At 53.6% G+C, this 115343-nt stretch carries 102 protein-coding genes, 2 tRNA genes, 1 other RNA gene, 2 pseudogenes and 1 riboswitch (1 of these 108 cut by a window edge); of the genes and pseudogenes, 74 read left to right on the plus strand and 33 right to left on the minus strand.

Annotated features, from left to right (window positions below; translation table 11 throughout):
• Positions 1 to 292, minus strand: partial view of a dCTP deaminase gene (gene dcd / locus BMW46_RS02220; protein WP_074704094.1) — the 5' portion only. It extends 278 nt beyond the left edge of the window; the window shows 292 of its 570 coding nt (coding positions 1-292); the start codon lies at positions 290 to 292; its stop codon lies beyond the left edge, outside the window.
• A gap of 105 nt (positions 293 to 397) precedes the next feature.
• A complete protein-coding gene (apbC, locus tag BMW46_RS02225) occupies positions 398 to 1486 on the minus strand; it encodes an iron-sulfur cluster carrier protein ApbC (RefSeq protein WP_074704095.1) in 1089 nt (362 codons plus the stop codon).
• A 290-nt stretch (positions 1487 to 1776) separates the two neighbouring features.
• On the opposite strand from apbC, the gene BMW46_RS02230 reads away from it, so the two are divergent.
• The 6 genes from BMW46_RS02230 to BMW46_RS02265 all read left to right on the plus strand — a co-directional run bounded on the left by BMW46_RS02230 (position 1777) and on the right by BMW46_RS02265 (position 8743).
• Positions 1777 to 1853 (plus strand) — tRNA-Arg (locus tag BMW46_RS02230).
• 641 nt (positions 1854 to 2494) lie between these two features.
• The gene (locus BMW46_RS15030; RefSeq protein WP_143049070.1) at positions 2495 to 2674 is read left to right on the plus strand and encodes a hypothetical protein; all 180 of its coding nucleotides are present in this window, start codon (positions 2495 to 2497) and stop codon (positions 2672 to 2674) included.
• A 310-nt stretch (positions 2675 to 2984) separates the two neighbouring features.
• Complete coding sequence (locus tag BMW46_RS02245) at positions 2985 to 4142, plus strand: PEP-CTERM sorting domain-containing protein (RefSeq protein ID WP_081355626.1); 1158 nt, start codon at positions 2985 to 2987, stop codon at positions 4140 to 4142.
• 97 nt (positions 4143 to 4239) lie between these two features.
• Positions 4240 to 5424, plus strand: coding sequence for an HAF repeat-containing PEP-CTERM protein (locus BMW46_RS02250; protein ID WP_074704097.1), 1185 nt, complete (start codon positions 4240 to 4242; stop codon positions 5422 to 5424).
• Between the two features lie 98 nt (positions 5425 to 5522).
• Positions 5523 to 6710, plus strand: a complete 1188-nt coding sequence (locus tag BMW46_RS02260; RefSeq protein ID WP_081355627.1) for an HAF repeat-containing PEP-CTERM protein — start codon at positions 5523 to 5525, stop codon at positions 6708 to 6710.
• 884 nt (positions 6711 to 7594) lie between these two features.
• Complete coding sequence (locus tag BMW46_RS02265) at positions 7595 to 8743, plus strand: PEP-CTERM sorting domain-containing protein (RefSeq protein WP_256376921.1); 1149 nt, start codon at positions 7595 to 7597, stop codon at positions 8741 to 8743.
• A gap of 800 nt (positions 8744 to 9543) precedes the next feature.
• Here BMW46_RS02265 and BMW46_RS02270 read toward each other — a convergent pair.
• Positions 9544 to 9882, minus strand: a complete 339-nt coding sequence (locus BMW46_RS02270; protein ID WP_074704098.1) for a hypothetical protein — start codon at positions 9880 to 9882, stop codon at positions 9544 to 9546.
• Positions 9883 to 10271: 389 nt separating this feature from the next.
• On the opposite strand from BMW46_RS02270, the gene BMW46_RS15915 reads away from it, so the two are divergent.
• The 3 genes from BMW46_RS15915 (at position 10272) to BMW46_RS15290 (ending at position 12459) form a co-directional block, all read left to right on the plus strand.
• The gene (locus BMW46_RS15915; RefSeq protein ID WP_081355628.1) at positions 10272 to 10421 is read left to right on the plus strand and encodes a type II toxin-antitoxin system HicB family antitoxin; all 150 of its coding nucleotides are present in this window, start codon (positions 10272 to 10274) and stop codon (positions 10419 to 10421) included.
• 910 nt (positions 10422 to 11331) lie between these two features.
• A complete protein-coding gene (locus BMW46_RS02285) occupies positions 11332 to 12015 on the plus strand; it encodes a PEP-CTERM sorting domain-containing protein (protein ID WP_074704102.1) in 684 nt (227 codons plus the stop codon).
• 291 nt (positions 12016 to 12306) lie between these two features.
• Entirely contained in the window at positions 12307 to 12459 is a 153-nt protein-coding gene (locus BMW46_RS15290; RefSeq protein WP_177171017.1) for a hypothetical protein, read from the plus strand.
• Between the two features lie 131 nt (positions 12460 to 12590).
• Here the strand turns inward: BMW46_RS15290 and BMW46_RS02290 are convergent, their stop codons facing one another.
• From BMW46_RS02290 to egtB, 5 genes are all read right to left on the minus strand, one after another.
• Entirely contained in the window at positions 12591 to 12974 is a 384-nt protein-coding gene (locus BMW46_RS02290; protein ID WP_074704104.1) for a hypothetical protein, read from the minus strand.
• A gap of 206 nt (positions 12975 to 13180) precedes the next feature.
• Positions 13181 to 15034, minus strand: coding sequence for a bifunctional tRNA (5-methylaminomethyl-2-thiouridine)(34)-methyltransferase MnmC2/FAD-dependent 5-carboxymethylaminomethyl-2-thiouridine(34) oxidoreductase MnmC1 (gene mnmC / locus BMW46_RS02295; RefSeq protein ID WP_074704105.1), 1854 nt, complete (start codon positions 15032 to 15034; stop codon positions 13181 to 13183).
• Between the two features lie 60 nt (positions 15035 to 15094).
• Positions 15095 to 15844 (minus strand): TerC family protein, encoded by a 750-nt coding sequence (locus BMW46_RS02300; protein WP_074704107.1) that lies wholly within the window; start codon positions 15842 to 15844, stop codon positions 15095 to 15097.
• Positions 15845 to 16015: 171 nt separating this feature from the next.
• A complete protein-coding gene (gene egtD / locus BMW46_RS02305; RefSeq protein WP_081355629.1) occupies positions 16016 to 16993 on the minus strand; it encodes an L-histidine N(alpha)-methyltransferase in 978 nt (325 codons plus the stop codon).
• Positions 16990 to 18300 carry an ergothioneine biosynthesis protein EgtB gene (gene egtB, locus BMW46_RS02310; protein WP_074704108.1) on the minus strand — a complete coding sequence of 437 codons (1311 nt, stop codon included), beginning with the start codon at positions 18298 to 18300 and terminating at the stop codon, positions 16990 to 16992. The genes egtD and egtB overlap by 4 nt, the downstream gene beginning before the upstream one ends.
• A gap of 445 nt (positions 18301 to 18745) precedes the next feature.
• Here egtB and BMW46_RS02315 point away from each other — a divergent pair, with 445 nt between their 5' ends.
• The 19 genes from BMW46_RS02315 to trhA all read left to right on the plus strand — a co-directional run bounded on the left by BMW46_RS02315 (position 18746) and on the right by trhA (position 37638).
• Positions 18746 to 19297, plus strand: coding sequence for a PRC-barrel domain-containing protein (locus BMW46_RS02315; protein WP_074704109.1), 552 nt, complete (start codon positions 18746 to 18748; stop codon positions 19295 to 19297).
• A gap of 184 nt (positions 19298 to 19481) precedes the next feature.
• Positions 19482 to 20630: an MFS transporter gene (locus tag BMW46_RS02320; RefSeq protein WP_074704111.1), complete on the plus strand. Its 1149-nt coding sequence runs from the start codon at positions 19482 to 19484 to the stop codon at positions 20628 to 20630.
• A gap of 89 nt (positions 20631 to 20719) precedes the next feature.
• Positions 20720 to 22129 (plus strand): 3-isopropylmalate dehydratase large subunit, encoded by a 1410-nt coding sequence (gene leuC, locus BMW46_RS02325; RefSeq protein WP_074704575.1) that lies wholly within the window; start codon positions 20720 to 20722, stop codon positions 22127 to 22129.
• A 47-nt stretch (positions 22130 to 22176) separates the two neighbouring features.
• The gene (locus tag BMW46_RS02330; protein ID WP_074704113.1) at positions 22177 to 22302 is read left to right on the plus strand and encodes an entericidin A/B family lipoprotein; all 126 of its coding nucleotides are present in this window, start codon (positions 22177 to 22179) and stop codon (positions 22300 to 22302) included.
• Positions 22303 to 22322: 20 nt separating this feature from the next.
• Positions 22323 to 22961 (plus strand): 3-isopropylmalate dehydratase small subunit, encoded by a 639-nt coding sequence (leuD, locus tag BMW46_RS02335; RefSeq protein WP_074704114.1) that lies wholly within the window; start codon positions 22323 to 22325, stop codon positions 22959 to 22961.
• Positions 22962 to 22986: 25 nt separating this feature from the next.
• The gene (gene leuB, locus BMW46_RS02340; protein ID WP_074704116.1) at positions 22987 to 24048 is read left to right on the plus strand and encodes a 3-isopropylmalate dehydrogenase; all 1062 of its coding nucleotides are present in this window, start codon (positions 22987 to 22989) and stop codon (positions 24046 to 24048) included.
• A 62-nt stretch (positions 24049 to 24110) separates the two neighbouring features.
• Positions 24111 to 25223, plus strand: coding sequence for an aspartate-semialdehyde dehydrogenase (gene asd / locus BMW46_RS02345; protein ID WP_074704117.1), 1113 nt, complete (start codon positions 24111 to 24113; stop codon positions 25221 to 25223).
• A gap of 317 nt (positions 25224 to 25540) precedes the next feature.
• Entirely contained in the window at positions 25541 to 26380 is an 840-nt protein-coding gene (locus tag BMW46_RS02350) for a type IV pilus assembly protein FimV (protein ID WP_143049072.1), read from the plus strand.
• 194 nt (positions 26381 to 26574) lie between these two features.
• A complete protein-coding gene (gene truA / locus BMW46_RS02355) occupies positions 26575 to 27462 on the plus strand; it encodes a tRNA pseudouridine(38-40) synthase TruA (RefSeq protein WP_081355631.1) in 888 nt (295 codons plus the stop codon).
• Positions 27447 to 28073, plus strand: a complete 627-nt coding sequence (locus BMW46_RS02360) for a phosphoribosylanthranilate isomerase (protein WP_074704121.1) — start codon at positions 27447 to 27449, stop codon at positions 28071 to 28073. The genes truA and BMW46_RS02360 overlap by 16 nt, the downstream gene beginning before the upstream one ends.
• Positions 28060 to 29256 (plus strand): tryptophan synthase subunit beta, encoded by a 1197-nt coding sequence (gene trpB / locus BMW46_RS02365; RefSeq protein ID WP_011381227.1) that lies wholly within the window; start codon positions 28060 to 28062, stop codon positions 29254 to 29256. Before BMW46_RS02360 ends, trpB begins: the two co-directional genes overlap by 14 nt.
• A gap of 16 nt (positions 29257 to 29272) precedes the next feature.
• The gene (gene trpA / locus BMW46_RS02370) at positions 29273 to 30112 is read left to right on the plus strand and encodes a tryptophan synthase subunit alpha (protein ID WP_074704122.1); all 840 of its coding nucleotides are present in this window, start codon (positions 29273 to 29275) and stop codon (positions 30110 to 30112) included.
• A complete protein-coding gene (accD, locus tag BMW46_RS02375; RefSeq protein ID WP_074704124.1) occupies positions 30109 to 30978 on the plus strand; it encodes an acetyl-CoA carboxylase, carboxyltransferase subunit beta in 870 nt (289 codons plus the stop codon). The genes trpA and accD overlap by 4 nt, the downstream gene beginning before the upstream one ends.
• Before the next feature lie 44 nt (positions 30979 to 31022).
• A complete protein-coding gene (folC, locus tag BMW46_RS02380) occupies positions 31023 to 32351 on the plus strand; it encodes a bifunctional tetrahydrofolate synthase/dihydrofolate synthase (protein ID WP_074704125.1) in 1329 nt (442 codons plus the stop codon).
• A gap of 15 nt (positions 32352 to 32366) precedes the next feature.
• Positions 32367 to 33047: an SPOR domain-containing protein gene (locus BMW46_RS02385; protein ID WP_074704127.1), complete on the plus strand. Its 681-nt coding sequence runs from the start codon at positions 32367 to 32369 to the stop codon at positions 33045 to 33047.
• A gap of 46 nt (positions 33048 to 33093) precedes the next feature.
• Positions 33094 to 33618, plus strand: coding sequence for a CvpA family protein (locus tag BMW46_RS02390; protein ID WP_081355632.1), 525 nt, complete (start codon positions 33094 to 33096; stop codon positions 33616 to 33618).
• A gap of 91 nt (positions 33619 to 33709) precedes the next feature.
• Positions 33710 to 35227 (plus strand): amidophosphoribosyltransferase, encoded by a 1518-nt coding sequence (purF, locus tag BMW46_RS02395; RefSeq protein WP_074704128.1) that lies wholly within the window; start codon positions 33710 to 33712, stop codon positions 35225 to 35227.
• A gap of 164 nt (positions 35228 to 35391) precedes the next feature.
• Positions 35392 to 36570 (plus strand): O-succinylhomoserine sulfhydrylase, encoded by a 1179-nt coding sequence (locus BMW46_RS02400; RefSeq protein ID WP_074704130.1) that lies wholly within the window; start codon positions 35392 to 35394, stop codon positions 36568 to 36570.
• 417 nt (positions 36571 to 36987) lie between these two features.
• Positions 36988 to 37638, plus strand: coding sequence for a PAQR family membrane homeostasis protein TrhA (trhA, locus tag BMW46_RS02405; protein WP_074704132.1), 651 nt, complete (start codon positions 36988 to 36990; stop codon positions 37636 to 37638).
• Between the two features lie 294 nt (positions 37639 to 37932).
• On the opposite strand, the gene gspF is transcribed toward trhA, so the two are convergent.
• The 4 genes from gspF to BMW46_RS02425 are packed head-to-tail and all read right to left on the minus strand — an operon-like array spanning position 37933 to position 43545.
• On the minus strand, positions 37933 to 39138 hold the full coding sequence (gene gspF / locus BMW46_RS02410; protein WP_074704133.1) for a type II secretion system inner membrane protein GspF: 1206 nt from the start codon (positions 39136 to 39138) through the stop codon (positions 37933 to 37935).
• Between the two features lie 9 nt (positions 39139 to 39147).
• The gene (gspE, locus tag BMW46_RS02415; protein ID WP_074704135.1) at positions 39148 to 40617 is read right to left on the minus strand and encodes a type II secretion system ATPase GspE; all 1470 of its coding nucleotides are present in this window, start codon (positions 40615 to 40617) and stop codon (positions 39148 to 39150) included.
• Between the two features lie 15 nt (positions 40618 to 40632).
• Positions 40633 to 43002, minus strand: coding sequence for a type II secretion system secretin GspD (gspD, locus tag BMW46_RS02420; RefSeq protein ID WP_074704137.1), 2370 nt, complete (start codon positions 43000 to 43002; stop codon positions 40633 to 40635).
• A 12-nt stretch (positions 43003 to 43014) separates the two neighbouring features.
• Positions 43015 to 43545: a type II secretion system protein N gene (locus tag BMW46_RS02425; RefSeq protein ID WP_074704139.1), complete on the minus strand. Its 531-nt coding sequence runs from the start codon at positions 43543 to 43545 to the stop codon at positions 43015 to 43017.
• Between the two features lie 435 nt (positions 43546 to 43980).
• On the opposite strand from BMW46_RS02425, the gene BMW46_RS02430 reads away from it, so the two are divergent.
• Entirely contained in the window at positions 43981 to 45027 is a 1047-nt protein-coding gene (locus tag BMW46_RS02430) for a cyanophycinase (RefSeq protein ID WP_074704141.1), read from the plus strand.
• A 251-nt stretch (positions 45028 to 45278) separates the two neighbouring features.
• Here BMW46_RS02430 and BMW46_RS02435 read toward each other — a convergent pair whose 3' ends face one another.
• Complete coding sequence (locus BMW46_RS02435; RefSeq protein ID WP_074704579.1) at positions 45279 to 47117, minus strand: copper oxidase; 1839 nt, start codon at positions 47115 to 47117, stop codon at positions 45279 to 45281.
• A gap of 381 nt (positions 47118 to 47498) precedes the next feature.
• Here BMW46_RS02435 and gspG point away from each other — a divergent pair, with 381 nt between their 5' ends.
• The 12 genes and pseudogenes from gspG (at position 47499) to BMW46_RS02495 (ending at position 59569) form a co-directional block, all read left to right on the plus strand.
• Positions 47499 to 48002 (plus strand): type II secretion system major pseudopilin GspG, encoded by a 504-nt coding sequence (gspG, locus tag BMW46_RS02440; RefSeq protein ID WP_143049073.1) that lies wholly within the window; start codon positions 47499 to 47501, stop codon positions 48000 to 48002.
• A 14-nt stretch (positions 48003 to 48016) separates the two neighbouring features.
• Positions 48017 to 48535, plus strand: a complete 519-nt coding sequence (locus BMW46_RS02445) for a GspH/FimT family pseudopilin (protein ID WP_074704142.1) — start codon at positions 48017 to 48019, stop codon at positions 48533 to 48535.
• Positions 48504 to 48911 carry a type II secretion system minor pseudopilin GspI gene (gene gspI / locus BMW46_RS02450; protein WP_074704144.1) on the plus strand — a complete coding sequence of 136 codons (408 nt, stop codon included), beginning with the start codon at positions 48504 to 48506 and terminating at the stop codon, positions 48909 to 48911. The genes BMW46_RS02445 and gspI overlap by 32 nt, the downstream gene beginning before the upstream one ends.
• A gap of 125 nt (positions 48912 to 49036) precedes the next feature.
• Positions 49037 to 49648, plus strand: a complete 612-nt coding sequence (gene gspJ, locus BMW46_RS02455) for a type II secretion system minor pseudopilin GspJ (protein WP_256376922.1) — start codon at positions 49037 to 49039, stop codon at positions 49646 to 49648.
• 4 nt (positions 49649 to 49652) lie between these two features.
• A complete protein-coding gene (gene gspK / locus BMW46_RS02460; protein ID WP_074704148.1) occupies positions 49653 to 50567 on the plus strand; it encodes a type II secretion system minor pseudopilin GspK in 915 nt (304 codons plus the stop codon).
• On the plus strand, positions 50564 to 51820 hold the full coding sequence (gene gspL, locus BMW46_RS02465) for a type II secretion system protein GspL (RefSeq protein ID WP_256376923.1): 1257 nt from the start codon (positions 50564 to 50566) through the stop codon (positions 51818 to 51820). Before gspK ends, gspL begins: the two co-directional genes overlap by 4 nt.
• Positions 51817 to 52308 carry a type II secretion system protein M gene (locus BMW46_RS02470; RefSeq protein ID WP_074704152.1) on the plus strand — a complete coding sequence of 164 codons (492 nt, stop codon included), beginning with the start codon at positions 51817 to 51819 and terminating at the stop codon, positions 52306 to 52308. The genes gspL and BMW46_RS02470 overlap by 4 nt, the downstream gene beginning before the upstream one ends.
• 697 nt (positions 52309 to 53005) lie before the next feature.
• Positions 53006 to 54886, plus strand: coding sequence for a S8 family serine peptidase (locus tag BMW46_RS02475; RefSeq protein ID WP_081355633.1), 1881 nt, complete (start codon positions 53006 to 53008; stop codon positions 54884 to 54886).
• A 172-nt stretch (positions 54887 to 55058) separates the two neighbouring features.
• Positions 55059 to 55730 (plus strand): PEP-CTERM sorting domain-containing protein, encoded by a 672-nt coding sequence (locus tag BMW46_RS02480; RefSeq protein WP_074704153.1) that lies wholly within the window; start codon positions 55059 to 55061, stop codon positions 55728 to 55730.
• 172 nt (positions 55731 to 55902) lie between these two features.
• Positions 55903 to 55992, plus strand: a pseudogene (locus tag BMW46_RS16025) (PEP-CTERM sorting domain-containing protein); the annotation flags it as partial.
• 295 nt (positions 55993 to 56287) lie between these two features.
• Complete coding sequence (locus BMW46_RS15700) at positions 56288 to 57103, plus strand: choice-of-anchor N protein (RefSeq protein WP_074704156.1); 816 nt, start codon at positions 56288 to 56290, stop codon at positions 57101 to 57103.
• A gap of 342 nt (positions 57104 to 57445) precedes the next feature.
• A riboswitch (cyclic di-GMP riboswitch) is annotated at positions 57446 to 57533 on the plus strand.
• Between the two features lie 140 nt (positions 57534 to 57673).
• The gene (locus BMW46_RS02495) at positions 57674 to 59569 is read left to right on the plus strand and encodes a S8 family serine peptidase (RefSeq protein ID WP_074704158.1); all 1896 of its coding nucleotides are present in this window, start codon (positions 57674 to 57676) and stop codon (positions 59567 to 59569) included.
• A gap of 143 nt (positions 59570 to 59712) precedes the next feature.
• On the opposite strand, the gene BMW46_RS02500 is transcribed toward BMW46_RS02495, so the two are convergent.
• The 6 genes from BMW46_RS02500 to BMW46_RS02525 form a co-directional block, all read right to left on the minus strand.
• A complete protein-coding gene (locus tag BMW46_RS02500) occupies positions 59713 to 60537 on the minus strand; it encodes a M48 family metallopeptidase (protein WP_074704588.1) in 825 nt (274 codons plus the stop codon).
• Between the two features lie 73 nt (positions 60538 to 60610).
• Positions 60611 to 61285, minus strand: coding sequence for a PEP-CTERM sorting domain-containing protein (locus BMW46_RS02505; RefSeq protein WP_074704159.1), 675 nt, complete (start codon positions 61283 to 61285; stop codon positions 60611 to 60613).
• A 20-nt stretch (positions 61286 to 61305) separates the two neighbouring features.
• Positions 61306 to 61800: a peptidylprolyl isomerase gene (locus tag BMW46_RS02510; RefSeq protein WP_074704161.1), complete on the minus strand. Its 495-nt coding sequence runs from the start codon at positions 61798 to 61800 to the stop codon at positions 61306 to 61308.
• A 1-nt stretch (position 61801) separates the two neighbouring features.
• On the minus strand, positions 61802 to 62425 hold the full coding sequence (locus tag BMW46_RS02515; RefSeq protein ID WP_074704163.1) for a peptidylprolyl isomerase: 624 nt from the start codon (positions 62423 to 62425) through the stop codon (positions 61802 to 61804).
• 127 nt (positions 62426 to 62552) lie between these two features.
• Complete coding sequence (locus BMW46_RS02520; RefSeq protein WP_074704165.1) at positions 62553 to 63794, minus strand: L,D-transpeptidase family protein; 1242 nt, start codon at positions 63792 to 63794, stop codon at positions 62553 to 62555.
• Complete coding sequence (locus BMW46_RS02525; RefSeq protein ID WP_074704167.1) at positions 63791 to 64948, minus strand: nuclear transport factor 2 family protein; 1158 nt, start codon at positions 64946 to 64948, stop codon at positions 63791 to 63793. The genes BMW46_RS02520 and BMW46_RS02525 overlap by 4 nt, the downstream gene beginning before the upstream one ends.
• Positions 64949 to 65036: 88 nt before the next feature.
• On the opposite strand from BMW46_RS02525, the gene cysS reads away from it, so the two are divergent.
• The 12 genes from cysS (at position 65037) to BMW46_RS02585 (ending at position 76443) form a co-directional block, all read left to right on the plus strand.
• Positions 65037 to 66434 (plus strand): cysteine--tRNA ligase, encoded by a 1398-nt coding sequence (gene cysS, locus BMW46_RS02530; RefSeq protein ID WP_074704169.1) that lies wholly within the window; start codon positions 65037 to 65039, stop codon positions 66432 to 66434.
• 107 nt (positions 66435 to 66541) lie between these two features.
• Complete coding sequence (locus BMW46_RS02535) at positions 66542 to 66934, plus strand: DUF5675 family protein (RefSeq protein ID WP_074704171.1); 393 nt, start codon at positions 66542 to 66544, stop codon at positions 66932 to 66934.
• A gap of 63 nt (positions 66935 to 66997) precedes the next feature.
• Entirely contained in the window at positions 66998 to 67537 is a 540-nt protein-coding gene (locus tag BMW46_RS02540) for a hypothetical protein (protein ID WP_143049074.1), read from the plus strand.
• Between the two features lie 248 nt (positions 67538 to 67785).
• On the plus strand, positions 67786 to 68571 hold the full coding sequence (locus BMW46_RS02545) for an EI24 domain-containing protein (protein WP_081355635.1): 786 nt from the start codon (positions 67786 to 67788) through the stop codon (positions 68569 to 68571).
• A 215-nt stretch (positions 68572 to 68786) separates the two neighbouring features.
• Positions 68787 to 70550 (plus strand): tetratricopeptide repeat protein, encoded by a 1764-nt coding sequence (locus tag BMW46_RS02550; protein WP_074704177.1) that lies wholly within the window; start codon positions 68787 to 68789, stop codon positions 70548 to 70550.
• 107 nt (positions 70551 to 70657) lie between these two features.
• Complete coding sequence (locus tag BMW46_RS02555) at positions 70658 to 71233, plus strand: DUF488 domain-containing protein (RefSeq protein ID WP_074704179.1); 576 nt, start codon at positions 70658 to 70660, stop codon at positions 71231 to 71233.
• 42 nt (positions 71234 to 71275) lie between these two features.
• A complete protein-coding gene (locus BMW46_RS02560) occupies positions 71276 to 71734 on the plus strand; it encodes a hypothetical protein (protein ID WP_074704181.1) in 459 nt (152 codons plus the stop codon).
• 136 nt (positions 71735 to 71870) lie between these two features.
• Entirely contained in the window at positions 71871 to 73013 is a 1143-nt protein-coding gene (locus BMW46_RS02565; RefSeq protein WP_074704183.1) for a DNA recombination protein RmuC, read from the plus strand.
• A 17-nt stretch (positions 73014 to 73030) separates the two neighbouring features.
• A complete protein-coding gene (locus BMW46_RS02570) occupies positions 73031 to 73846 on the plus strand; it encodes a M90 family metallopeptidase (protein WP_081355636.1) in 816 nt (271 codons plus the stop codon).
• Complete coding sequence (locus tag BMW46_RS02575) at positions 73843 to 74847, plus strand: glucokinase (RefSeq protein ID WP_074704185.1); 1005 nt, start codon at positions 73843 to 73845, stop codon at positions 74845 to 74847. Before BMW46_RS02570 ends, BMW46_RS02575 begins: the two co-directional genes overlap by 4 nt.
• Positions 74848 to 74977: 130 nt before the next feature.
• On the plus strand, positions 74978 to 75619 hold the full coding sequence (greB, locus tag BMW46_RS02580) for a transcription elongation factor GreB (RefSeq protein ID WP_074704187.1): 642 nt from the start codon (positions 74978 to 74980) through the stop codon (positions 75617 to 75619).
• Complete coding sequence (locus BMW46_RS02585; protein ID WP_074704188.1) at positions 75616 to 76443, plus strand: TrmH family RNA methyltransferase; 828 nt, start codon at positions 75616 to 75618, stop codon at positions 76441 to 76443. The genes greB and BMW46_RS02585 overlap by 4 nt, the downstream gene beginning before the upstream one ends.
• 81 nt (positions 76444 to 76524) lie before the next feature.
• Here the strand turns inward: BMW46_RS02585 and BMW46_RS02590 are convergent, their stop codons facing one another.
• On the minus strand, positions 76525 to 77517 hold the full coding sequence (locus BMW46_RS02590) for an MBL fold metallo-hydrolase (protein WP_074704594.1): 993 nt from the start codon (positions 77515 to 77517) through the stop codon (positions 76525 to 76527).
• Positions 77518 to 77583: 66 nt separating this feature from the next.
• Entirely contained in the window at positions 77584 to 79551 is a 1968-nt protein-coding gene (acs, locus tag BMW46_RS02595; protein ID WP_074704190.1) for an acetate--CoA ligase, read from the minus strand.
• Between the two features lie 307 nt (positions 79552 to 79858).
• Between acs and rimP the strand changes: the two genes are divergently transcribed.
• The 5 genes from rimP (at position 79859) to truB (ending at position 85997) form a co-directional block, all read left to right on the plus strand.
• Complete coding sequence (gene rimP / locus BMW46_RS02600) at positions 79859 to 80287, plus strand: ribosome maturation factor RimP (RefSeq protein WP_074704192.1); 429 nt, start codon at positions 79859 to 79861, stop codon at positions 80285 to 80287.
• A gap of 32 nt (positions 80288 to 80319) precedes the next feature.
• The gene (nusA, locus tag BMW46_RS02605) at positions 80320 to 81807 is read left to right on the plus strand and encodes a transcription termination factor NusA (RefSeq protein ID WP_074704194.1); all 1488 of its coding nucleotides are present in this window, start codon (positions 80320 to 80322) and stop codon (positions 81805 to 81807) included.
• A 17-nt stretch (positions 81808 to 81824) separates the two neighbouring features.
• A complete protein-coding gene (gene infB / locus BMW46_RS02610; protein ID WP_074704196.1) occupies positions 81825 to 84455 on the plus strand; it encodes a translation initiation factor IF-2 in 2631 nt (876 codons plus the stop codon).
• Between the two features lie 29 nt (positions 84456 to 84484).
• Complete coding sequence (gene rbfA / locus BMW46_RS02615) at positions 84485 to 84865, plus strand: 30S ribosome-binding factor RbfA (RefSeq protein ID WP_074704197.1); 381 nt, start codon at positions 84485 to 84487, stop codon at positions 84863 to 84865.
• Positions 84866 to 85055: 190 nt separating this feature from the next.
• The gene (gene truB, locus BMW46_RS02620) at positions 85056 to 85997 is read left to right on the plus strand and encodes a tRNA pseudouridine(55) synthase TruB (RefSeq protein WP_074704199.1); all 942 of its coding nucleotides are present in this window, start codon (positions 85056 to 85058) and stop codon (positions 85995 to 85997) included.
• Here the strand turns inward: truB and BMW46_RS02625 are convergent.
• On the minus strand, positions 85989 to 86831 hold the full coding sequence (locus BMW46_RS02625; RefSeq protein ID WP_074704200.1) for a response regulator: 843 nt from the start codon (positions 86829 to 86831) through the stop codon (positions 85989 to 85991). The two genes, truB and BMW46_RS02625, sit on opposite strands and share 9 nt — an antisense overlap.
• Positions 86832 to 87067: 236 nt before the next feature.
• The gene (locus tag BMW46_RS02630) at positions 87068 to 88006 is read right to left on the minus strand and encodes a GGDEF domain-containing response regulator (protein ID WP_074704202.1); all 939 of its coding nucleotides are present in this window, start codon (positions 88004 to 88006) and stop codon (positions 87068 to 87070) included.
• A 351-nt stretch (positions 88007 to 88357) separates the two neighbouring features.
• Here BMW46_RS02630 and BMW46_RS02635 point away from each other — a divergent pair.
• The 8 genes and pseudogenes from BMW46_RS02635 (at position 88358) to rluB (ending at position 95089) form a co-directional block, all read left to right on the plus strand.
• Positions 88358 to 88434 (plus strand) — tRNA-Met (locus BMW46_RS02635).
• Between the two features lie 764 nt (positions 88435 to 89198).
• Positions 89199 to 89538: pseudogene (locus tag BMW46_RS15920) on the plus strand (IS3-like element ISPsy37 family transposase); the annotation flags it as partial.
• Between the two features lie 385 nt (positions 89539 to 89923).
• The gene (locus BMW46_RS02650) at positions 89924 to 90322 is read left to right on the plus strand and encodes a hypothetical protein (RefSeq protein WP_074704203.1); all 399 of its coding nucleotides are present in this window, start codon (positions 89924 to 89926) and stop codon (positions 90320 to 90322) included.
• A gap of 570 nt (positions 90323 to 90892) precedes the next feature.
• Positions 90893 to 90991: signal recognition particle sRNA small type (ffs, locus tag BMW46_RS02655), an RNA gene on the plus strand.
• A 134-nt stretch (positions 90992 to 91125) separates the two neighbouring features.
• Positions 91126 to 92883, plus strand: coding sequence for a DNA polymerase III subunit gamma/tau (gene dnaX, locus BMW46_RS02660; protein ID WP_074704205.1), 1758 nt, complete (start codon positions 91126 to 91128; stop codon positions 92881 to 92883).
• Positions 92884 to 92897: 14 nt separating this feature from the next.
• Complete coding sequence (locus tag BMW46_RS02665) at positions 92898 to 93221, plus strand: YbaB/EbfC family nucleoid-associated protein (RefSeq protein ID WP_175463226.1); 324 nt, start codon at positions 92898 to 92900, stop codon at positions 93219 to 93221.
• Positions 93222 to 93283: 62 nt separating this feature from the next.
• Positions 93284 to 93883 carry a recombination mediator RecR gene (recR, locus tag BMW46_RS02670; RefSeq protein WP_074704206.1) on the plus strand — a complete coding sequence of 200 codons (600 nt, stop codon included), beginning with the start codon at positions 93284 to 93286 and terminating at the stop codon, positions 93881 to 93883.
• A 273-nt stretch (positions 93884 to 94156) separates the two neighbouring features.
• Complete coding sequence (rluB, locus tag BMW46_RS02675) at positions 94157 to 95089, plus strand: 23S rRNA pseudouridine(2605) synthase RluB (RefSeq protein WP_074704208.1); 933 nt, start codon at positions 94157 to 94159, stop codon at positions 95087 to 95089.
• Here the strand turns inward: rluB and prmB are convergent.
• The 4 genes from prmB to dapC form a co-directional block, all read right to left on the minus strand.
• A complete protein-coding gene (gene prmB, locus BMW46_RS02680) occupies positions 95086 to 95985 on the minus strand; it encodes a 50S ribosomal protein L3 N(5)-glutamine methyltransferase (protein ID WP_074704209.1) in 900 nt (299 codons plus the stop codon). The two genes, rluB and prmB, sit on opposite strands and share 4 nt — an antisense overlap.
• A gap of 455 nt (positions 95986 to 96440) precedes the next feature.
• Positions 96441 to 97577, minus strand: a complete 1137-nt coding sequence (gene dapE / locus BMW46_RS02685) for a succinyl-diaminopimelate desuccinylase (RefSeq protein ID WP_074704211.1) — start codon at positions 97575 to 97577, stop codon at positions 96441 to 96443.
• A gap of 45 nt (positions 97578 to 97622) precedes the next feature.
• Positions 97623 to 98444, minus strand: coding sequence for a 2,3,4,5-tetrahydropyridine-2,6-dicarboxylate N-succinyltransferase (dapD, locus tag BMW46_RS02690; protein WP_074704212.1), 822 nt, complete (start codon positions 98442 to 98444; stop codon positions 97623 to 97625).
• A gap of 50 nt (positions 98445 to 98494) precedes the next feature.
• Positions 98495 to 99688 (minus strand): succinyldiaminopimelate transaminase, encoded by a 1194-nt coding sequence (gene dapC, locus BMW46_RS02695; RefSeq protein ID WP_074704214.1) that lies wholly within the window; start codon positions 99686 to 99688, stop codon positions 98495 to 98497.
• A gap of 74 nt (positions 99689 to 99762) precedes the next feature.
• Between dapC and BMW46_RS02700 the strand changes: the two genes are divergently transcribed.
• From BMW46_RS02700 to BMW46_RS02725, 6 genes are all read left to right on the plus strand, one after another.
• Positions 99763 to 100680 (plus strand): DMT family transporter, encoded by a 918-nt coding sequence (locus BMW46_RS02700; RefSeq protein WP_074704216.1) that lies wholly within the window; start codon positions 99763 to 99765, stop codon positions 100678 to 100680.
• Between the two features lie 71 nt (positions 100681 to 100751).
• Positions 100752 to 101702, plus strand: a complete 951-nt coding sequence (locus tag BMW46_RS02705; RefSeq protein ID WP_074704219.1) for a D-2-hydroxyacid dehydrogenase — start codon at positions 100752 to 100754, stop codon at positions 101700 to 101702.
• Between the two features lie 197 nt (positions 101703 to 101899).
• Positions 101900 to 102319 carry a rubrerythrin family protein gene (locus tag BMW46_RS02710; RefSeq protein ID WP_217638635.1) on the plus strand — a complete coding sequence of 140 codons (420 nt, stop codon included), beginning with the start codon at positions 101900 to 101902 and terminating at the stop codon, positions 102317 to 102319.
• 156 nt (positions 102320 to 102475) lie between these two features.
• On the plus strand, positions 102476 to 103807 hold the full coding sequence (locus BMW46_RS02715) for a (Fe-S)-binding protein (protein WP_074704223.1): 1332 nt from the start codon (positions 102476 to 102478) through the stop codon (positions 103805 to 103807).
• Positions 103808 to 103866: 59 nt separating this feature from the next.
• Entirely contained in the window at positions 103867 to 104466 is a 600-nt protein-coding gene (locus tag BMW46_RS02720) for a DUF3501 family protein (protein WP_074704225.1), read from the plus strand.
• Positions 104466 to 104996 (plus strand): CNP1-like family protein, encoded by a 531-nt coding sequence (locus tag BMW46_RS02725; protein WP_074704226.1) that lies wholly within the window; start codon positions 104466 to 104468, stop codon positions 104994 to 104996. The genes BMW46_RS02720 and BMW46_RS02725 overlap by 1 nt, the downstream gene beginning before the upstream one ends.
• A gap of 319 nt (positions 104997 to 105315) precedes the next feature.
• On the opposite strand, the gene BMW46_RS02730 is transcribed toward BMW46_RS02725, so the two are convergent.
• From BMW46_RS02730 to BMW46_RS02750, 5 genes are all read right to left on the minus strand, one after another.
• The gene (locus tag BMW46_RS02730) at positions 105316 to 105648 is read right to left on the minus strand and encodes a protein tyrosine phosphatase family protein (RefSeq protein WP_081355637.1); all 333 of its coding nucleotides are present in this window, start codon (positions 105646 to 105648) and stop codon (positions 105316 to 105318) included.
• Between the two features lie 39 nt (positions 105649 to 105687).
• Entirely contained in the window at positions 105688 to 106806 is a 1119-nt protein-coding gene (proB, locus tag BMW46_RS02735) for a glutamate 5-kinase (protein ID WP_074704600.1), read from the minus strand.
• 208 nt (positions 106807 to 107014) lie between these two features.
• Positions 107015 to 110209, minus strand: coding sequence for an efflux RND transporter permease subunit (locus BMW46_RS02740; protein WP_074704228.1), 3195 nt, complete (start codon positions 110207 to 110209; stop codon positions 107015 to 107017).
• Between the two features lie 87 nt (positions 110210 to 110296).
• Entirely contained in the window at positions 110297 to 111529 is a 1233-nt protein-coding gene (locus tag BMW46_RS02745; protein ID WP_081355651.1) for an efflux RND transporter periplasmic adaptor subunit, read from the minus strand.
• Positions 111523 to 112911 (minus strand): efflux transporter outer membrane subunit, encoded by a 1389-nt coding sequence (locus BMW46_RS02750; protein ID WP_074704605.1) that lies wholly within the window; start codon positions 112909 to 112911, stop codon positions 111523 to 111525. The genes BMW46_RS02745 and BMW46_RS02750 overlap by 7 nt, the downstream gene beginning before the upstream one ends.
• Positions 112912 to 113057: 146 nt before the next feature.
• Between BMW46_RS02750 and BMW46_RS02755 the strand changes: the two genes are divergently transcribed.
• Together BMW46_RS02755 and BMW46_RS02760 are read left to right on the plus strand one after the other, a co-directional pair.
• Positions 113058 to 113567, plus strand: coding sequence for an RNA polymerase factor sigma-70 (locus tag BMW46_RS02755; protein ID WP_074704230.1), 510 nt, complete (start codon positions 113058 to 113060; stop codon positions 113565 to 113567).
• Positions 113568 to 113716: 149 nt separating this feature from the next.
• A complete protein-coding gene (locus BMW46_RS02760) occupies positions 113717 to 113932 on the plus strand; it encodes a FecR/PupR family sigma factor regulator (protein ID WP_074704231.1) in 216 nt (71 codons plus the stop codon).
• A gap of 176 nt (positions 113933 to 114108) precedes the next feature.
• Here the strand turns inward: BMW46_RS02760 and BMW46_RS02765 are convergent, their stop codons facing one another.
• Entirely contained in the window at positions 114109 to 114687 is a 579-nt protein-coding gene (locus BMW46_RS02765) for a serine acetyltransferase (protein ID WP_074704234.1), read from the minus strand.
• Positions 114688 to 115343: the final 656 nt, after the last annotated feature.

Consider the following 115343-nt stretch of genomic DNA (forward strand, 5'->3'; position numbering starts at 1 on the left):
ATTCAACTGTGCGGGCAAGCGCAAAGGAATTGGGCGGAATAAGACAGACGTTGCTTTTCACGTCGATAAAGGAGTTGGAATCGAAGTTTTTAGGATCCACGATGGCGGAGTTGATATTGGTGAACAGCTTGAATTCATCCGAGCACCGAATGTCGTATCCATAACTCGAAGTTCCGTATGAAACGATCTTGTGTCCGTCAGGGGCATGCTTGACCTGGTTCGGCTCGAACGGCTCGATCATGCCGTGTTCCATCGCCATCCGGCGAATCCACTTATCCGACTTAATTGTCATGTTGAAAGAAAGAATGCGAGGTGAACAGAATGTACAGGCGGGGGAAGACGGAAAGAGCGCAAACCGTCGCGCTCCCTTCCAGAGACCATCTTTCCATTTCCGGAATCAGGTATCCTCAACCACAATCCTGGCGAACAGCGCGGAATGGTCCAATGACAACTCGTCGATTTTCACGGCGAGGCGGCGGGCGATACTGCGATAAATTTCCGCTATTCGCCCGTCAGGCTCTGCAACAACTGTCGGATTGCCAGAATCGGTATGTTCGCGAATTTTTATATCGAGGGGCAGCGCTCCCAACAATTCCACATCGTAATCCCTGCACATTTTTTCCGCACCACCTGCGCCAAAAATATGCTCTTCATGCCCGCAGTTCGAGCAAATGTGCGTACTCATATTTTCGATGATGCCAATTATGGGAATGCCTACTTTCTGGAACATCTTCAATCCCTTGCGCGCATCGAGCAACGCAATATCCTGAGGTGTCGTAACAATGATGGCTCCTGTCACCGGCACTTTTTGCGCAAGTGTCAACTGGATATCGCCCGTTCCCGGCGGCATGTCCACAATAAGATAATCTATTTCCTCCCACCGGGTATCGATCAGCAACTGCTGCAGGGCCTGGGTAACCATGGGCCCGCGCCACACCATCGGTGTTTCCGCATCGATCAGAAGCCCGATGGACATGGCCTGAATGCCATGCGCTCTCATCGGTTCGATGGTCTTGCCATCGGGAGAATCCGGCCTGCCGGTAATGCCCAGCATTTGCGGTTGCGAGGGACCATAGATATCGGCGTCCAGTATCCCGACAGAAGCGCCTTCGGCAGCCAGGGCCAGCGCAAGGTTGACTGCCGTGGCAGATTTGCCTACTCCGCCCTTGCCGGAGGCCACGGCAATGATATTCTTGACTCCCGGGATGAGTTTTACCCCACGCTGAACTGCGTGGGAAACGATCTTGCTTGAAACATTGGCATTTACGCTGCCGACTCCCGGAATGGCTTTGAGCTTTCCAATCACCTGATCGCGAATATCCGCCATTACGCTTTTTGCGGGATAACCGAGCACAATATCCAGCGATACATTATTGCCCTCGATGACGACATTGCGCGCCTCGTTGGTGCTTATGTAATCCTTGCCCGTGGTGAGATCGGTAATTTCCCTGAGTGCGGCCAGTATTTGCTGTTCTGTGATAGCCATTTTTTGAACTCCTTTGATCTGGGGCTACTGATGACTCGAATATTAACAAATATCAAGGGTTCGCGAATCCTTCGAGGATGAGAACGGCCAGCGGTGCTTGCTCCTTTCTTCCATGCATGAAAGAAGGGCAGAGGAAAAACTCATGGAACGATGAATTGTGATAAATGAATCAGAATATGACCAGCCAGCTTTTCAAGGATAAGATCAGACGGAATGCTTTGACTCGGAAGTGCATCAGTCTGATATAATCACGCACGGCACTGGATATGCCAGAGTAGTTACCAGTCATAGCGCCCGTAGCTCAGTTGGATAGAGTACTTGGCTACGAACCAAGGGGTCGTGGGTTCGAATCCTGCCGGGCGCGCCAGCTTTTCCTAGTAAATTCAATCGCCTATGTGTTACAGCACTAGGCGATTTTTCTTTTTAGAATTACCAGTGCGGGAGTTTTGCGTGAATCAGTTCCGCACACTCTATTAGCTGCATCTATCAGTTCCCCGATCTCGGGCGCAGAGTAGTGACTCGTAATGTCACCGTTCTTGTGCCCCAATAACACCTTCCTTGTTTCGAGCGGCACGCCAGCAGATCGCAGTCTGCGGCCAAACGTGTGTTTGAGGTCGCGCACCCTGACATTTGCGAATCCTAGCGGCGCTCGGCGTACGTCTCTCTGCAAGAGCTGCTGGTAAAGGGTGTGCAGGAACCGCTCCGCGCTATTGCTGCAAAAATGGCAGAAGAAAAAGCAGCCGCCTAATAAGTTCGACGGGGCGCTGTGAGGCGTCCCCCTATCATGATTTTCCCTCTCCCTCTCGACCTGGACATTTTCGTGATCATTGGCGGGAGCGGTTGCGTCATCGCCATTTTCCGCATTTAAGCAAAATCTGCACAAAAACCAGGCGATTATAACGCCCTGTAATCGATTATTTTGGAGGAATTAAGGCATGGTTATAGGCTGGAACCAGATCGCAAAGGCGGGGCGGTTCTCGGCCTGATTGTCGTTGCAATTGTCGTGGTATGGATGGGCATCCACGCAATTCACGAGATGGCCGGAAAGTAGAGCGTGCAGAATGCGTGGCCAAGGAAAACAAGGCGCTTATCTGGAAACACCAGCAGCTCGAGGAAGCGAATGCCAGGAGTCTCGCGCTGATCGAGGCGAACTCAAAACTGAATGATAGGGTGAGCTACGACTTCTAGGCCGAACTGAAAACGATCTTTACGACCATGCCCTTAAAGCCCATCGCACCCGCATGAAACGGGACGAGTGTAGGGAGTGGGGATTAGGTATTCAGAAAATGCGGGAGGAGTGGGAAAGAGAGCAGAATTCCAATAGCAACGATGAAAGGACGTAGCTTAAGTCAGCAAAAGCCCCTCTGAAAAAGCGGTTGAAAAGAGAAAGGAACAGGGATTAGGATCAGACTCGGCACTATAGATAATGCCCTCAAGCAATTGATTGAACCTGATCTGGGGAGAATCAATCCTTCAATCCACCTTTCTGGAGCCTACAATGATAATCAAACATTGCTTCGAGGTCCGTGGCCTCATTCTTGCCACAACCCTACTTACCGGTCTCAGTTTCGTCACGCATGCCACTGCCGAACAGCATTCACTCCTTATTGATCTTGACAGTAAGCTAGTAGTCAATCTCGGAAGCCTGGGAGGAGGGGGCACTGTCGCTAGAGACATCAATGATGCCGGACAGGTGGTCGGCAGTTCGAGAACAATCCAAGGGGAGACTCATGCCTTTCTAACCGGGCCGAACGGAATGGGGATGAGTAGAGTGGATACGGATCCCTCGGAAAACTGGTCTGAGGCCGTCGGAATCAACAATGCTGGACAGGTTATCGGGAACTACCCATCTTACTATGTGGACCCAGAGCAGTGGTTTATGCGGGCGAGTTCTTTCATTACTGGTCCCAATAGTGAGGGTAGACAGTGGCTCGACTTCCAAGCCACCGGAGTTAACGATGCGGGGGTAGTAGTGGGATGGGATTTCCCCAAACAACCTTTTACGTCAAGTTGGTTAATTTATCCGGCTGCATATAGTGGTGTTTATGATGGGGGAACAGAAAGGATTAGTGGCTTGCTTTCGTTTGATTCTCAAGCCGAGTTGCTTGCAGTTAACAATTCCGGACAAGCCGTGGGAGTAGCCTCTGGCCATGCTGTTCTCGGTTCCCTCTACTACCCCAGTACACCCCCGGGACTTTGGACTGATATAGGGGCTTTGGCTGGAAATTACTCTAGCAAGGCTGTCGGGATTAATGAGGCAGGACAGATAATAGGTTCTTACGAAGCTAATGGCGTCTCCCATGCTTTCATAACCAATGCGAGCGCCACGGAGCTGATCGATCTGGGTACGCTAGGAGGCCTTGGCAGCGAGGCCCTTGGAATTAACGATATAGGACAGGTAGTTGGGTGGGCCAATACGGCGGACGGGAATCGGCATGCGTTTATTACCGGTCCCAACGGAGAAGGTATGATAGACCTCAATTCGTTGGTTCACCTGTCCGAAGGGGGCGTCCTCACCACCGCCATGGGTATAAATAATGAAGGGCAGGTGATTGTTCTTGCTATTCCGGAACCTGAAACCTACGCTCTAATGCTCGCAGGCCTGGGTTTGATCGGGTTTGTGGGATGGCGCCAGAAATCAGGAAGCAGGGTTTAGTGCCAACAGCTCGATGAGTGTAGAGAATGGGTGATAGGTATTCAGCAAATCGGCGAGCCTCACATCTCTGAAAACCGTTTTTACTGGAGAGAAAATCATGAAAATTACCCCTAGCTCTAAAATCCAGAGCCTGATGCTGGCGGCAGCCCTGACTATCGGACTTTGTTTTGTTTCCCCTGCGTCCGCACAGTACGTACCGTTATACTCGTACATCCTGGACATCAATAGCAAAACACTGACTGATCTTGGGACGCTGGGAGGAGATTCCAATTCTGCCTCTGACATCAATGACGCCGGACAGGTGGTGGGGGATTCACGCACGGCCGCAGGGGATTGGCAAGCTTTTATCACCGGTGCCAATGGCGTGGGCAAGACCCTTCTGGGGGGGCCTCTGCTGGCTGGGAATTACCTTTATACCGCTGCCATCAATGACGCGGGGCAGGTGGTAGGGGCATCCATCCCGACTGCTGGTGATCGGCACGCTTTTATCACCGGCCCCAATGGAGTGGGCGTGATCGATCTCGGGACGCTGGGTGGAGTTTACATTGCCAGTTCCGCCTCTGGCATCAATAACGCTGGGCAGGTGGTAGGAGACTCCTCCCCAGCCCCAGGCTCAGGTGCTTCGCACGCTTTTATCACCGGCCCCAATGGCGTAGGCATGACCGATCTCGGGACGCTGGGCGGAGATTATAGTGTCGCCACTGACATCAATGACGCCGGACAGGTGGTAGGGTATTCCACCACGGCTGCCGGTAATCGCCATGCTTTCATTACCGGTCCCAATGGCGTAGGCATGACCGATCTCGGGACGCTGGGTGGAGATGGAGTTGAATATGGCAGTGCTGCCAAGGGCGTCAATGACGCCGGACAGGTGGTCGGGTATTCCTGGACAGCCGCAGGTGCTCTGCACGCTTTCGTCACCGGCCCCAATGGCATAGGCATGACCGATCTCGGGATGACGCTAGGTGAAGGTACCAGTCAAGCCTTTGATATCAATGATGCTGGGCAGGTGGTGGGGAGATTCACCACGGCCGCAGGTTATGAGCATGCTTTTATCACCGGCTCCAATGGCGTGGGCATGACAGATCTCAATTCGCTGGTTGACTTGCCGGCGGGGATTGTTCTAGTGGCAGCTGTCGATATCAATAACGTGGGGCAGATCATTGCCCTCGCTACCACTATCCCCCCTATCCCCGAGCCTCAATCCTATGCCTTGATGCTCGCAGGCCTGGGCTTGATCGGATTCGTGGCATGGCGGCAGAAATCAGGAAGCAGAGTTTAATACCAATACGTTCGATGAGTGTAGAGAATGGGCGATAGGTATTCAGCAAATCGGGAAGTCCCAATCTCTGAAAACCGTTTCTTACTGGAGAGAGAATAATGAAAATGACCCGTAATTCCAGAATGCAGAGCTTGATTCTAGCGACAACCATAAGTATCGGATTGTGCTTTACTTCCCCTGTCTTCGCACAGCAGGATGTACGAGATGTAGGCACATTCATCCTAGACCTCAACGGTAAAGGTTTGATTTCTCTCGGGACACTGGGTGGAAGCGTCACTAAGGTTTATGATATCAATGATGTCGGGCAGGTGGTGGGAATATCCACCACGGCCACAGGTGAGCGGCACGCTTTCATTACCGGTCCCAATGGCGCGGGCATGACCGATCTCGGGACGCTGGGTGGCCCTTACAGTATTGCCACTAGCATCAATAATGCCGGACAAGTGGTGGGGGAGGCCTATCTGGACGTGCCGGGCCGTACCCACGCCTTCATTACCGGCCCCAACGGCGTGGGCATGACCGATCTTGGGCCACAGGGAGAATTTTGGAGTAGCGCCACTGGCATTAACAATGCCGGGCAAGTGGCAGGAAATAGGAATCCCTACGACCCATACGATTTCCGAGACCATCCCTTCATTACCGGTCCTAATGGTGTAGGTATGACCGATCTCGGGCCGCTGGGTAGAGTTTCTGCTGACGCGACTGGCATCAACGATGCTGGGCAGGTGGTGGGAACCTCCGACACGGCTGCTGGTGATCAGCATGCTTTCATTACCGGTCCCAATGGCGTGGGCATGACCGACCTCGGGACGCTTGGTGGAGTTAACAGTTTTGCTGCTGGTATCAATGATGCCGGACAGGTGGTAGGGGCGTCCACCACGGCTACAGGTGGGATGCATGCTTTCATTACCGGTCCCAATGGGGTGGGCATGACTGATCTCGGGCCGCTGGAAGCAAATAAGAGTTACGCCAATAGCATCAATGATGCCGGAGAGGTGGTAGGGGCGTTCGCTACGGCTACAAGTGGGATGCATGCTTTCATTACCGGTCCCAATGGGGTGGGCATGACCGACCTCAATTCGCTGGTTGAGTTGCCAGCTGGAACTTTTATATCGCAAGCCATCGGCATCAACAACGCGGGACAGGTCCTCATTGTTACCAGTACTCTCGTTCCCGAACCCGAGACCTATGCTCTGATGCTTGCAGGCCTGGGCTTGATCGGGTTTGTGGCATGGCGGCAGAAATCGGAAAACAGGATTTTTACTATACTATTCCCGGAAAACTAAATCTTTGTAAATCATAAGCATAAGACGTACCAAGAAGGAATTTTATAGTACAAATTGGGTTTTGTAAGCTATTGAAAATAATAATTTAATAACAGTTAAGCTAATCGGCTACGAACCAAGGGGTTGTGGGTTCGAATCCTGCCGGGCCCACCAATAATCAAGGGTTAGCGAAGCTTGCTAACCCCTTTTTTGCTATTCGCCACCTCGTTTACTATTCAGTGGCTTAACTCGCCCTGATTTGCGTCGATAAATTGCCTCGGTAATGTGGGCGTCAGAGTGCGAAAGCAGGGCGCGCGTATGCTCCAGGGACTCCGCACCAGACACGCATTTGGCACGCAAGTCGTGTTTCGTGAATCTTTGGTGTAACTGATTTCTTTCAATATTCGATCGACGAAACGACCCACATGCTGTCCCAGCCGTGGTATAGGCTCGTTTCCTCATCGATATAACCCTCCTCTTTTCGGCTGCAGAACAAGAACGGCGATAGTACAGGTCGTGCCTATTTTGCCATTTCCACCGCCTCCGACAGTGCGAACGTCGATCCTGAAGGAGGATGATCTGATTGGTTACGACTTCCAGGCCGAACTGAAAGCGATCTTTACGGCTACATGCTTAAATCCCGATTGCACCGGGTCAAACGGGACGAGTGCAGAGAGTGGGCGCTGGGTATTCGGAAGATGCGGCAGGAGCGGGAGAGGGAACAGAATTTCATTAGCGGCGATGAGGAGAGGTAGCATAACCTACGAAGAAGCCATGCTCAAAAAGCGGTTGAAAAGAAAAGAACAGGGATTAGGATTAGACTTGTAGCATGTTTAGTAACTTAACATACTTGATCGAGAGGTAAATCCTTCAATCTTTAACCCATTTTTCTGGAGCAAACAATAATGATCAACTATTGCTTCAATTTCCGCAGCCTCTTTCTCGCCATTGCCCTGATGGGTGGTCTGGGACTGGTTACTCACGCCACAGCCTCGCGCTCGTATAACTTGGACCTCAACACGATGACACCAATTCCACTAGATGGATTAGGCGGGGAATACACGAGTGTTATTGACATCAATGATGCAGGGCAGGCAGTGGGGGCGGCTTTAAGGCCCGGCGTCATCGAGTTGAGGGGCTTCATCACCGATCCCAATGCGATGTGGGCGAGCGAGATTGGCACGTTAGGCGGGTATTCGAGCCAGGCTAGTGGTATCAACAATGAGGGGCAGGTTGTGGGGGGGTCTGGGACTCGTGGAGATGGTACTCATGCCTTCATCACTGGCCCTGATGGGATAGGAATCAGAGATCTTGGCACGTTAGGCGGATATTTCAGCGGCGCTAATGACATCAACAATATTGGGCAGGTTGCTGGATATTCTTACACTGATGAAAATGAAACGCATGCTTTCATCACTGGTCCTGACGGGATGCGAATGAGAGATCTTGGCACGTTAGGCGGATATTTCAGCACCGCTAATGGTATCAACGATATCGGGCAGGTTGCTGGATATTCTTACACTGATGAAAATGAAATGCATGCTTTCATCACGGGTCCTGATGGGATAGGAATGAGAGATCTTGGCACGTTAGGCGGAAAATCCAGCGCCGCTAATGACATCAACAATGTCGGGCAGGTCGCCGGATATTCTTACACTGATGAAGGTGAAAAGCATGCCTTCATCACTGGTCCTGATGGGATGGGAATGAGAGATCTAGGCACGTTAGGCGGGCGATGGAGCGAAGCTCGTGGTATCAACAATGCGGGACAGGTGGTGGGAGAGTTTGAAGTAGGCAACGGCTACGAGCATGCGTTTATTACTGGTCCTAATGGCGAAGACATGAGAGATCTCAATTCGCTGCTTCACGTGTCCGGAGGGTGGATTCTTGCTAGTGCCGTTGGCATTAGTAACGACGGACATATTGTTGCTTGGGCGGTTCCCGAACATACTCTGACGGTTCCCGAGCCGGAGACCTATATTTTGATGCTCGCGGGTCTAGGCTTGATCGGGTTTGTGGCATGGCGCAAGAAACCAGAAGACAGGGGTTTCTGATGTACTATAGCCCAAATAGGAACTATTAAATCAAACGCATAAAGGGTATTGCCCAAAGATTTTATAGTACATTTCGTATCTTATAAGACATTGAAAGAAAATAAAAATAATGGTTAAGCTAATCGGCTACGAAGGGAGTTGTAGGTTCGAAGCCTGCCGGGCGCGCCAATTTTTATTAGTAAATTTAATCGCCTGTCGGCTGCGGTTTGTGCTAAGGCAATAAGGAAGAAAAGGCCCGGCGGTGAGCCGGGCAAAGGAGAGTCCACTACATCATAAACCCAAGTCTCAAAAGAAGGAGAAAGAGTCTGGGAGCGGCAGTGATGGTAGCTACTAACCGGATGGCTATCTTAGCTCAGCAGTAAAGCCTCGATCGGCCGATTAGAACCGGATTTTTGGTGCTTATTTTTGGCGCTTATTGACGGAGGAGTGGAGGGCAACAAAAAACCACCGAAACGAGTTGCCAGATAATAAGATACTTGATTCCCGCGCCCGTCAAATTGATGTAAATCAGTTATGAGGCATTCGAGGCATTCGTGAGTTCGAATGCGGAAACCACAGATGGTTATTAGTCGTTTTGGGCGACAACCAAGGCAGTGACAGAGTAGAGAAGTAACAGTAAGATAAAAGAACTACCCCCAGACAAGGGGATGCTCAGCGTCTTGGCTTTTCTTCGACTGCTGTGGAAGTTCTGCCAAGCTTTAATGCGATTCGTCTATGCGGAATCCCTTGTTTGCCATGATCTCCGGTATCTGGATGTCCTCTGACGTCCATGGACTTCCAGCGTTGCATAACCGCTTTCCCTAATCACTTTGACGTCGATCGTTACGCCGCCTATCGGAAATTCTGCGTTCCGGTTGGTATGGAAGAGGTCTCGATGAATGATCGTCTCTACATACCGTGGCCACTATTTTTTCAGCTATCGGCCTAACCGAGGATTGCTGTTTTTGGGAAGTGCCGTCTTCGGCGAGAATTTGTAGCAACCCAAAAAGCTCCCTTTGTCTCTTGGGGGGCAGTGTAGCAAGAACCTTGGTGAGTATCTGGCAGGACTGCTGAAACTCTTCATCTGACAGATTTGAAATGTTCGAATCTTGTTCCTTCTCGAAGCTGATTTTCTTCTTTAAATTTGCATCATTTTCCATAGCTCGTCCTTGTTTATGCTACCCCCTAAAATTCGGGACGATGCGAACTTACTGTGTCCAGCTCCGATATGACACAAACCGGATACAGCAAGCCTCGGTAGAGGGCAGTCTCAGTGAGGAGAATTAATTTGCAGCGTAAGCCAGAATGTGGGCCCGACAGTAAGTCGGGGTGAGCCCCACATTGGGTCCATCATATTTCACATATGTGAAATAGAAAGGGAGAATATAGGGGTAATCCCATCGCTGTTTACGAGGACGGGGAAATCGCATTCTTCTTTCTTGGCTAAAGCTGGATTGGACGCAGCAAGGGGAGCGATGAGGGGATAGGTGCAGGCGGTGCAGCAGCGGGAAACAAAAAACAATTTACTGTAGGGGCTACGTGAAAGTGGATGTGGATTGGAAAAATATCTTTCCAGACGGTCCGGTTGAATATCTCGTTGCCAGAAGGCCCAGTTAGCAGTATTGACGAGTACGCTCGTGCCCATCATATGACCCGGTTTGGGTTTCTGGCAAAGGCAGCTCAGGACGCGATGCGATGAAGAGTTAGAGTAAGTTACCATGATTTAATGCACATCTCTCTAACCTGGCAGAGGAAGCAGCAGTCGCCGTCATCCGAATTACGGCGATTTAAACTGTTGCTCCTCTGCAATTCAAGGATAGGAAAAGAAGACCAGTAGTTCAAGGCTGGACAGAGTCAATAAAAAGGCCCGGACGAACGCCGGGCCAGGGGTGAGTTTACCGCAATCGCTTCCCCGTTTGGAGGAGAGAAACGAGTAGGTAGAATAACAATACAAGAAATTTTTTACCGTTAAATACTTAACGTATGGAAACAAAAAAATACCGGTTCAGCCAATCGGCTACGACCTAAGGAGTCGTGAGTTCCAATCCTGCCGGACGCACCAATTCAAGTAGTACAATCAATCGCCTATGTGCTATTGCGTTAGGCGATTTTCTTTTCAGGTTGCCAAGTGCGGGAGTTTTGCATGAATCGGTTCCGCACATCTGTAGCCGCATCTATCAGTTAGTCGGTTTCGGGGGTGGAGCAGCGCGTCGTAATATCCCTTTTCTCGTGCTCCAGCGACTCCGCAGCTGAGAGCCCTCCTGTCGGCAGAATCATAAGGATCGCTTGCATAGGATGCGGTATCCCATTTCCTGAAACCGGCGGACAGTCGACGAATGGGACTGTTTTGCAAGCAAAAACAAAGCACTCGAATGGAAACAGCAACAGTTCGAGGTACGGGTTGCTCTTTATCCCACCATCCTTTCCTGAGAATTGATCGCATACCTCCGTCAGCGCCTTGATCACTTTCGGCTCTGCAAGCCAAGACCCACGTCTTGTTTCCCCTGTACCAAAGTCCAGGATGTACTTAAGTCCAATAGCGATATGGCGTGCTTTAAGTAAGATGGCGTCCGATTCTACTGTTGTCTTTTCAATATCCAGGGGGGAGTATGAATAAATTTCTTCACAACACAATTGTATCGGGAATTTTTGCGGCGACTGTATCGGCTACTCAGGCAGCACCTATTTATATGACTGCCGATTTCTCCGGTGGGATTCTCGCCACGGGTGGGCTGGCTAACAGCCTGGGCTTGCAGGGAACCAATACATGCAGCGGCTGTGCCGCCGGCAGCGTCAGCGGCAATGTGTTATTCGATCAAAGTCTCATACCCGGAAGCGGTACTGGCACCGTGAACATCCCACTCGCAGCAGTTACCGGCGCATCAAGCAGTACTATCTTCAGTATAGAATTTGGGAGTTCCCCCCTGGAGTTTGAATTTGGAAACGCGAATATTTTAGGGGGTCCGTCCATACGATTCGAGAACGGCGTATTCAACGGGTTTTCCTTCGTAAAAGATTTTGTGGTCAGCGGAAAAACTTATGAACTCAACATGCAGGGTGCGAACTGGACCATGAGCTGGTTAAAAAGCAATTCCTCTTCAGATCTTGTTGCATCCGGGTATCTGAACGTAGGTAACCAGGGGTTGGCGAACCAGACGTATTTTGATCCTGTACCGGCTCAACTGCCCGGTGGTACAGTCCCGGAGCCTACTGTCCTCGCGCTTGTCATGATCGGCATTTTGAGTATTTTTATGGTTCAGCGCGTGAACAGACGTACAGAGGGCTCGGTTTAGTACCCATTATTATCACGCGGTTTTGTTGCAGCACATATGTAGAGTAGAAGCCTATACCGTACAAAGTTATGGGCGGATGGATATGCAACGGGTTCTCCCATCAACGATGGCCTGGACGTTGACAATCAAAAGTATAAGCGTAGTGTGCCGCTTTTTATTTTATGGGGAGTAACTCGAATAAATTACTCTCCGAATTGACCTGGATCAAAACAGTAAAGGGTAGAAGGGCACATTATTCTTTCCGTAACAATTACAAGAGCAAGTATTCCATTTCTTACGGAGAACGGATAAATGAAACTCACATTTCTGGCTACCGCATTGGTGTTGTTCAATGCCGCCGGCTGCAAACCTTCCACTCCGGAATCCCCGTCGACCTACGGGAAAGTCATTACTCCCGACCATCACGTCCCGAAAGAGCATCAGGACCCTCAAGAAAAAACGTGAGAAAATTTTGGTGAGGGACTTTGAAGGGACTGGAGCATGCGTACTTTCCATGCATAAAAAAGGGTTGGGCAGTTTTGCCCAACCCTTTTTTGTATCGGGGAGATTCTTCGAATGAATGAGGTGCCTCGATATCAGGCTGACTCTCTTTTAACCAGGGAAAGGTTTGTATCGGCGGTCAAGCCGCCGAGAAAACGCTGAAATTGACCGTCTGCTTTCAATACGGCACGGACGTCGATTATGAGACGTAACTGGCCACTTTTCAGCCTCAGGAGCTTCAAATAGTTAGGGAAGTCGGGATGAGCAGGCACGGCCACACCATGACCCGGGTCCGCGGGATAACCGAGCCAATCGGGTACCAGGCCGGACTGACGCAGAGCTTCCTCCGATTCTTCGAATATGTAGGTAGTAATACCGATTGCAGCGCTCGTCCAGCAGCTGATCGGTACGGGTGACTGCGTTGTCTGAGGATTGGACTTCGCGCCTTTTAGCGGTTCGCGCCTGGGTTTTGCGTTCATAAGACTCCTCTGTGAGAGCGTTCCTGTCAGCGTTCAAAACTTGCTCTCTCTGCCAACGGGTAGAACAGCCCGGGATCGGTCCCTTACAGAGCAGCCTGACATCCAAGATGTAAAGGGTGAATTATCCGAGAGAGATGCGTGCGTATTCTACTGGTTTTCAACCCCGTTGCCCATTGGACTCTAGTACACCCTATCCTTTGTACATCCTATCCTTTGATTGAAACCGGAATAGCGGGAGAAGCTCTTCGGACAGGCGAGAGCGCATTGACAACGGACAATGGCAACGGCAGCAGTTGCCCGCACGCGGTTGCGGCGACCAATTCGGCCGAAAGTCCCGCGGTAATCAGTCCACGCGTTCCATGGCCGAGGCTGGTATACAGTCCGGGCAAAAGTTCGCCGACGAGCGGCATGGCGCCTGGAACAGACCCCCTGATAGATGTGCGCCCATCCAATTGCTCAAGCTGCCTGGTATCTTGACTTACATCGTCACTCAGCCTGCGGAGCACGGGAGAAATTTCTCGCAGTCTGGATAAGTTTTCCGCATGCTCCGATATATTCAAGTTAATCGATGTATCGTTAAAACGATGGGTTGCTCCCACCACATGTCGTCCTGCAACAGCAGGAGCGAGATAGCCGCTTCCGCATACGATGGTGCGGAGATTCTGGCTTGCGGTTGTTGCAGGGATCAAGGTAAGCTGCCCGCGTACCGGGGTTAGCGGCAGGTTTGCCAACGCTGGAAGCGATTTCACCTGATACCCGGTGCAAACTACAACTATATCAGCCTCCAGGGACCACGCTTGCTTCCTCTGATCTTCCGCTTGCACCCGCCAGCCATGGCTCATTGGGGTAAGTGATTTTACCGTGCGACCGGTATACAGGGTGATAGCCTGACTGCCAAGCAATGCTGCACAAAGTTGAGGCGGAGCAAGCCAACCGCTACCGGGGAACCAAAGGCCACCATATGAAAGCTCAATTCCCGCAAGGGCCGATGCTTCAACCGCATCTACCGGTCGGAACACATGCGAGGGCCAGTCGAGGGTCGCAAGCTTCTCGATTCGTCTTGCTTCTTCGGCGGAGAATGACAACTGCAGTTCTCCGCATTCACTTCGCATGACGCCATCAACGGGTAGTTTTTCGTCAAGCAAGGCGAGCGCATGTCCGTAGGATGCCAGCACAAAGCGGTGCAGGGCATTCATTCCTGCACTCAGGCGGGCATGCAGTATACCAATCGGGTTGCCTGACGCGCCCGCCCCAAGGGTCTGTGATTCCAGAAGTTCAACTACAAGTCCACGGCTGGCCAGCGCCGAAGCAGCGGCACATCCCCCTATTCCCCCTCCGATAACGATCGCGGTGGAGGGAGCAGGTCGAATGGGAGGTGGGCCAGGAAGGCCACCTTGCAGCATTTCACGCTTACGGCCAAAGCCGGATATTTTTTTGACCTGAAACCCTGCTTGTTCCAAACCGCGACGAACAACGCCGGCACTGGTATAGGTCGCAAAGGTTGCGCCTGCTCGCGACGCGCGCGCAATCCAGTGGAAAATCTGCTGTGTCCACATTTCTGGATTTCGCGCGGGTGAAAAGCCGTCAAGAAACCATGCATCGATACCTTGCGTTTCAGGCAGCGCCTCGGCCACGTCCTCTATTGCCAGCGTGAGACGTACTCTTCCCCCGGCAAAACTCCACCGATTCCATCCGGGTACACGCCGCGGCCAGCGCAGCATAAGTTCATCGGCGTATGGACACAGTTCGGGCCAAAGCGCCAGCGCTGCGCTCAGTTCTTTTTCATCGAGCGGATATTTTTCAACACTGAAGAAATCAAGACTGGTCCGAAGGGATGCAATCTGGTCGAATAGCCGCCAAGTGCATAAAAAGCTCAATCCTGTGCCGAATCCCGTTTCTCCAATGGAAAACGCGCTATCAGGCTGCAACGAGCCAAAACGGTCGGCCAGCCGGTTGCCCTGCAGGAAGACGTACTGTTTTTCTTCCAGTCCCGAGTCTCTTGAGAAATAGACGTCACCGAAGCGAGCGGAATACAGGTGTCCGTTTTGCCAGTCAAGCATGCGAGCGAAAATTCAGCCGGTATGCTGGCGAAAAGCCAGATCCCTCGTCAAGATCCCTCGTCAATCGACGTTGTCTATGTGCCGGTGCAATCTGACTGGTTCCACTGTTTTCTTGCGTAATCGAAGGTTGAGAAATTCCACAGTGACCGAGAATGCCATGGCGAAGTAGATGTAGCCTTTCGGAACATGGACGTCGAAGCCTTCGACGATGAGGGTAACGCCCACCAGTATCAGGAAGGAAAGGGCGAGGATTTTGATTGTCGGATGTTTCTCTACAAAATCTCCTATTGGTTTAGCCGCCAGTAGCATGACCAGAACTGCGAGAATGATGGCAATAGCCATCAGTGTAATGTGATCGACCAAGCCGACAGCCGTTATGACGGAATCCAGCGAGAACACGATATCGAGGATGGTAATCTGTAGCAGGACCATGCCTATGCTCGTGGCGGAGATGTTCCTGCTGCTGTTGTCCGTACCTTCCAGACTGTTGTGTATTTCATGGGTTGCCTTGAACAGGAGAAAGAGTCCTCCCCCGATCAATACGATGTCGCGCCCTGAAATGGAACTGCCAAAAATTGCAAACCAGGGTTTGGTCAAGCTCATTACCCAGGAGATCGAGAATAATAGAGCAAGCCGGCTCAGCATCGCGAGGCCAAGGCCCATCCTTCTGGCAAAATTTCGCTGGGCTTCGGGAAGGCGTCCTACCAGGATTGAGATGAAGATAATATTGTCGATACCTAAAACAATTTCCAACGTAGTCAGCGTCAGCAGTGCAACCCATGCTTCCGGGCTTGTCAGCCACTCAAACATCCCTACTCCTCATTCTCAATTCCCCGGTGCAGACTTTTTATTTGAACGTACTATCCGTGATTTTGCTATTTATATTTAGCAAGTATTGATACTGATACAGCGAATGGCCGGATGCCCGGGTGCCGTAGGTGCCGGAAATCGTACAATCGGATCAGAAACCTGAGCAGTTCTTCATGTTATCACGCCAAGGCTGACCGCAAACCAGGAATCAGGATCTGTCCAAGTATGTTCGACCTGGAAGCCTCCGGATCGGAGCAGGTTTTCGAGATGCTCAACGGTGTATTTGTAACTGTTTTCCGTATGAATCCGTTCACCCCGGTCAAAGTGGAACGTCATATCAAGCGTATCTATCCTGACCTCTTGTCGGTAAGCGCTTTCGAGATGCAGTTCAATGCGCGATTCTGCCTCATTCCAGAATGAGATATGGCAAAACGATTCTGGATCGAAGTGCCCGCTCAGTTCCCGGTTGATCCTGACAAGAAGATTTTTATTGAACAAAGCAGTCACGCCCGCGTCGTCGTTATACGCAGCATGCATGACGTTGATATCTTTCACGAGATCTGCCCCGAGCAGCAGTTTATCTCCGGTTGACAGGTTCCGTGCAATGTTCTGCAGCAAGGTGATCGCGGCGTCGTTTTCCAGATTGCCGATACTGGAACCGATATAAAGAACGAGGCGCGGCGGAGTCTGATGTTCAAGAAATGTCAGGTTGTCGAAATCGCCCACCTGAGGGTGAACTTTCACCCTGCTCAATTCACTTTCCACTTCATCCTTGGCCAACTGCAAGGCAGCATCGGAGACATCGAGCGGAAAATAGTTCACGCCGAATTGCCGCTGCACAAGAGAACGCAGCAGAATGCGGGTCTTGGTTGCGGTTCCGGCACCGAGTTCGCTGACCGAGACATTGCGGCGCAGATGGTTGCATATCTCCTCCGCATGGACCGTCAGTATGCCCGCTTCCGTCCGAGTGGGATAATATTCCGGCAGACAGGTGATCTGTTCAAACAAGGCGGAGCCGGCAGCATCATAAAGCAATTTCGGCGGTAGGCTTTTTGGAGTACGAGACAAGCCTTCCAGCACATCTTCGGCGATCGAAGGAAGCGGAACAGAGGCGGGTTTCCGGTTGATGTGTTTCGATCCAATCATCATGCAACCCCGTCATGAGCCAAACGTATCCCGGAGAATTGCCAACGCTTCTGTGGCAGAAAGAAATTGCGGTATGACTCTCGTATATGAGACCGCGGTGTAACGCAGGAGCCGCCGCGCAGGACCATCTGGTTACACATGAATTTCCCGTTATATTCCCCTTCCGCCCCTGTCGGCGGACGGTAACCAGGATAGGCGGAATAAGGGCTTGAGGTCCATTCCCACACATCGCCCAGCATCTGTTGCATTCTCGGTTGTTGCGATTTGGAATGAACAGCTGGCGCGGGATGATAAATTTCGTTTTCAAGCAGGTTTGCAGAAATGGTCGAGCATCTGCTGGATCTCGCAGCAACTTCCCATTCAGATTCCGTTGGCAGTCGGGCCCCCGCCCAACGCGCAAACGCATCCGCTTCGTAAAAGCTTACGTGGCATACCGGTTCGCTCGGATCGAGCGGCATGGTGCCGCGGCAGGTATATTGGCGCCAGCCATCGTCCATCTGTTCCCAGTAGAGCGGCGCTGTCCATTGATTCTCGCATACATGGTCCCAGGCATCCGACAGCCATAATTCCGGCCGCGTATAACCGTCATCGGCCATGAATTCCAGGTACTCCTCGTTCGTTACAAGGCGGGAGGCAATGCGGAAGGGACTGAGATAAGTGGGATGCCGCGGTAATTCGTTGTCAAATGCAAAATGGGACGTATCGTCCCCTATCTGGTAGATGCCTTCGTCAAAACAATACCATTTCAACGGTGGAGCAGCCGTTGCGGATGCTGCAACAACGCGTATTCGTTCCGGCTGGTAACTGGGCCGCAGGGGATTGGTCCAGAACGCATGTTTGATATCCGTAACGATCAATTCCTGATGTTGCTGCTCATGATTCAACCCCAGTTCGACCAATCGTAAAATTTCGGCTGAAGCTTCACGCACGAGCAACTCCTCCATGGCATCGTCTACGTAGACACGATAAAGACGAACCTGATCGAGAGTGGGACGGGAAAACGTACCCCGAATAGAGCGATGCGGATGCTTTCCCAGCCGTTTGTAGTACGAGTTGAAGAGGAAGCTGAATCGCTCATCGAAACGGGCATAACCGTGAAAATGCTGCGCGAGGATGAATTCCTCGAAGAACCATGTGGTATGGGCGAGATGCCATTTGGACGGGCTCGCGTCGGCCATGGACTGGACCATCTGATCATCCGGCCCAAGCGTCTCAACGAGTTTCAACGTCTGCCTGCGAATTTCACGATATCGTTGAAGCCATGTCGGCAATGGCGATAATTCGACAGGCCGGTTGAGTGTTTTTGGCATGATTATTTATCCGTGTGACATTTATCTATCGTGACGAGACTCATTTCGGTTGGAAGGGATATCTTTCCTTTCGTGTAAGCAGGCAAATCCCTGCCTTCCTTCATTTCTTATCCCTTGTCGACGACGAGTTCTTGTTGCAATTTTCCTCAAAGAGAAAGGATGTACTCTGTACGCTTTCAGACATATAAGTTCTGATGATCGTGAATTGGGTGCGATATACCGGAAAAGTCAATTTTTGTTCGATACCGCACTGACCCTCTTTCCCGGTTGAAGCATTCTGTATGTGTCTAAGGCGCTTCGAGGAAGAGAAGGACCGGCACATTGGCAGGAAGCAGCAGAAGCCGGATCGAAGCGGTGAGGGTGAAATGCAGAGAAGTTCTTAACAGGAAGTCCAAGCAGTAACCTTTAAGAATTTACTAATTTCATACTTTCATAGGAGATAATCATGGCTTACACAGATCGCGATACCTACGGCATGTACAAGAAGTATGGCAAGGAGGAAGGGAAGGGACCCGGGCCCCGTCTGATGGGGGCGGACACTCTTATTGGCGAGGATGTATACAACACCCAGGACGAAGATCTTGGCGACATCAAGGAAATCATGCTCGACATGAACAACGGCAAAATCGCTTATGCCGTGCTGTCTTTCGGTGGATTTCTGGGAATGGGGGATAAGCTCTTCGCCGTGCCCTGGAGCGCGCTGACGCTCGATACTGAGAATAAGCGCTTCATCCTCAACGTGGATAAAGAACGCCTCAACTCCGCGCCGGGATTCGATAAGGATGACTGGCCGGATATGGCGGATCCATCCTGGCAGAACACCATCAATTCCTACTATGGAACGAAGTCTTACATGGATACAAGCTACGAAACCACATCCAAGAAAGACTATACGACCTCTGCCCATCGAAACAATGAAAGGATCATTCCGGTTGCACCGGTCGGCGCTGACCACGTGAAAGACAAAACCGACGATACCTTTCACACGCACAAGTAAAAACTGTTAAGTAGTGTCAGGTGAACAAGGGGTGCAGGATTATCCTGCACCCCTTGTTTTATGGGTTGCAAAACTGCTCGACCTTCCACCACGCGGGCAACAGGCGCAGAACATCGTGCTTTAAACCGCATACGCGTTACAGGCTGGTTAAATGATCTGTCAAATAGCCTGTAAACTCGCATAAATGCAATCCATCCCCTATTGGCGTCTTTCCGGCTTCTATTTCTTCCATTTTGCCTTTATTGGCGCCTTTGCTCCTTACTGGACTCTTTACCTCAAATCCCTTTCCTTTGCTTCCTTTCAGATCGGCGTGCTCATGTCCCTGCTGCATGTCACTCGCATCTTTGCCCCGGCTGCCTGGGGCTGGCTTGCAGATCACGTCGGCAAGCGGATGCTCATTGTACGATCGGCTGCAATTGCAGGCTTGGTCAGCTACTGCGGTGTTTTTCTCGGCGAGTCCTATGGCTGGCTGTTTGCGATCATGGCGCTGATGAGTTTTTTCTGGAGCGCTTCCCTGCCGTTGATCGAGGCAACGACGCTTTCATACCTTGGAGAAAGCATCACAAAATACGGACTCATCCGGGTCTGGGGTTCAGTAGGATTCATTTTGGCGGTAACCGGCGTTGGTTATCTGCTGGATGAAACCAGTATCAACTCACTGCTATGGGCCATCCTTGGCTTCAAGCTCGGTATCGTCTTTTTTTCACGCCTCATTCCTGAAATCGGGACAGTAACGCATCCCGCCACCGAGCATTCCATTCCACAAATATTCCGACGGCCGGAAGTACTGGCCTTTTTTGCAGCGTGCCTGTTGATGGTGTTTGCGCATGGCCCCTACTACACCTTTTACTCGATTTATCTTGTCGAGTACGGATACAGCAAAAGTCTCGTAGGCTGGCTGTGGGCCACAGGGGTTATCTGTGAGATCGGCATATTTTTCCTGATGCCGCAGTTGATGCGCCGATTCCGCATGAAACAGATCATGGTGTTCAGTTTCGGCTGTGCCGTAGCACGCTTCCTGATGATAGGCTGGGGTGTAGAATGGCCCTTTGTCATATTGGCCGCACAGGTGTTGCATGCCGCAACCTACGGGGCGCATCACGCCACAGCCATGATGGTTGTGCACCGGCTCTTCGGGGGGCGCCATCAGGCGAAAGGGCAAGCGCTTTACACCAGCCTCACATTCGGGCTCGGTGGCACTATTGGCGGCATATTCAGCGGTTATTCCTGGGATTGGCTGGGGGCAGGGCTCACTTTTACGATCAGTGCGATGGCCGTGCTGCTCGGCCTGGGGCTGGTAGTCTGGAAGATGGACATCGACCGGTCCGCGTGACAATTACCTCACTCTTGCTGTTCCTTGATATTTCATTATGGGATAATGAAATATCAAGATTTGAAGCCGTTATTCCCATTTCCACAAAAATGCAAACGTTATACGACAAACTCTGGCAAAGCCATGTGGTGCACGAAGAATCCGATGATCCGGAAGGCATGGCGCTGCTATATATCGATCGCCACCTCGTACACGAGGTGACCAGCCCCCAGGCGTTCGAAGGGTTGAAGCTGGCCGGACGCAAGCCGTGGCGCCTCAATTCCATTCTGGCGGTAGCAGACCACAATGTGCCGACCACCGGGCGAGATCATGGCATCAGCGATCCGGTATCTCGCCTGCAAGTGGAAACGCTCGATCAGAATTGTGAGGAATTGGGTATCACCGAATTCAGGATGAACGATCGACGCCAGGGCATCGTGCATGTCATCGGACCGGAGCAGGGCGCCACCTTGCCAGGGATGACAGTGGTTTGCGGCGACTCGCATACCAGCACGCATGGCGCTTTTGCCTGCCTTGCTTTTGGCATAGGTACTTCGGAGGTGGAGCATGTGCTGGCGACACAGTGCTTGGTGGCAAAGAAATCAAAAACGATGCAGATCGTGGTAGAGGGCAATCTCGGTCATGGCATTACCGCCAAGGACGTAGCGCTTGCCGTTGTCGGCAGGATCGGTACTGCCGGAGGTACAGGCTATGCGATCGAGTTTGCCGGCAGCGCGATTCGTGGGCTATCGATGGAAGGGCGCATGACACTCTGCAATATGGCGATCGAGGCGGGTGCGCGTGCAGGAATGGTGGCAGTGGATGATGTCACCATTGAATATCTCCGGGGCCGTCCCTTTGCACCTAAAGGCGATCCCTGGGAAAAAGCGGTTGCCTACTGGCGTACCCTGAAGAGTGACAAGGGTGCGAGCTTTGACAAGGGGGTTCAACTGGACGCAGCCTCGATCAAGCCGCAGGTAACCTGGGGAACTTCTCCGGAAATGGTTACGACAGTAGATGGAAAGGTGCCTGATCCGACAGAAATCGCAGACGCGGTGAAGCGCCATGACATGGAGCGGGCGCTCAAATATATGGCGCTGGCTCCCAATACCCCGATCAGTGAAATTCGCCCCGACAAGATATTCATCGGCTCCTGCACGAATGCGCGCATAGAGGATTTGCGGGCCGCCGCCGAGGTGGTAAGGGGCCGTCGTATTGCGAAGAGCATCAAGCTTGCGATGGTCGTGCCGGGATCCGGCCTGGTCAAGCATCAGGCAGAGCAGGAGGGGCTCGACAGGATATTTCGCGATGCGGGGTTTGAATGGCGCGAACCGGGTTGCTCGATGTGCCTTGCAATGAATGACGACAGGCTGGAGCCCGGCGAACGATGCGCTTCCACTTCCAATCGTAACTTTGAGGGCAGGCAGGGTCCTGCGGGACGAACTCACCTGGTGAGTCCTGCAATGGCCGCCGCCGCCGCAGTCGCGGGACATTTTGTGGATGTAAGGGAAATATATTAGAATTCCAGTACAACCATAGCGGTTTTTTTACACTACAGGGAGTTGTGATGAGAATGCTGACAGTAATGGCTGCCTTGATCACTGCCTTTGGCCTGTCTGCCTGCCACACCATTCAGGGCGTGGGCAAAGACGTCCAGAGCGGCGGAGAAGCGCTGGAAAAATCTGCAAAATAATTGCAAAACGGTAATCAGCAGTGAAAAAGTTTCATTCATGCGAGGGATTGGTGGCGCCGCTGGATCGGGCCAATGTCGACACCGACGCCATCATCCCCAAACAGTTTCTGAAATCCATCAAGAGGTCCGGTTTCGGGCAAAATCTCTTCGATGAATGGCGATACCTGGATCATGGCGAGCCAGGCATCGACCCTGCCACTCGTAAACTCAACCCTGAGTTTGTGCTTAACCTGTCGCGTTACCGCGATCCCCAGGTACTCCTTGCGCGCGCCAACTTCGGTTGCGGATCCAGCCGGGAACATGCTCCCTGGGCATTACAGGATTACGGCTTTGAGGTAATCATCGCCCCCAGTTTTGCCGATATTTTTTTCAACAACTGCTTCAAAATAGGTTTGCTTCCCATCGTGCTCGACACCTCACGGGTGGATCAACTGTTCCGAGAGGTCGAGGCCACCGAAGGGTACCGATTGCTCGTCAATCTGGAGCAGCAATCGGTGATCACTCCTGCCGGAGAATCTTTCTCTTTCGATATCGATCCTTTCCGCAAGCATAGTCTGCTGAATGGTCTGGACGAAATCGGTCTCACGTTGCAGCACGCGGACAAAATCCGCGCGTTCGAAGAAAAGCGCCGCGTAGAACAGCCGTGGCTGTTCGCCTGACAGACTTTCCCCTTTAAAGGACTTTATGAAAATAGCAATTCTGGCCGGAGATGGTATCGGTCCGGAAATTGTCGCGCAGGCAGTGCGCGTGCTGGAAACGCTGAGAAGCGATGGGTTGAAGCTGGAACTGGAACAGGGGTTGCTGGGGGGGTGCGCGGTAGATGCAGCGGGCGAGCCTTTTCCCGAGGCAACGCGCAGATTGGTGAATGAGGCAGATGCCGTAATCCTGGGGGCAGTGGGCGGGCCCCGGTATGACGCGCTGCCCCGGCAGCTCAGGCCGGAGCAAGGCCTTCTTGGTATACGGAAGGCCTTGAACCTGTTTGCCAATCTCCGGCCTGCGGTACTTTATCCTGAACTTGCCGATGCTTCCACGCTGAAGCCCGAGGTGGTGTCCGGACTCGATATCCTGATCGTGCGCGAGTTGACCGGGGATATTTACTTTGGCGAGCCGCGTGGTATTGAATTACGGAATGGTCAGCGCATCGGCTACAATACCATGATTTACAGCGAAGCCGAGATCCGGAGAATAGCGCGGGTGGCTTTCCAGGCAGCGCGCAAGCGTAGTCGCAGGCTGTGCTCTGTCGACAAGATGAACGTACTGGAATCAACCCAGCTGTGGCGCGACGTGGTGACCGAAACGGCGGGTGAATATCCGGACGTGGAGCTTTCGCACATGCTGGTGGACAATGCGGCCATGCAGCTTGTACGCAATCCCCGGCAGTTCGATGTGGTTGTGACAGGCAACATGTTCGGTGACATTCTGTCGGATGAGGCATCCATGCTGACCGGTTCGATCGGCATGCTGCCTTCGGCATCGCTCGATGAGCGGAACAAGGGACTTTACGAGCCCATACACGGTTCTGCTCCCGATATCGCCGGCAAGGACATGGCGAATCCTCTAGCCACCGTGCTTTCGGTTGCGATGATGCTGCGCTATACCTTCGATCGGGAGGAGGAGGCATCCCGAATCGAGCGGGCAGTGAAAAAGGTGCTGGCTGATGGATACCGGACTGCGGATATTTACGAGCCAGGAAAGATGAGAATCGGAACCGCAGCGATGGGTGATGCGGTTCTGGCAGGTTTGTAGCTACGGCACTTCATATCCTGTGGTTGAATCAAACCACGATTTCTTCCAAAAGAGAGATATCAATGAAACGAGTCGGTTTTATCGGTTGGCGTGGCATGGTAGGGTCAGTTCTCATGCAACGCATGCGGGAAGAAAATGATTTTGCATTGGTTGAGCCAACTTTCTTTTCCACTTCGCAGAAGGGCGGCAAAGCACCGGATATCGGCCAGGAGGCCCCGCCGCTGAAGGACGCGAATGATATAGACGAGCTCAAGTCCATGGACATCCTGATTTCCTGCCAGGGAGGGGATTATACCGGCGCGATTTTTCCCCGGCTGCGGGAAGCAGGCTGGCAGGGTTACTGGATCGATGCAGCCTCCACGCTGCGGATGAAAGATGATGCTGTCATCATACTTGACCCGGTCAACATGCCGGTTATCGAGCAGGCTCTGCACGATGGGATAAAAAATTATATCGGAGGCAATTGCACCGTCAGCCTGATGCTGATGGCCATGAACGGGCTCTTCAAAGAAGAACTGGTGGAATGGATGAGCGCCATGACTTATCAGGCAGCTTCTGGCGCCGGCGCACAGAACATGCGGGAATTGCTTCTGCAAATGGGCGAAGCGCATCGCGTGGCGAAAAATCTGCTGGATGACCCTGCGGCCGGCATACTCGATATCGACCGTGAAGTGGCGGGAACACTTCGTGATGAAAATTTTCCAACGGAGAATTTCGGTGTGCCGCTTGCAGGCAGTCTCATCCCCTGGATAGATAGGGATTTGGGCAACGGGCAGACACGGGAAGAATGGAAGGGACAATCCGAGACAAACAAGATACTGGGGCGTGGTGAACGAACGGTTCCCGTGGATGGTATCTGTGTTCGTGTAGGGGCCATGCGTTGCCACAGCCAGGCGCTGACCGTGAAGCTGAAGAAGGATGTTCCGCTGGATGAGGTTGAAGACGTGCTTTCCGCTTCGAACAGTTGGGTAAGGGTCGTTCCCAATGAGCGGGAGCATACCTTGAAAGAGTTGACTCCTGCTGCGGTTACCGGCAAGCTGACAATACCGGTTGGCCGGTTGCGCAAGCTTGCCATGGGCGGCGAGTATCTTTCTGCATTCACTGTGGGAGACCAGTTGCTCTGGGGCGCCGCAGAGCCGCTGCGCAGAATGCTCAGAATTCTGGTGGCGGCCTGAGAACCGATAGAAGCGGCAAAGGCGCACGGTGGATCAAGACATCGTGCCGCCTGATTTCCATCTTCTGGAGCTTCCCCTGCGCCTTTTCGAGAGTCATTTTTCCACAGTCGTCCGATTGAAGATTGCCTATCCTTCGATGGTAACCCGCTTTCTTCGCGAACGAGACCCGGGTGCACGTCTGGCATGCATGCACCCCATGTCTGATCGGGCTCCCGATCTTCGTCAAGGGATAGGGCGTTATTCCCCCCTGAGAGTATACTGCTGTGCAGAAGTCGAGGTTTAAGTGCGGTCTGTTTTTTTCATTTCTGGCCGCCATAATGCCGGTGGAAGCCAGTCACGCAGCAGGCCTGGGAAGGCTCACTGTCAATTCTGTGCAAGGGCAGCCGTTCAAGGCAGAAATCGATCTGGTGGCGGTAACAACAGAAGAGAAATCTTCCCTGAATGCCCACCTTGCATCATATGATGTTTTCCGCAAGGTAAATGTCGATTATTCTCCGCTTTTATCCACGTTTAAAACCACTATTGAAATCCGTCCGGAGGGTCAGCCTTATATCCGGATTGTATCTCCGCAATCCGTTGATGAACCGTTCCTGAATATCCTGATTGAGTTGAACTGGGCGTCGGGACATTTGTTGCGTGAATATACTGCCTTGCTACCCCTTGCCGAAACGGGTGCATCGTTCCGGGAAAATGAGTCAGCTCAGCTGGCATCGCATTGCTATCCCCGGATTGACTCTGCAGATGGTAAAACAGATCCGGCTATAGCGCATGATGGCTTCTCATCAGGACAAACCGGGCTCCTTTCAGGAGCACCCGCGTCAAACTCATCCTATCGGATCTATGGTCCCGTAAAATCAGGCGATACCCTATCAGGAATCGCAAAAAATATCGCGCTTCCTCCTGAAGCAAGCTTCAATCAGGTACTGGTGGCACTGTTTCGCGCAAACCCCGAGGCATTTTCTGGCAACAACATGCATCAGCTCAAGACGGGATTCGTCCTGAGAATACCGGATAGCAGTGAAATCAATATGATAACAATAGGGGAAGCCGATCAGGAAGTGATGGTGCATACGGCCGAGTGGCACAAAAAACGGTCTTTTGGAACAGATGAACGGGAAAAAGAAGAGGAACCGCTCCCGTGGGCACTCGTTCTGTAGCGGGAAAGCGTAAGATCCGTACGGGATGGCCCGTGCGAAAGCGGTGGGCGATGACGGACTAGTCAATCAGCACCCACTATTGCGCTGGAGAGCATCTGTTTATACGCCATTACTTCCGTTTCCCGAAACGTGTTTAAAAATTCCTTGGGCAGATCCGGTACAAGTATCACCAGAATCACGATGGTAGCTTTACCGTGAGAATCGCAATGGCGCTGGAGTATGACGGCAGCAACTTCTGCGGCTGGCAAAGCCAGCCAGGGGGAAATACCGTGCAGGATGCCGTGGAAGCGGCCTTGTCTGAAATTGCAGGCGAGGCTATTCGAGTAGTGACGGCAGGGAGAACCGACGCAGGAGTCCATGCTATCTACCAGGTGCTGCATTTTGATACTCGGGCGGAGCGACCAATGAATGCGTGGGTGCGGGGTGCAAACGCGCTGCTGCCCGGCGGCATCGCCATGCTATGGGCATCCCCCACTGCAGACGATTTTCATGCCCGCTACTGTGCGATCGAGCGCTGTTATCTCTACCTGTTACTGAACCATCCAGTGCGGCCGGGCCTTCATCAGCACAGAGTCGGCTGGTTTCACCATCCGCTCCGTCTCGAATCCATGCAGATGGCGGCACAGATGCTGGTGGGCGAACACGATTTCAGCGCCTTTCGGGCTGCTGAATGCCAAGCCAAATCCCCCGTGCGTACCGTGACAAAACTGGAAGTTACGCGAGTGGGAAATATTGTTGCGTTTGAGCTGCGCGCCAATGCATTTTTGCACCACATGGTACGTAATATCGTCGGTTGTCTGATTTATGTAGGTAAAGGTAAATTTCCTCCTGACTGGATAGGGAAACTGCTTGAAAACGGGAAGCGCAGCGAAGCTGCGCCGACTTTTTCCGCTTCCGGGTTATACTTGGCAGGAGTTGTCTATGATGCGAGGTGGAAGCTGCCACCTTTTGTCGAGCCCCCTCTTGCCGCAATAGTGCCGGGCATGAACAGGCCGGCTATCCTCACATCATGGGCGACAAGTGGCGGAAACCCGGTTTCGGGCGCAAAACCGGAAGTCAGGGATATATGTCGATTCGAGTAAAAGTTTGCGGTATAACCCGAGTGGAAGATGCGCTTGCGGCAGTGCATCTCGGAGCCAATGCGGTGGGCTTTGTCTTCTGGGAGCAGAGTGCGCGTTATATTTCACCGGCTGGAGCTCGCGGAATCGTGTCCGCGTTGCCGCCATTCGTTACTTCAGTGGGTGTCTATGTCGACCCTGAGGCAGGATGGGTGGACGAAAGTATTTCGGTTGCCGGCCTGAACCTGTTGCAATTTCACGGCAGCGAAAGCCCCGAGTTCTGCCGGCAATTTTCACTTCCCTATATAAAGGCGGTAAGAGTCAGGGCGGGGCTGGATTTGCTACAATACGCATCCCTTTATACGGGAGCTATCGGTTTGCTGCTGGATACGTATGTGGAAGGCGAACCCGGGGGGACCGGAGAGGCGTTCGACTGGAACCTGATTCCGCGCAATCTGTCGCTGCCGCTGATTCTTTCGGGGGGACTACATGCAGGCAACATTACGAGCGCGATCCAGCAGGCGCATCCTTGGGCAGTAGATGTGTCCAGCGGCGTGGAAGCCGCGAAGGGCATCAAAGATTCGGGAAAAATTGCAGCATTCATGCGAGGAGTTGGAATCAGTGAAAGTCTATGATCTTCCGGACAGTCATGGGCACTTTGGTCCGTATGGTGGCATCTTTGTCGCCGAAACGCTGATCTCGGCCCTGGAGGATTTGCGCATACAGTACGAGCGCTATCGCAGCGATGCTGACTTTCAGGCGGAATTCGCCCATGAACTCAAGCATTATGTGGGACGCCCGACTCCCATCTATCATGCAAAACGATGGTCGGCGCAACTGGGGGGTGCCCAGATCCTGCTCAAGCGCGAGGACCTGAACCATACGGGCGCACACAAAATTAATAATGCGATGGGACAGGCGCTACTGGCCAGGCGAATGGGCAAATCGCGGGTAATAGCCGAGACCGGCGCAGGTCAACATGGTGTTGCCACGGCCACGGTCGCAGCGCGGTATGGGATGGAGTGTGTCATCTACATGGGATCGGTCGATGTGGAGCGCCAAGCCGCAAATGTTTACCGGATGAAGCTTCTGGGTGCGGAGGTCATACCGGTCGAATCCGGTTCACGCACGCTGAAGGATGCCTTGAACGAGGCCATGCGCGACTGGGTAACCAATGTTGCAGATACTTTTTACATCATCGGTACTGTGGCCGGACCTCACCCCTATCCCATGATGGTACGGGATTTCCAGGCGATCATCGGGCGCGAGGCAATAACCCAGATGCAGGAGGATTATGGACGGCAGCCCGATGCCCTGATCGCCTGCGTGGGGGGCGGTTCAAATGCCATCGGGCTTTTTTATCCCTATCTCGACAGCAGCATCCGGATGATCGGAGTGGAAGCGGCCGGACACGGCGTGGAGACAGATCAGCATGCCGCTACCCTGACGAAGGGACGCCCCGGCGTGTTGCACGGCAATCGCACTTACCTCATCCAGGATGAGAATGGACAGATCGTTGAAACGCATTCCATTTCGGCAGGCTTGGATTACCCAGGCGTAGGTCCGGAGCATGCCTGGCTCAAGGACAGCGGACGGGCCGAATATTTCGGAATAACCGACGAGCAGGCTCTGGAAGCCTTTCACGCACTGTGCCATTACGAAGGGATCATTCCGGCGCTCGAATCAAGTCATGCGCTGGCTTATGCAGCCCGGCTCGCACCTGCGCTTACTTCCGACAAGTTGCTGCTGGTGAACCTGTCAGGGCGTGGCGACAAGGATATGCCCACCGTTGCGCGTGCTTCGCATATCACCTTCTAACCTGCAAAGTCCATTCATGTCCCGTATTTCCACCCTGTTTGGCAAACTGCTCCAGAATCGGAGAAAGGCGCTCATTCCTTTTATTACCGCTGGCGATCCCGAACCCGGAATGATGGTCCCACTGATGCACGAACTGGTGCAGGCTGGCGCCGACGTCATCGAGCTGGGCGTTCCATTTTCCGATCCGATGGCGGATGGGCCAACGATTCAGCGTTCTTCCGAGCGTGCGCTGAAACATCGCGTTTCGTTGCAGGACGTGCTGGCAATGGTGGGAGAATTCAGGGAAAGTGATTCCAGCACGCCGGTTGTGCTGATGGGTTACGCCAATCCGGTCGAAGCGATGGGCTACGATGCATTCACGGCAAGAGCAAAAGCGTGCGGCGTGGATGGCGTGCTGATTGTGGATTATCCTCCGGAGGAATCGGTGGAGTGGGTGGAATACCTGAAACGTCAGAATATCGCTCCCATTTTCCTGCTTTCTCCGACTACGCCACAGCAGCGCGTCGAGCGGGTGGCGGCGCTGGCGGAAGGATATGTGTACTACGTTTCGCTGAAAGGCGTTACCGGTTCGCTTCACCTCGATTTGCATGACGTGGCCGAGAAACTCGACGGACTGCGTTCCCGCATTTCCATTCCCATCGGAGTGGGCTTTGGCATACGTGACGGCGCAACCGCCCGGGCAGTGGCGGAGCTTGCCGATGCAGTGGTGGTGGGAAGCCGCATCATCGAAGAAATTGAAAGGTCGCCCAAGGCGGAGGTGTTAACAAATGTCCATCGTCTGGTAAAAAGTCTGCGAGTTGCAATAGATGCAGTAAGTCCTGCACCATCAGCTGCCGTTAAACTTACACACTTATGAGCTGGTTTCAGAAACTTCTTCCGCCCAAAATCAAGCGCAAAGAAAGCGGTGAAAAGAAAGCGGTGCCTGAGGGACTGTGGAGCAAATGCGCCTCCTGCGAGGCAGTGCTTTACTATTCCGATCTGGGGAACAATCTCAATGTCTGCCCCAAGTGCGGTCATCACAACCGGATCTCCGCGCGCGTGCGGCTCGACCTGTTTCTGGATCCGGAGAATCGGCGCGAAATCGGAGCGGAAGTTCACCCGCTCGATCCCCTTAAATTCAAGGATAGCAAGCGTTACTCCGACAGGCTGGCGGAGGCGAAAAAGGAGACTGACGAAGATGACTCCCTAGTGGTGATGCAGGGCAGCGTCAAGACAGTTCCCGTCGTTGTTGCAGCATTCGAATTCGGTTTCATGGGAGGGTCGATGGGGTCCGTCGTCGGCGAACGCTTCATACGGGGTGTGCAAACGTGTGTCGACCGGCATCTGGCCTTTGTATGCTTCGCGGCGAGTGGCGGTGCGCGCATGCAGGAAGGCCTGCTGTCGCTTATGCAGATGGCCAAAACCACTGCTGTATTGACCCGGCTGAGCCGCGAAGGACTTCCGTTTATTTCGGTCCTGACGGACCCTACCATGGGCGGTGTGTCTGCAAGTTTTGCTTTCATTGGCGATGTAGTGATTGCTGAACCGGGGGCCCTGATTGGTTTTGCGGGACCGAGGGTGATCGAGCAGACAGTGCGGCAGACTCTGCCGGAAGGATTTCAGCGCTCCGAGTTCCTGCTGGAGCATGGGGCGATAGATATGATCGTCGATCGCCGGCGCATGCGCGACAAGGTCGCCAATTTGTGTACGTTGCTGATGCACGCTTCCCCTCCCGCACCCTGAGTATTCACTCGACGCGTAACTACATTTATCGTGCCATCGCGGGCATGAGCACTTTCTCCTTTGCTTCTGCAACGCTGCCAGAGTGGCTGGACTACCTGGAACGAATGCATCCCACAGCTATCGAGATGGGCCTGGAGCGGATACGGCACGTCCAGGCGGAACTGGGGCTTAAGCCTTCATTTCCCATCATTTCCGTTGCAGGCACCAACGGGAAGGGATCGACATGCATGATGCTGGAAGCCATTCTGAGCCATGCCGGATATCGTGTCGGATGCTATACCTCGCCCCATTTGCTGCGATATAACGAACGCGTGCGAATCGGCCGGAAGGAAGCAAGCGATGATGAGCTGTGCGAGGCTTTCCGTGCTGTCGAATCGGCGCGGATGAATAGCGCCGTATCCCTGACCTATTTCGAGTTTGGCACACTGGCCGCCATGTACTTATTCAGTCAGGCCGAAGTGGAAGTTGCAATCCTGGAGGTGGGATTGGGCGGCCGGCTGGATGCGGTCAATGTATTCGAGGCCGATTGTGCGATCCTTACCAGCGTGGATTTCGATCATATGGATTATTTGGGCAACACGCGTGACCAGATCGGATTCGAAAAGGCCGGAATTTTCAGGTCGGGGAAGGCGGCAGTCTGTTCCGAACCGGACTTGCCCATAAGCGTGCGGCATCATGCGCAATCGATCGGCGCCAACCTCATGCATATCGGGGAGCATTTCGGTTATTCAACCGCTCCACAGTCCTGGAGCTATTGGCGGAACGGCGAGAGCAGGCACGCACTCCCTTATCCGGCCTTGCGCGGCGCATATCAGTTGAAGAACGCCAGTGCATGCCTCGCCGCGCTTGATTCCCTGAAAGATACACTGCCGGTCACCTTAAGTGACATTCGCCATGGTTTGCTGGAGGTGGTTTGGCCAGCCCGGTTTCAGGTGTTGCCTGGACAGCCGGTCACGGTGCTCGATGTTGCCCATAATCCCGGCGCAGCGCGAGCATTGGCCGCCAGCCTCGATAGCATGGAGCGTTATCCTGAAACATACGCGGTATTTGCAATGCTCAAGGATAAGGATATCGCCGGCGTGGTGCGGGAGTTGAGGTCCAGAGTGGATGTCTGGCTGGTATCGGGTATTGACGCTCCAAGAGGGGCTACGGCGGACGAAGTCGCCGCGCAGGTTGCCCAAGCGCTGCAAATTGCCGAGCCGCTTGCGGGAAATGCAGGTGAAGTCGCCGTGCATACCATCCGCAAGTTCCGCAATCCATCCGAGGCATATGCCTACGCCTGTGAGCAGGCAGCCAGAAATGATAGAATTTGTGTTTTCGGCTCATTCCATACCGTGGCTGAAGTGTTAAAGAACAGGATTGAGCGCAGGTAGATTTCCTAATATCTAATGGCAAAAACCATCACCGAAGAAGAGATTCAGCTAAGAAAGCGCGCCAGACGACGTCTGGTCGGCGCAATCGTCCTGGCAACTGCGGCAGTGGTGGTATTGCCGATGATCCTTGACAGCAAGCCCGACCGGCGCGGTCATGAAATCGACATACACATTCCGTCTGAGGATTCAGTGGAAGAGCTTGCCGCCGAATCTGCTTCCCCCGTAAATACGCCTCCCGCAGCCGCTCCATCCATGTCTGAGAGTGGGCTGGAGCAGGCAGATGGGACATCCGGCAAGAATATAACGGCTGTACCCCCTCGTGAGACGCCTGCCTCCATTAACGAAAAGGCCAGTGCAAACCCTGCGCCTGCTGCTCCGCGCAGCGGAGCGACGGCTACAAATGCTGCTCCCGCCGTTTCCCGAGCGGAAGTGACCAGTAAAAACGCCACCCCGGCTGCTTCGCGGGAAGCATCATTTGTGGTGCAGTTAGGCGCTTTTTCTACACCAGCAAAAGCGGCACGGCAATCGGAAAAGATCGCTTCACAGAATTTCTCCGCCTATACTGAAATCTTGAAATCCGGCAAGGAGGAAGTCACCCGCGTGCGCGTCGGTCCTTTCGCGACGCGCGAAGAGGCTGAGAAAACACGGGAAAAACTGAAGAACCTGGGATTCGAAGGTGTGGTTACAGAAAAGTAGGTGAGGATCATGAGACCCTTTACATACGACACATCGTATTTCTGCCATGTTTACTGCTGATCTGACCGGCTTCGATTACGCTGTACTGGCCATACTGGTTGTGTCAATCCTGCTCAGCGTGTCGCGCGGCGTCGTGCGCGAAATATTGTCCTTGGTCAGCTGGATAGTCGCATTCATGGTGGCGAATTCTTTTGCCGCAGGATTTGCGCCCATGGTGCCTTCAACTATCGGCGGAGAATCGCTGCGCATCCTGCTGGCTTTCATTGCATTATTCCTGATGACCCTGATAGTGATGGGTCTCGTGACCATGCTGACTTCAGCTTTGGTCCAGACGGTAGGATTGGGTTTCACCGATAGATTTTTCGGCTCCCTGTTCGGTTTTATCCGCGGGTTGGTAGTGGTGCTGGTAATCGTGCTGGCAGCAGGTCTTACCGCGGTGCCGCAGGAGCCCTTCTGGCGAAAAGCAGTACTGAGCAAGCACCTGGAGGCTGCAGCAATGGTAGTGCTGCCATGGTTGCCGCAGGATTTGTCCAGGCGTATCCACTATGCGGAACTGAAGCGCAAGCAATAGGACAGTAAACCGAATGCGCCGGATTCCACTCAATGAACTCGTGCAACTTTTCGTATAGCGTTGATCTAAGTCATTTTTGCGGAGTGCATTCATGTGTGGAATTCTGGGTTTAGTTTCGCATGCTCCCGTCAACCAGTTACTCTACGATGGGTTGCTGGTGCTTCAGCATCGTGGGCAAGATGCGGCTGGGATTGTTACCGCCCAGGGGAATACCTTCCACATGCACAAGAACAGCGGCCTGGTGCGCGACGTGTTCCGCACGCGGAATATGCGCGCCTTGCTCGGGAACATGGGGATCGGTCAGGTGCGTTATCCCACCGCCGGTTCCGCCGAGTCTCCTGCAGAGGCACAGCCGTTTTATGTTAATTCACCCTTCGGAATCGTACTCGGGCATAACGGCAATCTGACCAATTCCGCACAGCTCAACGACGAGTTGTTCCGTGAGGATTTACGGCACGTCAATACCAATTCGGATTCGGAAGTGCTCCTTAATGTGCTGGCGCACGAGTTGCAGAGGAGCACGAAAAACCACCAGCTCGATCCTGCCGCTATTTTTGCCGCCGTATCCGGCGTGCACGAGCGTTGCAAAGGCGCCTACGCCGTCATAGCAATGATTGCAGGTTACGGATTGCTCGCGTTCCGCGATCCTTATGGTATTCGCCCCCTTGTGTTCGGGTGTGCGGAAACGGAGCATGGGACGGAGTATCTGGTAGCGTCCGAGAGTGTGGCGCTCGATACCCTGGGATTCAAGCTGGTGAGGGATGTTGCACCGGGCGAGGCAATTTTTATTGATGATAGCGGCAATTTTTACAGTAAGCAGTGCGCGTCCAACCCCTCGCACAATCCCTGCATCTTCGAGTATGTCTATCTCGCACGACCGGATTCAGTCATAGACGGAATCTCAGTCTATGAAACCCGGCTCAACATGGGAGAGAGTCTGGCCGATAAAGTCAAAGCCACGATGGGTCATCTCGATATCGACGTGGTCATTCCGATTCCCGATTCCAGCCGTCCCAGCGCCTTGCAGCTTGCCAACCGCCTGGGCATAAGTTTTCGTGAAGGTTTCGTAAAAAACCGCTACATCGGGCGAACCTTTATCATGCCAGGCCAGCAGTTGCGCCGTAAATCGGTCCGTCAGAAGCTCAATGCCATGGGTGTGGAGTTTCGCGGAAAAAATGTGTTGCTGGTCGATGATTCGATCGTACGCGGCACTACCAGCCGCGAAATTGTCCAGATGGCGAAGGAAGCCGGGGCGAACAAGGTGTTTTTTGCTTCTGCTGCACCCCCTGTGCGGTTTCCCAACGTTTATGGCATCGATATGCCTACGCGCCACGAACTCATTGCCACGGGACGGGATGACGAGGAAATATGCCGGGAAATTGGCGCCGATTATCTGGTGTATCAGGAACTCGATTCTCTCATTAGAGATGTACGCCGCGTCAATCCGTCAATCTCTCAGTATGAGACCTCATGTTTCGACGGACGCTACATTACCGGGGATGTAACGCCGGAATACCTAGCCATTCTGGAGGCGCAACGCAGTGGCGCTCCTCTCACGGAGAGACGTTCCAGCACGCAACTCGACCTGAACCTAGTGACAGCGAATTAATGAAGATTTGACAAAAGCAGGTACCGAGCGTACCTTCAAAGTGGGCGCCGATTTGATCTTCAGCTTGCGGGCGCAGTATAAATTCAGCTAAAGCGGGAAAACCCGTTTTTTAGCGAAAGCTGAACGGGTTTTTTATTGGGGGGAATTTGAGGGAGATGTCGGGCATGTCTGACGATTTTGAGCTGGAAACACTGGCGCTGCATACGGGCATACATCGCAGCCAATTCAATGAACACTCGGAGGCCTTATTCCTGACTTCGAGTTTCGTCTTCGACAGTGCCGCCCAGGCGGCAGCACGTTTTTCCGATGCGGAACCGGGTAACATCTATTCGCGCTTTACCAACCCCACGGTTACCGCTTTTCAGGAAAGACTGGCCGCCCTGGAGGGTGCGGAAGCCTGTGTCGCCACCTCCTCAGGCATGTCAGCCATTCTTGCCTGCACCATGGGGCTCCTGCGCGCGGGGGATCATATCGTAGCTTCGCGCAGCCTGTTCGGTGCGACCGTCAGCCTGTTCAACAATATCCTCAAGCGCTTCAACATCGAAACGACGTTTGTTTCCGCTACGGATGTTCCCGCCTGGGAAGCAGCGGTAAGACCTGCCACCCGATTGTTGTTCATGGAAACGCCCTCCAATCCGTTGACCGAGATTTCCGACATTGCCGCGCTTGCGGCCGTAGCCAGGAAGGCTGGTGCGTGGCTCGCCGTCGACAATTGCTTCTGCTCCCCAGCGCTGCAACGTCCATTGGAATTGGGTGCAGACCTCGTGATTCACTCTGCGACCAAATATCTTGAGGGCCAGGGCCGGGTATTGGGTGGCGCGGTGCTGGGCAAGCGCGATCTGGTGATGGACGGGGGAATATTCGGCTTTCTGCGTACGGCCGGGCCGAGCCTGAGTCCGTTCAATGCCTGGGTGATCCTGAAGGGAATGGAAACCCTGAATCTTCGGATGGAAAGACATTCCGAAAATGCACTGGAAATTGCGCGCTGGCTGGAAGCGCAGCCCGGCGTAGCCAAAGTCCATTATCCCGGCTTGCCATCGCATCCGCAGTACGAGCTCGCCAGCCGCCAGCAGAAAACCGGGGGTGGAATCGTTTCATTCGAATTGAAGAATGGAAGAGAAGCGGCATGGAGGGTGGTGGATTCCGTTCGCATGATTTCCATTACCGCCAACCTGGGGGATGCCAAGAGCACCCTTACCCATCCTGCCACCACCACGCATGGGCGGATCAGTCAGGAAAGCCGGGATGCAGCTGGCATTACCGAGGGTTTGCTGCGCATTGCAGTGGGACTTGAAGCGGTAAAAGACATAAAGGCCGATCTGGCAAGGGGTTTGACTCGGTAGATGATAGAGCTTCGCGGAGGGAGTGCTGCTGAGGTTGGGAGAAAATCTGGCTCAGATTCCGGTTCCTGCTTGTCACGATCACACCAGCCCCTAGGATAGGGGTCCATCGATGGGCGCACTTTCTCTCCAGTTCTGTCAGTTCCTGGAAGCAGAAGTTGTCTTTCATTCTTTTAGCATGAGCTTGCAGTTGTAATTATTCCGGCCTATAAAGAGCTTCTGGATATCTTCTGAGGATCTTTATCACCGGAAACGGCGCGAATCTATTGCCAAAAGTACCGGAATAGCCAGTGAGCCAATATACCCACGACAAGACTTTACAATCATTGCAAGACCCGGGTCGAAAGATAGCCCGGCATTTAAGGTGAGTTATTAGAGAGACAACAAGATCAATCTGCGCAACATTCGAGTGTTCGAATCATGACACTTGTCCGGCTAAGGCGTGAGCAATCACAAGGGGAAGAAATTGCGAACAGCATTAGTCATGGCATTGGTCTGGTCGCGGCACTCGTCGGAACTCCCTTTCTCATCACCCAAGCAGCACGGCATGGAAACGTCGGGTTTGTCATTGGTGCGAGCCTTTTCTCCGCAACGACCATATTTCTTTACCTTGCTTCTACCCTCTACCATGCGTTGCCCATAGGCAAGAGCAAGCGCGTATTTCGCGTCCTTGAGCATTCCGCGATCTTTCTTCTTATCGCTGGTACATATACGCCGTTCACGCTAGGAGTACTTCATGGCGTATGGGGCTGGATTCTTCTCTCAATTATATGGAGTCTTGCTGCAGCAGGAGTGGTGCTGAAGGTTTTCTATGGAACCTCCTTCCCCATTCTATCCACCAGTCTTTATCTGCTCATGGGGTGGATGGTTGTGATTACCGCAGATATATTGGTTGCCAAAATGCCAACACCTGGCTTGCTCTGGTTGATTGCGGGAGGGTTGTCTTACACCGTCGGAGTGGTTTTTTTTGCTATCGATTCCCGCTTGCAGTACGCTCACCTGATTTGGCACCTCTTTGTTCTGACAGGCACCACATGCCATTACTTCGCCGTGCTTTGGTATGCTGCCTGATCTTCCCTCTGCCCAGCCTGTAGCTCGACCTATTAATCAATGTCTTGCTACTAAAAAATGCAGCGGTTGTTGTGAAATATAGTTTTAACTCATTGCATGAACCCGCGGTCACTTTCGATTTGACAACCGGCCCTAAGGGTCAACATGCGTCGAATATCAAGGCCTACTAAAAGCAGTAAAACCAAAATTCCTCATCGAAAGCTTGGTTTGAGAACTGATACAGTTCCAATCGGGGACTGCGTGAAGATTCTTTATCTTTATCATAAAGTGGTGGATATCAAAAATTAACCAATGCTAATGCACCAGTTGATTGATTTCCATGATGGGAAGCAGTATGGCAAGAACGATCATCAGCACCACGCCTCCCATTACCAGGATCATTATCGGTTCCAGCAGCGTTAAAAAGACGCCCAGTCGCCGCTCCAGCGCCTGGGCTTCGAGCTGGGCAGCGCGTTCCAGCATTTCTTTCAGCTTGCCGCTCATTTCCCCGCTTGCCACCAGATGCACGAGCAGTGGCGGAAACACGCGGGTTTCCCGCAGCGCTCTGGAGAGGCTCGCGCCTTCGCGAACCTGTTCGATGGTATTTTCGATCGCTTTACGCATGACCATGTTGCTCATCACGCGTGCACCGGAACTGAGCGCTTTAAGAAGCGGCACGCCCCCTCCGACCAGAATGGAAAGCGTGCTGGCGAAACGGGATGTGTTGCTGCTGCGAATCAACGATCCCAGCCATGCGGTGCGCAGCAGCAGAGCGTGCCATCGGTATCTGATGTCATCGCGCCGTAGCGCGATACGTGCGGAAAGTGCCCCGCCGGTAATGGCGATAATCAGATAAGGCCATGACATGAGAAGGAAATCGCTCAACCCGATCAGCGCGCGAGTCAGGAGAGGCAGGCTCTGGCGAGAATGCTGAAATACCTGCACTACCTGGGGAACTACATACATGAGCAGGCCGGCAACAATGATAATGGCAATAATGGTCACCAGTGCCGGGTAAAGGAGCGCAAGACTGGTTTTCTGTTTTAGTGTCTGGCGTGCGTCGAGATACTCGGCAAGATGACGCAGTACCAGCGGTAATGTGCCCGATTCTTCCCCGCCATGTACCAGCGCCCGATAGAAATCAGGAAAACTCCTGCTGTAGCTGCCCAGCGCGGCGGAGAGGGAAAGCCCGGCGATCACCTCTGTTTTGACACCGCCGAGCACTTCGCGTGTCATCGGCTCCTCGGCGGACTCGATCAGCGCAGCAAGCGACTGCTCGACTGTCAGGCCGGCGGTCAGCAAGGTAGCCATCTGCCGTGTTAGCAGACTCAGCTCCTCCGGGCGTAGGCCTCGGACCCAGGGCACCTGGCCGCGCTCGCGAGCGTGGATCTGATCGACGGTCGAAGGCAGCAAGCCCTGTGCGCGCAACTGCGCCCGCGCCTGGCGCGCGGTATCAGCCTGCAGCACACCCGTTACCCTGCGGCCTTCGGGATCAAGCGCTTCGTAGCGGTACGCTTCCATATGGAACTGCTATTCGCGTGTCACACGCACGACTTCCTCCAGGCTGGTGATGCCCTGGGTAGCAAGGCGCATGCCGTCGTCACGTAACGAGCGCATTCCGGCGGAAATCACATACTCTCGCAGGTCTTGTTCGGATGCGCGATCATGAACTCGCCGCCGTAGGTCGTTGTCAACCGCGAGCAATTCATAAATCCCGGTGCGTCCCTGATAGCCGGAGTGATTGCACGCAGTACAGCCCTGCGCCTTGTATAAAATTCCAGAAGCCAAAAAAGAGCCCGAGGAAGGGGATTTTCCCATGGCCTCGTCCCAGGGCTGGCGGCATTCCAGGCAGAGCCGCCGCACCAGACGCTGAGCGCCTACGCCGATGAGGCTCGATGCCAGTAGAAACGGCTCGACTCCCATGTCGACAAGCCGGGTCACGGCGCTTATCGCATCATTGGTATGCAGAGTCGCAAATACCAGATGGCCCGTAAGACTGGCCTGTACCGCGATCTGTGCGGTTTCGAGGTCGCGAATCTCTCCAATCATGATGACATCCGGGTCTTGCCGCAGGATTGTCCGCAAGGCTCGCGCAAACGTCATTTCGATTCGCGGGTTGACTTGGGTCTGACTGATGCCGTCAAGATCGTACTCGATGGGGTCCTCAACCGTCATGATGTTGAGCGACGCGGAATCCAGCCTCGACAGGGCGGCGTAAAGCGTGGTTGTTTTACCCGATCCGGTGGGACCAGTTACAAGAATAATGCCATGGGGCTCGCGAATAAGCCTGTCCATGCGAGTCAAGGTGATTTCATCCATGCCAAGCCGAGGGAGATCCAGGCGGCCCGCCTGCTTGTCCAGCAAACGCAGTACGGCGCGTTCGCCGTGTGCGGTGGGGATGGTGGATACGCGCACGTCGACTGGCCTGCCTGCCATCCTCAGTGTAATCCGGCCGTCCTGCGGAAGGCGTTTTTCCGCAATGTCGAGCTGCGCCATGATCTTGATGCGTGAGATGAGGGCGGCATGTAATGCGCGCGCCGGTTCGATCAGGTCGCGCAATGTGCCGTCCACTCGCAACCGGACAACCGAGCGTGTTTCATATGGCTCAATGTGGATATCGGAAGCCGCGGTGCGTAACGCCTGTGTAAAGAGCGCATTGATCAGTCGGATGACTGGAGCATCATCCTGGCTTTCGAGCAGGTCTTCGACCTTCGGCAGCTCCTGCAATAACCTCGAGAGGTCTATATCCTGGGCGAGATCATCTGCGAGCGCGGCGGCGCCTTCGTTTGCGCCGTTATACAGCGCGGCAACGACCTCATTGAACTCGTCGGTATCGATGCGGCGTGCCCGCAGCGGCACGCCCAGAACGCGACGCACCTCCGACAGTGCTCCGGCCTGGACTTCGCCGCGCACCACCACCTCTGCGTGATCGCTCGTGACGCTTGTCACGGCCACTCCATTTGTCTTGACAAAGACATAAGGAATCCTGTCAGACGCCATTATCGCGGCCCGGTTTCAGGGTGTATTATCCATCACTCCCCCGGTATCCCAGTTGCCTTGAACATTGGAGATCTCGGGATCATCGGGAGTGACGTTGTCATCAAGGATGACAGGCGGCGGTTGACGCGGCGGCAAAGTAGGCGATTCCATATCCGGAAGCACAAGATTAAACCCGGGCCTGGCTTTTTTCTGTTCGCCCAGCACCCGATCGTACTGTGCGTCAGAAAGCGGATCGGCAGCATCGCTCGCTCGTATCAGCGTTGGCCGCAGGAATACCATCAGATTGGTTTTGTTGCGTGACCGCTTGTTGTAACTGAACAATTGTCCGACCAGCGGAATCGCTCCGACCACTGGAATTCTTTCAACCGAATCATTTACCGAATCCTGCATCAGACCGCCGAGCACGAGAATCTGCCCGTCGTCCACCAGCACTGTCGATTCTATCGAGCGTTTGTTGGTAATCAACCCGTTGGTGGCGTTGACCGTGCCAGGAACGACGCTCGAGACTTCCTGAAAAATCTGCACACGGACAGTATTGCCTTCCGAGATAAGGGGCTTGATCTTCAATGATAATCCCACATCCTGGCGTGAAACGGTCTGAAACGGGGAGGTAACGGCGCCGCCCACTGGCGGAATGAATTGGCCGGTGGGAATCGGAACGTTCTGCCCGATGATGATTCTGGCTTCTTCGTTATTCAGTGTCAGCAAGGTGGGGGTGGAAAGAATGTTGGCATTGGTATCCGTTTCCAGCGCGCGGATGAGCGTATGAATGTTGAGAACAGGGCCAATGCCGGGAATAGCCGTGACAAGGCCATTCATGATGCCGATAGTCAGACCGGAGGCTGCATTCGCTATCGGATTCTGGGCGGTGGAGATAATACTGCCACCCCCGGCAGTGCCCGCATTGAAATTGGTGCCACCGAAAACCTGGGTTCCGCCTTGCGCGGCATTGCTCAGGTTCTGCCACTGAATGCCGAATTCCGCGGCTCTGTCGGCAGTGATTTCGGCAATCAGCGCTTCAATATAAACCTGCACGCGGCGCACGTCGAGCTTCTCTACCACCGCGCGCAAATTATTATAAATAGCATCCGGGGCAGTAATAATGATCGAGTTGGTGGCCGCATCCGCCTGAATGATGCCGGGTGTGGCGGAAGTCGCGCCAGTTTGCATCGGAGCCGGGGTGACGGTGGAAGCAGCGGGAGCAGTCCCCGCACCAAGGCTGGAACCGGGCATGGAATTGCCCATCGAGCCGCCTATTGAGGTACCTGATGAGGCACCCATCCCCCCGCTGGTGGATGTACCAAGGGAAGACGTTCCAAAAGCTGTGCCGGTTGCCTGACTCAGTCCTGAAGATGAGGAAACCGGGGACGCCATGTTGTGATAGATCGCCCTGAGGGTTTCCGCAAGCCTGACTGCATCGGCATTCTTGAGAAAAACGACGTGCATGTTGCCGGCAGCGCTGGTTGGGGAATCGAGGACTGTTACCAGTTGGCGTAGACGCGCAAGCGCTGCCCTGTTTCCGGAGCGTGCAAGGAGGGTATTCGAGCGAGCATCGGCGACGACTGTGAAACGCTGCTGGGTGGGGTCCGCGGCGCCCTCGCCCTGGGATTGCGTCGATTCCGAAAACAGCCGGTTCACGGTTTGCGCGACATCGATCGCCGAGGCGTGCTGAAGGGGTATCGAGACAGGATCGGTTCCACTTGGCTGATCCATCGAATCAATTATTTTCGCCAGGCGTTGGAGATTGCTCGCGTAGTCTGTAATAACCAGCGTGTTACTGGTGGGATTTGCAGTGATACTGTTGTTTGGAGCGATCAGCGGACGCAGGATAGGCACCATCTGCACCGCGGATTCGTACTGCAGCGTAAATACCTGGGTCTGGATACGGTCTCCTGCGAGCTGCCGCTTGTTCGTGGGGCCAAGTGTCGGGCTCTGGTATAGCTTGGCATCACTTTCCGGAACGATCCTGATGATGCCGTAATCCTCAATAACTGCATATCCATGCAATCGCAATGCTGACAGGAATACTTCGTAGACCGACGACCTCGGCACTGGCTTGGCTGAAACGATATTGATCGTACCCTTGACGCGCGGGTCGAGCATGAAATTTTTCCGGGTAATTTCGCTGACTGCTTTCACCACGCCTTCAATATCGGCATTGACGAAGTTGAGTGTAACGAGATCCTGACCGGAGGAAGATCTAGGTTTACTGGCACGCAGGGAATCCGCCTCCGGCAGGGCTCTCGGCGGGGCGTCAATTTCCTCGACGGGCAGGGTGACAGAGGGATTTACGGGCCAAGCCTCCGTGACCCAGCCTGCCACTGCCATCCATAAAAAAACTGCACATAGCGAGCGATGCCGCACGATTTTACCTCTGTAGCCCATGAGATGACGGCATCATTCAGTTATGACCGGCGCGTGAAGTTCGACAGGCAGGTCTGTCTCCACCGGACGAGTAGGGTCTGCAGGCGGGTTCTGACGCGGCAATGCAAGTGTTTCCCGCATTCCGTCACGTTCTAGGACAATATATTCGGCATGAATCTCAGCCAGCTGGAGGCCGGGAGCGATGTTTTCACCTTCGAGCACCGCAAGCGTCTCTTTTCCATCCACTTGCAGGATCGCGTATCCCCGCCCGCGCCCGGAAGCGGCGACAACCCCGAACAGCCTGATCTCAGGTCCGGCAGGAACAGCAATAGATGGTTGTTCTCGTTGTGCAATACCGAACAGGTCACTCACAGTCGATACATCTTCGGCCGCTTCCATGTCCGCACGCGTGCCTGACTCGAGGTTGGGCTGAGGGTGGGGGATGAACCAAAGAAGTGTCCAGTACAACAGTACCCCTCCAAGCAGCGCGAGTGCAGCGAGGATGATTAGATATACAAGGGCTTTTTGCGCACGATTCGACCGGTCGATCGAGATTTCCGGCATTCTTTAATGCTTAACTTTTCAATACGGCTGAAGTAAAAATCGGAGAATTTCGATCAGGAATGGATTCTTATAACCGGTTCCTGAAAAAAACGATAGTTCATGGTGGAGATTGATGCATATTCCGTGAGATTTGGTGATGTCACTTTTTATCGGTCAGATTTTGCTGAATTGCTCATGAGTGCAATTGTACCTTGTTCAGGCGTATTGAGGCCTGGCGAAGTGTGCGAGTGTATTCCACTTTGCCTGTGGCCGCGTATGAGCTGAATAGCTGCTAACATAAACATGTTTATACTCCTTTATGAACTCTGTCCGGGGCGGAATTAAACCCTGTTTTCATCTTCTTTTCGCTTGAAAGCATTTGGCGCCAATGGCATTACTCGAACAAAACAAGTGATCGGCCCTGTTTAGCCCGATCCTTCTCTTTAAAGGGAGATAATGGATATCAGAGATTGTGCCAATAAATCCTTCCTGCGGCTTTTTGCCCACCTTGCCCTGGTTGCTGCTGCGGTCTTCACGGCCTTTGGGGTTTTGGCAGAGCCCAAGCCCAAAGGCTACGAATATTACCTTACGGGCAACGCGGTTGATGCTGTCCTGCCGCAAAGGCCACCATCGCCATCAACTCTCTTGATGGGTGGAGGTCCCGACGTGGACGCTGCATTCAAGTGGATGATCCAGAAGGCGGGGGGCGGCGACTTTGTGGTGATCCGTGTACGGGGGGCCGACGGCTACAACCAGTATGTCTACGACATGGGCGGTATAGATTCCATCGAGACACTGGTCATAAAGACGCGTGAGGCGGCCAGCGATCCGTTCGTGCTCGATCGGATCAAAAAAGCGGAAATTTTGTTTATCGCGGGCGGCGACCAGAGTGATTACATTAATCTCTGGAAAGGAACTGCGCTCGAAACGGCGATTAATGAACTGATTGGCCGCAATGCGCCTATCGGCGGCACCAGCGCGGGACTTGCAGTTCTCGGTCAGTTTGACTTTGTAGCGTTGAATGGCACGGTGTACTCTGACGATGCGTTGGCCGATCCTTATAACCGTCGCATGACTCTCGATCGAGAATTTCTGACTGCGCCGGGCTTGAATGGGGTAATTGCCGATGCGCATCTCGACACGCGTGATCGGATGGGACGCCTTCTCACCTTTCTCGCGCGCACCATCCAGGATCAATGGGTAAGTGTTGAATCCGCCCGCGGCATTGGTCTGGATGTCGAAACCGCGCTGGGGATTGATAATGGCATTGCAATTCGCCTGGGGGTCGGCTCGGCATATTTTCTAAGGCCCACAATTGCCCCAACCGTCTGTCAAAGCGGTCAGCCTCTGACTTTTCGCAATGTCATGGTAGACAGACTCTCGGGATCGGGATCATTCCATCTCGGCCGGTGGACGAGTCCGGGAAATGGCACGACCAAGTATGATCTTTCAGCTGAAACCGGTGTGTTGGTCTCGTCTCAGCCCGGGGGTGGAATTTATTGAGCGATGTGCCTGCGGCTGTTCAGGAGATAATAGGATCCCGCCTGTGCGCCGCGAATGGGTGATGTGACGATGGCTGCGCCGGTGGCATCCAGACAGGGCTGTCGAGGTGCTGCGGCCAATCTTAACAGGGGGCAACCCAGTTTTTAGTATGTGAACAGGAGGAGATACAGAGAACCGGTGAGACAGTCGAGCCATCTCACCGCTTTCCATTGGCTGGAGTTTTCTACCCCAGGTAATAATCTTACAAATTGCTACTGGGCCGGGTTCTGTTGGGCAGCCGTCAACTGGCTTTTCCATGTGGCAGGTAAATTCTGAACCCAGCCATTGTAGATGACGGGGACTGGGAGGACGCCTTGACCCCCCATCCCCGGATTCCCGGTAATGGTGGCATCACCCTGAGTTCCCGCAGACGCGAAGAGCCCTACTTTTCCCGCAATTACAGCATCCGATGGATTGCCATCTCCATTTGGATCGGGATCGACGACGAGTAATCTATTCGAAAATTTGCTCGCAACATAGGCATAGTATCCCCCTCCCTGCTTGGCGCCATATTGCACACCATGGCAGCCGGGATCACATGGAAGCATGGCAACAACCGTGTCTGAAGTTGGTACGCCGGGACGAGTATCGATCACGGTAATGGTCCCGGTGAGCATATTGGCGGTCACCATGTTTTTCCCATCCGGAGAGACAGGAGTTTGAATCGGCAGAGCGCCTACAGGACCGGTAATCGCGCCGGTGACCGGGTTATAGTTGGCAATCAGATTGATGGTCTTGATAACGGCATGAGTGTTCATGTTGATCACCGTCATCGTGTTGTCCAGCATGTTGGCCACATAATACTTGCTGGCATCCGGCATCATTCCCGTGGCCAGCGGGTGACCAAAGGGAGTGCTCGCGGGCAGAATGGACTCGACACTGTTTGAGCCGAAGCTATACTGTGTGGTATCCCCCGTGAGGACATTCGGGGTAACCATTCTTTTTCCATCATGGCTCATCCAGTGCGCATGAGCATTTCCCCGTCCGATATCTATACGCCGCTCCACTCCGGTCGCAAGTGGCGCAAGTTCCATGACCGAGTCTGTCCGTGTGTCTCCATTGTTGGTGACATGAAGCTCGTCGGTATCCGTCCGCGTCATCACATGAGCCGGTGCTTCACCTACCGACACATTGCGAATCAATGCTCCTGTCTGACGATCGTAGACGGCTAATTTACTGTCGAACCATTGCGTCGCGTAAATGAGATTCTGATTTCGATCGGTCCACATGTTGTGCGCGTTATTCATGTTGATCGACGGTAATGCGACCTTTCGGGTTACCTCCCACGTTGCGCCGCTTACAGCGGTAACCGTGCCTGGTTTTGATTTGCCGGAAGCGGTTTCGAACTGCGTTGCCACCCATACTTCGCCCACTGCGGGCATGACCGGATTCTGGAGAGACTCCAGGACGCGATCATTCCCATAGCGGGCATTGAGCACGGCAGGTAGATTGACTACGCCTATGTCCACCCGCACATCCACATTCGGATAGGTGATGTGCCAGGGCGTATTGGAGGCGTAATTCTGCCAGTTTGCCGGATTGGTCGCGACAAAGAAGGTGTGCAGCAAACGGGTGGCGAGATCACTGCTGCTTGGAACCGTGATGCCGTTGATCAAGCTGATAGAATTCCCCAAATCCAGCCCGCTCGTATTCGGGTCATCGACAATGACGGCCCCTAGCATGTAGGGATGGATACTGCAGGTAAAGACATACAAACCGGGGGTTTTCAAGGTAACGCTGTCTCCGCCTTTTCTTGGTGGGGTGTTAAACGGCATACCCGCTGCGCCTGTTGGATAAATTACGCTGGTTCGGGTGTGAACCGTGTTTGAATTCCCTGAAAAATTTACCCGCACCCCCGGTTTTGCCACGGCCAGCGAGCGCGTGCCGGCAATTGTTGTGCCGGTATCAAACCAGCGGGCAGGGTTATCGGTGAGCGAGAAGTTGACTTCGTTTCCACCAGCAAGACTGACTCCCGGGTGGAACAGGGCCATCATGGCGGCGATAGAAACATATCTGTAGATGCAGGTGCCCTTTAATGATGATATTGGCATGATAAGTGTATTCCCCTTTAGAAGTTTGATAATGAAAATTGCTACGTATGAAAAATTCCATGCTTGATGCAACTGCAGACGTTGTTCCCGTCTGTCATTTGTTTTCCGGCTTCCCTGATTCTAAACATGCAAAATAAGCGTTAATTTATTCCTGTTTGGCGAATAAGGGATATGTTTTTTTTGAGATTATTGTTGACGTCACTTCCTGAGGCAGCTGAAAATTTTTATCGGCGAGGCCAATGTTGCGCTGCATCGAGACATGGATTATGAGGACAGATCGGGAGGCGCGTGCCATGGTGCAAAACCGGAATCGACAATGAACAGTTTCTTGAGTAATCTTCGTTCCATTTTGTCCGTTTTTTGATAGGTATTTACATAAAAATGATGGAGAAATCTGTTTCCAATCTGCTCTCTGAAAGACTACGCGCTTCAGGCCATTTGACCGCCCTGGAGCATGAACCGCGCGGAAGGCAGCATGGCTTTACTTTGCTCGAGGTCATGGTGGTGGTCGTGATTCTAGGAATTCTCGCTGTAATGGTGGTGCCGAAAATCATCAGTCGTCCTGACGAAGCGCGTATCATCGCGGCAAAACAGGATGTCGCAAGCCTGATGCAGATGCTTAAGCTGTACCGTCTTGACAACCATCGCTACCCCAAGACCGAACAGGGATTGCAGGCGCTGGTAACGAAGCCGACCGATCCACCGATTCCACCCAACTGGAAAGCCGGAGGATATATCGAGCGTCTTCCAAAGGATCCCTGGGGCAACCCTTATCAATACCTGAACCCTGGGGTTCACGGCGAAATCGACGTTTTCAGTTTCGGGGCAGATGGTGCCCGCGGGGGAGACGGTAACGATGCGGATATCGGCTCCTGGAATCTGTAAGGCCAACAGGATTCGTGACTGAGATAAAAGCCGGAGGCGGATTCACGCTCATCGAAGTACTTGTCGCACTGGTGATCATCGGGCTTTTTGCTGGACTGATCAGCAGCACGGTGCAACCGGACGAACGGGCTCTTCTTCGTGTCGAAGCGGAACGGCTGGCGCAACTCCTTGACCTGGCGGGAACCGAGGCGCGCATGTCAGGAAGATCTGTCGCCTGGACAACAGACGGCGCAAGCTATCGGTTCTGGGGGAATCAACGGGGTGCCGGTTGGTCGGAAATTCGTAACAATGATCTCTTCCGTGAGCGGAAGTTTCCGCAGGGGATGAAGATCGCGGGGATGTTGATCGAGATGTCGCCAGCAGATTTTATGCGGCTGGAGTTCCATCCTCACGGTTTCATGCCGGCTTACGCCATAAAGATATCTTTTGGGACGGAGCGCTATACAGTCGCAGGATCTCCGGTCGGCGATGTGCAGGCATTGCCGGGAGAGGGAAGACCGAATGATGAAATCATATCCGGGCAGCTGCGGTAGAGGCCGGGGATTCACGCTGGTTGAGGTTCTGGTCGCATTGGCAATCATTGCGGTTGCTCTCATGGCCGCATTACGTGTCGCAGGGCAGGGTACGCTCAATGTCGGTGAATTGCGCTCGCGCCTGCTGGCGGGATGGGTTGCGGAAAATCTCCTGACAGAGCAGCGTACCCGTGGCGCCTGGCCATCGCCGGGCACATATCGTGGAACAGCAAAACAAGGAAATATGGATTTCACGTGGCGGGCGGATATTACGGAAACCGCAAATCCCTCATTTCGGCGAGCCAATATTTCGGTATTTGCGCCTGTTGGAGAATCGCACCTGCTTGCGCATCTGACAGGATACCTGGCGCAACCGGCAGTCCCGGGGAATCCGTGAGCAAGCTGTCGGAACAGGGCGATGGCAGCTTATATGGAATGGAAGATGCTGCTCAACACTCCTATGACTTCTTGCCTTCATATCGCCGACGAGGAAGGTATTCATAATCCATTTCCATGAAATCCATGCGTGAAACCGGATTCCAGGGATTTACCCTGATTGAGCTGCTGGTTGCGCTGACTGTTCTGTCTTTGCTGGCAGTGATGTCTTATCGTGGACTTGGAGCGATACTCGATGCGCAAGAGTATGTCAAGCGGGAAACTGAAAAATGGCGCCGCATAAATTTATTCCTCACAAGGTTTGAGCATGATGTGCAACTTGCGATACCGCGTCCGGTTCGAACCGGCTCAGGCGTCTTGCCGGCCTGGCGTGGAGTGATTAAAGCCGCACCCGATGGGGGCTTATTGCCTTACATGGAATTCAGTCGTCTGGGTTCCATCGAAGAAACGGATGCCGCACGGCGGATCGCCTATCAGTTGAATGATAAACGGGAAATCGAGCTTTGGTTGTGGCCTGGTCTCGACATCGGCCCCCGGACAGTGGCCATGCGTTATCCGGTATTGGCTGGGGTGGCGAAAATGGAGTTGCACTATCTTACCGCAAATCGTGCATGGGTGAATGCATGGCCAAGTGGAGCGCCTGACGCGCCGGTGTCTACGATTTCTTCCATTCCACAAGCCGTGCGCCTGCGCATTGCCCTTGCCTCGGGAGAGGAAATAGAACGTATTTTCCAATGAAACCATGAGAACAGGACAACGTGGGGTAGCAGTCGTGCTTGCCATGGGTGTCGTGGCGCTCGCGTCGATAACCGCAACAGCGATCATTACCGCCCAGGGTATCTGGTCACGGCAAAGCCAGCTTGCGCAGGATTACGTTCAGGCGCAAGCGATGGTCAAGGCGGGGGTGGACTGGGTCCGCGCTGTGCTGAGCGATGACAGCCGTATGGGCAGTATCGATCACCTGGGCGAACCCTGGGCATTGCAAATTCCGGCAATGCCCGTTGAAAACGGTGAACTCACGGGCCACATCCACGATCAGCAGGGCTTGTTCAATCTGAACAACCTGGCTCCCGATGGAAAAATCAGTGCGACACAGCTTGCTTACTTCAAGCGCTTGCTGGCCTTGCTCGATTTGCCGGATGCGCTTGCCGATGCATTGGCTGACTGGATAGACGTTGACAGCGAACCTCGTCCCCAGCACGGCGCCGAGGATGAATATTACGGTGTGCTGAACCCTTCTTACCTTACTGCCAACAGGCCCTTGACCGATGTAGCGGAACTGGCCCGCATTCGTGGTTTCAACAGGGATATCCGCGTGCGTTTGCGCCCGTTCGTGACGGCTCTGCCGAGCTTTACCACTGTCAATGTCAATACGGCGCCCCCCGAAGTGCTTGCTGCCGTTGTTGAGGGTCTGGGAATTGGAAATGCCCGCATATTGACTCTCCAGCGCGCGCGCGCCCATTTTCGTGATCATGCCGATTTTCTCAACCGTCTTCCTCAGGGCGCTGCGGTAGAGGAAAACGATATTGGCACCAGTAGCAATTATTTTCTCACGACCCTCAGCGTAGTTATCGGAGAAGCCCATGCCGGGGGAGTGATCCTCCTTAACCGTGAGGAGGGCGGCTGGCCCGCTATTGTCTGGCGTAAATATTCATGAGTCTGCTAAGAATCCGGTGTCCTCTTCTGGAGGAATCATTGAGTTGCCAGTGGATATGGATTAGCGATGATGGACTGCCCTTGACAGGAGAAGGGCAGATAGCTGATCTGCCGAAAAACGCGAGTTCTCTCCAGTTGATCATTCCAGCTGCCCAGGTTTTGCTCACACGGGCACGCTTACCTGACGCTGCGAGGCGGCAGACTGGATCAGTACTGGCTTTTGCGGTTGAAGAAGAGATGCTGCGTGAGCCTGACGCTAATCAGGTGAGCTGGATCGGTTCCGCTGGAGACGAAGGCATACTCGCGACAGTGGATAAAAAAGGTTTGACGCAGTGTCTCGATGCGCTTCAGGCAGCTGCTATCCAAGTGGATGAAATTTACTGTGAAACACTGTTATTGCCATGGACGCCGGGAGAATGGAGTTTCGTCTGGGATGGCCAGGAAGGTTTTGTGCGCACCGGCGAGTTTGAAGGGGGAGCAACAGATTGCGGAGACGACGCATCTCCTCCGCTGTCATTGCATCTCATGCTCGAAGATGCGGAAAGGCATGGAGCGAGACCGACATCCATCGCGCTCTATACAATTGAGCCTGAAGGCTCAATGACATTTGAGAGGAGTGCCGGTGGGATCATGAAGAATCCCGTGGGAGCGCCAGATATCGAAGCGTGGCAACGGGTGCTCGGTATTCCTGTATATATTGCGGGGACCTGGGATTGGCGCAGGGCACCGCAATCCAGTATCAGCTTGCTCCAGAAACACAAACGCTGGCCTCTTTTCAGTGGACTTCTTTCACGTCTGCGGCCAGCAGTCTGTATCGGCGCGGCAGCATTGGTGATCCACTCCTTAGCCGTTGCCGCTGACTGGGCATTGCTTGCCAATGAAGAGCGTGCCTTGCATCAGCAAATGGAAACCCGGTTTCGCGCCCTATTTCCGGCTGCGGTCGCGGTAGTGGACCCTGCGCTACAGATGCGCCGAAAGCTCATCGAAGCGCGGCATGCGGCAGGGGTTCCCGATACCGCCGATTTCTTGCCCATGATCAAAACAGTGGGACCGGCATTGAGCGAACTAGCCTCTGGCAGTCTGCATGCGATTTCCTATGATAGCGGAAGAATAATGCTTGAGCTGGCCGCCGAGGAAGGACTCGCGAACCGTATTGCCGCCCGGTTGCGGGAAAACGATCTGAGTGTGGATATCAATTCGGCACCGGCAGATGCGGGAGCCGGAATCGTTGTGCTCGTGGTGAGGACTCCGTGAGGAAACGGCTGCGGAAAGCATGGGAATCACGCTCTCCCCGTGAGCGGCGGGTCATCACAATATTAGGGGTGGTTTTGAGTGCGGTACTTTATCTGTGGCTGGTCAGCTCGGCGGACAGGGCGCGTACCCGGTTGCGCTCGAACCTTCCGCAACTGCGCGTCCAGGCGAAAGAGTTCGAGCAACAGGCGGTTGGGTACGAGCATATAAAGGTTGCCCCATCCCCGCCCCCGTCATCCGGCGATTTGCATGCACTCGCGCAAACCCAGGCAGACATCCTCGGACTTTCTCATGCTTTGAATGGCATTGATGCGCTGGGGGATGATCAGGTTCAGGTCACGTTTAAGGCTGTGCCCTTCGCGGATTGGCTGAAGTGGACTGTAGCAATGCAGTTACAGCGTGTGCGTTTCGAAAAGGGCCGGATTGAGGCCTTGCCCGAACCGGGAATAGTGACCGTGACGGGAACATTCGTTCGTGCCACTACAGAGTAGTGCCCAATAACGGCCAGACCCGTTATAGCGTTTTTTGGCGAGCTGTGACCGATAAGCGGTAGCAGTTACGCCAGAAGATAATCTTATCCCCACAGATGTTTCTTACCCTCGGACTTCATTCGTCATAGTCTCGTCGCTTTTCAACGACACTCGCATCCCCTTATTCTCAAGAATCTATCCTCTACCGCTCATTTCTGCGTCGCTGGAAGGCGACGGTCAAGGGGAACCCGCTTCCCCTCAAGTATCTGTTTTAGCTAAAAAAGCATGGTTGGCATAGAAAATGCTTTAACGAGCTCAAGCTGATCATTTATTGGAAAAGATAGGGACTGAAACAACAAAAGAAATATTTGAGAGAGCGCTGCTCTGCAGGAACCCATTCAGTTTGTTAGTTTGTTTTGCGGCAATTCGATTTGCCCATGATGTCACAGAGAATTTCCTCAGCTAATTCCCTGAACCATTCCATTGCAGGCTACGGCGCGAGCCGCTAGCTCGACCGATATTCCGGCAGGAGTCTCAGAACTTCAGCTTCGGGCCAGCGCGCTGCATCTCAATCAGCAACCCCGGATTGGATAAGTATTGGCTTGCTTATTTCCAGATTTCTATGGAAAGGCGCAGGGCGCGTTATCAACGTACGACCTACAGATTTATTGCTGCTTTTTTTGAAACTTGATTTTTCACAATCAGAAAGGAGTCGAACGTGAACGCCAACAAGAGGGAAGAGCAGGCCGGTTTACCGGCCCGGCATGCCGAGAGGCTTATATCAACCATACGCGCAGGTGCTGTCTCATCCCGCTGCCGCTTTGCAGTGGCGATACTGGGAGCTTTCCTGGGATTGGCTCCGGCCATTTCCAGTGCAGAACCTCCGGAAGGCAGAGGACCTGGAGTGAACAAGCCGCTTGGCTGGGCGAAGGGTCGCATCCTGGTCATGCCACGGGCCGGATTGCCGGAAAAGGAACTGGCAAAGATTCTGGGTGAACATGGCGGCAAGGGCAGGAAGATCGGGCAGAGCGATCTGTACATCGTGGACTTGCCGGGTAATGCTTCCGAGAAAGCGGTGGCGGCAAGGCTGGCGCATCATCCGGCATTCAAGTTTGCCGAGATCGACCAGGAAGTCGAACCTGCGCTCGTTCCCAACGATCCCTACTATGGCAGCGCCTGGCATCTGCCCAAGATTGGCGCTCCGTCCGCCTGGGACAGTTCCCTGGGCAGCGGTGTGATCATCGCCATTCTGGATTCAGGAGTCGATAGCACCCATCCTGATCTGGCTACGGAACTGGTGCCGGGCTGGAATTTCTACGAGAACAACTCCAACACATCGGATGTCTACGGGCATGGAACCAAGGTTGCGGGTGCGGCGGCAGCGGCAGGCAATAATGCGCTGGGGGTAGCCTCGGTGGCGGCACGGGCGAAGATCATGCCGATCCGAGTAAGTGGCTCTGATGGGTATGCTACCTGGAGTGCGATTTCTCAAGGGCTTATCTATGCGGCAGACCGCGGGGTGCGCGTCGCCAATGCCAGCTTCCTCGGACTGACCGACAGTTCGAGCACCCGCAGCGCGGCGCAATACATGAAGAACAAAGGCGGTCTCGTCGTTGTCAGCGGTGGCAACACCGGCGTGCAGCAAAATTACGCAGCAACCACTAGCATGATTCCTGTCTCTGCCACTGACGGAAATGACGCACGGACCAGTTGGTCGAGCTATGGTAATTACATTGCTCTCGCGGCTCCCGGTGCAGGAATCTGGAGCACTACCAAGGGTGGCGGCTATGGCGCGGTTTCCGGCACGTCATTCTCAAGCCCGGTAACGGCTGGCGTGGTGGCGCTCATGATGGCGGCAAAGCCGACATTATCCAATACCCAGATCGAGAGTCTGCTGTATTCCACGGCAATGGATCTTGGAATGCCAGGGCGCGATCCTTACTATGGCTATGGACGAGTGAACGCTGCGCGTGCGGTGCAGGCTGCCGCCGGGACCGCGCTGGTAGCGGATACGCAGGCCCCGGCGGCTTCCATCACTTCCCCTGCGGGCGGATCAAGCGTGACGGGCCTGGTCGGCGTAAACGTGGCTGCAAGCGATAACGTCGGAGTGGCCCGTGTCGAATTACGGGTCAACAACACCACGGTTGCGGTCGACACCTCGGCGCCGTTCGCCTTCACATGGGATTCGAGGGGTGTGGCCAATGGCATGGCGAGCCTGGTTGCTTATGCATTCGATGCAGCCGGCAACTCCAAGGCTTCGACCGCCGTCTCGGTGAACGTGGCAAACGGAACGACAACGGTGACCAGGGATATTACCGTCCCACAGGTGAGGATCGTAAACCCGGTCGCGGGCAATGTCTCGGGCAGCAATGTGGCCATCAGCGTGAATGCAAGTGATGATAGCGGCGCTTCCGGAATCACCCATATGCTCTACATCGACGGTGCGCTCAAGGCTACCGGAAAAGGAAGTACGTTAGGATATAGCTGGAACACCCGTCCAAACAATGTTCGCGCGGGAGCACACACCATCCGGGCGGTCGCCAGAGATGCTGCGGGCAATACGGCGTCTGCTTCGGTAAATGTAATAGTGATCAAGTAACTGATAGAGGCAGTAACAAGGAGCATCCTATTACCCATTGACATGTCGTAAATTTTTACACTCAGTCCGGGAAGATGGAAGAAACTTCAGGTTTTTCATAGGCTTTCTCATTGGCATCTAACTTGCTTCGTATTAAGCGGGGGAGATAATTTCTTACTTGGGAGGGCATAACATGAACGGCATGAGGAAACTTAAGATCTGCGCCGGAGTTGCTTTGCTCGGCGTGTTTTTATCAGGAAATACATTCGCGACTCTTCAGTTAAGCCCAGGACTGGTAGGGGGCTCGGGAGATGTGGATAATGTGCTTTTTAATCAACCTGATCCAACTCTTGATCATGAAGTTATCGGACAGCTCAATCCGGCGCCTACAGGTGAGCTTGTCAGATTCACAAGTAACGAAGACATTTTTGCTCCGGCGGGAGGGCAGGCACGTATTGAAGCAGCTGATGGTTCATTTAACTTTATTGATTTCGGCTTGGTCGATCCCAATCTTGGATTCTCGAAAGTCCAGTTCAATATTGATGCTGCCACAGACGGTACTGCTGACATCTTTCTGTTGGATCAGTTCGGCACAACCTTCAGCTTCTTGAATCAGCCACTTAGTGGTTCCGGGGAGAACTTTTTCACTGGTTTTTCCCTGGATAACCAAGTAATGGTGAAAGTAACGATCGACAGTACTGTTCAAATGACAGGGATTTCTGATTTACAGCAAGTTCGTCTAGGACCTACCGAACTCGGCGGCCCGCCGCCGCAAGAGCTTCCGGAGCCGACCACACTTGCCCTTCTCGGGCTGGGTCTGCTGGGATTTGGTGTATCGCGCAGGCAGAGAAATAAGCTTGCTTAAAAAGATCCGGTGTTACAGTTAAAAAGCTCGCTTCGGCGAGCTTTTTTTTGGGGGTAACGCGGCCAGATAGATCAGAAGCTGGGATATTTCAGTGTTACCCCCCATTCCTGTCGATTTTTTTTACATCCATTCCGACCTACAGCCAGTTCGCACAGGACCTACCAAACTCAGCGGGCCACCGCCGCAAGAACTTCCGGAGCCGTCGACCCTTGCCCTTCTCGGGCTGGGTCTGCTGGGATGGGGTGTATCGCGCAGGCAGAGAGAAGCTTGCTTAATCAGCTTCGCTATTCCAGATAAAAAGCTCGCTTCGGCGAGCCTTTTTTGGGGTAACGGCAGAGACGGATTGGCGGTGGACCGGATCGGCGGTGGGATTTTGGTGTTATTACCACCCACTCTTGTCGATTTTTTTTACATCTATATTAGCTGTTCTGCTTGAGCATGTGCCAAATCAAGACCTTGCTAAGATAGTGAGTTATGGCATGAAAGTTGCTTTATTCCGGTGCGGTGGCAGAGAAGTAGAAGATAAGAAAACATAACTCAAACAAAAGGAAGAACCAATGAAACACAAAGTGTTATACACCGGAATCGCAGCGTTGTTTGCCGCCAGTTCCGCCTGGGCCGTGCCTGTTCTGCAGATCGGCGCACCGGCCCCTGCCGGCTCAGGGGAGGGAACTTATGCCGACTATCAAGGCGACACGAAAAATCCCACTGAAAAGGATACCGCAATAACCTCGGGCGACAAATTGTATGTGGGAGGCGTGTATGGGCCGAACACGCTGTTTCTGGGAGGACAATTCCTCGGCAATGGAACATATCCGACTGGTCCCGACTGGTCGCAGTTGACGGACGATCCTGTTCGTCCCACGGCATTCGATGGGCATGGCGCCATTCTCGTGGTCTCTGTTCCCGATGGTTCGCTTGCATCCGCGCTGAGTTCGCTTCAAATCAATAACCAGTTCGCCTTTTACTCGGATGCGGACAATTCCTACTTCGTAAATAATCATGCGCCGCTGGGGAGCTCTCCATCCACGATCTCTGACTTTCTTTTCTTTGACATTGGCAGCTTCGGAAATACGGGGAATGTTTCAGATTTTGTAACCGAATCCGGCTCGGCGTCAGGAGAGATCAAGGAATTGATTCTGAGCGGTTTTGGCACTCTTGCGTGGATTCATTTCGATGTCATGGCCCTCGAAACAGACTCGCAGGGGCAAACCCGGGTAAAGACTTCAGCGGATGGCAACCCCGGTTCCCATGACGTAACCTGGAAAGACGGTCCCCCTTCCCAGGAAATTCCCGAACCGGGGACACTCGCCCTTCTGGGCCTGGGTCTGCTGGGTTTCGGCGCCTCGCGCAGATACCAAAAGAAAAAGTAAGCATCAGCAGTGTTTTTCTCCAATGGCAAACCCGCTTCGGCGGGTTTGCCGCTTTGGAGATGAATAGAATAAGTGAAAGCATGGAGATGAGTGGGATTAACATTATCTTTTCTCCCAAAAATCTTCAAATCACTCCTCCCGTCGTTGCGTCAAAAATCGCGCTGGTTGCGAAATAAGCAAGAAGTTTGCTTTTGCAAGAATTGCAAATGTCGAAATTTCCTTGTGTTTAGATCAGCAGCATTTTTCACCCCCCAATAAAGCAGCGAACAGAATCATTTTTGTGCAGTTGCTTCACCCATAGACCCTATGGGTGGTTCAGATACCATAACACTGCAATTTTTAATCTGTAAAAGGCAAACCTCGCGAAAGCGGGGGACGCAAAGTCATCGGTCTACCGGGCAAAAGGCCCCAGGACGGCAGGACTGCCAGATAATGCCATTTTCTTGTCGATTCGTTGAATGACGAGAAGCTATTAGAGCGTGTTGGGTGGATCTTAATGCTCCGGCTCAGTGCGTTTTTCGACACCCGGCCTATCTAGGCGGTTCCGCCTCCCCCAAGAGGAGGAACTACGTGAACATCAATTATAAGGCGCTTGCAACTGGCTCAAGAGAACCAGCTTCGGAGCAGTTAGCTTCGGGCATTATTCAATCAAGCACTCGCAACTCGCAATCTATCCGCAAATCCTGGTACTCCGTTTTTGGGAGTGTACTGGGAGTTTTCCTGGGATTGGCTCCGGTCATTTCCAGTGCGGAGCCTCCGGAGGGCAGGGGACCTGGAGTGAACAAGCCGCTTGGCTGGGCGAAGGGTCGCATCCTGGTCATGCCACGGGCCGGATTGCCGGAAAAGGAACTGGCAAAGATTCTGGGTGAACATGGCGGCAAGGGCAGGAAGATCGGGCAGAGCGATCTGTACATCGTGGACTTGCCGGGTAATGCTTCCGAGAAAGCGGTGGCGGCAAGGCTGGCGCATCATCCGGCATTCAAGTTTGCCGAGATCGACCAGGAAGTCGAACCTGCGCTCGTTCCCAACGATCCCTACTATGGCAGCGCCTGGCATCTGCCCAAGATTGGCGCTCCGTCCGCCTGGGACAGTTCCCTGGGCAGCGGTGTGATCATCGCTATCCTGGATTCCGGGGTTGACCCAAATCACCCTGATCTCTCACCCCAGCTTGTTCCAGGCTGGAATTTCTACGAGAACAACTCCAACACATCGGACGTTTATGGACATGGAACCAAGGTTGCAGGATCAGCGGCAGCCATGGCAAACAATGCCCAGGGCGTTGCCGGTGTGGCGGCGCTGGCTAAAATAATGCCTGTCCGGGTGAGCGCGAGCAATGGGTATGCTACCTGGAGTGCGATTTCTCAAGGGCTTATCTATGCGGCAGACCGCGGGGTGCGCGTCGCCAATGCCAGCTTCCTCGGACTGACCGACAGTTCGAGCACCCGCAGCGCGGCGCAATACATGAAGGATAAAGGTGGTCTGGTTATCGTGAGTGGCGGAAATACGGGGGTGCTCCAGAATTATGCAGTAACGACATCGATGGTAGCTGTAGCCGCTACAGATTCGAACGACTTCAGAGCCAGTTGGTCGAGCTACGGAAACTACATCTCTCTTGCCGCACCGGGAGCTGGGATATGGACGACGACTATGGGGGGCAGCTATGGCGCGGTTTCCGGCACGTCGTTCTCAAGCCCGGTAACGGCTGGCGTGGTGGCGCTCATGATGGCGGCAAAGCCGGCATTACCCAACACCCAGATCGAAAGTCTGCTGTTTTCAACTGCCGTGGATCTGGGTACAACTGGGCGCGATCCTTACTATGGCTATGGACGGGTTGATGCTGCACGCGCGGTGCAGGCGGCGGCCTCAGCGGTGGTCGCCGGAGATACGCAAGCGCCGGTGGTTTCCATCACTTCCCCTGCTGGCGGATCAAGCGTGACCAGCTTGGTTGGCGTGAATGTGACAGCTACCGACAATGTCGGGGTGACGCGGGTGGAACTGAGAGTTAACAGCACCACGATTGCGGTCGACACCACGGCGCCGTTCGCCTTCACATGGGATTCGGCAGGCGTAGCCAACGGTATGGCGAGCCTGGTTGCTTATGCGTTCGATGCAGCCGGCAACTCCAAGGCTTCGACCGCCGTCTCGGTGAATGTGGCAAACGGAACGACCACGGTAATCAGGGATACCACTGCACCGCAGGTGAAGATAATCAATCCCGTGGGAGGCAATGTTTCGGGCAACAACGTGCCAATCAGCGTGAATGCAAGTGATGATAGCGGCGCTTCCGGAATCAACTATACGCTCTACATCGACGGCGTGCTCAAGGCTACCGGAAAGGGAAGTACGCTGGGTTACAACTGGAATATACGCAGCGTTGCAGCGGGCGCACATACTGTCCAGGTAGTCGCCAAGGACGCGGCGGGAAATAGCGCATCCTCATCCATCACCGTGACGGTAGTCAAGTAGCGGGAGCGGTAAGTCGTTCTTCTGGGTTGGCAAAGCCGGGCCAAAGGGAAGGAGGCCCGGCTTTATTTTATTTCACCGAGTGATGCTGTTGGCTTGCTGACGCAAGTAGCTTACTTTGAGGATGGCTAACCTAACTTTAGCCGTCATCGGCGGGCTGCTTCATAAAGCGGCATGACGACTGGCAGCAGCGACTCGATTTGCTGCACGCGGGTGGAATCAGCAGGGTGACTGCTCAGAAACTCGGGCAGTTGTCCTCCCGCATTGGCATTGATCATTTTTTGCCACAGTGTGACCCCGGCGCGGGGATTGTAACCGGCACGAGCCGACAATTCGAGCCCGATGCGATCCGCCTCGGCCTCATCCGTGCGACTGAAGTGGGTGGCGATGAACGCCTGATATCCGATACCGGCGATCTGGGCGGTAGTCTGGCTGAGACCAAACACTGCGGTTCCCACTCCCAGGGCCGTTTGGGCCGCAATAGCCTGCGACACCTGCTCGCGCGAGTGCTCGCGCAGGGCGTGGGCAATTTCATGCCCCATCACCACAGCAATTTCTTCATCTGTCAATTTGAGCTGATTGATCAGCCCGGAATAAAACATGATTTTTCCGCCAGGCATGCAAAAAGCATTAAGCTCATCGCTGTCAATTACATTGACTTCCCAGTTCCACCCGGGTGCGTCCTTTCGAAATATGCCTGTTTGCGGCTCGATGCGGCGAGCGATAGCGCGCACTCGTTGCAGCAGTTTTTCATTCGTGTTCAGGGCGCCTTTTTGGGTCGCTTCTGTTTTCAGCTGACTATAGCCTTGTGCCGCCGTTTGCTCCAGCTGTTCCGAGGATATGAGCAAAAGCTGGGAACGGTTTGCGCCAACCGCACCACCTGTCGTGGTGGTGGCGCAACCGGAAAGCATTGCCAACCAGGCACTGATCGATAGCGCGATGAGGAGCCTGAAGGTGGACAAGGTGGACATGATTTCTCCCGATAAAAGATAAGCAAGATAAGACAATCCGCCGCGATGGTTCCCGGGGTGGTTCGAGCGCAATTCAATCATTACGCCGGCGAACAAAAGCCAGACCGACGGCAGCAAGCCCGAGCAATGCAAGTGTTCCGGGCTCGGGAACCGTGCTGGAACGATAGTGGAGCGCCTCCACGGCATCCAGTGTATAGGCTTCTGGAAAGCCTTGAACGATGTTACCCGCGGCGGTGATTCGGAGGTAGCTGAACGCATCCAGCTGGAGGTTTGCAATGTCTATATCGTCAGTGCAAGGCTGCTGAAGAGAACATTCAAAATATGACAAGTCCCCGGCGGAGAAAAAGGCGTTCATGAAGTGTGTCCCATCCGCGCTTATTTCCAGGTTGAACCCGTCCTGGAAGCTGAACGTGTCGTACAACCGCAGATCCGCGCCGGGCCCATCCATCACCTCACCGCCGCTGAAGTGCAAAGTTATGGATCCGAGTGTTCCGACTGAGCCACCCAGTCCGAGCACCGCTCCATCCAAGGCCGTTACTGCACGGGCATCAAAAACGCCTTCGCCCGACAGGCCTGTATAAATGCCACCGCTATCGTCCTCCACCCCGTAGATGCTGCCAGGGAAACTACTGTCTCCGGGGGTAAAGCTGACTACCGTATCTGCAAAAGGGAGGGCGTGCAAAGCCGGGGCCGGCAGCCACAGCGCGATCGCAAATCCAAGCGAGAAAAAAGCTTTAGGTGCGGACATGTTCACGATGTTAACAAACGTTACTGAATTACCTCTGCCTTTTCCAGTATCGCATTTTCTACAGGTACATCCTGATGGCCGCTGCGTGTACCCGTTTTAACTTTTTCGATCTTGTCCACTACATCCATGCCTTCTACCACCTTGCCGAACACACAGTAGCCATAGCCTTGCGCTGTGGGGGACGTGTAATTCAGAAAATCGTTATCCTTGACATTGATGAAAAATTGACCGGTTGCTGAATGAGGATCAGAGGTGCGCGCCATGGCAATCGTATATTTATCGTTCTTGAGGCCGTTGCCTGCTTCATTTGCAATCGGGGCGCGAGTTTTTTTCTGGATCATGCCCGGTTCGAAACCGCCTCCCTGAATCATGAACCCGTCAATCACGCGGTGAAATATCGTGTTGTCATAATGTCCGCTATTTACATAGTCTATAAAATTCTGGACAGTTACCGGTGCTTTTTCGTGATCGAGTTCGAGCATGATGTCGCCGTAGTTCGTGTGCAGTCTGATCATATCAATCCCTGTTTTGTGGGTGGGTGGGAGAGGCGAGAGACGGGTTTGCAATAAGTCTCACTTCCTCGATTACTATGGTTTCCTTCGGTACATCGGTTGGAAATGGTCCGCCGGAACCGGTGGGAACAGCGGCGATCCTGTTGACCACGTCCATTCCCTCGATGACCTTGCCGAATACGGTATAGCCATAACCGCGCGGAGTAGGCGAGGTGTGATTGAGAAATGTGTTATTGGCTACATTGATAAAAAACTGTGCGGTGGCGGAGTGAGGGTCCGTGGTACGCGCCATTGCAACTGTTCCAATCTCATTCTTGAGGCCGTTTCCCGCCTCATTCTCAACAGGTGGCCTGGTGGATTTCTGCTTGAAAGTCTTGTCGAATCCGCCACCTTGGATCATGAATCCCGGGATAACACGGTGGAATATGGTGCCGGTGTAGTGCCCATCCTTCACATAGTGCAAAAAATTGTCGACGGTTTTTGGCGCCTTGTCGGGATAGAGCTCCAGTACCACTTTACCAAGACTGGTTTTTATTTCAACTTGCGGGTGGCTTGTGGGGGAATTCGCGGCAAGAGCGGTGAGGCTGAAAGAGAGCGCAAAGGCTGAGAAAACTTTGAAAATATGCATTAGCTTGGCCGTAATAATAAGAGTGATAAGGGTGGAAGAATTATCCGTTCATGTACCTGCCGGTTCCTGCCCGACTATCCTCGAACGGCATGTGGTGAAGAAAGGACAGGCAGCGATGATTTCCTGATTATGCCGCACTTTCGTAAATGATCTTCCAGGATCCGCTTTTATCTTCTTTCATCCAGTACTGGCGTTTTTTCATTTTATTGGAAAGATCATTGCTGGAATATTCTTCATCGAAGTTGATTACCGCCAGATCGTCCCTTCCAGGATAAAGAAAAATGCCCACATTGCTGATACCGACTTTGGGCGGGTTTTTTTCCGCATCCCCCTGCCGTTTGTCTCGCATCCATTCCGTCAGCTTCTGCTCCCCATTGGAAAAATCGTTTCCGTAAATGGCGACATAATCATCCATATTTCCGCTTTCCCAGCTTCGCCGCCATCTCTCCAGGTGCTGGGCCAGTTTTCTACGCAGCGCGGCGGCATCGTGGGGTTTGACCCATTCCATCTGATCGCTGATGATGACGGATGTAATGCCGACCTGAAGTGTTGACGCCAATGCATTCAGGTCGTCATTTGCAAGTACTACGCAGCCATCGCTCGCTCGGGGCGGACGACTGTAGGTATCCGGAGGTGTGCCGTGCAGCCAGATGCCATAACCGCTGCGCCCGTGCCTTTTATCCCATTCGTTCGGGTAGTTGATGGGGAACGCCATGCCCCCATAAAAATCCGACAGTCTTTGACGCGGCAGGTTGTCAGTGACGAAGTAGACGCCTATTGGTGTTTTTTTATCCCCCTCCTTCAGCTTTTGAGAACCGTTCTTGCCTGTACTGATGTAATAGTCCGCCAGATAACGCGGGCTCCCATCGACATTCTTATAGAGATATAACCGCGATCTGCCTGTGTCGGCAATGATTGCGTATTTCTGCTCAGGCGGCATTTGCAGCAGATACTTGGGGGTCATGTCGAGCGGTATCGGTGCCAGGTGGCGCTGAAGCCGTGCTCTTGCTTCCTCGCGTAAATCGTCGATAGGCTGCTGTATTGCCGTGCCAGTTTCGCCAATGGTGTGGATGGGACGGGCGCGTGCCAGCAGCAGGTCACCCTTGATCAGATGAGCAAGCCGGAAATTCGGATTAGTCTTGAGTAGTTGCTCGATCCCGTTTAATGCGGAATCCATGCGGCTTTCGGAGATTTCCTGGAGACTCTTGACGAGCATCGATTCTGGTCCGGTCGTGGAGGCAGTGGATAGGACCAAGGCTTCCTCGGCCAGCGCGGCGGTAATCCAGAGCGAAAGCACTGCTCCGGTTATCCCGGCAAGCGTGATTATCAACCGCTGGGTGCATCGGGCAGATGGGGTTTGCACATTCATTTCCCGGAGCGCTCCTGCCGGATCTGCCACTTCCCATCCGTTTTAACCATCTCAAGTGTTTTGGACGAATCGTGTTTGAATGCGTCGGAGTGATAGAGTTGCCTGAAGCTTATCCTCGCGCGTGCTGGATTGATTAAAGTTACCTTGGGGTGAGTGATTTCCACTTGGATGGATTTTGGCTTGATGATGCGGTCACGCCGTGTTCTTTCCCACGCTGTACGCTTGACGCCACGAGGGGTTTGAAAGTCACTCGCGTAGAATGCGAAGTATGCCGCCATGTTCTTGTCGGACCATGCCTTGGCCCATGCATTGACAGTTTTGATGATTTCGTCGGATTCATCCGGAACAGCGGTTTTCTTTTCCGGTGAATGTGTTTCAACCGCCGCTATCTTTCCCGGTGCTGATTTTTCCACCTTTTCAGTTTTTTTTTCTGCTAATTTTTGCGGTGCTTTGCCGGGTGCGGCGTGGACGGAAGCAAGCGGGGTTGCGGGAGCAGCAGAAGGGGCAGCAGATGACGCCATGGGAGCAACGGATCGGGGGGGAGATGGCATAGTGGCGGCAGCGGAGCGGGTCGCGGCTGAAGCAGGGGGGGCCGGCGCAGTGGTGGCCGCGGATGCAGTTCTTATCGCGCCAGATTTGCCGATGAATAAATCCTTGATCATCGCAAGCTTGGTCTGAGCCGCCGCGTTGCTCTGGTCCAGTTGCAAGGCCTTGCCGTAAGCCTCGCTGGCCAGTTTTGCATAGATATCGCCCAGGTTCTCGTGCGCAATCGAGTAGCTGGGGTGAGTGCGTATGGCTGCCTCCAGCGCCCCCCTCGCCTTTTCATACAGGCCCTGGCTGGCATAGAGTACCGCCAGGTTATTATACGGCTCGGGCAGATTGGGGTAATCTTCCGACAGTGAAGAAAAGACCTTGATTGCATCAGGGATTTTCTGCTGCTCGGTCAGTATCAACCCCTTGTGAAACCGCATCTGCGGATCCTTGGGCTTGAGGGCGAGGTACGCATCTGCCTGTTCCAGTGCCTTGTCCAGATTGCCCTGCTGGTAGAGTTTGGCAACCTCGTCGTTTTCATCAGCAAACGCAACCGGACAAACAGCGAACAGCACGACCAAGGCAATGCGCGCACTCGCCCGGCGAAAATCCAGCGTTTTCATTGTGCTATACTTCTCCGTCCTGTAAGTAGTGCCCTCAGCGTCCGCAAGATTCTACCAAGAAGCCTGTTCAATTCAAAATCTTCCCCAGATGCTTAAAATTCATAATTCTCTTACCAGAGAAAAACAGGAGTTTATCCCGCTAACGCCGGGCAAGGTCAAAATATATGTGTGCGGGATGACCGTCTACGATTACTGCCATCTCGGCCATGCGCGCGTGATGGTGGTATTCGATATGGTGCAGCGCTGGTTTCGCGCCAACCGTTTTGATGTAACGTATATACGTAATATTACCGATATTGATGACAAAATTATCAGGCGGGCGCAGGAAAATAACGAATCCATTGAAGCGCTGACCGCGCGTTTTATCCAGGCAATGGAGGAGGATGCCACAGCGCTTGGGGTGGAGCCGCCTTCATGGGAGCCGCGTGCCACTCGTCATGTGGAAGACATGATTGCCATGATCCGGATTCTGGTGGATAAAAAGCTGGCGTATCCCGCCTCCAATGGCGATGTATATTATGCGGTTCACCGGTTTCCCGGTTATGGAAAGCTTTCCGGGAAATCCCTTGATGAACTGCGGGCAGGGGAGCGGGTAATTGTCGATCCGCATAAAAACGACCCGCTGGATTTCGTGCTGTGGAAAGCGGCAAAGCCCGGCGAGCCCCGCTGGGATGCACCGTGGGGACCGGGGCGGCCCGGCTGGCATATCGAATGCTCGGCCATGGGTGAGCATTATCTGGGGGAGCACTTCGACATCCATGGGGGCGGCCAGGACTTACAGTTTCCCCACCATGAAAATGAAATTGCACAAAGCGAGGGCGCGCACGGGCATCCTTTTGTCAACTACTGGATGCACAATGGTTTCGTGCGAGTCAATGACGAGAAGATGTCCAAGTCGCTCGGCAACTTTTTTACCGTACGCGAAATCCTTGCTCACTTTCAGCCGGAGGTGATACGTTTTTTTATCCTGCGCGCGCATTACCGCAGTCCGCTTAACTATGCGGATATGCAACTGGAAGACGCCGGGCGCGCTCTCGATCGACTGTATACCGCGCTCAAGGGAATCGGAGTCCACGACGCAGTCGAGATAGACTGGGATAACCCATATGCATCGCGTTTCCGGGAAGCGATGAACGATGACTTCAATACCCCGGATGCTCTTGCCGTGCTTTTCGACCTCGCTACCGAAGTCAATAAAACCCGACTACCCAGGGATATCGCCTTGATGAAAGCGCTGGGCGGGGTGCTGGGATTGCTCCAGCAGGATCCCCGGCAATATTTCCAGCAGGCGGGCTCTACGGAAGATTCGGCATTTGCACCCGAAAAGGTGGAGCTGTTGATTCAACAGCGGCTGGTGGCGCGCGCCAACAAGGATTACCGCGAGGCGGATCGCATTCGCAAGGAATTGATGGAGGCTAACATCATTCTGGAAGACGGACCTCATGGCACTACCTGGCGGAGGGCAGCGGGTCTATCCACTCTCTGAGTACTCCATGGATTTACGGGATGGTATGGCTCGCCTTATTTGCCGGGTCAAATCCTCCACATCGGCTATCCTTTCCAATATAAGTATAAATATGAAGGAGAAGCGAAATGGATCTGCGTGTAAAAAGACTGGAATTTTCCGATGACAGCACGATAGGTGAATTGTCAGTCGATGGGGAGTTCGAGTGCTACACGCTGGAAGACAAGGTGAGGCCTGTGAAGATCAAGGGCAAGACCGCGATTCCCGCGGGGCAATACGAGATTGTCATCAATTTTTCCCAAAGATTTCAGAAACCCCTTCCGCTTCTTTTGAACGTGCCAAATTTTGAAGGCGTCAGGATACATCCCGGCAATATCTCGGCGAATACAGAAGGGTGCATATTGGTGGGCGATACCAAAAGCGTCAATTTCATCGGACAAAGCAGAGTTGCCTTCGATCGGCTGTTTGAGAAAATGAAAACCACAGCCGAGACCCAGAAAATATTCATTGAAATCGAGTGAGTAGGGAGGAGTGTGGCAGGCGGCAGTAATGCTCTCCGCATCAATCCGACGATGGTGAGCCCCTTGAAAAGAAGTGTCTTGCGCTTTACCCTCTTCTCCGCTGCGTTGATCGGTCTATCCTTTTTTGCATCCGACACGGTTCTCGCGCAAAAGGAAGCGCTGCCCTTTCAGCACGAAAAAAACCATGCGCTTCCCTCCGGCAAGAAGGTAGGAGTGATTTTCCGTGAGCACAAGTGTAAAAGCGGTGAGTGCCGTGAAACCGATGGTGGCATGTGGGGAATGGATAGCGGTGTGCCGCGGTTCGTGACTGAAACTTTTCTTGTTTTCATTGATGGGCAGCGATTCCACATCCCGGAGAAATTCTATAGGGATCTCACCAACACCCGTTCGCTGCATGTCTCCGAGCAGAATGACCGCGTGGTTATCGAGCTGAAGGGGGGCGATGCCGCAGGCGCTTATACGGCGCATTTCCGGCTGGGAGGGATGTGCGGATTCGAGCGAAAAATCTGTGGCGAGATATGTAGTGAAGTCTGGGAACATAGTACGTGGTACAACGCGTTTGCGTATGACTGGGATCCTCGATGTGAGGGCGGAATTGAATAGTTGAGTAGTAGAAAACTTTTAATCCCCTTTCATTCCGCCGCTTCTGCTGTATTGTTCCGTCTATCATGCTGCATGGCGTCATTCCAGCCGTAGCTGAACTTTTCAACTATAAATCAAGTAGAGTGCGTGCTCGGCGGGATGGAGCAAGCATGTAATCATTCGGGGTCACCATGAGCTCGTTGTGATTTTTGGCCTGAGTTGAAAAGTGCGGGAGAAGTTGTGTCACAGCCAATTCGGCAGTTTGCATAATGCCAACTCTCTCGTGCATGGCCGAATTCCGGGACTTGGAAGGGGGGATTGTGGAGCCGATATTTCAGGCGTTATCGCGGGCATTTCGCGATTTGTTTCAGTTTCAGGTGCTGTGGATCATCATCTGGCCTATTCTCGCAGCAAGTCTGCTGTGGGTGGTGCTGGGCGTGGCCTTCTGGGGGACTTTCTCCGGCTGGATAGCCGAGGTGTTGACGGCGATCGGTATCCAGACCTGGCTTGAAGGCGTTGAACCGAGGTGGATCGCCTATGGAATCCAGGGGGTCGCACATCTGATTCTGTTTGTGCCGCTGGTTTTTGTGACCGCACTCGTGATTACCGCCTTGTTCGCGATGCCTGCCTTGATTGGTCTGGTTGCGCGTCGCGACTATCCGCTACTCAAACGCGAAAAAGGCGGGACGCTCGCTGGCAGTGTGCTCAATGCGCTGGTTGCTCTCGCCATTTTCATTGCCATCTGGCTGATTACCCTTCCATTATGGCTGGCGGGTGCAGGCGTGGTTATCCCGTTTGTTGCTGCCGCCTATCTGAATCAGCGCCTGTTTCGCTACGATGCACTGGCGGAACATGCCACACAGAAGGAAATGCGAGCTATATTTTCCAGGGACCGGTCTCTGTTGTGGGGCTTGGGGCTGCTCGCGGGTCTGGTGCAATTCGTGCCGATTTTAAACCTGTTCGCCGCTGTGCTGACAGGGCTGGCCTTCATTCATTTTTGCTTGGCCCGCCTGGCGGAACTGCGCCACGAGTTGCCCCACGAGTTGCCGTTATGAGTCATGTTGCAAATTCTTATGTCCGCGGAAGACCCGTGGTTGGCAGCAAAATTTAAGGGTGAATGTCGTGGATATTCGTTTGTAACGCTTTTTGAGTTTGGGGTTGTTTGTTGTCCCGTTATTGCTGCATATCAAAACAAAATACCAATATACGGTTTCCGAGGTTCGATCAGACGCAGCCGGACCTGCGATAACCGGCTGACAAGGAGAGATCAATGCAAGCCTATGTTCTTCATTTCATTGCCCTGGTAATAATGTCCTTAATCGGGACAACCTCCGGCGCTTTTGCCCAGAATGGGCAAAGCAGCGAGGTCAGGGGCTCTATCGAAGACCGCGTCCCTCATCGTCATCAGGAACGACCCGGTGAGCGAATGCCTGCCGATTATGGAGCTCCCCGGCTGCTGAATCTCGGCTCGCATACGTTTCCCGTCAGCACCAGCAACCAGTTGGCTCAGCAGTATATGAACCAGGGCTTGAATCTCTCCTATGCATTCAATCATGCGGAGGCGGGGCGTGCATTCAGGGAGGCGGCGCGGCTGGACCCCGCTCTCGCGATGGCTTACTGGGGACAGGCGCTCGTGCTTGGCCCCAATATCAACGCGCCCATGGAGGCAAAAACCGAAGTATCAGCGCTGGAACTGGTCAGAAAGGCCGCTTCTCTCGCGGCAGGCGTGTCTGACAGGGAGCGCGCGCTGATCGGGGCTCTGGAAAAGCGGTACACCGGCAATTCCGAAGATCGGAAGGCCAACGACAAGGCATATGCAAATGCTATGCGAGAGGTACATCGGCGTTTTCCCGGTGATCAGGATATCGCGATGCTTTTTGTCGAATCCGTAATGGATACCAGTCCGTGGGGTTACTGGATGCGCGATGACTATCCGATGGAAGGAACAAGGGAAATCGTCGCAGTTACCGAGGGCGTGCTGCAAGGCAATCCCCGGCATCCGGGCGCGACGCACATGTATATCCATCTCATGGAACCGACCAACATGCCGGAGCGGGCTGAGCAGGCAGCAGATACGCTGCTTACACTGATGCCCGATGCTGGGCACCTGATACATATGCCATCGCACATCTACCTGCGCGTGGGCCGCTATGAAGATGCAATAACTGCCAATCAGCGTGCAATCGCCGCCGATGTGAGGTACCTCGTCCGGCAGCATGAACATGGCTTTTATGCGATGGCCTATTTTCCTCACAATATTCACTTCCTCTGGGCCGTTGCAACCGCCGATGGCCAAAGCGAATTGGCGATCGACTCGGCAAGAAAGGTTGCAAGCACCATCGACGACGCGGGTTTGAAAGAAATGCCCATGACTGGAGTATTCCGCGTGGTACCTTATTGGGCACTTACAAGGTTTGGAAAATGGGACGAAATGCTTCAGGAACCGGAGCCTCCCTCAAGCAATGCGTTTCTGAAAGGTGGATGGCACTATGCCCGGGGCCTCGCCTTTGTCGCCAAGCGGCAGTTGTCCGAGGCTGAGCAAGAGCTGGCTGCTTTACGGGAGATCATGAAGGATGACTCGCTCGATGGTCCGCTTCTTTCCGTCAACACCGCGCGCTCGGTTTTACGCATCGGTCCTGCGGTCCTCGCCGGTGAGATTGCTGCTGCGCGCGGACAGTTTAATTCCGCCATCGCACATCTTGGGCAGGCAGTTCGTCTCGAGGATTCGCTGGCTTACACCGAACCGCCCGAATGGCAGGCGCCTCCGCGGTTGACGCTCGGCGCCATATTGCTTGAAGCGGGTCATCCCGCCGAAGCGGAGACAGTCTACTGGGAAGACCTGCGGCGCAACCGCAATAATGGATGGGCACTTTATGGCTTGTTGCAGGCTCTGCGCGCCCAGGGCAAAAACGAGCGGGCGGCGCTGGTTGAAGAGCGTTTCAATAAGGCGTGGGCACGGGCGGATGTGAAACTCGGCGCCTCCCGCTTCGGGTGTGTTTTTTCGCCCATGACGATGGCAGGGCAATCGCGATAGCAAGCAATATCGACTGATTCACCCAAAACAGGCCCTAACAAGCCGGACTTAATCCAGGTCGTACCTTCCCGGTGGGGGTCTACTCTAGACTGGATTTTTAGCGCCCTATGGAAGCCACCTCGAACAACATGAAAGATGCCGCCGGTACGGAGCCCTTTATATGCACCATTGGACATTCGACTCATCCCCTTGAAGAATTCATCAATCTGCTGAAAAAAAACGAAGTTACGCACCTGCTCGATGTACGAACGGTACCGCGTTCGCGGCATAATCCCCAATTCAATAAAGAAACCCTGCCGGACGCTCTGCGGGCAATGGGCATCAAGTACACTCATTTACCTGGCCTGGGCGGGCTTCGGCATGCGCGCAAGGACTCGATCAATGAGGGCTGGCGCAATGCATCCTTCCGTGGCTATGCGGACTATATGCAAACTCAGGAATTTGTGGAAAATGTGAACCGGGTTATCGAGCTTGCTGCGCATGACCGCTGCGCATTGATGTGCGCCGAGGCCGTTCCTTGGCGATGCCATCGTTCATTGATTGCGGACGCGCTTGTCGTCCGTGGCGTGCGGGTGGAAGACATCATCGATAACCACGGACGAAAACCGCATTCACTGACTCCATGGGCGCAGACGGATGGCTTGAAAATTTTTTATCCTGCGCAACAGGGGCGGCTGATATAAACGATGATTGGATTGTTACCTTTTGAAAGGAGGTAATGGAATATGAACGTGCGTTTTACCCGGTTGATGGCACCGCTCGGTGTGGCGATGTTGATCGTACAGCCCGCTGCGGCATCTGACGATAATCCGTGGGGAAAGCCAGGGACTCAGAAAACCCAGACAACACAGCGCGGGAAGGAAGGCGGTCAGTCAAAACCTTGGGAAGTGCGTCCGTGGGCCGCCAACCCGATGGAGACGAAACCCTTGCAGCCGAATCCAAGAGAATCGCGCCCCTGGGAAGAAGCTTCGGAGGAGGTTAGACCGAAAGATGCCTTGGGAGAGGAAAGATCTGTGGAGAGCAGGCGTCGAGCGGGCAGGAAGGCGCGTAAGGAGCGGGCCGAGAAAAGCCATGAAAGCAAGCAGCGATTGAGCAGCTACGAGGAGCGCTCCAGGCAGCGCCAGGAGAGATGGCGGAAGCTCCAGATGCAAAGTGAATTGTATCAAGCCGGCGGGGCAAGATAACTTCTGGAGTATTTTCCCGATTTCAGGTCTCGCTCCGCTGTCTGATGGAACGCTTTTTTAAGGCAACTGACGGTTTTTCTTCTAATCAGTAAAAGGAGGCAGGTAAAGATGATTCTCCGGTATACTTTATAAGATAATGCCAGACTACCTGCTGATCATTACTGCTGTCGCGATTCTGCTTGTCACCATGGCCTACCTGGTGATCAGGCTCGGTATGCTTTCGACCATGGTGCGCGAACTGCTGGGGCAGCAGGCAAGGCTGATGGAAGACAAGCATCGCGACATGCTCAAGGATTTGCATGAGGGGCTGTCAAACCAGGGCAACCGGCTTTCCGAGGTCCTGGGCAGGAATTCCGATCAACTGCGGGGAACGGTGGAAGCGCGGCTGGACCAGATCAGTGGGCGGGTGGCGGAACGTCTCGACGAAGGGTTCAGGAAAACCAATGAGACTTTCACCAGCGTCATGACGCGGCTTGCGACGATCGATGAGGCCCAGAAAAAGATCGACAGCCTGACCACCAATATGGTGAGCCTGCAGGAACTCCTGGGCGACAAACGCTCGCGCGGCGCATTTGGCGAAGTGCAACTGGAAGCGCTGGTTCGCAATATCCTGCCGCCATCTGCGTACGAAATGCAGCATACGCTTTCCAACAGCAGCCGCGCCGATTGTGTGCTGAAGCTGCCGCCTCCAACGGGAATGGTCGCGGTCGATTCAAAATTTCCGCTGGAAAATTTTCATCGCATGTTCGATCGTCATACGGATGATACGAGCCGTGCCCTGGCCCAGAAGCAGTTCAAGGCGGACGTGAAAAAACATGTGGATGACATTGCCGGTAAATATATCCTGCCGCCCGAAACCTGCGATGGGGCGGTGATGTTCGTACCGGCGGAGGCGGTTTTCGCCGAAATCCATGCCTATCATTCGGACGTAGTCGATTACGCCATGCAGAAGCAGGTGTGGATAGTTTCGCCTACCACCCTGATGGCGGTATTGAATACCGCGCGCGCCGTGCTCAAGGATATCGAAACCCGCGAGCAGGTACATATCATCAAGAACGAACTGTCCAGGCTGGGCAAGGATTTTGCACGCTTTGACGAGCGCATGAAAAAACTTGCAGATCATATCCGCCAAGCCAATCAGGACGTGGAAGAGGTACATGTTTCAAGCCGGAAGATAAGCCAACGCTTTGCCCGCATAGAGGCTGTGGATCTCGAGCCGCCTCAACTGGAAATGGAAACGCCAGTGATGGAACCGGCGGACGAAGAAAACTCCAGATAAATCCCGCCGGGCATCACATGCAGGAGGATACATCCAGAAAATCCCTCATGCTCTCGAACATCAAAACCTGGTATCGCCGCCGTATCATCGAGAATCAATCCGTCCCCGATGATATCTGGCAGAACGCGATAGCACACCTGCGGTTCCTGCAGGCGCTCGATGCGGTTGAGCTCGAGCGCTTGCGGGAATCCGTCATACTGTTTCTCCATGTCAAGCAAGTCAGCGGTGCGCACGGACTGGTGATCACCGACGAAATGCGCGTACTGATCGCTGCACAGGCGTGCATTCTGATCCTGAATCTCGATCTCGATTATTACCATGGCTGGGTAGAAATCATCGTTTATCCAGGTGAATTTATTCGCGATTACGAATATGTGGATGAGGACGGCATTGTGCATCATGCAGTGGAGCCTGCGTCCGGCGAATCCTGGCTGGGTGGACCGGTGATTCTCTCCTGGGAAGATACGGTGGCTGCTATGGCAGGAACCGAGATCAGTCAGGGATACAATGTTGTCATACACGAATTTGCCCACAAGCTGGATATGCTGAATGGGGAGGCCAACGGTTTTCCTCCCATACATCCGGATATGAGCCAGCAGGCATGGAGTGAAGCGTTCAGTAAAGCTTATGCGGAGTTTTGCAGGAGTATCGACGAGGGGGAGATGATGGAAATCGACCTTTATGCGGCCGAGAGTCCGGCAGAATTCTTCGCGGTGATCAGCGAAGCTTTTTTCGAAATGCCTCTCTCTGTCAGAATACATTTCCCCGCAGTATATGAGCAACTCGCGCTGTTTTATCGTCAGGACCCCGCACAGCGTTGGAGTGAACCGTGAACGAATATTTCATCAGTGGCGATATTGGCGGAACCAAGACATTGCTGCAAGCGGCGGAACTGAAAGAGGGCAATGTCCGGGTATGCTGCGAACGGCGCTATGAGAGCTCGGCCTATTCGAGTTTTTCGGACATGCTCCGAGACTTTATTAATGAAATCTCCACGCTCAATGTCGATGGCAATCCTGTGAGCGCCTGTTTCGCGGCAGCGGGGCCGATTGCCAGGCAGGAAGTGGCACTCACAAATTTGCCGTGGGTGATGAACTCCGCAGTGCTCTCCTCAGAATTTTCCATTCCAAGAGTCAAGCTCATCAACGACTTCGCAGCCGTGGCATCGGGGGTGAGCATTCTGCCGGAAAACGACCTGATGACGTTGCAGGCCGGCCAACCTTATGTCGGCCGGATGCGAGTCGTGCTGGGGGCGGGTACCGGGATGGGGGGAGCATGGCTCGTCTGGCAAAATGGAGACTATTCATCGCTGCCGAGCGAAGCTGGACATATTGATTTTGCACCGGCGAATGAGTTGCAGGACCGATTGTTGCATCATTTGCGAAAACGCTTGGGCCATGTATCGGTCGAACGGGTGCTCTCCGGTCCGGGACTGACAAATGTTTTTCGTTTTCTTCAGGATGAGTCAGGCGATAACCGCGAATGGATATCGATGCAGTTGGAAGAAGATGATGCCGCTCGTATATCCGATCTCGCCTTCAACCAGAAGGACCCGCTAGCAGTGAAAGCGATGGATTTATTTGTTGAAATTTACGGGGCCTATGCCGGCAACCTGGCTTTGGCGGGCCTGTGCCGCGGCGGAGTATATGTGGCGGGAGGAATTGCACCAAAAATTATCGACAAATTGAGAGAGGGCGGCTTCATGAAAGCATTTCGCGACAAGGGACGTTTTTCCGGGCTAATGGAGGAAATTCCGGTACATGTGGTAATGAATCCAAAAGTCGGACTACTTGGGGCTGCGGAAGAAGCCCGAAGAATGCTGGATGAGGTGTAAAAACATTGCGAAAACAGTTGAAGATCTGGATTTCTGGTCTGGACCTGCTCAAACAGGTGCAGGCATTGTGCCTGTCCGTCAAAGATAGATTCCGATTGTTGATCGATTGAATGAGATTGAATGAGTAAGCATGAGCAAGGCATTTACCAGGGAAAGCGAGCCTGACGACCTTGACGAAGAAGGCAACGGGAATGCTCTGCCGTCGTTACCTTCCGGTGCCAAAAATTACATCACTCCGGAGGGGCATAAGCGGCTGATGGACGAGTTTTTGTGGTTGATGAACAGGGAACGCCCCCAGGTAACCGCAACGGTTTCCTGGGCTGCCGCAAATGGCGATCGTTCGGAGAACGCGGATTATATCTATGGCAAGAAGCGTCTGCGCGAAATCGATCGGCGCATTCGTTTTCTCACCAGACGATTGGATATGGCGGAAATCATCGATCCCTCCATGCCCCGTGAAGATGAATCACGGATTTTTTTTGGCGCTACCGTTACCTACGCCAACGAGAAAGGCGAGGAGAAGACCGTTTCCATCGTCGGTGTGAATGAGATCGATACCACCAGGGGTTACATAAGCTGGGTTTCACCGCTGGCGCGGACATTGATCAAAGCGCGCGAAGGGGATGTGGTGACATTACATGCGCCCGGAGGAACGGAAGAACTGGAAATTCTGGAAGTCAGGTATCAGGCAATTCCCATGGAACCGTTCGGGATGGGTTCGGGAACCGAGAGGACGATGGTGAACCCCGTCGAGAATCCCGGTCCTCAATGAAGTTTATTACCTCTCGCGACAATCCCACCTTCAAAGAACTGGTTAAACTGCGGGAATCATCCCGGCAACGGCGAATTGCGGGACTTACACTTCTTGACGGCGTTCATCTGGTCGAAGCTTATTTTGCGCTGGGGGAGCCAGAAAAACTGATCGCGAGCGAGAGCGGGCGTGAAAACCCGGAAATCCGATTTCTGCTGGAAAAAGTAACAAAAGTGACAGAAGGCGACCCCAACCGGGAAGCGATAGCGATCGTTCTGCCGGACTCGTTGTTCCGCGAAGTTTCCACAGTAAAGACTGCACCGGGTCTCATGGCTGTAGTGCCGATTCCTTCTCCTGAAGCCATTCCCATGCAAAAGAGAGGGCAGGCAGAAAGCTTCTGTGTATTGCTTGAAGCCATACAAGACCCTGGCAACGTCGGCTCCATACTGCGTTCCGCCGCCGCAGCGGGTGCGGGCGACGTGTATCTTTCCAACGGCTGTGCCGATGCCTGGTCTCCGAAGACGCTTCGTGCCGCCATGGGCGCTCATTTTCTTGTTCGAATACACGAACGTGCCAACTTGGCAGAAGTTGCGCGGACGTTCAGAGGCAAGGTGATTGCAAGCATACTGGGTGCGAAAAAAAGTCTTTACCAGATGCGGTTGACCGGCCCGGTAGCCTTCGTGTTCGGGAACGAGGGTGCGGGTTTGAGCGATGAGTTGCTTCAGGTCGCCCATGAACGGATTACTATCCCCATGCCGGGGGAGGCAGAATCCCTGAATGCGGCGGCTGCGGCAGCAGTTTGTTTTTTTGAGAGGGTGAGGCAGACGGAAGCGGGAAGCGCATAAGTATCCGCTTTTTATTATCTTCTCCTCATGCCGTTAACATGGCTGCTATAGCAGCTTCCGCAGCTGTCTGGCGGGTGCGGCTCAACCTTTCCCCTCGGAATGATCCAGCCAGTTCTCAAGGCCCTGCGCATTGAGCTCGACATCAAGCTTCAGCAAGCCGCGAATCCTTTCCTCGGCTAATTTACAGCCGTGTGCGACTACTCGGCGCAACAACAACTCGCCCAGTTCTTCTACCAGAGCTGCATGGCTGTCGGGCACGTCGCGCAGCTTCCTGGCAATCGACACATGCGCGTCAATCAGGCCATGCAGCTCGTTTGCATGGCGTGGGAGATGCGCGATGCGCCCATAATGCGTGAGAAAGGCGTAAGACGGGTTGTAGGTCATGAGCCGATCCAGCGAGGCATGGGCTGCGACGGGGTCGAACTGCACGGGAGTGGTCGTCGGAAACACGAATTCCATGCCATCGACATCGAATTCCCGATAGGAAAGGCCGAATGTGTCGCCGGTGAAAAAGGAATTGCTTTGCTCGTCGAAAATGCAGTAATGGTGACGCGCATGTCCCGGCGTATCGAGAAACAGCAGCGGCCTGCCGTTGAAATCCAGCCTGAATTCGTCCGGCGCCTCGATGATTCTGCTGGCATCTATGGGATGGATATCCCCGTACATGCGTTTGAATTCCGCTTCACCATAGACGGTCATGGCGCTTGCGACAAGACGCGCCGGATCTGCCATATGGCGAGCTCCACGCGGATGCACCACCAGTTTGGCGTTAGGGAGATGACGCATGAATTCTCCCGCACCCCCTGCATGATCGAGATGGATATGCGTAACAAACACGTACGCTACATCTGCGGGAGCCAGATTCTTCTTCTGCAGCACTTCCAGTACACCGGGAACGGAAGATGAAGTTCCGGTGTCCACCAGCGCAGCTTTGCCGTTTTTCACAATCAGATGAATTGCAGCCAGGCCGGGGCGCAAATAATCGGCATCAATGGCGCTGATGCCGTCTTCATAATCGGTGAGGCCGGGGAGATGGGAAATGTGCGGGGGCAAAATAGAGAGCGATGAAGTCATTCCAGGCTCGACGTCCGATGAAGATCGCGCGCCATCATGCAACCGGCCGAGACGCAGATTCCCCAACTACGCTACCGCCTGTTTCAATTGTTCAAGTATCGCCGGGTTTTCCAGGGTGGATACATCCTGAGTTATTTCCTCATCCCTTGCGAGCGTGCGCAGCAACCGGCGCATGATTTTGCCGGACCTGGTTTTCGGCAGGTTATCCCCAAACCGGATTTCATCAGGCCTGGCGATGGGACCGATCTCCTGCGATACCCAATTGCGCAATTCCTGGACAATGCGATGAGCGTCCTCCGCTTTCGGACGCGTACCTTTCAATACCACAAAAGCCACGATGGCCTCGGTTTTGATTTCGTCCGGCTTGCCTACTACCGCGGCTTCAGCAACCAAGGGGCTCGCTACCAGTGCCGATTCGATTTCCATTGTCCCTAAACGGTGACCGGAAACAGTCAGCACATCGTCGATGCGCCCCATGATCCAGAAATAGCCGTCCGCATCGCGGTGAGCTGAATCTCCCGCGAGATAGTATTTACCGCCAAGCTCTTCCGGAAAATAGGTATTTCTGAAGCGTTCCGGGTCCCCCCACAATGTGCGGGCCAAGGAAGGAAACGGACGCTTGATCACGAGAAAGCCACCCTTGCCGACCGGCACCTCATGCCCCGCTTCATCCACGATATCGGCCTTGATACCGGGGAGCGGCAAAGTGCAGGAACCGGGTTTGAGCATTACTGCTCCAGGCGTGGGGGCGATCATGTGAGCACCTGTCTTGGTTTGCCACCAGGTGTCCACCAATGGACAGCGGGATTGGCCAACGGTCGTGTAATACCACATCCAGGCTTCCGGATTGATCGGTTCGCCCACTGAACCGAGCAGGCGCAATGAGGAAAGGTCATATTGCTTCGGCAGGTCGGGTCCGAGTTTTATAAGCGAGCGGATGGCAGTGGGGGCTGTATAAAACGTGGTCACCTTATGATCCTGGATCATTTTCCAGAAGCGACTCGCGTCAGGATAAGTAGGAACGCCTTCGAATATGATCTGGGTCGCCCCGACGGCGAGCGGACCATAAGTCACATAGGTGTGCCCCGTGACCCAGCCTACGTCGGCTGTGCACCAGAAGATATCGGAGGACTTGTAGTCGAAAATCCATTGCATGCTCGTGATGGCGCCCAGCAGAAAGCCCGCAGAAGAGTGTTGCACGCCTTTTGGTTTGCCGGTGGAGCCGGAGGTGTAGAGCGTAAATAGGGGATGCTCGGCGTTCACCCATTCGGGCTCGCAGGTCTCGCTCTGATCCCGGATGAGATCATGCCACCAGATGTCGCGATTGGCCTCCAGTTGCAGGTCACCACTGCCTCGTTGGTAGACCACGACGGATTTCACCGAATCCGTTTCACCTCTGCCAAGCGCATCTTCGACAACGGCTTTCAGATAGTTGATCTTGCCGCCGCGCCATTGCTCGTCCGCGGTAATCACGGCTACCGCACCTGCGTCAATAATTCGCTCATGCAGGCTTTTGGCGGAGAAGCCGCCGAACACGACTGAATGGGTCGCACCGATGCGCGCGCAGGCCTGCATTGCCACTACCGCTTCGATACTCATCGGCATGTAGATAACGACGCGATCACCTTTCCTGATATTCAGTGACTTGAGGCCGTTTGCAAACCTGCATACGCGGTGGTAGAGATCCTGGTAAGTGCAGCGCGTAACGGCGCCGTCATCCGCCTCGAAAATAAGCGCAACCTTGTCTGGCTGGGTGGTCTGGTGTCGATCGAGACAATTGTATGAAACATTCAGTTCTCCGTCATCAAACCAGGTAAAGAACGGATGGTTGGTTTCATCCAGCACGTGGGTAAATGGTTTGTGCCAGGAAATATGATCCCGCGCCAGTCTGGACCAGAACGCTGCCTCATCTTTTTCTGCCTCTGCGCAAAGGGCATCATATTCTTCCATCCCGGATACATTCGCCTGTTCCACGAACGAAGCGGGGGGTGTAAAGGTGCGTGTTTCATTGAGGATAGATTGAATCGTCGCCACAGCTACCTCCCTGAATATTTTTGTTTGGGCTGATAAATTGTATCATTCGACGCTTTTTGTAATAAGTTTTTTCATGCCGATCGGCCATTTATGCATGCCGATGGCAAACCCGCGTATTGTGGTCCGCTCTTGCGGAGTTGCCGTTTTTTTTCTATAACGCATTGGCAGAAAAAACTTTTTGTCAGATTTTTTGTCAGTTGATCATGAAAGCGGAACTCAGTTCCTATTTCCCCGATCATAAATGTTTGTTAAAATAGAATAATAACGATGGGCTTCTTTCAGCCCATTTTTTGTTTGTATCGGGCCTATGGATCTGTACGAATTGCTCGAACCGACCCTTGCAGGACTGGGTTATGAGCTGGTTGACCTGGAGCGGTCGCCAGGGGGAAAGCTGTTGCGGGTGTTCATCGACAAGCCTGGTGGTGTGAGTGTGGATGATTGCGTGACTGTCAGCAATCATCTGAGCCGGTTTTTCGCCGTCGAGAACGTGGATTATGACAGACTGGAAGTATCCTCGCCGGGCCTCGATCGGCCGTTGAAAAAGACAGCAGATTTTATCCGCTTTGCGGGAGAGTCCGTTAAACTCAGGCTGCGGGTGGCGTTACAGGGGCAAAGAAATTTTGTCGGCATTTTGCGCGAAGTGAAGGATGGAATTTTAAAACTGGAAGTAGATGGAAAAATGCTGGACCTTGAACTCACTAACCTTGAGAAGGTTCGCCTCGTTCCGAAATTGTAATCTATGAGCATGAGTAACTGGCTGGAGGTAACATGAGCCGCGAGGTTTTGCTATTGGTGGATGCACTGGCGCGCGAAAAGAATGTCGAAAAGAACATTGTTTTTGCCGCACTTGAACTTGCATTGGCGTCCGCCACCAAAAAGCGTTTTAACGAGGACGCTGACGTACGCGTGTCGATCGACCATCAGACAGGGGACTATCAATCCTTGCGCCGCTGGCAGGTGGTGGCAGACGATGCACTGGAGGATCCCGCCCGTCAGATATCGCTGAGGGAGGCCTCTCTGCAAAATCCTGAAATCAAGCTTGACGAATATATCGAAGAGCTCCTGGAACCGGTAGAATTCGGGCGCATCGGCGCCCAGGCAGCGAAACAGGTGATATTCCAGAAAATCCGTGATGCCGAACGCGAGCAGATCCTGAACGATTTTCTCGAGCGCAAGGAATATATGGTTACCGGGACCATCAAGCGCATGGAACGCGGAAACGCGATTATCGAATCCGGCAGGGTAGAGGCCATATTGCCGCGTGACCAGATGATTCCCAAGGAAAACCTGCGTGTCGGGGATAGAGTGCGCGCTTACTTGCACAAGATCGACCGTACCACGAGAGGTCCGCAGTTAATCCTGTCAAGAATCGTGCCGGAATTTCTGATAAAGCTGTTTGAGCTGGAAGTGCCTGAGATCGAGGAGGGTTTGCTGGAGATCAAGGTGGCAGCGCGTGATCCCGGTTCGCGTGCGAAGATCGCAGTGAAGTCGAATGATCAGCGAGTGGATCCGATCGGCACCTGCGTAGGTATGCGAGGTTCCAGAGTCCAGGCCGTGACCGGCGAACTGGCGGGTGAAAGGGTAGACATCATCCTTTGGTCGGATGACCCCGCCACATTCGTAATCAATGCGCTGGCTCCTGCCGAGATCAGCAGCATTCTGGTGGATGAAGAGAAACACAGCATGGACATTGTCGTGGACGAAGGCAATCTTGCCCAGGCGATCGGGCGTGGAGGCCAGAATGTCCGGCTAGCTTCGGAATTGACGGGCTGGGAGCTCAACATCATGACGATGGAAGAGTCGCAGGCAAAAAATGAAGAGGAGTTTTCGGTTTTGCGCCAACTCTTCATGGAAAAACTGGATGTGGATGAAGAAGTGGCGGACATTCTGGCGCAGGAAGGCTTTACTACTCTGGAAGAAGTGGCTTACGTGCCGCTCAGCGAAATGCTGGAGATCGAAGCATTTGACGAACAGACCGTCAACGAGCTTCGTAATCGGGCTCGCAACGCGTTGTTGACCGAAGCCATCGTGAGCGAGGAAAAGGTGGAGCACATCGCCGAAGACCTGCTCGCGCTGGAAGGTATGGACAGCCAGACCGCGCGCGAACTTGCGGCTAAAGGAGTAAGCACCCAGGAAGACCTGGCCGATCTGGCGGTGGATGATCTGGTGGAAATGGTCGAGATGGATACTGAACGGGCCAGGCAGTTGATCATGGCGGCACGTGCCCCGTGGTTTGCCCAGGCCGATAGAGCATAGCCGACTGAAGGTAATTAATGTCTCAAATGAATGTAGAGCAATTTGCTAGTGAACTTGGCGTGCTTCCTACCGTGCTGCTGGAGCAGTTGCAGGCCGCCGGTGTGCGCAAGCACATGACCGAGGATAGCCTGACAGAGAAGGACAAAACGCAGCTTCTCGAGTATCTGCGCAAGATTCACGGCGCCAAGGAGGAGAAGGGCCGGATTTCCCTGCCACGTCGACAGACTTCGGAAATCAAGAAGGCGGATAGCACCGGTAAGCCACGCAGCATCCAGGTGGAAGTGCGCAAGAAGCGCGTATTTGTAAAAGGCGAGTCGACAGTCGAACGGAAAACGGCTGAAACCCCTGCGCCCCCCGCTCCTTCTGTGTCTCCGGTGCGAACCCCTGTCGTCGATGCGGCGCAACAGGCATTGCGGCAGGAGGAGGCAAGGCGGCAGGCTGAATTGATTGCGCGTCAGGCTGCGGAGTTGCGGGAAAAAAGGCTGCGTGAAAGGCCCCCGGTCGTGGAAATCAAAGAGTCCGAAGAACCCGCAACGCCACCAGCGCCGGTGGCTGCTCCTGTAGCCGGGTCTGAGGCGGTGTCGGTTGCGCCTGAAACTCCTTCGGCAGCCCTGGCGGAAACGGTGGCGCCTGGGGAAGCGGAAGCAGCTCCGTCGCAGCCCGCCTCTACCGAAGGTACCTTGCACAAGCCGGTAGTGAAGCCGGAAGAGAAGGTGGATAAGAAAAAGAAACCGACAAAGCAAGTGGTCTGGAAGGAAGAGAAGGTCGAGAAACGTGGACTCAAGACCAGGGGTGATCTGACCGGGGCAAAGGGCGGCTGGCGGGCGCGCAAGGATAAACATGGCAGAACTGAGGAACCCGCTCCTCATGCTTTTTCGGCACCGACCGAGCCGGTGGTCCATGAGGTGCTGGTGCCTGAAACCATTTCCGTCGGGGCGCTCGCGCAGAAAATGTCCATCAAGGCGGCTGAAGTCATCAAGACTCTGATGAAAATGGGTAACATGGTAACCATCAACCAGATGCTGGATCAGGAAACTGCCATGATCGTGGTGGAGGAGCTGGGCCATGTCGCCAAATACGCCGCGATTGATAGTCCTGAATCCTTCCTGGCTGATACGGAGATCGCACCTTCCGAATTAAAAATGGAAGCGCGTGCACCGGTCGTTACGGTGATGGGTCATGTGGATCATGGTAAGACCTCGCTTCTCGATTACATTCGCCGCACGCGAGTGGCAAGCGGCGAAGCAGGCGGCATCACCCAGCATATCGGGGCCTATCACGTCGAGACTGAAAGGGGCATGGTGACGTTCCTGGATACGCCGGGACATGAGGCGTTTACGGCCATGCGTGCCCGGGGAGCCAAGGTTACCGATCTGGTCATATTGGTTGTGGCGGCGGATGACGGAGTAATGCCGCAGACAGTTGAAGCAATACATCATGCCAAGGCAGGGAAGGTGCCGATCGTAGTGGCGATGACGAAAATCGACAAACCGGAAGCCAATCCCGAGCGGATTCGTCAGGAACTCGTGACTCAGGAAGTGGTGCCGGAAGATTGGGGCGGTGAAACCATGTTTGTCGAGGTTTCGGCGAAGACTGGTCAAGGCATCGATGATTTGCTGGAAAGCGTGCTGCTCCAGGCTGAAGTTCTGGAACTCAAAGCGCCGAAGGATGCGCCGGCAAAGGGAATTGTAATCGAATCACGGCTGGATAAAGGGCGAGGCCCGGTCGCAACCATGCTTGTTCAATCCGGTACCTTGAAGCGTGGCGATATATTGCTGGCGGGCGCGGCTTATGGCCGGGTAAGAGCCATGCTGGATGAGAGCGGCAAGCAGGTGGAGCAGGCAGGACCTTCCATTCCGGTTGAAATCCAGGGTTTATCGGAGGTTCCCGTAGCGGGGGAATCGGTGGTGGCTCTGACGGATGAGCGTAAGGCGCGTGAAATTGCCCTCTTCCGCCAAGGCAAGTTCCGCGATGTAAAACTTGCAAAGCAGCAGGCAGCCAAACTGGAGAACGTGTTCGAGCAGAGGGGAGAAGTAAAAGTCCTTTCACTTATTATCAAGGCCGACGTACAAGGTTCTTACGAGGCGCTGGCGCACGCGCTGCAACAACTTTCCACTGACGAGGTGAAGGTCAACATCATTCATAGTGGGGTGGGCGCGATTACAGAATCGGACATCAATCTCGCATTGGCTTCCAAAGCAGTTGTCATTGGCTTCAACAGCCGCGCGGATGCCGTTGCGCGCAAGCTCATTAACTCTGCCGGAGTGGATGTGCGCTATTACAGCATCATTTACGAAGCTGTGGATGAGATCAAGGCTGCACTTTCCGGCATGATGGCGCCCGAGCGCAAGGAGAATATCACCGGACTGCTGGAGATCCGTGAAGTATTCCGCATTTCCAAAGTGGGGGCGGTGGCGGGTTGCCTTGTGCAGGAGGGGCTTGTCAAGCGTGGTTCGCTGGTGAGAGTGATACGCAATGGACAGGTAATCCATACCGGAGAACTGGATTCATTGAAGCGCTTCAAGGATGATGTGAAAGAGGTGAGGGCGGGTTTCGAGTGTGGCCTGTCTCTTAAGAACTTTAACGACATCCAGGTGGGCGACCAGTTGGAAGCCTACGAAATCCAGGTAATCGCGCGGACTCTGTAAGCAGGGCGAAAGCCCTGCATTGAAGTTTTATGCCCAAAGATTATTCCCGCACATTGCGGATTGCCGATCAGATTCAGCGTGAGTTGGCCGATCTGATACGCAACGAACTCAAGGACCCGCGCATAGGCATGATTACCTTGACCGGTGTTGAGGTGAGTCAGGATTATGCGCACGCAAAAGTTTTCTATACCACGTTGCATAGTGAAAGCGACAACTTTCTCGTCCAGAACGGGCTGGAAAATGCTGCGGGCTTTTTGCGCAGCCAATTGCTGCATCGATTGAAGCTACGCGTCATACCACAACTGCATTTCATTTATGATGAATCCATCGAACGTGGAGTCCGGCTGTCGCAACTGATAGATGAAGCCGTGGCTTCCAACCGTTCTGAAAAAGAAACTGACAACACCTAACACCTGAATTGTTTATCACGCTTATATCTGGTCGAATTCATGCAGCTACTTCCGCAAGCTGCATGACCGGAGCCGGATGTCACCAGGCCCATCGTGAGCACTGGCAGTTTCCAGCACTGTCCGCAAATTCCGCTCTACCTTTGATAATAACTGCCGGGATTCGGGTTAGCTCCGAGACCTCCTAGCTCAAATGTCCGCAGGTAGCAAACGGCATATCAGCGGCCTGCTGCTGCTCGATAAAGCCTCCGGTCTTTCTTCCAACCAGGCCCTGCAGATCGCCAAACGCATTTTTTCTGCTCATAAGGCTGGCCATACGGGTACGCTTGATCCGATGGCGACAGGCTTGCTGCCCATCTGCTTCGGAGAAGCCACCAAATTTTCATCGGCGCTGCTCGGTGCAGACAAGACATATGAAGCCACGCTGAGACTTGGCTATATGAGTACGACCGGTGATGCAGAGGGGGAAATCTCAATTGCTGCCGGTATGGAACCTCAATGCGTGGATCTGACATGGGAGAAAATCGAGGCAGTACGCAAAAGCTTTATCGGCGTAATTACGCAAGTGCCCCCCATGTACAGCGCAATCAAGCATCGGGGGAAACCCATGTATACCTTTGCCAGGGCAGGAGTGGAAATCGAACGGCAGCCACGAGCGATAACGGTCCACGACTTGAGTATCGAGGCGTATCACGGCAACGAAATGCGCATACGGGTGACGTGCGGGAGCGGTACCTACGTTCGCACGCTGGCAGAGGACTTGGGACGCGCGCTGGGATGCGGTGGTGCTTATCTTACTGCATTGTGCCGGAGCGCATTGGATGGTTTTCATTTGCCACAGGCACACACACTGCCTGCACTCGAAGCTATGTCGCCATCTCAACGGGATTCCTGCCTGCTGCCAGCTGATAGTCTCCTGGGGTCTTTTCCCGCGGTTATGGTGGATTCCGCTGCGGCTTTATCTCTGCTCCAGGGGCGCGCAATCCCCAGTAGTCATCTGGCAGGGGAAAGCCTTTCACCAGGAAGACAGGTACGATTGTATGACAAGGCGCAGCGATTTCTTGGGCTGGGGGAAATTTCAACGGAAGGTTACATCTCACCGAAAAGACTCATAAGGTTTGAGCAGTCATTGTGAAGCTTGATTTGCATGCATACTATCGGTGACGTCCTTGCCAATACCCCGGTAGCCAGTAAAACGGCCGGAAGAATCGAACATGGGTTCACCGCTGACCATCAGATATTGTGTCGACCCATCTGGCTTGGTCCGTCTGTAGATAAAATCGATAAAGGGCCGTCTTGCCGCGATATTTGCCTTGAAAACTGAATACTCCGCTTCGTTCCAGCGCGCTCCATTATGTCCCTTGGATTCTCCCATCAAGTGGTCTACCTTAATCCCCAGCATATCCAGGACGGGACCGTAAACTTTGGTGAAATTTCCCTTTTCATCCTGTTCCCAGTACCAGTCAGAAGCCAGTTCCGTGAGACGGCGAAATCTGGCTTCACTCTCACGCAGCTCTGCGGTTCGCTCCGCTACTGTTTGTTCCAGCCTTTTATTGTAATCCTCCAACTGCTTATACAGCAGACGCACTTCCAGCATATTTTGAATACGGGTCTGAACTTCAATCAGGTCGAACGGCTTGCTGACGAAATCCTTTGCTCCTGCTTGCAGCGCCCGCAACTTATGACCCGGTTGCGCAGTGATTACGAGTACCGGAAGATAACCTTCCCATTCAATTTTCTTTAGCGCTTCCAATACCTGAAAACCATCCATCCCAGGCATATACAGATCAAGAAGAATGAGATCGTAACGATTCTGCCGATAGAGATCGCTGACTTCGCGCGGATCCATCGTCGAGGTAATGTTTTTATAACCCGCGTCGCTCAGCATCTGTTCAAGCAGCCGGACGTTGGCCTCCTGATCATCCACGATCAGGATTTTAGCGTTCAGAGTGTCAGGTTTATTGATCATTATTTTTATCCTGTTTGTTCCCGTTAACCGATTTCATCATTTTCCCCTGCTCGTAACCTCTCTAGATGGATGAATAGGGCACGAAAAAACTGATTCTTCTTTTTCTTGAGCCACTCATTATTATATTTTCTTGGCGATCAGAAACAGAACGTTGTTTTCCGATAAATGTCCGAATTTCAGCAAAATATGGGAAATTTGCGGCGATACAGCAATAATGGCGGAAACGGGGCTGAACGCTAGGCGCTTACTCGTTCTGAAATTCGATAAGTATTTTTGTTCGCCTGTTTTGCTTCCAGCAGGGCAGCATCCGCATTCTTCAAAAGAGTTTTCGCATCTTTGCCATTATCAGGAAAAATCCCGACACCAGCGCTTGCGGTCAGGGTGATGGTATTTCCCTGAATGCTGTAAGGTTGCGACAGTGCTTTTATTACTTTTTCCGCTGTACGACTTATGCCATCGAGATTGCTTACATGCGGCATCGAAATCACAAACTCATCGCCGCCGAGCCGGGCTACGGTATCTTCCTGGCGAACTGCGGCAATCAGGCGCGCCGCAACCAGCTTCAAAATCAGATCGCCTATATCGTGACCCAGTGTGTTGTTAATTTGCCTGAACCCATCCAGATCCAGATACAGGACTGCCATAACGCTATTGTTGCGCTTTGCATGGATAATAGCCTGGGATACTCTTTCCACCAGAAGTCGTCTGTTGGCCAGACCCGTCAGCGGATCATGCAGCGCCATGAATTCTTGCGATTTTGCGTAACTGCGCGCTTGCTGATGTAGCAGCCGCACTTCGAGCAGATTATGCACGCGCGCAAGCACTTCACTCATGTCAAAAGGCTTACTGACAAAATCCTTGGCACCGGACTGAAGCGCTCGCAGCTTGGAATCGGGGTTGGCGGTAACGACCAATACAGGTAGATATCCATCTGCTTCGATTTCTTTCAAGGCTTCGAGTACCTGAAACCCATCCATGCCGGCCATTTTCAAATCGAGCAAAATCAGATCGTAGTGGTTTTGCCGATGCAGCTCATACACCTTGAACGGATCGGTCGTCGAAGTGACAGACGTGTAGTTTGCGGCACCTAGCATGCTTTCCAGCAACTGGACATTTGTTTCCTGATCATCAACAATCAGAATCCTTGCTGCATGAATATCAGCTTCGGTAATCATGTTGCCCACACCTTCATAAGGACTTATCGCCTTTCTAAACCCTTTAACCTTCGGGCGGCCTGTCCCCTTTCTGCTTATCCGAGCACAAACGGCTGAGGGCAGCGAGTAAGCGGAATTTAACGTGCACAGGATCGCAAGATCAAATATTGCCCCTATTTTACCCGCCTCTCTGTGCGCTAACTCTCATAAGAAAATGGGAATTAATGATAGGATGTAAAAGAAGGAGGTCGTTTTCCGTTTTTTCTTTCCTCTTCCCGAAAGGCATTCAGATTAAGGCGAGCATAAACCCCAATTGTAATAAAAGAGATTTGACCTTTATAAGCCCGGCTTGTTATAATCTCAATTCTCTGGCGCGGGGTGGAGCAGTCTGGCAGCTCGTCGGGCTCATAACCCGAAGGTCGTAGGTTCAAATCCTGCCCCCGCAACCAACAAGTTATTGATTGTATTGAAGTTTATTAGGAAGAGATAGATTAAATAGGTGCTAAATGGGGTATTTTGGCATCTGAATTACAACTTAATCACAGCTTTTCTGAGAAGATTTTTACCGCCTTCTCTCCGGCATCCAGTACAGCGTCAGGCATAAATTTGTCTGATCATGCCCCCAGTCGGAATGACCCGACTGCTGAGCCACCCACATAGGCGACTCGCCCGCAGATAGGATCATTGAGGCGTAGGTATGCCTCGTCTGATAGGGTCGACGATACCTTACCCCCGCTCTGTCTACCGCTGACCTCCAATAGCTTTCCCGCATTGCTTTATCCCCTTTCCAGCGCTCTAAAGAGCCAGGATTCTGAAATACCTCGTTTTCTTTTAGAAAAGTGTCTGCTTCTGTGCAGGGAGTACCTGGTACGCCGGTTCCAGCATCTTCACCTCTCTCAAGAATGAAATCGTTTTTGGTATCTTGATGTTCCTGGCTTTTTGGGTCTTGCCCTTGTGAACATGGATTACCCAACGAACCCATTTGATGTCATCCCAATCGAACCCAACCCCTTCGGATGTCCATAGTCCCGACCAAAATGTAAATTAATAGGTTCTTAGCCATCCTATTAGTTTTCCATCTCAAGGTTTAAACCATCGGCTTTAGGCGATCAGCTTAGCCGCGAGAATATGCTGGACGAAGAGAGGGCTGATCTGCCGCCCATGTTCAATCCGGTACTTATCAGTATTACATGGCCGGTTCCATGGATCGGCCAAGCCTGCCCCAGGATTGCTATTGCATTCCGATCGGGGCAATCAGATGCAAGCCTTGAATATCAGGGCTTGCTCGCTCAGTACAGCATCAGCTGCAGCATGCCGCAAAGGCAACTGCGGGGATAAGGCCATGATGGAGCGCTTCTTTTTGAACTTGAAATGGAACGCGTGTGGCAACGTGACTATGTCACTCATGGCGAGGCTCAGCGTGATATTACTGATTAATCATGAACTTCTACAACGGGAGCAGATTACATTCGAAACTGGACTATCTGTCACCCGCCATCCATGAATGGAAAATGGCAGCAATACAACCTGTTCTGGTGCCCAAGATTACTTGACCTCTACAAAAGGCCCGACGAATGTCGGGACGGGAAGCCGGTTTACTGCAATCGCTTCTTCGTTTAGGGAGGAAAAAAGCGAGTAGGCAGATTAACAATACAAGAAATACAAGAAATACAAGAAAGCTTTTACCGTTAAATACTTAACGATGGAAATAAAAAACCGGCTCGGGGCGAGTTGGGGGACAGAGAAAAGACTTAGGCTCGCAATGGTTAATTAAGGTTGACTTTGGTGCGTTTTGTATAAACAATATGTCAATTTAATTGCCAATCCAGCCAATCCAGAAAGAGTTGACAATTAAATCGGCATACGATCCTGGTACTGAAGAGTTGCGTATATACAGAAAGTATCGCAACCTGTTGATTAACTGAAAAGGAGAGGGCCATGAGTGATCGAGAGACAATCGAGAGCAGGAAAGAGGAGTGGAATTCAAGGGAGCCGGGTGCAACAGAGGAGTTTGCCGCAATCGCTTCAGATGATGTGCAGCCATTGACAGACAAGCATCTTTTGCAACCTGTCTCAATACGACTTGAGAAATCTTTGATTGAGGATTTTAAGCTTATCGCCTCGATGTATGGAATTGGCTACCAGCCTCTGATGCGTCAGATTTTGAAGCGATTTGCAGATTCGGAGAAGAAACAAATATTGAGAGAGGCCGCTTCAAAGATGAAGTTAATGAGGAAAGAAACATTAAGAGAGGCCGCTTCAAAGATGAAGTCAATGGGGAAAGAAGCGGCAAAAAATCTGCGCCAATTGGCTGCAAAACAAAGAAAAGTAGCTTGACCCTAAATCCCAAACCCGCTTCGGCGGGTTTTTCTTATCAGCTCTTTCTCTTGCAAAATTGCAAAATTCGCAGGATGGCGCAGGGGGATCAGACCATAATCCGCGTCTCACTATCATTGCTGCAGACTGCAGAAGATGGAAACTTTGATCCTTGCGTAGTTTCGATACACCTATGCCATTCCGCGATTAACCTGTTCCGGGTTCGCACCGATGCCATCGCATTTTACCTGACAACGACACTCCGATAGCGATCCTTCATCTGGGCAGGACCTCGGCCTTCTTGCAATAGCAGAAATGAGGCAGGGATTGTTTTGAGCGTGCTCCGAAAGGCCGTTTCTTCTCCGGCACTGAATGCTTGGTAGGGGCCGCCGAAACGATTTCCTGCCCGCTTCCAGGGCCTGTTAACACTTGTTTCACGCTCGCGGCCTCAATTTATGCTGATACTGGTCGTTTGGAAAGAACGATAGTAGACGTAGGCTTCGAGTCCGGGCAAAATATCATAATTACGGATACGCACAATTTCTCAGTTTGCGGAGATTGTGCTTTTTTAATTTTTTCTTTTAGCTTTACGGCGGGCCTCCCCGCATTGCATGGTAGTGAACCTGGTCAGGTCCGGAAGGAAGCAGCCACAGCTATTTTTTGCAAGTGCCGGGGGTCAGGCTCGCCACCCTTTTTTGTGCAGATTGGGAGGATCGGACGGGTGCCATCTTCCCAACTGCACGCTTCAATGATTCATACCATCAGTTACGGCCTCCGCTGAAAATCTGAAATAACTGTTTCGCCGATTCGATTCTCGACATAGCGTGTCCTCCCCGACTCAAGTCCTTGCCCGCAAATGGCGTCCCCGGCGCTTTTCCGAACTGACCGGACAGGATCACGTTGTTCGTGCACTTACCAATGCGCTCGAACAGAAGCGTTTACATCATGCTTATCTGTTTACGGGCACGCGCGGTATTGGCAAGACGACCATAGCGCGCATTCTGGCAAAAGCGCTCAACTGCCAGGCCGGGGTTATATCGGAGCCTTGCGGAATCTGTTCTGCTTGTATCGAAATTGACGGCGGACGTTTTGTTGACCTGATCGAAGTGGACGCCGCCTCCAATACGCAGGTGGAAAAAATGCGCGAACTGCTGGAGAACGCGCTGTATGCTCCCACGGTTGCGCGCTACAAGGTGTATATCATTGATGAAGTACACATGCTTTCCAAATCAGCTTTCAACGCCATGCTGAAAACGCTGGAAGAGCCACCGGAACATGTCAAATTCATACTGGCGACCACTGATCCGCAGAAGATTCCGGTAACGGTTTTGTCTCGCTGCCTGCAATTCAACCTCAAGCAGATTCCGTTTCCGCTGATCGTCTCGCACCTCAGGCATGTGCTCGAGCAGGAGCATATAAACTGTGATGCGACTTCCCTGCAGTTATTGGCGCGCGCGGCGCAAGGCAGCATGCGTGATGCCCTGAGCATTCTGGATCAGGCCATCGCTTTTGGTGAGGGAAAGATCGAAGAAGCAGGTGTGCGCGATATGCTTGGCGCGGTCGATCAGGGGTACCTGTTTGATCTGCTGGAGGCGCTGTCGCAACGAGATGGCGCACGAATGCTTGCGATCGCCGATGCGATGGAAACCCGCAGCCTCTCGTTTGACACCGCCTTGCAGGATCTGGCGACCCTGCTGCACCGTCTGACCCTGGCGCAAATAGTTCCGGCAGCGATGGGTGACGATGAACCTGAGCGGGATCGGCTTTTCCAGTTGGCGAAAACATTCGCGCCAGAAGATATTCAACTGTTCTATCAGATTGCCATACATGGGCGCGAGGACCTCGGCCGAGCACCGGATGAGTATGCAGGTTTCACCATGACTTTGCTGCGTATGCTGGCTTTCATTCCGGAGGATTTCCTGTCAGGAGGAGGGGAGGCAGGCAGGGACGGGGGAATGTCAGGTTCTTCGCCTACAAAACCAGGGAGTGGCAAATATCCTTCGATCCTTCCACAGGCTCAGGATTCAGGTCGAACGGAGACGAAAGGCTCAGGGCGAACAGAGAGGGAAAAAGAAGGAAACTCCCGGGAAGGGAGGGCGGCCAGGAATGCTTCCACTGGTGATTCAAGGGAGCCGGCAGGGCCAGTGTCGAATGCGCTGGAGCGCGATCCAATGCCGGTAAAGTCGGGCTCCGCACAGTCTTTCAGTCATAGCTGGATTACGATAGTCGGCCAATTGAAGGTAAGCGGATTGACCAGAATGCTGGCTCAATATTGCGAGGTGAAGAGTTCTTCCGAGGATGAAATAGAATTTTGCATACCGGAACTCCATAAGCATTTGCTGGACAAGACCTATCAGGACAGACTGCAAGCCGCCGTGAGGGAGTATCTTGGTAAGGCGGTGCGGCTGAAGTTTTCAGTGGGAATCGTTAACGGCATGAGTCCGGCTGAGCAGGAGAATCGTGAAAAGCAGGAGAAGCAATCGCAGGCCATCGCGGCTATCGAGTCCGATCCGTTCGTGCGTGAACTCGTTGAAAATTTCGATGCAAAACTGATCGTTTCTTCGATCAAACCTATTCAATAGTGGAGGTAAAAATGATGAAAGGTGGCTTGGGCAACCTGATGAAACAGGCTCAGCAGATGCAGGAGAACATGAAAGCCATGCAGGAGAAATTGGCTTCGATAGAAGTTGAGGGCCAATCCGGCGCAGGTATGGTGAAAGTCGTGATGACGTGTCGTTATGATGTCAGGCGCGTCAGCATTGACAGCAGTCTCATGGGAGACGACAAGGAGATGCTGGAAGATTTGATCGCGGCAGCGGTGAACGACGCGGTGCGGCGGGTGGAATCAACGACTCAGGAAAAAATGGCGGGATTTACCTCCGGTTTGGGCCTGCCCCCGGGAATGAAACTGCCGTTCTAACGTGAATTCCAGATTGGCGCGATTCCGCAACTCCTGATCCTGTTGAGTAATTTTACGTTTGAGTGAACGCCCCGCGAAGTCTCGACGAACTGATCAATGCGTTACGCTGCTTGCCCGGTGTCGGTCCCCGGTCAGCACAGCGCATGGCGTATCATTTGTTGCAGCGCGACCAGGAGGGGGCTCGCCGCCTCGCAGATTCACTCGACTACGCCCTGCAACATGTCAGGCATTGCGAAAAATGCAATAACTTTACCGAAGAGGTCGTATGCGAGTTATGCAGTTCTCAACGGCGAGATCCTGCCTTGCTGTGCGTGGTGGAAATGCCTGCCGATTTGCTGATGATGGAGCAGGCACATTGCTACAAAGGCATGTATTTCGTGTTGATGGGGCGGCTCTCGCCCCTGGATGGCATCGGCCCTCGGGAAATCAATCTTGATCGCCTGTTGAAGCGCGCCCGGGATAATATGGTGAAGGAAGTCATTCTTGCTACCAATTTTACCGTCGAAGGTGAAGCCACGGCGCATTATATCGGGGAGATGCTGCAGAACGAGGGCTTGAAAATCACACGTATCGCGCGGGGATTGCCAGTGGGTGGGGAATTGGAGCACGTGGATAGCGGTACCCTCGCGCAGGCGGTTCTCGAGCGCAGGGAAGTCAAGTAGCATTTATTTCGTGAAATATTCACTCTGTCCCTTGTCTCTTATGCTGTCTTTTTATCGGTTCACTCTTCGAAAAACCCGCTCTAAGCCTGTCGGAGGATATATCCTGAGCCTGTTCGACCTTCGACAAGCTCAGGGCGAGCGGGAAGACGTAGGGTTAGTGCGAGCGGGAGACGAAGGGCTCAGTACAAACAGTGTAAGTTTTTCTCATCCCATCCGAGCACTCGCCAGCATGGGAAACTGGAGATTGGCAGAAGGCTTGAAATTGGAGCTGCGATGAAAACCCGGTCATCGCAATCACCCGATACGGCCAGACAACGCCGCTCTACGAAGACCACAAAATCTCCCGCCTCGCCAACTCCGGCAGGCTCACCCAAATCACTCCAATCGCCTGTACGAAGCCGGTCGAGGGGATCGATAAAACCAGCGGCAACAACTCAATCTGGCGTGGGTTCCACCTCCACTCAACTCGTTACACAGAAATTGCACAAGATTCTGGCGCAGGCAGGGCTGGGTTCGAGACGCGAAATGGAGGAGCTGATCGCCAGCGGACAGGTGACGATCAACGGAAAGACTGCCCAGGTGGGGGACCGTATCGACGCTCGAGATGTCGTGAGGGTAGGGAAGCGCGTCATTCACTTCAGATCCGCCCGCCGTTTGCCCCGCGTCATGCTCTATCACAAGCCGGAGGGGGAAATCGTCAGCCACGATGATCCCCAAGGCCGCACATCGGTCTTCGACAAACTGCCGCAGTTGAGGTCGTCCAAATGGATCGCTATCGGCAGGCTGGATTACAACACCAGCGGGTTGCTGATTTTTACCACAGATGGGGAATTGGCCAACCGACTGATGCATCCCCGCTTCGAAGTCGAGCGCGAGTACGCAGTGCGGATCATCGGAAGGCTGACGCCGGAGCAGGCAACGTTGCTGACCTCCGGTATTGAGCTGGAGGACGGCGCGGCCAAGTTCGATTACCTGTCGGATGAAGGGGGTGAGGGCTCCAACCACTGGTATCGCGTGATATTGAAGGAAGGCAGGAACCGCGAAGTACGGCGGATGTTTGAAGCGATGGGAATGACAGTGAGCCGCCTGATGCGGGTTCGTTTTGGTCCTATCAACCTCCCCTCACGTTTGAAACGGGGAAAGTCGATGGAATTGAACGAGGCAGAGATAGGACGCCTGCTGGAACTGGTCGGTTACAAAGCCTAATGGCTGGGAAGCTGATTCCGCTTCAGCAGGAAAACAAATTCGTCACCCGCACTGGTTTCCAGCCAGGTAAATGGTGTATCGGGAAAGGCACGCTCCAAGGCTTCCTTGTTATGACCGATTTCGACAATGAGCAATCCATCATCGGTCAAATGATTTGCCGCGTCCCGTAGTATTACCTTTGTCGCCTTTAGTCCATCCTCGCCGCTGGCAAGTGCACTCGGCGGCTCATGGCGATATTCCTCCGGCAACGCTGCCATTGCTTTCGCATTGACATAGGGCGGATTGCTGACAATAAGATCGTAGCGGCGGTCTGCCAATGCCGCGAATAGATCCGACTGGATAAGATAGATCCGATTCTCCAGGCCATACTCCTTCACATTTTTTCCAGCAACTTGCAAGGCATCCGCTGAAATATCTGTCGCATCGATGGCTGCATTGGGAAACGCATGCGCCAGCAGTATTGCCAGGCATCCAGAGCCACTGCAAAGATCCAATGCGGAATAAACTTCTGCCGGTTCTTCTATCCAGGGTGCAAGTTGTTCCCGCAGCAATTCCGCAATGAAGGAGCGTGGTACGATCACGCGTTCATCCACATAAAAATGAAAATCCCCCAACCACGCTTCTTTGGTCAGATAAGCAGCCGGAATCTTTTCTATTGCACGGCGCTCGATTATTTTCAGGACCAACTCCAGCTCTCCCGGAAGGAGGCGGGCGTCCAGAAACGGTTCCAACTGGTCAAGCGGAAGATGCAGCGTGTGGAGAATGAGATAAGCTGCTTCGTCATACGCCGAGGCAGAGCCATGGCCAAAATGAAGCCCTGCATCGTTAAAGCGGCTTATGGCAAAACGCAGTACGTCGCGGATAGTCTGGAGCTGGTTTTTGGCTTCAATGAACATTCATTCTTGTCCGTGAGAAAAAGTAATCTTGATGATCTGTATGTCGTCCATCCGTGCGTCCTCGAACGGATTACTCCTGGTTCAACATCTATCTTTTAATCGCTCGAAAATATCCGAAAGCGGAATTGCCAGCCGTACTATAGAGTTAACCATTAGCAACGGAAGGAGGCAAGAAATGAACACCGCGAATATGCCAGGATTTAACGCAGAGGCGTCCATGTACATGGCAAGCAATACTTATCATGCTGCTCATGCAGTTTTTGCGGACGTTGCATCAGCCAGGATCATACCGCAGCAATGTAGACTGCTTTGCCAAGTGGTGTGCCCGCCCCCGCAACAGTGCTGCCCCACCGGTTGGAGATGCTGCGGGAGTTGCGAGAGCGGGCAGTGCGATGATGTGTGTGTACGTCCGGGTCAGTCCTGCCCGTAGAAATGGGTGATCTCCATTTTTATTCTTATTTTCTCAGCAACAAGCTTTCCATCGTGAGCTGGTAAATCTGGGGCAACTGTTCCAGATCCGAAACTTCAACGTATTCGTTGATCTTGTGAATGGTTGCATTCCGTGGTCCCAATTCCACCACTTGCGGGCAGATGTCGGCGATGAACCGGCCGTCCGAGGTTCCTCCCGAGGTGGAAAGCTCAGGTTCGATTCCTGTCACAGTGTGAATGGCGGCATTCACTGCATCGACCAGGCCGCCCCTTGGGGTGAGATAAGGCTTGCCTGAATTTTCCCATTGCAAGTCATATTCGAGGTTATGCCGGTCGAGAATTTCGTGCACTCGGGCTTTAAGCGATTCTATCGTGCTTGCAGTGGAGAAACGAAAATTGAACAATACCGTTACTTCACCGGGAATTACGTTGGTAGCACCCGTACCTCCATTCATATTTGAAATCTGCCAGGTTGTAGGGGGAAAATATTCGTTGCCTTCATCCCACTTCGTATTGGCCAGTTCGGCGATGGCGGGAGCCGCCAGGTGGATCGGGTTTTTTGCCAAGTGAGGATAGGCAATATGGCCCTGTATACCTTTCACGGTTAACGTTCCGGACAGGGAGCCGCGCCGGCCGTTCTTGATCATATCGCCAAGCTTGTCGACAGAGGTCGGTTCCCCGACGATGCAGTAATCGATCAGTTCATTGCGCGCCTTGAGGACTTCCACCACCCGTACAGTACCGTCTACCGCAATACCTTCCTCATCCGATGTGATCAGGAGCGCAATCGAGCCATTGTGATCGGGATGTTCCGCAACGAAAGCTTCGATCGACGTGATGAATGCTGCTATCGATCCCTTCATGTCGGCGGCGCCGCGCCCATAAAGCCTGCCATTTCGAGTGACGGGATCGAATGGGTCACTTTCCCATTTTTCCAGGGGGCCGGTTGGCACGACATCGGTGTGGCCGGCAAAGCAAATCAGCGGTGCTTCCGTTCCGCGCCTGGCCCAAAGATTATCCACCTCGCCGCATCGTATTCTTTCAATGTTGAAGCCCATTTTTTCCAGGCGATCGATCAGGATTTCCTGGCAACCATTGTCGAAAGGTGTCGGAGAGCGGCGGGCGATCAGCATTTGTGCGAGCGCCAGTGTGTCATTGAGCATGGAGCAATTCCTGAAAAGAAGCTTGGTGTGGATGAGAATCGGCTGTTAAATTCCCCTTAACAGCTCATTGATACCGGTTTTCGCACGGGTCTTGGCATCCACCTGTTTCACGATGACTGCACAATAGAGACTGTATTTGCCGTCTGCGGAAGGCAGGCTGCCGGAAACGACGACGGAACCGGGAGGGATACGGCCATAGCTGATTTCACCTGTTTCGCGGTTATAAATCCTGGTGCTCTGGCCGATGTATACGCCCATGGAAATCACGGAGTTTTCGCTGACAATCACGCCTTCCACGACTTCCGAGCGCGCGCCGATGAAGCAGTTGTCCTCGATGATGGTAGGATTGGCTTGCACGGGCTCCAGCACTCCGCCGATTCCGACACCCCCGGATAGATGCACATTTTTCCCGATCTGCGCGCAGGAACCTACCGTAGCCCAGGTGTCGACCATGGTGCCTTCATCTACGTATGCACCGATATTGACATAGGAGGGCATCAGCACGACATTGCTGGCGATGAAAGCGCCTTTGCGTACGGTTGCGGGAGGCACGACGCGAAAGCCGCCATTACGAAAATCGCGGGAACTGTAATCTGCAAACTTGGAAGGTACTTTGTCGAAATAATTGGAAAATCCACCCTTGATGAAGCTGTTGTCCTCGATGCGGAACGACAACAGCACGGCTTTTTTTATCCATTGATGGGTTTTCCATTCACCGTCTGTTTTTTCCGCTACCCGCAGTTTGCCGCTATCGAGCATCTCCAGTACCTGGGTAATGGATTCCTTGAGCTTCGCTTCGACGTTACGCGGCGTGATCTCGGCGCGGCGTTCAAACGCTTCTTCAATCGTACTTTGGAGCTGATCCATGGTCTTCCTTCGATTTCTTGTTGATATATCGCTGCTCTACAGGCTGCCCGCTACAGGCGGGATACCAGCTTCTTTATCCGCTCGGTAGCGGCGGCGCATTCCATTACGGATGCCACCAGGGCAATCCGGACGAAATTTTCGCCAGGGTTAATCCCATGCGCATGCCGTGCAAGGTAGCTGCCAGGCAAAACCGTGACATTATAATCGCGATAGAGCCGCTGGGCGAACTCGACGTCATTCACCGGTATTTTCAGCCACAGGTAGAAAGCCGCGTCCGGCAGCGAAACCGGTAGCGTGTCCTGTAGTAATTTGATGACTGCCTTGAATTTCTCGCGGTAGAGGCGGCGGTTTTCGACAACATGAACCTCATCATTCCAAGCCTCCTCGCTGGCCGCCTGTACTGCCGGGTTCATCGCGCTACCGTGGTAGGTGCGGTAGAGCAGGAATTTTTTGAGGATCGCCGCATCTCCGGCAACGAATCCGGAACGCATGCCGGGAACATTCGATCTTTTGGAAAGACTGCTGAATACCACCAGCCGGGGAAAGCGTTCCCGGCCCAGACGGTGGGCGGCCTGGAGCGCGCCCAATGGAGGAGAAGCTTCATCAAAATAGATTTCAGAGTAACATTCGTCCGACGCAATGACAAATCCATAACGGTCCGAAAGCTCGAACAGATGGCGCCATTCGTCCACCGACATTACCCGCCCGGTGGGATTGCCGGGCGAACAGACATACACAAGTTGGGTGCGCGCCCATACTTCATCCGGTAATTGAGCATAGTCGAGTGAAAAATCATTCTCGGGCAGGGTATTGAGGAAACAGGGCGTTGCGCCCGCAAGCAATGCAGCGCCTTCGTATATCTGATAAAACGGGTTCGGACAAATTACAATTGCATCGGACTTGGAAGAATCGATCACTGCCTGCGCAAAAGAAAACAAGGCTTCGCGGCTCCCGTTGACCGGCAGGATTTCGGTATCGGGATCGATTGCCGGCAAGCCGTAGCGCTGCATCAGCCACTTGCCGACGCTGGCGCGCAGGGATCGCGCGCCGAGGGTTGCCGGATAGTGCGCCATCTTCACCAGATTTTCCATCAAGGCCTGGCGAATGAAATCCGGAGTCGAATGCTTGGGCTCCCCGATGTGGAGACTGATAGGCGTAAAAGCCGATGCAGGCTTGATGCCTTCAAATAGCTTGGTGAGCTTCTCAAAAGGGTATGGTTGCAGGCGGTTCAGATTGGGATTCAATTTAAGGCGATGGGAAGAAAGCTCTATTCCCCGTTGAGTTATTGATCGAAGCAGGATTATAAGAGGGCACTCTCTTGCTCACAAAGCAAAATAAACAATCTACCCAAGGTGGACAAGGCGGGGGACAAAATGCTTTCCCGATCGCTGCCCTGCTTGTAGGCGCTACGATCTGGGGTTTGCTGTGGTATCCCTATCGATTATTGGAGCAGACCGGGGTAAGCGGGCCGACTGCAACCGTTATTACCTATCTTGTGGCCCTGCTGCTCGGCCTGGCCGTATTTCGTCACAAATTGCGCACCGTACGCCTACTTGACAGGGAAACCTGCCTGCTCGTCGGAATAGGATTGTCTGCAGGCTGGGCCAATCTCGCTTACGTTCTCGGTGTGCTCCATGGCGAAATCATGCGGGTCATGCTGTTATTTTACCTCTCACCGCTATGGACCATCGTGTTTGCGCGCTTCCTGCTGAGTGAGGTGTTAAGCGTGCACGGCTACCTGGTTATCGTTTTTTCCCTGGGGGGTGCGATAATCATGTTATGGCAACCGGAAGGCAGCCTGCTGCCTTCCTCCTATGCCGACTGGATGGGAATATCCGCTGGTTTCATGTTCGCTTTGGCGAACGTGCTGAGCAGAAAAGACCAATATCATGATGTTCAATTAAAATCGGTTGCAGTATGGGTGGGAGTTGCGCTGGTGGCATTCGGTTATAGTCTGTTCCTGCCTGGTCTGCCTGCATCGGTCGATGTTTCCGCCTATACGTTTCTGCTCCTGCTGCTGGTGGGGTTGACGGTATTTGCCCTGAGTCTGATGGTGCAATACGGGCTTACCCATACCCCTGCCAACCAGGCTATCGTGATTATGCTGTTCGAGTTGGTGGTGGCGGCGGTGGCGGCTTACTTCCTGACTGATGAAGCCATGACACTGAGGGAATGGGCGGGTGGAGCAATGATCATTTCGGCCAGTCTCTTTTCAGCGAGGATGAATCGGGAGTAATACCGCCCACGCCGGTTCTGGTACCGGAATTCCGGTTTCCTATACAAATTTCACACAAGAGGGAAATGAACATGAATCATCACGTCGTTTTTCTGGAAAGGGATTCCCTGAAGGTGGAAGTGCGCCGGCCGAATTTCGAGCACACGTATGAGGAATACGCCAAAACGACGCCTGACCAGGTGGTGTCGCATTTACAGCATGCAACCATCGCAATCATCAACAAGGTGGGGTTGAGCGAGGAAACTCTGGCGCAATTGCCAAAGCTGAAAATGGTCGCCATTGCGGCCACCGGATATGACGCTGTCGATATCGGCGCTTGCCGCGGGCGCGGCATTGCCGTGGCGAATATCCGCAATTATGCAATTCATACCGTACCTGAGCATGTTTTCGCTCTGGTGCTCGCGCTACGCAGAAATCTTTTTGCCTACCGGCAGGAGATCGAGCAGGGAAGGTGGCAGAAATCGGAGCAGTTCTGCCTGTTTACTCATGAGATCAGTGAGTTGTTTGGCGCCACCATCGGTATTGTCGGGGAGGGCACGATTGGGCGCGGCACTGCCGCCATTGCACAGGGATTCGGCATGCGAGTGCTGTTTGCCTATCATGAATCGCGAAAGAAGAAGGACGTGGTTCTCACCCCGTTCGATCAGGTACTTGCGGAATCCGACATCCTCTCGCTGCATTGCCCGCTGACCTCCGCTACCCGCAACCTGATTGGCATGAACGAATTGCGCAAGATGAAGCGTAACGCATTGCTCATAAATACAGCGCGGGGAGGATTGGTGGATGAGGCGGCGCTGGTACAGGCCCTGGACGATGGCACTATCGCCGGCGCCGGTTTCGATGTGCTAACGGCGGAACCTCCCGGAAACGGCAATCCCCTGCTTGGTTTGCGTCGTCCCAACTTTATCCTGACACCTCACATCGCCTGGGCCTCTACCGAGGCCATGCGTTTTCTTGCCGATCAGTTGGTCGACAATATCGAAGCCTGGGTGGCAGGCAAGCCGCAAAACCTGCTTACTTGAATTTCCAGTCCGGTTCACATCGGCAGAAAGGCGGAATATAAAGAATGCATATAGGCGGTTGACAACTCAAGTAGCCTTCGATAGTCTCATAGGGTTAGGGCGAGTTGATGCATACGGGTCACGTTCATTCGAATCGCATATCCGGACGCATCGGCGGAAAGCTCTATTTATGGCAATTTGATTACAGGAGGGGAATGATGGAACTCAAAGGAACGAAAACAGAAGGCAATTTGAAAGCGGCTTTTGCCGGGGAATCGCAGGCGAACCGGCGTTATCTCTACTTCGCGAACAAAGCGGATGTGGAAGGGCAAAACGATGTGGCAGTGGTTTTCCGCTCGACTGCTGAAGGCGAAACCGGACATGCGCATGGTCACCTCGAATACCTGGAAGCGAGTGGAGATCCCGCCACCGGCTTGCCATTTGGTTCGACCCGCGCCAACCTTGAAACAGCCATTGCGGGAGAGACGCATGAATATACGGATATGTATCCTGGAATGGCTAAAACCGCACGTGATGAAGGTTTCGATGAAATCGCCGAATGGTTTGAGACATTGGGCAAGGCCGAGCGCTCCCACGCCAATCGCTTCCAAAAGGCTTTGGACAGTCTGGGCGACTAACGATTCGACAAGTAGTTCAGTCGACCCGATAGGCGACTATAGACAAAAAGCGGAAGGGATCGGATCCTGCATCCCGTTCCTTCCGCTTGTATTGTTATTGTTCCGGAATTTTCAACCGAATTTCCATCTGTTTTATTTCCCCATTCATTTTCACGCATGACCACTCGCGAAGGCAGCCTGGAGGCGCCAAAGCGCCTTCCCATCGACTGGGAAAATCCGGAATATTATGACGAACCCAAGCTGTTCGCGGAGATGGAGCGCGTCTTCGACATATGTCACGGCTGCCGCCGCTGCGTGAATCTGTGCACCGCATTTCCGCGCTTGTTCGATCTCATAGATGAGGGGCCGACCGGCGAACTGGACGCAGTGGAGAAATCGAGGTATTGGGAGGTGGTGGATCGCTGCTATCTCTGCGATATGTGCTCCATGACGAAATGCCCGTATGTGCCTCCTCATCCATGGAATGTCGATTTTCCACACCTGATGCTGCGCGCCAAGGCGGTCAAGCACGAAAAAGGCGGTGCGAGTTTCCGTGACAAGCTGTTGTCCAGCACGGACGCGGTGGGCAAGCTTGCCAGCATTCCCGTCGTGGTCCAGGTAGTCAATGCGATCAACAAGGCGCCCGCTACCCGCAAACTGATGGACAGCATGCTTGGCATTCATGCAGAACGTAGATTGCCGGAGTACGACAGTCACAGATTTCGCAAGACCGCCCAGCCGAACGTGGACCACGAAGTGCGCAACGGCGAGCGGACGTCCGGGAAAGTGGCAATTTATTCCACCTGTTACATCAACTATAACGAGCCTGGAATAGGGCACGATTTATTGAAGATACTGGACCATAACGAGATTCCAGTACGGCTGGTGGAGAAAGAAGCCTGTTGTGGAATGCCGAAGCTGGAGCTGGGTGACTTGCATGCCGTGAAAGAACTCAAGGATAAAAATATCCCCCCACTGGCGAAACTGGCCAGGGAAGGTTATGCAATACTCACAGCGGTGCCGTCCTGCACGCTCATGTACAAACAGGAATTGCCGCTCATGTTCCCGGACAACGAGGATGTGAAGGCGGTAGCCAAAGCCATGCTCGATCCCTTCGAATATCTGGCAATGCGAAATCGTGATGGCCTGTTGAAAACGGATTTCAAGAAATCGCTAGGCAAGGTTTCATACCATATTCCTTGCCATTTGCGTGTGCAGAATATCGGCCAGAAGACGAAAGATCTGTTGCAGATGGTGCCCGACACAAAGGTGACCGTGGTGGAGCGCTGCTCCGGGCACGACGGCACCTGGGGTGTAAAAAGCGAATACTTTGCCGACTCCATGAAGATCGGCAGGCCCGTATTCAGGCAGATGGCCCAGCATGATCCTGACTATATCAGTTCCGATTGCGCGATCGCTGGTCGCCATATCGAGCAGGGCATGGGCGAGACAAGCGCGCAGAAGGCGCATCCCTTGACCCTCATCCGCATTGCATACGGGCTGGCTTGAACGACTGCCGATGTTCAGCTGGCGTTGTCTCTATTCATTATCATGATCAAATAATAATTATGCCTCAGATCACCCGCAGCAGCCTGATGACCCTGGAAGATTACGCAAAGTCACGGCAGGAATTCCGTGCGCGTGTAATGGCGCACAAACGTAACCGCAAGATACATCTCGGCACGAACGTGACCCTCATTTTCGAGGATGAGTTGACGATGCGGTATCAGATCCAGGAGATGCTGCGAGTAGAAAAGATTTTTGAGGAAGCCGGAATCGAGGAGGAACTGGAAGCTTACAATCCGCTGGTGCCGGATGGGACCAATTGGAAGGCAACGATGATGATCGAGTACCCGGACCCTGTTGAGCGCGTAGCCAGATTGGCCGAATTGATAGGCATAGAGGACAAGGTGTGGGTAAAAGTGAATGGCTTCGACCCGGTCTATGCCATTGCGGATGAAGATCTGGACCGGGAGAATGAAAAAAAGACCGCTTCCGTCCATTTTCTGCGATTCGAGTTGGGGCTGGAAATGATAAAGGCGTTGCGTGAAGGCGCCTCTTTGAGCATGGGTATCGATCATTCTGCCTATAAAGTGCCGGGACAGGAAGTGGAGGCGGCAGCGCGGAATGCTTTGATGAATGATTTGACCGCAGATCTCGCGGGGTGATGAGAACTTACCTGCTCATATTCTGGTTGCTGCTTTCGAGTGCATCGATTTCAGTTTTTGCCCAGCAACAAAAATTCGAATATGAGTTCGATCATGAACGGCCGTGGGTTGAACTGCAGACGGAATTGCCTCCTTATCCCGAACAGGAAAATCTGCTGCAATTCGATGCCGGCCCCGCAAGTTCGAATACCCATTACGTCGACGGTGCGTCTATTACAGTGGGAGAAGATGGTGTCGTGCGTTACACCCTCGTCATCAAGTCCCCTTCCGGTGCGATGAATGTGAGCTACGAGGGAATACGCTGCCAGACCGAAGAGAAAAGAACCTATGCCTATGGGCGCAACGATAAAACCTGGGCACGGGCAGGACGGTCGAAATGGGTCGATCTCGAAGGTATCGTCCAGAACTATCCTCAGCGCGCGCTTTACCGGTATTTTTTCTGTCCTCTCGGACTTCAGACAGTGAAGGATGCGGATGAAGCGATCCAGGCGTTGAAAGCCGGCATTCATCCGCGAGCGGTAAGGTATTAGCTGAGAGGATGATGCTCTCCTTCTCCCCAAGGAAGGCGAAACGAAGTGACGGTTGGGCCGGGAACTGGACTGATCATGAACGTGGGGGAATTTCCGGATCGGTCCATTATGTGTCATACCCGCGAAAAGCGGGCATCCAGATTTCAAGAAGTTATCTGGAATCAATGGATTTCCGCTTTCGGGGAAAGGACTTCAGGGTTTTACCAACAAGATTGCACAACCAATGATCGTGCTCGGTATTGTAATTCCGTGGAAGGGTAGGTGAAACGGGTATGGTAAAGGGTGCAGTGAAAAGGTATGCAGAGGCATTTAAGGATATTTAGCGCGAGCGCTCGTAAAGCGCTTTGGAGCGAAGCCCGAGACGGCAGTAGCCAAGGGTAGGACCAGGCAGTTCGTTCATGAGTGTCTTGAACTGCGTAACGTGACTGTCATTGATTTGTCCCGGGATAACCGGCAGGTAGGAAAATTCAAGTCCCAGCTTGCTGGCTTCGGATGCGAGAAAATCGTGGTTTGGATGATGGCCTCCGTCCTCGCTATCCGGGCGGTTGCAAATCACACTTTTAAAACCCGCGGCCTTGATATCGATCAGATCTTCGGCATCGATCTGTGGACTGGTTGAGAAATTATCGTCAATTCTGGTCATTGGTTTCATCAGGTTTTCTCCAGTGATAATGAGTATTGCATAGAGGTGTTAAAGCAGCACCAGGTTATCCCTGTGGATGAGCTCCGGTTCACCTATATAGCCGAGAAGGCTTTCGATTTCGTCGCTTGCCCGACGGAGAATACGCCGGGTTTCCGCAGCATTGTAGTTGACCAGTCCACGAGCGATTTCCCTTCCATGCGGATCGAGGCAGCCTACGACTTCGCCCCGTTCGAAGTTGCCGCGCACATCGGTCACGCCGACCGGCAGAAGGCTTTTGCCGCCAACAGCCAGTGCTTCCACCGCTCCTTCGTCCAGCGTGACATTTCCCCGGATTTGCAGATGGTCCGCCAGCCACTGCTTGCGAGCGGCGAGCGTCATGGTTTCCGCCAGCAACTGGGTGCCGATCGCTTCCCCTCGGGCGAGGCGAATCAGGACATCCGCTTCGCGTCCCGACGCAATCACTGTGTGCGCGCCGCTTCTCGCTGCACGTTTGGCCGCTAGCACTTTGGTCAACATGCCGCCTCGTCCTATTTCGCTGCCTGCACCCCCTGCCATCCGTTCGATGTCCGGATTCCCGGCTTTCGCTTGCTCCACCAGTTTCGCCTGGGCATCTTTTCGCGGATCGGCTGTGAATAGCCCTCGCTGATCAGTCAGAATTACCAGAACATCCGCCTCGATCAGGTTGGTTACCAGTGCGGCTAGCGTATCGTTATCGCCGAAGCGGATTTCATCGGTCGCTACCGTATCATTTTCATTGATGATTGGAATGACATTCAGATTCAACAGCGTGGCCAGCGTGGAGCGCGCGTTCAGATAGCGCTTGCGGTCGGACAAGTCTTCGTGGGTGAGCAAAACCTGGGCCGAGTGCAATTCGTGCTTGCGGAAGCAGGTTTCATAGGCCTGCACCAGGCCCATTTGTCCCACTGCTGCTGCCGCCTGCAATTCGTGGACGGCGTGCGGGCGCTTTTTCCATTTCAGGCGTTGCATCCCCTCCGCTATGGCCCCGGAAGAAACGAGCACCACTTCCTTGCCGATCTTCTTGAGTTTAACGATTTGTCCAGCCCAGTGTGCGAGCGCTGCATGGTCAAGGCCTTGTCCCTGGTTCGTTACCAGGCTGCTGCCGACCTTGACGACGATGCGCCGCGACTGCTTTAAAACGGATTCCATATTTGACGCTTTACAATTGAATGTGCAGTTGCCCAGTATCCCGGTTTTCAATACCGGATACCTATTCCAGATACAAAAAAATCAAATCAAGGGCGGTTTGAAGAGGTGGCTAAAGATCAGAACAATCTGGGTGGCTATCATGGAGGATTGTGGCATGGTTTTTATTATAAACTGCCGCCATCCTTATAAACAGCGAAGTTTCAAACCCTCAGCGAGCCATTTCCGCCAGCATCGGCTGTTTGCCGGAAGGCTCGGTGACAGCATAGCACACGGGTGTCAGTATGAGGCTTGCGGCCATGCCCACCAGCAGCCCCACGGTCAGGGAGAGCGTCATGGGGACCAGGAACTGTGCCTGTTCGCTCCTTTCGAGCAGGATGGGAAGAAATCCGACAAAGTTGGTGAGAAATGCGAGCAGAATTGGCCTGAAGCGGGCGCTGCATGCCTCGAGGATAAGCGCCGAGACGGGCCGGCCGCTGTCTCCCCGTTTTTGCACGTAATCCAGCAGTACCAGACTATCGTTTATTACCACCCCGCTCGCGGCGATCATGCCCACCAGTGACTCCATGGATAATGGAAGACCGATCAGCCAGTGCGCCCACACCGCGCCGCTCCAGGCGACCGGAGCCGCCAGAAGAAAGATCAGCGGCTTGGTATACGAACGAAAGGGGATGGCAATCAAGGTATAGATAACGGCCAGAGCAGCTCCGGTAAAAAGCACCAGCTTCTGGATCGTCTGTTCCTGTTCCTGGCGCTCTTCGCCAATGTCGATATCCAATCCTGGAAACTGACGTTTTATTTCAGGTATTTCATGCGCTGCAAAACCGGCATAAATGTGGTTCACATCAGCAAGTTTGGGGTCGGTCTGGGCCTGTACCTTGAGGATGCGCTGCCGGTCCTGGCGAAGCAGTTTTGCCTGGCCGGGCATCAATTCGACTTCCGCAAGGACTCCGAGGGGAGCCTGGGCTCCACTGGGCAAACGAACCGGAAGATTCTGCAGATCGTCGAGTGACTGCCTCTCGCTACGCGGCAGGCGCACCATGACCTTCACCTCATTGCGCCCTCGTTGCAGCCGATGCACCTCGTCGCCATAGTAGGCGTGGCGCATTTGCTCGGCAATATCTTCCAGCCGGATGCCCAGGCGTTCCGCCTCGGGCTTGAGACGCAGGCGGACTTCGGGTTTACCGGCCTCGGCGGAATCCACCACATCGTATACTCCTATATAATCCGCCAGTTTCTGCTTGAATACCGCCACGGCCGCCGTCAGGGTTTCCGGATCGGGGTGGCCAAGATCGAATTCGATATCGTAGGGGAGATCCCCTTCCTTATACAGGAAGTCAATCTTGGCCCGTCCGATGTCACCGATACGCTTGCGCCACTCGCGGATGAAATCCTCTACCACGATGTGCTGGCGACCAGTGGGGGAGAGTTCGGTCCAGAAACCTGCGCTGTGTTCCGCAATGATCGTTTCCATGCCGACGATGACGCTCCCGCCGATATCCGGGTCACTCTTGACTGCCTCTCTATCCAGTTCTTCCCGCAATTGCAGCAGTGCCTGCTCTACTTTTTCCGCTATTCTGCGCGTTTCGCTATAGGGTGCGTCTTCGGGCAATTTCAGATAGACCCAGAAGCTCTCTTTTGTCACGTCCGCCTGCAAGGTCACCCGCACATGGCCTCCGGCCACCAATGCCACAGCCAGCATCAGCAGGACAGCGAAAATGGCGATCGTGAGATAACGCCAGGCGAGCGCTTTTTGTAGCAATGGTTCGTAAACACCGCGGACAAACTGCTGCAATCCATGATTGAGTGCGGCGCGCAGATGCAGCAAGGGCGGGTAGGCCCATGTGCTCCTGGACGGTGTCGCCAGATGAGAGGGCAGGATCAGCAGCGCCTCAATCAGTGAAAATACCAGCGTGAGAACCATTACCAGACAGATGGGTTTCATCATCTGGCCCGCCCATCCGGGCAGGAATAAGCCGGGCAGAAACGCGACAAGCGCGATCATGACGGCGAGAGTAACCGGCAACGCGACTTCGCGCGCGCCAAGGATGGCTGCCTGCAGGTTTCTTTGCATCCAGCGGAATTCCGCAGCCGATGAGCCGTTCCCTTCACCTGTCGCGGCAGCGGCTCCTGCTTTCGCCTCTTCCTGGCGGGCATAGATAGCTTCTCCTATGATAATTGCATCATCCACGAGAATTCCCATCGCCAGCAGGAAACCGAACAGCGACAGCATGTTGAGGGAAATATCCAGAGCTGGCATGAGCCAGAACGCGCCGAATATCGACGTCAGGATTCCTGCTCCGGCCCACACGGCTACTTTGAATTGAAGGAACAGGGTCAGGATGAGGCAGACCAGTACGAATCCCGTGAGCCCATCCTCCAGCAGGGTGCCAATGCGCTCTTCGTAAGCCTGCGAATCATCCCACCAGGTGATCAGACCCACTCCCTGGGGAAGCTCTGCTTTTTTTTCCGCTACGTAAGCCTTCACACGACGCGCCACTGCCACAGAATCTTTTTCGGCATGAATTTCCCAGCCTTGAGCGGTTTCCCCATTGTGGTGCCACTCCGACAACCGCTCTTCCAGCCCATCCTTGATGACTGCTACATCGCGAAGCAGCACCCGGCTTCCGTCCGGCCGGGTGCTCACTACCAGATTTCCAACCGATACATCATCCTGGGCCTTGCCCTTGACCCTGAGCAGCAGCTCCCCTGCCGGATTCTTCATTACCCCTCCGGGCAAGTCCACCGAAGCGCGTCGAATGGTTTCCGTCACCTCCTTGAGCGAGACGCCATACTGGCGCAAATTCTCCGTGGATACCTCTATAGCAATCTCGTACGGCAGTTCGTAATAGTTGTGTGCCCGCGTTACCCCCGGTATGCGGGAGAGCTCGGCATGAATGCCGTCGCTCAGGCGCCGGAGGGTAAGCGGATCGGTAGGGCCGTATAATGCCACCCAGATAACGCCATCATCTCCGATGCGGTTTGCCGGCTGCACCTCAATCTTCTCCAGGCCTTTCGGCAGACGCTGAATCGCTTGCACCCTTCCGCGTGCCGCGTTCATCACCTGATCTCTGTCATAGGTGGGCAGGGCGGTCAGTTTGATCGTGCATTCCCCTTCGACAATTTCAGAGTTCAACCTTTTAATGCCGGGCAGGTTGTAGACTGCCTCTTCGATCCGGATGCAAACGGACTCTTCGATCTCCAGAGGACCTGCTCCCGGATAGGTCGCCTTGATCTCGATCTGATGGGGCATGAATCGGGGAAACACTTCTTTGTCCATCAGCAGCAGGCTGCTTGCACCCCCAAGCAGAATGAGCAACATGAGGAGGTTGGCAGCGATCGGATTGGCGGTGAACCACGCAATCGGCCCGGAGGAGGGAAAGGAAGGAGGAAAGATACCCTTCATTAAAAAAAACTCACGAATGAATCCTTCTCTTGGCCAAGTGGCGGGCATAGCGGCTGGAATGCAGAACAGCTGGCCATATAAGTTCGCTCATAGCGCACCCTTCTGTATTGGCGTCTCCAGACCGGTCTTTTTGAGCTTCGGCTCCGGAGCCACAATCTCGGCGCTTACCTTCATTCCTTCCACCGGAACTTCGATTCTCGAAATGACCAGCCTTTCCCCCGCTTTCAACCCGCTTTTGGCAAGAATGCGATCGGGTTCACGACGCAATATTTCTACACGGCGGATATGCAGACGGTTTTCCGCGTCGACGAGTAGCACTTCTTGAGAAGCATTGACGGCACCGGGCGGCAATACAAAGACATCGGCCTGCTCCCGCCCTTCGATCTCGGCTTTTACAAACAAGCCGGGTATGAGCGGAGGCTGGCCTGGCTTGACCTTATAAGGATTCCGCACCTCGGCAACGGCGTGGAGGAGTCCGGTTTCCTCATCCAGCGCACCCTCCGTCCGGATAACGTTCCCCTCCCATCGGTGAGTTACACCCGCAAATTCCCCGCTCAAGGCAACCCTGGGTCCCCTTTCTGCCTTGTTGTCCCTATGGTCGAGGAGAAGATCGAGGTATGCGAATTGGTCGGTCGCCAAAGGCAGGCGTATCTGAGCAATATCGGTCGCATAAAGGCGGGCCAGCTTTTCTCCAGGTTGAACGTACTGACCAAGACCGATATGCAGGTTGCGCACACGCCCGGCAAATGGCGAGCGCCACTCGCACCGGCCTCGCTGCAGGCGGGCCTTTACCATGTCGGCCTGCGCTGCCTTCAGTTTTGCGCGTGCCTCCGCCAGTTGCGGCTCGCGCATGGTCAAAGGCGAGGGTATTCCTTCCCCCAGCACCTGCCATTCCTGGCGTGCCTGTTCCGCCTGCGCCTCTTCCATCGCAACCTGGCGTTCCGCCTCGGCGATGCGCGCGTGTGCCTCCGCGATCGCGTGATCATAGTCGCGGGGATCGATCATCATCAGTATATCGCCCGCCTCAAAAAAACCCCCGGCGGCCAGGCTGGGATGAAGTCGAACGATCTGGCCCGCTACCTCGGGGACGAGATCAATCTCGGTACGGGGCACGACTACACCCTGCGAGCGAATATTCAGCTTGATCGTTTGTGGAGTTGCCTCGATTACCCGTACCGCCGGTATTCCACCATCCGGCAATTCGGATTTCAGTGACGGCCGGTGAACAGCAATCGCCCACGAAATACTGATGCCGGTCAGCACAACAAGAACGGGGATGATGATTTTGAGCATGCTCTTGCTTGCCAGTTGTTTCAGCACGCCTCGCAAATGCTGCCTCCTAATGCCAGGTAAAGATTGATTCGATTGCTCAGAAGCTGGCGCCTGACGGAAAGATGCGCACTTTGAGCAGTGAGGGTGCTGCGGTAGCTATCCAGCAGTGTAAGAATTTCGATATACCCATGTTGATAGGAATAGACTGCCAGTTTTCGGCTGGCTTCGGTTTGTTCAACCGCATTTTTCAAGGCTTTTTCTTCCTTCCGTAGCCATTCGTCGGCTGCCAGCGCCTGTTCCACTTCCCGGAAAGCATTGAGTGCCGTGTCCTTGTACAGATTAAGGGCCTGCTCGGTCTGCGCCTTGTCAAATTCGATCTGGCCCCGGATGCGCCCCCCCGTGAATACGGGTTGCGCCAATCCGATGAGCACGTTCCATGCGAGAGCCCTGGGATCCACCAATTCGGTCAGTGCTTGGCTGCGCATTCCTCCGGCTGCAGTCAGGGCAACACGCGGCAGCAGTAATTTTCTCGTGCTTTGCAGACGGGAGTCGGCAGCCAGCAAACGATCATAGGCAGCGACGAGGTCCGGCCGTCTTTCCAGCAATTCCGAGGGCAACCCTGCTGGCATATCGGGTGGAAGTTCAGGTAGTTCCGCAGTCGCCGTCAGCACAGCTTCCGGATAGCGCCCCAGCAGCACTTGCAGTCGGCGTGCAATGATCTGAACCTGGTTGCGCGCCTGGGTAAGCTCAGCCTCCGCATTGGCAAGGTCGGTGAGGGCCAGGCGCACGTCGAGCGCTTTCGTCAAGCCCCGGGCGAAGCGCCCGCGCACCAGGTCGACAATAACGCTTCGGTCCTTTACTGACCGCTCCGCCACTGCTGCTTGCAGCCTGGCTTCGGTAAGCTCAAAATAACTCTGCGCCACCCGTGCGCCTAGAGACAAGCGCGCGCCTTGAAAATCGGCTGCGGTCGCACTCGCTTCTCTTATTGCTGCCTGCTGGAAGTCGCTTATTCGTCCCCACACATCCAGCTCCCAGCTCAGGCTGAACAATGTTTCAACCACACTGAAGCGGGCTGAGCCGAATCCCGCCTCGCGGATTTGCGTATATTGGTAATCGGGGGCAAAGAGCAGTTGCGGCCATCGGCCTGCACCGTCTATGCGTGCCTGGGCCACCGCAGCTTTTACCCGCGCCGCCACAGCCTTCAGTTGATAATTATCCGCCAAGGCGCTGTTAACCAAGGCATTCAGATTAGGGTCGCCAAAAGTTTCTACCCAGTTTTCGGGGGTTGGCCGTGGAGTCCCTTTATCCGCTGCCCATGTGGCTGGGATTGCTGCGCCTGTATCTCCAGGATTTCTCAGTGGAGATGTTTTGCAACCGCCAATTCCGGCGAGGGAAATCGAAACAATTATTATCGCAAATATTCTGGGCATTCGGTTCAGCCGATCCGAAAACTGGGGATATTCACTAATATCCTTCGGGACCGGAAGGTGATGCATATTGTAAAATAGAAATTGCTATATGATAATAAGAATAGTTCTCGTTATTGTTATTATATGCTTTCTGTGGAGAGGCGGCGATGATTGTCGAAGAGCAGGTTGAACTGAGCGAAGTTTTCATGGCTCATCGGTCCCAGTTGCGCTGGGCAGCGCTCAAGATTCTCGGTAATCCCGAGCGGGCGGAGGACGTGGTGCAGGATGCATATCTCAAAGTATCGGAAGCAGCGGCAGTATTCCATGTCAAGCAGCCCGTGGCATACCTGTTCCAGATGGTTCGCAATCTTGCCATCGATCATCATCGGCGTATTTCATTCGAATTGAATCTTTTCGAGGGCGAAGACGACGGGCTGCATGTACCCTCCCACATTGGAATGCCCGAAGCCACGGTCATCAGCCGCCAGCATCTGAAACTGGTTGCAAAAGCAATATCGGAACTTCCGGAGCGGACGAGGCGCGCTTTTGAACTCCATCGTCTGGAAGGGCAGACGCACCGTGCCATCGCTGCCGAACTGGCTATTTCGACATCCCTGGTGAATATCCTGATCCACGAGGCAATAGACCACTGCCGCGCCGCTCTCCAATCCACCTAGTCTCCCACTTGATCACTGCCAGCTTGATCACGCCTGTCGCCGGGAAGCATTTGCACAGCGGTATCCGCTATACTTGTTTCGGGTAAGTTTAAAACCGCGAAAAAATCGATGAATCCGAAGATTCATCGAGGGAACATCAAGGTGAGACCGTGGCGAATTCAGAGGACCAGGATTCGGAGCAGGTGTGGCATACAGCAGTCGAGTGGGTGATACGTGAGCACGAGTCACTTAGCCCTGTTGAACGGCAGGAGCTGATCGGTTGGCTGAATATGAATCCTGCCCATAGAAAGGCCTACGACGAGGCCTCCCGCCTCTGGCTCATCACCGGTCTTGTTCCACCCTTTGAACCGCCTGCCGAGGATTGATGACGAAGAGATAATACTGTGATAGCGGACTACGTAATGTTCTTTGCTCCCTCACATCGATCCGTTTGCAGTTGAATTGAAATATATCCATATTACCGTCCAGAATAGACTTTAAGGCGTGCGTGTGGCAAAACGGGTGTCGATATTCAATATCTCCGAATGATTCGTGCGTCTTATCAGAGGGGAGCGGGGTTCATTACATCCGGCGTACAATTCGCTTTAACAATCGTAGAGGGATTTCCCGATACAATTGAATAAGGAGGGACGCTCTCTGTAACAAATGCGCCTCCTGCGATTCTGCTTCCGCGACCTATGGTTACTCCACCGACGATGATCGCATGAGGTCCAATCCAGACTTCATCCTCAATCACCGGGTGTTCAGTTTGACGATTTCCGTCAGGGGAAATGCGATCACGACGCCCAAGGGTAACCCCATGAAAAAGGGTTACGTTATTACCAATCTTTGCGCCTGGATTCACAACCAGACCCCAGCCGTGTGTTATGGCTATACCGGCACCCACCTTGGTCCGCCAGGAAAAGTCTACGGCCGCCAAGTGCGTCGACAAACGATGCATAATTTTCAAAGGGATGAGCGCAAGACGTAGGAGGCCCGGTTCTGCTGCCGCCGCCTGGCACAGTCTCATTGTTACAACCACCCGAAACGTTCTGTTAGTGATCGCCCCCTTGACCAAGTGGCCCCAACTGAACTGTCCGTACTGGCGATGGGTATCAGATTTCAGCTCATTCAATGTCATTGCCAATTTCCTCACATTACACTTTGAAGGGGAGCCGCTCGCGCCAGGGTGTCGTATGAATGCGGGTAAGCATTGATCGACATAAGGTTCTAATGCGGTTGAGGGGGTGATTCAAAAAATGACAGCTTCGCTGCAATGCAACCCTCCGGCGAAGGTTGCCATCAGCAGCATTGTTAACGAATTCCGGCATGTCGCACAGTTTGCCCCCAGCCATTGCAGCTAGTCGCCGAAGGCTCTTATGATCGCTCTTGGCGAAGCCGGCACTGAACATCTCCCGGCCTCTTTCCGCAAGAGACTCGCCAGCCATCCTTGACTCAGGAACGTCCGGTGAAAAGAAGGCATGTCAGACGCCTTCAGCTGTGCCAGACGAACGCGCTATCTGCCTGGCACTGTCGAGATCCTCAGTCTCCGTGAAAATTACCATCCAAATTGCCAATCCGGTTACCGTCTTTGCAGTTGAAGTCGAGAAAGAAGATGGGGTCTGAATGGGGTCTGGGCATAATGGCAAACTACCTAAGACTATACACATGCTACCGCGTGCGATACTAATCCTTATTCGCGTTTCTTTTCAACTATTTTGTGACCAGGATGCGGCAAAGCATGGGAAATGTATCGAGAGTTCGACACGGAGAAAATCAGATATTAAACAGAACTCT

Origin of the sequence: Nitrosospira multiformis (assembly GCF_900111585.1) — a bacterium.
Lineage (GTDB): Bacteria > Pseudomonadota > Gammaproteobacteria > Burkholderiales > Nitrosomonadaceae > Nitrosospira > Nitrosospira multiformis_B.

What these genes read in the sequence shown, in the direction of transcription:
- BMW46_RS02570 (WP_081355636.1), top strand. Translation starts at nt 73,031, where the DNA reads ATGCAGGAGGATACATCCAGAAAATCCCTCATGCTCTCGAACATCAAA.
- infB (WP_074704196.1), top strand. Translation starts at nt 81,825, where the DNA reads ATGTCTCAAATGAATGTAGAGCAATTTGCTAGTGAACTTGGCGTGCTT.
- gspG (WP_143049073.1), top strand. Translation starts at nt 47,499, where the DNA reads ATGATGGAGAAATCTGTTTCCAATCTGCTCTCTGAAAGACTACGCGCT.
- BMW46_RS02350 (WP_143049072.1), top strand. Translation starts at nt 25,541, where the DNA reads ATGCCGGTGGAAGCCAGTCACGCAGCAGGCCTGGGAAGGCTCACTGTC.
- proB (WP_074704600.1), bottom strand. Translation starts at nt 106,806, where the DNA reads ATGGAATCCGTTTTAAAGCAGTCGCGGCGCATCGTCGTCAAGGTCGGC.
- BMW46_RS02510 (WP_074704161.1), bottom strand. Translation starts at nt 61,800, where the DNA reads ATGATCAGACTGCACACGAACTACGGCGACATCATGCTCGAACTCGAT.
- gspE (WP_074704135.1), bottom strand. Translation starts at nt 40,617, where the DNA reads ATGGCGTCTGACAGGATTCCTTATGTCTTTGTCAAGACAAATGGAGTG.
- trpA (WP_074704122.1), top strand. Translation starts at nt 29,273, where the DNA reads ATGTCCCGTATTTCCACCCTGTTTGGCAAACTGCTCCAGAATCGGAGA.
- BMW46_RS02710 (WP_217638635.1), top strand. Translation starts at nt 101,900, where the DNA reads ATGGAACTCAAAGGAACGAAAACAGAAGGCAATTTGAAAGCGGCTTTT.
- leuC (WP_074704575.1), top strand. Translation starts at nt 20,720, where the DNA reads ATGCAAACGTTATACGACAAACTCTGGCAAAGCCATGTGGTGCACGAA.
- leuB (WP_074704116.1), top strand. Translation starts at nt 22,987, where the DNA reads ATGAAAATAGCAATTCTGGCCGGAGATGGTATCGGTCCGGAAATTGTC.
- BMW46_RS02430 (WP_074704141.1), top strand. Translation starts at nt 43,981, where the DNA reads ATGGATATCAGAGATTGTGCCAATAAATCCTTCCTGCGGCTTTTTGCC.
- mnmC (WP_074704105.1), bottom strand. Translation starts at nt 15,034, where the DNA reads ATGCTTGACTGGCAAAACGGACACCTGTATTCCGCTCGCTTCGGTGAC.
- BMW46_RS02315 (WP_074704109.1), top strand. Translation starts at nt 18,746, where the DNA reads ATGGCTTACACAGATCGCGATACCTACGGCATGTACAAGAAGTATGGC.
- gspK (WP_074704148.1), top strand. Translation starts at nt 49,653, where the DNA reads ATGAGAACAGGACAACGTGGGGTAGCAGTCGTGCTTGCCATGGGTGTC.
- folC (WP_074704125.1), top strand. Translation starts at nt 31,023, where the DNA reads ATGAGCACTTTCTCCTTTGCTTCTGCAACGCTGCCAGAGTGGCTGGAC.
- BMW46_RS02565 (WP_074704183.1), top strand. Translation starts at nt 71,871, where the DNA reads ATGCCAGACTACCTGCTGATCATTACTGCTGTCGCGATTCTGCTTGTC.
- gspI (WP_074704144.1), top strand. Translation starts at nt 48,504, where the DNA reads ATGATGAAATCATATCCGGGCAGCTGCGGTAGAGGCCGGGGATTCACG.
- BMW46_RS15030 (WP_143049070.1), top strand. Translation starts at nt 2,495, where the DNA reads ATGGATGGGCATCCACGCAATTCACGAGATGGCCGGAAAGTAGAGCGT.
- BMW46_RS02500 (WP_074704588.1), bottom strand. Translation starts at nt 60,537, where the DNA reads ATGTCCACCTTGTCCACCTTCAGGCTCCTCATCGCGCTATCGATCAGT.
- trhA (WP_074704132.1), top strand. Translation starts at nt 36,988, where the DNA reads ATGACACTTGTCCGGCTAAGGCGTGAGCAATCACAAGGGGAAGAAATT.
- dapD (WP_074704212.1), bottom strand. Translation starts at nt 98,444, where the DNA reads ATGGATCAGCTCCAAAGTACGATTGAAGAAGCGTTTGAACGCCGCGCC.
- dapE (WP_074704211.1), bottom strand. Translation starts at nt 97,577, where the DNA reads ATGCTCAATGACACACTGGCGCTCGCACAAATGCTGATCGCCCGCCGC.
- BMW46_RS02730 (WP_081355637.1), bottom strand. Translation starts at nt 105,648, where the DNA reads ATGAAACCAATGACCAGAATTGACGATAATTTCTCAACCAGTCCACAG.
- BMW46_RS02385 (WP_074704127.1), top strand. Translation starts at nt 32,367, where the DNA reads ATGGCAAAAACCATCACCGAAGAAGAGATTCAGCTAAGAAAGCGCGCC.
- BMW46_RS02750 (WP_074704605.1), bottom strand. Translation starts at nt 112,911, where the DNA reads ATGCCCAGAATATTTGCGATAATAATTGTTTCGATTTCCCTCGCCGGA.
- rbfA (WP_074704197.1), top strand. Translation starts at nt 84,485, where the DNA reads ATGCCCAAAGATTATTCCCGCACATTGCGGATTGCCGATCAGATTCAG.
- BMW46_RS02285 (WP_074704102.1), top strand. Translation starts at nt 11,332, where the DNA reads ATGAATAAATTTCTTCACAACACAATTGTATCGGGAATTTTTGCGGCG.
- BMW46_RS02590 (WP_074704594.1), bottom strand. Translation starts at nt 77,517, where the DNA reads ATGACTTCATCGCTCTCTATTTTGCCCCCGCACATTTCCCATCTCCCC.
- accD (WP_074704124.1), top strand. Translation starts at nt 30,109, where the DNA reads ATGAGCTGGTTTCAGAAACTTCTTCCGCCCAAAATCAAGCGCAAAGAA.
- BMW46_RS02545 (WP_081355635.1), top strand. Translation starts at nt 67,786, where the DNA reads ATGCCAACTCTCTCGTGCATGGCCGAATTCCGGGACTTGGAAGGGGGG.
- BMW46_RS15290 (WP_177171017.1), top strand. Translation starts at nt 12,307, where the DNA reads ATGAAACTCACATTTCTGGCTACCGCATTGGTGTTGTTCAATGCCGCC.
- BMW46_RS02765 (WP_074704234.1), bottom strand. Translation starts at nt 114,687, where the DNA reads ATGACATTGAATGAGCTGAAATCTGATACCCATCGCCAGTACGGACAG.
- BMW46_RS02300 (WP_074704107.1), bottom strand. Translation starts at nt 15,844, where the DNA reads ATGTTTGAGTGGCTGACAAGCCCGGAAGCATGGGTTGCACTGCTGACG.
- egtB (WP_074704108.1), bottom strand. Translation starts at nt 18,300, where the DNA reads ATGCCAAAAACACTCAACCGGCCTGTCGAATTATCGCCATTGCCGACA.
- BMW46_RS02725 (WP_074704226.1), top strand. Translation starts at nt 104,466, where the DNA reads ATGAGAACTTACCTGCTCATATTCTGGTTGCTGCTTTCGAGTGCATCG.
- BMW46_RS02250 (WP_074704097.1), top strand. Translation starts at nt 4,240, where the DNA reads ATGAAAATTACCCCTAGCTCTAAAATCCAGAGCCTGATGCTGGCGGCA.
- BMW46_RS02265 (WP_256376921.1), top strand. Translation starts at nt 7,595, where the DNA reads ATGATCAACTATTGCTTCAATTTCCGCAGCCTCTTTCTCGCCATTGCC.
- BMW46_RS02520 (WP_074704165.1), bottom strand. Translation starts at nt 63,794, where the DNA reads ATGAATGTGCAAACCCCATCTGCCCGATGCACCCAGCGGTTGATAATC.
- BMW46_RS02260 (WP_081355627.1), top strand. Translation starts at nt 5,523, where the DNA reads ATGAAAATGACCCGTAATTCCAGAATGCAGAGCTTGATTCTAGCGACA.
- BMW46_RS02360 (WP_074704121.1), top strand. Translation starts at nt 27,447, where the DNA reads ATGTCGATTCGAGTAAAAGTTTGCGGTATAACCCGAGTGGAAGATGCG.
- BMW46_RS02480 (WP_074704153.1), top strand. Translation starts at nt 55,059, where the DNA reads ATGAACGGCATGAGGAAACTTAAGATCTGCGCCGGAGTTGCTTTGCTC.
- BMW46_RS02515 (WP_074704163.1), bottom strand. Translation starts at nt 62,425, where the DNA reads ATGCATATTTTCAAAGTTTTCTCAGCCTTTGCGCTCTCTTTCAGCCTC.
- BMW46_RS02585 (WP_074704188.1), top strand. Translation starts at nt 75,616, where the DNA reads ATGAAGTTTATTACCTCTCGCGACAATCCCACCTTCAAAGAACTGGTT.
- gspF (WP_074704133.1), bottom strand. Translation starts at nt 39,138, where the DNA reads ATGGAAGCGTACCGCTACGAAGCGCTTGATCCCGAAGGCCGCAGGGTA.
- BMW46_RS02625 (WP_074704200.1), bottom strand. Translation starts at nt 86,831, where the DNA reads ATGATCAATAAACCTGACACTCTGAACGCTAAAATCCTGATCGTGGAT.
- BMW46_RS02390 (WP_081355632.1), top strand. Translation starts at nt 33,094, where the DNA reads ATGTTTACTGCTGATCTGACCGGCTTCGATTACGCTGTACTGGCCATA.
- BMW46_RS02290 (WP_074704104.1), bottom strand. Translation starts at nt 12,974, where the DNA reads ATGAACGCAAAACCCAGGCGCGAACCGCTAAAAGGCGCGAAGTCCAAT.
- BMW46_RS02525 (WP_074704167.1), bottom strand. Translation starts at nt 64,948, where the DNA reads ATGAAAACGCTGGATTTTCGCCGGGCGAGTGCGCGCATTGCCTTGGTC.
- nusA (WP_074704194.1), top strand. Translation starts at nt 80,320, where the DNA reads ATGAGCCGCGAGGTTTTGCTATTGGTGGATGCACTGGCGCGCGAAAAG.
- BMW46_RS02740 (WP_074704228.1), bottom strand. Translation starts at nt 110,209, where the DNA reads ATGAAGGGTATCTTTCCTCCTTCCTTTCCCTCCTCCGGGCCGATTGCG.
- truB (WP_074704199.1), top strand. Translation starts at nt 85,056, where the DNA reads ATGTCCGCAGGTAGCAAACGGCATATCAGCGGCCTGCTGCTGCTCGAT.
- BMW46_RS02330 (WP_074704113.1), top strand. Translation starts at nt 22,177, where the DNA reads ATGAGAATGCTGACAGTAATGGCTGCCTTGATCACTGCCTTTGGCCTG.
- BMW46_RS02245 (WP_081355626.1), top strand. Translation starts at nt 2,985, where the DNA reads ATGATAATCAAACATTGCTTCGAGGTCCGTGGCCTCATTCTTGCCACA.
- BMW46_RS02755 (WP_074704230.1), top strand. Translation starts at nt 113,058, where the DNA reads ATGATTGTCGAAGAGCAGGTTGAACTGAGCGAAGTTTTCATGGCTCAT.
- BMW46_RS02435 (WP_074704579.1), bottom strand. Translation starts at nt 47,117, where the DNA reads ATGCCAATATCATCATTAAAGGGCACCTGCATCTACAGATATGTTTCT.
- BMW46_RS02650 (WP_074704203.1), top strand. Translation starts at nt 89,924, where the DNA reads ATGAGTGATCGAGAGACAATCGAGAGCAGGAAAGAGGAGTGGAATTCA.
- BMW46_RS02715 (WP_074704223.1), top strand. Translation starts at nt 102,476, where the DNA reads ATGACCACTCGCGAAGGCAGCCTGGAGGCGCCAAAGCGCCTTCCCATC.
- gspD (WP_074704137.1), bottom strand. Translation starts at nt 43,002, where the DNA reads ATGGGCTACAGAGGTAAAATCGTGCGGCATCGCTCGCTATGTGCAGTT.
- BMW46_RS02560 (WP_074704181.1), top strand. Translation starts at nt 71,276, where the DNA reads ATGAACGTGCGTTTTACCCGGTTGATGGCACCGCTCGGTGTGGCGATG.
- BMW46_RS02400 (WP_074704130.1), top strand. Translation starts at nt 35,392, where the DNA reads ATGTCTGACGATTTTGAGCTGGAAACACTGGCGCTGCATACGGGCATA.
- BMW46_RS02665 (WP_175463226.1), top strand. Translation starts at nt 92,898, where the DNA reads ATGAAAGGTGGCTTGGGCAACCTGATGAAACAGGCTCAGCAGATGCAG.
- apbC (WP_074704095.1), bottom strand. Translation starts at nt 1,486, where the DNA reads ATGGCTATCACAGAACAGCAAATACTGGCCGCACTCAGGGAAATTACC.
- BMW46_RS15700 (WP_074704156.1), top strand. Translation starts at nt 56,288, where the DNA reads ATGAAACACAAAGTGTTATACACCGGAATCGCAGCGTTGTTTGCCGCC.
- BMW46_RS15915 (WP_081355628.1), top strand. Translation starts at nt 10,272, where the DNA reads ATGTGGATTGGAAAAATATCTTTCCAGACGGTCCGGTTGAATATCTCG.
- gspL (WP_256376923.1), top strand. Translation starts at nt 50,564, where the DNA reads ATGAGTCTGCTAAGAATCCGGTGTCCTCTTCTGGAGGAATCATTGAGT.
- cysS (WP_074704169.1), top strand. Translation starts at nt 65,037, where the DNA reads ATGCTTAAAATTCATAATTCTCTTACCAGAGAAAAACAGGAGTTTATC.
- rimP (WP_074704192.1), top strand. Translation starts at nt 79,859, where the DNA reads ATGGATCTGTACGAATTGCTCGAACCGACCCTTGCAGGACTGGGTTAT.
- BMW46_RS02535 (WP_074704171.1), top strand. Translation starts at nt 66,542, where the DNA reads ATGGATCTGCGTGTAAAAAGACTGGAATTTTCCGATGACAGCACGATA.
- BMW46_RS02505 (WP_074704159.1), bottom strand. Translation starts at nt 61,285, where the DNA reads ATGTCCGCACCTAAAGCTTTTTTCTCGCTTGGATTTGCGATCGCGCTG.
- rluB (WP_074704208.1), top strand. Translation starts at nt 94,157, where the DNA reads ATGAAAACCCGGTCATCGCAATCACCCGATACGGCCAGACAACGCCGC.
- BMW46_RS02425 (WP_074704139.1), bottom strand. Translation starts at nt 43,545, where the DNA reads ATGCCGGAAATCTCGATCGACCGGTCGAATCGTGCGCAAAAAGCCCTT.
- BMW46_RS02270 (WP_074704098.1), bottom strand. Translation starts at nt 9,882, where the DNA reads ATGGAAAATGATGCAAATTTAAAGAAGAAAATCAGCTTCGAGAAGGAA.
- egtD (WP_081355629.1), bottom strand. Translation starts at nt 16,993, where the DNA reads ATGATGATTGGATCGAAACACATCAACCGGAAACCCGCCTCTGTTCCG.
- BMW46_RS02550 (WP_074704177.1), top strand. Translation starts at nt 68,787, where the DNA reads ATGCAAGCCTATGTTCTTCATTTCATTGCCCTGGTAATAATGTCCTTA.
- greB (WP_074704187.1), top strand. Translation starts at nt 74,978, where the DNA reads ATGAGCAAGGCATTTACCAGGGAAAGCGAGCCTGACGACCTTGACGAA.
- prmB (WP_074704209.1), bottom strand. Translation starts at nt 95,985, where the DNA reads ATGTTCATTGAAGCCAAAAACCAGCTCCAGACTATCCGCGACGTACTG.
- BMW46_RS02555 (WP_074704179.1), top strand. Translation starts at nt 70,658, where the DNA reads ATGGAAGCCACCTCGAACAACATGAAAGATGCCGCCGGTACGGAGCCC.
- gspJ (WP_256376922.1), top strand. Translation starts at nt 49,037, where the DNA reads ATGCGTGAAACCGGATTCCAGGGATTTACCCTGATTGAGCTGCTGGTT.
- BMW46_RS02705 (WP_074704219.1), top strand. Translation starts at nt 100,752, where the DNA reads ATGAATCATCACGTCGTTTTTCTGGAAAGGGATTCCCTGAAGGTGGAA.
- asd (WP_074704117.1), top strand. Translation starts at nt 24,111, where the DNA reads ATGAAACGAGTCGGTTTTATCGGTTGGCGTGGCATGGTAGGGTCAGTT.
- BMW46_RS02320 (WP_074704111.1), top strand. Translation starts at nt 19,482, where the DNA reads ATGCAATCCATCCCCTATTGGCGTCTTTCCGGCTTCTATTTCTTCCAT.
- BMW46_RS02720 (WP_074704225.1), top strand. Translation starts at nt 103,867, where the DNA reads ATGCCTCAGATCACCCGCAGCAGCCTGATGACCCTGGAAGATTACGCA.
- BMW46_RS02630 (WP_074704202.1), bottom strand. Translation starts at nt 88,006, where the DNA reads ATGATTACCGAAGCTGATATTCATGCAGCAAGGATTCTGATTGTTGAT.
- purF (WP_074704128.1), top strand. Translation starts at nt 33,710, where the DNA reads ATGTGTGGAATTCTGGGTTTAGTTTCGCATGCTCCCGTCAACCAGTTA.